An 86,350-nucleotide genomic window follows, 5' to 3' on the forward strand; every position below is an offset into this window, starting at 1 on the left:
GGGTATGGGTATCGAGATACAGACTACTTCTTGGAAAGCCGCGATGAACCACAAATAAGCGGCTCTTTTTTACCCCAATTTTCTGCTCTTAAACCTTATCGACTGTATCCGCCCCATGAACCCACGGGACGATATTGTTAATACGTGAGCGCCGCAATCACACTGTTAGCGCTAAGGAACCTTTGAAACCGTCACCAAAGCTCACTCATAATAAGCTATTATTTACAGTAGATTTCGGTTAATTTTCCAAAGGCCATTATGAAAAACAAACTGAGTTTAGCAATTCAAGCATACTGCAACTGGATTGATTCAAACATTATTGAAATTGCTTATGTCGGTTCCATTCTAGTTGTGATTCTAACGCTCATCATCAATCTTATTTACGCTTCCATTTCCTAAATATTAGTTTCCTTTACTCATTACCGAGCTTTTCTAAAAGCCTCAGAGTTAAATCAATCACCTCATGGATTTGGAGTTTTACGCCTTCAAATAGCTGCGTGAGCGGATCTATTTTTGAGGTTGCAGCTTCAACAATGACTGATTTACCTCAACGATAAACTGATAACCTCTCATTCAATGAATCCTATCTTTTTAACCATTGCCTTGTTCGTTTGTAGGGGCCCGTCCTCTATACACGACTATTGGTTACGCTTGAATGAGGATACTATTGAATTAGAATGCCCCTCAAACATATATCGCCTTGGTGATTGAGAAACAAACAGAATGAAACAAACAAATCATATCGAACAATGCCAGCAAGAAATTTTGAGCTTTTCGGACCGATTACATCAATCTGGTTGCGCGCCTTACTCGGTAGCTCAATACACTCAAGCTTATGCAAAACGCCAGAACATTGATGTCTCTATTGATGTGACCCCGACAAAAGTCATCACTATTTTTGAGCAACCCACGCAAAAAGTCGTGATGGAAAACAAAAAACCACCCTCGGTTAACTTACGTGATTTAGTCGCAACGCTTAAAGGGCTTTCGACTCATTCCCATTACGAAGGTTCAGAAACCTACTCGAATCGTACCTTGTGCTTTGCCAATTTATTGCTTCCGCCATGTTATTTAATGTTAGTTGGCAGTACTTATCTGGCGGTCGGTTTATCCATTATTCTGGGCGCTATAGCCTGGCTAGCACAAATTTTCCTGACTGGGCCAAGAAGCATTCTTGTCGAGTTCTTTGTCGCCTTAGTAGCCAGTTTTTTAACCGGTATGATAGCGGCACAGGTTCCCGGCTTACCAACATTGGCACTGTGCATTTCTTCCATTGTCCTTTTTATTCCTGGGTTAACCGTCACCAACGGCTTAGCCAGTCTTGCTCTCAATGACTTTCGGTCAGGTATCGAACTGCTTGCACAAAGCGCACTCATAGTAATGAAAATATTCATCGGCATTGTTATGGGGTTAGGCTTAGCCAACATAATCAATCAACCATTATCGGTACCGGTATTTATTGATGAAATCCCATTCGTTCTTCATATCACCGCACTGATCGGGATTTCTGTCGCTATTGGCCTTATTTTCAACGCAAGTATGACAGAAATTCTCTTAGGCCTTCCTGTCGCGGCGATTGGCATGTGGGGGCCACATTGGTTTACTTCCGATTGGGTTGTAGGTACATGGGTAAGCACAATACTCATTACGCTTTACGGGTTGGGGATGGGAAAATTGCGTCACGTTCCACCACTCATATACATTATTCAAGGGATCATCATTCTTGTCCCCGGTAGTCGAATCATTGTCGGAGCAAGTGAGTCCTTCTTTGCGACCTCCATTTTACCCATTCCGAATATTGGTCTGTCCGCCTTGCTGATGTTTGGCGCGATTATGGCGGGACAAATCATGGTTTATTCTATATTTAGTCGTCATTTTGATTCCATCATTGAGGACTAACCATCGATCTAACAATCGCTGATCAACATGCCCCAATAACCCACGATTGAGTCTTTATCTGCTTTTTGGCGTTAACCGATTCTGAGAAGGTACTGATGAACAGAGTCTCGAAAATCGATAAGACTATTTTGTTTCAGATGGCGAGGGGAATGAGCAATATGGATTTGGAAAAACCGAATAGAATCGAAAGTAGCCAATAATTCAATAAGATAAGGATACTTAGGATGAGTCAATGCAAACTAGGCGGAGGTAAGCTAGGTATAGGCAAGCGCTAGGTTGATAGGCTTGCCATCTACTCCATTTCCGTTCTAACTACGCCACCAGTGCGTTCAGTTTTTTACGCATACTCTCTTTATCAAGGCCACCTTTAGGTCCAATGAAGACTAACCGTGACGAACGAGATTCATCATCTTCCCATGCATCTCCAACCGTCACATTGGCTCGCTGGCCCGTGCACTGAAATACACAGCGATGATCAGGACGATCGGTTAAATTTAAAATACCCTTCATGCGATAAGCATCAATTGAAAACTGTTGCAGTAGAGGATACAAACTTTGTAGATTAAGCGGTTGATCAGTTTCAAAGCTGAATGTTTCGAAATCATGGTTCACGTGATGACAGTGCTCATCATGACAATCATGGTGCTGGCATTCCTTTTGATCAGCCGCTATTTTGTTAGTGACAAAGCGTGTACTTTCAGGGGCATCAAATAAGATAGGTAAATCCACTTCGCCGAATGAAATATCAATCAATTTAGCAAACGGAGCTTGTACACGGCACCATGCTTTGACTTGCTCTAGTTTATCCGTATCAACTAGGTCAACTTTATTAACCAGAACAATGTCCGCCACTTGAATTTGCTGCTTCGACAACGTCTCCATTGGGCCTTCTAGCCCTAGAATGTTTTCCGCATCGATCGTCGTCACGATTGCATTTAAAGGTGCGTGTGCTTGCAGTTCCGGATCTTCAAATTGAAGTGCCACTTCTTTGGGTTCTGCAATACCTGAAGTTTCAACAATAATATGGTCTGGGCGTTCCTCTAATGCGAGTAAACGCATTACCGAAACGACGAGGCCTTCTGCAAGGTTACAACAGATACAGCCATTCTCTAGGCTGATCATGTTTTCACTCTTAGATTTAACCAACTCAGCATCAACATTAATTGAACCAAAGTCGTTGACGATCACAGCCATGCGCATTCCATTTGCATTGGTTAATATATGGTTTAGTAGGGTCGTTTTCCCTGCTCCTAAAAATCCGGCTAAAATTGTTACTGGAATAGGCTTCTTGCTCATAGCATGCTCTCTTTCGGTTTTCGTTGTCTATATTTACTCGGTAAGCAATAAAAAAGGTTGAGCTAATGCCCAACCTCTTAAGTCAGGAGAACTTAGCCCGTCACTTTGTTACGAACCGCTTCACCTGGGTTTGAGTCTAGCAGCAGTTCACCAGCTTCAATGATAGGTGTCCCGTTTACAAGTACGTATTTCATGCCTGTAGAAAGGGCATTTGGTTTATCAAATGTTGCAACGGCTTTTACTTCATCAAGTTTGAAAATAGCTAAATCAGCATCTTTACCTACTTGAATACGACCTTTATTTGCCATTTGTGGCACAGCATCCTCAAGAATACGACATGCGTTTAAGCTCGTTCGTTCCATCGCTTCTACTAGTGTTACGGCTTTGTATTCATTGACATATTTTTCAATAAATCGAGAGAAACAAGCAATCGATCTAGGGTGAGCTATTGCGTTACTTGGTAGCGGCCATACATCACCTTCTATTAATGTACCTTTATCATCCATCCAAGGCATTGCATCAGATGCGATAGCTGCACCTGGGAACAATACTGAACGATCCATTTTTGCGCGATCTTCTTTGTTCTCATCGGGTTTTAAGAAGTGCATGACAACCACGGTACCGGGCGCTGATGCTTGTAGTTCAGTGACTTTTTCTTGGTTTAGTGCTTTACCATTCGCTTCCATGTAGCTAGCGCTTGGTACACCCCAACGTTGTAACCAATCGTCACCACGGAAAACTTCTGCGCCAATAACGGAAGAGCCAGCACCATAAGGATAAGCTTCAGTAGTAACGGCTAAACCTTGATCAATGGCGGATTGAACTAAATCGGCACAATCTTCGATATCTTGTACTGACGTGCTGTTGAGGTGACAAATGTGCATGTGTGCACCCGTTGTCGCCGACAGGCTAATGAGTTCTTGGTATGCTTCAAAGCTTGATTGTGGCTCTGCGCTGTTTAGGTAACGAACGTGAGTGTAGGTTGGTACTTCATAGCGTTTTGCTAGTTTAGCAAGATCATAGTACTCTTTGTGGCCATAACCTGGTGCGTAACCCGCGTTAATACCAATGCCTAAGCCCCCCTCTTTAAGACCTTGCTCAACCGAGCCCAGAATTTGTTTTAATTCATCTGGGGTTGCTAGGGTATTTTGCCAATTGTTTTTAGAAAAAGCTTTCTGGAACCAAACAATCGTACCATCAGGAGCAGGCATCGTAGGTTCTTTTGCTTGAATACGAGCGTAAGTCCATGCTACAGAAGCGCCGTAATTAATCGGGCGACCTTCAGCAGCAGTAATATCGTAGTACGTTCCGATTGGGAATAGACCAGATTCCATCTCAAGAGCGGTGGTTACGCCATCGAATGCTTGAGCACGGGCAGCAGGAAGTTGTTGTCCGTGAGCGTGCATATCGATAAAGCCAGGTGCAACCACGAGACCTTCAGCATCGATGATTGTTTTGCCTTGCAGCTTTTTGTCTGAGATTGCAGCAATACGCTTACCTTTAATACCGACGTGACGAATTGCGTCGAGTCCAGTTTCAGGATCAACAACACGGCCATTTTCGATAACGATATCAAATGGCCCTTTCTCGTTAGGCATCAGTTTGATGTTTTGGCCAACCAGTTTTTCAGGGGCTGCATGTAAAACAGAGGCAAAAGGCAGTGCCGCAGCCCCAACCGCTAACTTAGTCAAAGTCGAACGTTTATCTGTATCGACACCATCAAGTAATACTTGCGTAGCGTCCAATTCATTTGGGTCGTAATTTTTCATATTGATACCTGTTATGTTTGTTGTAAAAAAATACTAGTTCATGATTGCTATGAAAACTATGCTGCATGTAGAAAAATCAATCGATTGACTAACACCCACCTTTCCATCATTAGAATCCACTGCCAACCGTTATATAAAACGCGCTGTCAACGTCACTAAAAGAGAGGTCTACCCCCATGTGTAACCCATATCGGCAAGCTATCTGATAGCGAAATCCAGCACCATACGCATCGACACTTTCATCGTCTGACAGACTGCCCTCTACTGTCGCTTTACCCAGGCCATAAAACGCAGAAACGGTCCAACGATTATCAATCGCATTATCGTATTCCGCGACAACACCCAGCCCAGAGGTCACCGAGCTTTCGCCCATAAAATATTGAATAACGCCATTGATAGCGTTATTCACATCTTCATTACTGGTCTCAAACTCTACCGAGCTCTGGCCAATAATCTGTTTCACACCCAGCATCAATGGTGTGTTTGCCACTCGAAACTGGAGCTGCTGAAGCGCAGCGACTCCCGAGTTTTTTGTGCCGAATTGAATCGTTTTGTTGTACGACGCACCTATACTGAACTCTTTGAAAATATCGAGGTTCGCCTTTCCAGCGCCAACGCCACCCGTATATCGAATGGTATCTTTTAGCCACGACGGTATCACCGTTAATGTCGGTATCAGAACCTGCGCCATATTCAAAGTCCCCACCATGAATAAAGACATACACGGGTAATGACTCTGAACCATTGATCTCCGAAGGACGCCAAATATTAAGATTCAAGCAATCTTCAGATTGCTCTTGCTGGGTTATTTTAAGCTGTGGGCACACGGCGCTAAATTGTGTCGCATCTATAGCGCTATCAGCATTGTCTTCTAATTGACGGAGTGACTGTGCTGAAAACGTTGTTGATCGGCGTAAGTGATTCCTTTAAACGCTTCAATGGATACGCGTTGCTCGTCACCTGCTAAGGTATTGATCACAACAGACTCTCTATTTGCGAAAAGAGTCGCGTCCCCGATGGATACTGAAACCTGCTCTGTTGGTAATGTCTGAAGCGGTTCTGGCTTAATAGGACGTGAGCTGGTTTCATCACTACCCCACGCAGAAAGAGCAACAGTGATAGCGATAACCATGAGTGAGCGATGCGTTAAATTCATGGTTGTACCCATAAATGTGTTCGGCCATCTGACCTGATATTGGTATCATCAAACCTGAGAATCCCTATGCTCAGCCATGCTCATTTCTGGAGTATTTGAAGTATTTTTTCTTTATGGTGCGATATTAATTCACTCTTTAAATTTGAATAAATCGCTTATGCAGGACGTGACCCTACATATATTCACTACCGTGAGTGGATGTCGCTTTTTATTTATCACAAAGACTTCTTGTTGTACCTTATTTGGCTGACTATCTAGGGTTGATAAAATTTCAACGGGTTCTTGAAACAGCTCTATAGGGGGTTGCTGTGACTCTCCTTCTGAAGCTTCAAACTCATCAAAGAACCCAAATATGTTATTAGAGTCTGATGGCATAGCTAGCACCAAACGTAAGTTTCGAGGCCAAAGCCAATATTGTTGAGGTCTGTTTTGACTTGACCCGAAGAGGTCCAAGGTAGAAGTGCGTCGATATCAGGCTCTGCTTTCGCCAGCTCTTTCATGCACTTGACCATGTAGTCTTAGAGGATAAGACCGTTGGCTTTCGCGGTCTCGATGATGCTGTAAAGCATCGCGCTCGCATCAGCACCGTTTGGTGTGTTGGAGAATAGCCAATTTTTCCTGCCAATAACCAGCGGTTTAATTGCGCGTTCAGCGCGATTATTATCGATAGATAAGTGACCATCGTCGATATAACGAATGAGTTTAGGCCATTGCCCGAGCTAGTACTTTATTGCTTTGCCTAGTGGGCTAGAGCCTATCACCTTCTGGGTTGTCATCCATTGGTAAAGCTCATCCAGTATCGGCTTGGCATACGCTTAACGCTCTGCTTTGCGTTCTTCGGCAGGCGCACCTTTTAAGCGTGATTCTATCCCGTAGAGCTTTTGGGGTTTAGCCAGCACTTTATCAGCCTTGCCCGATTTACCTTCCCCTTGAAGCTTCTTCGCGTCCATGAACTTGCGTTAAGCACCCCACATTAGTGACGTGATGCAGACCATGATAAGCCGTGTAGCCATCGGTTTGTAGATAACCGTTGTAGTCACCTAAAAAGTCCACGGGGCACACCCTCGCGCGACTGTTTTGATAGTCGTACAAGGCGATTTTTTCACATTCGGCAGTGCCGCTTCGGGCGAGTCAGCGCCTGAGCAGTAAAGCCACATATAACACTGCTTCTCTTCTTTGAGCACATTGAGCGGCGTTTCATCCACCTGAACCACCACTTGTTGAAGTAGGTTCTCCTTCAAGGCCACATACAGCGGGGCGAACTTCTCACTGACTTGGATAACCCACCTTGCCATGGTGGCGCGTGATAGCTCGATACCCGACTGGGTAAACAGCGATCATCAATCAATGCATTGGGTGCTAACTCTTGTCCTCCACCCGCTAAGCGACCATTACAAAAAGCACCAACAAGGATCTCGCCGGTAAAGCTGCCTTTGTCTATGGGCAACGTGCCACTGTAGGGCTTAAAGCCAAGTGCTTTCACCACACCTGTTAGTGTATACGCACCGCCACCGAGAAAATCTTTAAGCTCGACTGGCGTTTCAGCTGTGACTTCAGCACCAAAACCCGCCGCAGCGACATTCATAAAATAGCGGTCATTCGCACGCACGCTATCCACCGCAAACGCCTTGCCTTCCAGCGCTAGTTCAAAAGCACCCGAAATATCGTTAGGTATTCCCGTTGCGGTAGCAAAATCATTCGCAGTGCCCATTGGGACAAGCGCCAGTTGTGGTCTTTCACTGGCACGGAACAGGTTGAGCGCGTTAACGGCTTCATTCACCGTTCCATCGACACCGACAACAATCAGACGCTTAACACCATCGCATATTGCCTCGCTTACCAAACGAAACATGTCCGACGATTCCCAAGTCACTCTAACTTGCAGGTCAATATCATTGTCCCTCGCCGCAAAGGTGGCTTGCCTTAATTCCGGGATATTGGCTTTCTTTCCGTTTAAAATCACGCGAATGCTGTCCATGGCTATGTCCTTGTATAGGCTAACTTGATAACTCTTTTGCTGCCGCTTTGATCTTAGCTCGTAACCACTTATGGCTTGGTTCATTAGTACGGCTTGGATGCCAAATCATACACATATCGAGGTCTTCCAACTCGAAGGGTAATGGTAGTGTTTTTACCGCGTACTTTTCAGCAAAACAACGCACTGATGAAATAGGCATTACTCCGATGTACTCAGAGCCTTCGATAACAGGAAGCATCTCTACAACGCCCGCTGCGCGATACACGATTCTACGTTTCTCAAGGTCACTATAGTGCTCAGAGCTTAATAAGCTTTTGCGCGCATGCCACCTAGAGACCACCACATGCTCGAGTGCTAAGAACTGTTCCATATCGATGGTATCGCCAACCGTAGGATGATCACTACTACACACCACGACCAGCTCTTCTGTAGAAATCACCTCGTGCTTAAGCATGGTTCTTCCTTTAGGCGTCATATCAACAATCACGTCGTGTCTTTGCAGCCTTAAATCAGACTCATAGTCTTCGGTAAACAGAGGATGAACCTCTAACGCGATACCTGGTGCGACTTGGCTGATTAACCGCATGACTTTTGGCATCATTTCGTAGCTCGCCGCCGAGACGCAGGCAATGGAAAACACGCGGCCTGAGGTTTTAGGATCGAAGTCTCTTGATGCGGATAAGGTAGAAGTAAAGTTTTTAAGTGCAGCGGCCATTGCAGGATAGATATCAATAGCGAATGTGGTTGGCTCTACGCCTGATGTGGTGCGATGAAACAGTGGCTCATCATAGATATCTCTCAACCTTGCAAGTGCTTTACTCACTGCTGGTTGGCTTATATCCATGCGATTAGCAGCTCTAGATAAGTTCTGCTCTTCATAGATAGCAACAAATATAGGAATTAGATTTAGTTCGGTACTTTTCATACAGTTCCATATTAAAGAAGCAGGTTCCCCATAGTAGAGAACCTGCCGATTATGTTCGATGCGAATAACTAAAGTTTGCTACTTAGTTCTATCTTTTAAGTTTGGCAAGGCTTTAGGGATTTTCAAGCGAGCGGCAATTGAACGAGAATTGCTTGAGTTTGATGTGTCACTGGGCAAGTTACGTAACCCTTTCCATAAACGAGTGAATACGTTTTTATCTTCACATCCTTGTTGAAGGGCTTCGCTATCTTCTAGCCAACGCTTTTGTCCATTTGATTTACCATGTTGCGCTTTATCCAGTTGCACTTTATTCAGTTCTAACTGAGAGGTTTGGTTTCGCAATTGACGGTAGATAAAGGTTCTTAATGCAGCCCAATTACCTTGCTTAACTAAACGACGTAGTACCAGCCAACTCGGTGTTGGGCGGTTTGCGTAGTAACGCTTAACCGAAACAATCAACGCAATGCAGACCAACAACGCCAAACCAACACTAATAAACACCGACATGTAGGCCTTGATGAAAGATTGGACTGTGTGTTTGGCTTCAAACACTTCGCCTTTTATCACCACGTTTTCAAGGCGTTGATTTTTGCTGTCCCACCACTGAAATGAAAACTCTGGCAGCGTAAACTCACCACCCTGCTGAATCACATATACAGTCTGTTCAACTCGGCTTGAGCGATAATCACCACGTTCTTGAGTGTCATCCAAACGGTTGGGCTGTGGGTAAGCTTGGAACTGCTTAGTGGACTTATTGGTTAGCACATCTGGCAGCAACACAGAAAAGCTGTCTTTTGCCTTAATCGTGATAGTTCGAGTAATAGCATCGCCAACTTTTAGCTCTTCACTTGAGCGTTGCCATTGCTGCTCTATATCTACTTCTGTCGCAGAAAACCAAGGCGTTTCATTATCGAGTAAACCTGAAGGCAACGAAGCTTCAAACTTAATCGGCTGCGTGTAAAGCGTACCGCCCACGTTTGAACCATCAGGAGCAGAAACTTGGATACGAACCGGCACGGTTGGAATGACAAACTCGCCAGAAGTCATCGGATAAAGTGTCACTTCCCATCGTTGACGCGACCATGTAGTGCCATTGACCCGTTCCGTGTAATTAGTCGCGAGTTGGTTACGTTGCTTAGCGATCACGTTAGGGATTTCGATACTGCCGATTCGAGTCCCTCCCGTTAACCAACGCGGCGTCGCCACCTCAATGTTCAGAATTACCTGATCATTAACGCTCACTTTAGTCTGCGTTATCTTATCGCCTGACTTTGGCTTTTCCCCTACCCAAGCGATAAGCTCAACGTCACCACTTTTTTGGAGGTCGAAGATATCTGTAGCAGAAGCAACAAAAGGAAAAAACCAACTCAATATAAGAATCATCGACAGTAGCCACTTATGGGATCTGAATCGCACTCTCTTTGATTGAATCGCTTCAAGAGCTAAATCATATCGACTCATTGCGTTTGCTCCTGTTTTGACGCTTGTTCGATGGAAGGCGCAGGATCTCTTAACTGAATTTGGAATTTGGATTTCAAGAAGAACTTAGGATCGGCTTCTACTCGCTTTAACCACTTGTCGGCAAGCTCTTGGCTGCCCAAAATCTCATTCGCGTTAAGTGTTTCCTTAAGCATCAATTCCGCTACCGTTTCTTCTTCAGCGCCATCACCCGTTCGCGGCTGATCGTCTTCGAGTTCTAAAGATTCTTCAGGGCCATCTGTGGTTCCAGACTGGCTTTCACTGGTTCGGTTTACCTCTTCGACAATTCCACTAAGCACAGCAAGATTGTTCTCCACATCCGTTCTTAGTTCTGGTGACAGATCCTCTTTCTCACTTAATGATTTCAAGAGGTCTCGTGCGGCAAGGTATTCACGCTGCCTAGCTAACGCACTCGCTGCATTGTACAAACCAAGGTCAGTTTTGGTTTGCAAAAACGCACTGTGAGCGAGCTTAAAATCACGAGCATAGTAGTAAGCCGCACCTTTTCTCATGGGGTCGGTGAAATGTTTTGCCGCTTCAAGGTATTCTTTCTGGTTCAACAGGCGTTGACCTTGTTGGTCAGGCGTTAACCATAAGTCCCACCACCATTGAGCTGTTTTGTCCCAAGTAGTAACCGACTCCACCACAACTGGTTTCTCAGCGGTTAAGTTGACTGTTTTCGCCAAAGTGTCTGGTGAATACATGCTGCTTGTGATCATCAAACCAACGACACACCACTGCACCAACCACCCTTTTCTGAACCATAGCAACATAATGAAAGCCATTGGAATAAGCAGTCCATAGCCCATGTCTTTCCAAGGCATTGAAGATTCGCCGTTGAGCTGCATGTTTCTTTCAACCGCTCTGTTCAGTTGTTGGATATCCGAATCATCAACGGTCACTTCAATCACTCGTCCACCCGTCTTACTCGCTAAGTTACGCAGTGAATCTAGGTCGACAGGGTTATCGCTCACCACATTACTGTTTCCTGCGGCGAGAATGAGCAACTGATACGGATTGTCGTTAAAGAAACTCTCGTACGCCCTAATGGTGCTTGGGTTTACACCATCTGATACCAACAGTACAGAAGAGCCTAACTCACCAGACAGTTGCTGATTAATCAGTGGCAGTGCTTCCTCTGCTGACTTACCTGAAACAGGCATGATATCGGGTGTGATAGCCGCTAGAAACGGTTCAAACACCTTGCTGTCTTGCGTGACGGGCATCGCCACGTGTGCGCTGCCTGCATAAACCACTAAGCCCGTATTACCGCCTTTGCGAGCTGCCAATAAGTCTCTAATTTTCTGCTTAGATCGTTCCAAGCGACTTGGAGGCAAATCTTTAGCAAGCATAGATTCACTATTATCAAGCACAACCAACATCGACGCTTTGTCTTCACCAAAAGGCGATGCTTCACGTTGCCATGTTGGGCCAGAACAGATAATGATGGCGATAGTCACAATTACCACCAATAGCTTCAACGGCAGTTGCTTGCGCCAGCCTGTTTCGCCAATCGTCAATGCATCACGTAAATGTGCAGGTATAATGTCTTTCCACGTTGGTTTGGTCTCTTCTCTCCAACGAACCCATAACAGGAAAAACATTGGAATAAAGGCCAACAACCACAATGGTCGGATAAAATGAAACTGGGTAAAAAACTGTTGTATCGTGAGAGAATCAGGCATCACTCTCTCCTTTCAAATTCTTAACAGAAGAAGCGAGCAGCGATCTTCGGCGTATCGTTGCTAAGCTGAATGCGGTCAAATACATCACTACAACAATCGCCATCAAATAGTGGTGCAGCCCCTGTTTAGGACGATAAGTGGTACTTTCATATAATTGTGGTTCTAGCTCACCAATCTGAGCGTAGGCTTTGGTCAGTTCGTCGCGGTTAAGTGCCTCAAACGCTTCGCCACCAGACTCTTGAGCCACTCGTTTGATGGTTTCCATATCCAAAGCCACTTCACCAACGGTTTGTGGGTCACCCATGGCGATCACGTGAATACGAACGCCTTTCGCCTTCGCAACTTTGGCGGCATCAATCGGTTCAACAAAGCTTCCCGTATCATTACCGTCGGTTAGTACGATCACTACTTTCTCTTTTTCCTTGGCATCAACACTTGAATCTTGAACGGCAGCACTTTGCTTTTCGCTTTGTTCAAACACCTTAATCGCCAAGCCAATTGCATCACCTAAGTGCGTGCTTTGCCCTGCCATCGCGACATCGGTTTGATTAAGCAGTTCAAGCCAGACATTTTGGTCAGCTGTAAACGGTGTTTGTACAAACGCTGCATCACCAAAAAGAATCAAACCGAGTCGATCCCCTTTTCGTGTAGTCGCAAAATCAGCCAGCACTTCTTTGGTCGCGTCCAAACGAGATATTTTATCGCCCCGCTTAGAGGTAAAGTCTTGTTCTGCCATTGAGCCAGATAAATCGACCACCACCATCACATCACGACCCAATTGTTCGCGAACCTGTGGCTCACCAAGAATGGTTGGTTTCGCTAACGCACACACGACCAATACCCAAGTAATAATGAGCGTGGTTCGTTGCCACCAGCTTGGAGTTAACTGGCTTGCACCTTCTGACGGTGCTTCCCCAATCGCTTCTACCAATTCTCGAAAAAATGGCACCTTAATCGCCATTTGCTTAGTTCGATAAGCTGGCACCGCAAAGTAGACCAACAACGGTAAAGGCAGCGCAATAAACCACAGCGGATGCGCAAATTCAAAACTGGCAGATAAAACATCAAACATTGTCTTGCCCCTCAACCGTTACCTGTACATTCGGCTTGTGAAGTTTTAGCCACATCATCGCGGTTTGAATTACCTCTAAACGCTGTTCAAAGCTCAAACGCACATTAGAGTCAATTAGGCTTTGCATCCATAATTCCGAAACTTCATCGGCAAAGAACGCATTGCTGTTTTCACTCGTGTTGGTGCTAACAGGCAGATAAGCGTTCAAACGGTTCACATAAGCTTGGCCAAACAACTTGGCATTACTGCTGTCTAGGTAACGAAGCACCACTTTGAGGACTTTAAAGGTTCGTTCGGTTGAGTTCTTGTCTCTTGCATCCAGTACCATGAGTTCTTGAAGCGCTTCTTTGCGATAACGGTTATTCCACCACCTTAACGCCAAGCGATAAGCCAGATAGATAGCGACCAATAACAGAATAACGCCAAGGATCTTCCAGCCGATCGTTTGAGGAGCCCAGCTCACACTGTCAGGAATCGCTACATCGTGCAGTTCGCGGAGGATATAGGTACTTGGGGGAGTATGTTCAACAGCCATTTAGCGCCCTCCCACTAGTTTCTGCAGCTGTGATATGTGATTGCCCGACGTGTCTAATTCTATATAAGGGAGGTTTTTCATCGCCATCAATTTAGCAAGGGACAGTTTCTGAAGTGCCGCTTTTTGGGCAAGGCTTTCACTTGCGAGGTTAACCTTAGATTGGCTATCCAGATTAAGTTGAAAGCGACCATCACCCACCACCCAGTTTGCGCTTGCAAGATCTTGAGGCAATGACTGTTCTAATGAATCGGTGACCATAATGGCCAAGATATCGTTGTGTTGCTGTAACTGCTTTAGTCGATCGAGATGTTGTTCTCGGCAGTCTCGCCAGTCACTAATGAATATCAAGGTTGATTGCTTGAGTCTCATTCGTTTGATCAGTTCAATCCACTGGCTAAAACCAACATTATCGCCATCACTTACATTGACGCCTAAGCTTTGATTGGCTTTGGTAAGATGTTTTAGCTGAGCCAACAAATCAGATTGAGAACGTTGAGCTTTGGTATGAAACAGTTTTTGGTGCGAGGCCAAAACGAAGCCGACACGATCACCATCTTTCAGCACTCGCCATCCACACAATGCCGCCACTTCGGCAGCCACAACAGATTTCATGGTGTTTTGAGACGCAAAGAACATCGAACTGCGCTGATCGACACAGATCATCACATTACGGTCTTTCTCTTCGGTATAGCTACGAACATGAGGCTTACCCGTTCGCATCGTAACTTTCCAATCGAGATTACGGATATCATCACCCAATTGGTAATGACGTAATTCTTCGAAGTTCAAACCACGACCACGGAACAAAGAGTTATGTCTGCCCGAAAGTACGCTGCCCGCTTTTAAATGAGGTAACAGTGAAAACGACTCAGCTTGAGCCTGAATTCGCACTAACCTTGAATAATCACAATACAGTCGTGGATCAAGGCCTTGCGATTTGGGAGCTTGTGTTGGCTTCGCCATGACGCCCCCTAGTTATCCAATCTCAACATTATCGAGCAGTTCTTCAACCACTCTTTGATGGTCAACACCATCGGCCAATGCGTCGTAAGACAACGAGAATCGGTGACCTAATACGGTTGGTAACATGGCACGCACATCGTCCAACGTGACATGGTCACGTCCTTGCAACCATGCATAAGCGCGAGCACATTTATCCAACGCGATGGAAGCTCGCGGACTTGAACCAATCTCAATCCATTTAGACAAGTTTGATTCTGGGTAACGCTCTGGCTTACGAGTTGCCATCACCAAGGCCACAATGTATTTCTCAACTAAATCAGAAACGGCAATGTCTGGAAGTTGGCGCCGAGCTTCAAGTACCAACTCAGGTTCAATATGTTGTGGCGTGACTAATTCTGAACTGGTCTCGCTACCGAGTTCCTCACTGCGCACAAGTCGAATGATGTCGCGTTCAGCTTCATCTTCTGGATAGTCGACTGTCACTTTCATAATGAAACGGTCCATTTGTGCTTCAGGCAGTGGATACGTACCTTCTTGCTCAACTGGGTTTTGTGTGGCTAGCACCATGAACAAATCTGGCAGGATGTGAGTTTGACCACCCACCGTAATCGTCCCTTCCGCCATCGCTTCAAGCAGAGCAGCCTGTACTTTTGCAGGCGCACGGTTCACTTCATCGGCTAATACAATGCTGTTGAAAATAGGACCCGGTTGGAAATGCAACTGAGGCTTTCCATCAAGCTCTTGATACACCTCCGTGCCCGTCACATCAGATGGCAGCAGGTCTGGCGTAAATTGAATTCGACCAAAACTGGTGTTCAGTAGATTCGCCAGCGATTTTACTGAGCGAGTTTTCGCTGTACCGGGAAGTCCCTCTAAAAGCACATGGCCATTAGTCAATAACCCTATCACCAGAGCCCGAACGACGTGGCTCTGACCGATAACACTTTTCTCTGTTTGTTCAATCAGTTGGTTAATTGCTTGTTGCGCATGGTTCATAGGTCTTCCCTTAATTCAATCTGGCTGCGTACATCCTACTCACAAGCCCCATAACTATTAGTTATAAACGTGATAATTGCTCATAAGCGCGATAATTAGTTACAAGCGGAATAAGCAGCAAGCTCGATAGCCAAGCTCACCTCATCGCTTTATTTAAACCTAGCTTTCAATTGGTTAATGGCTTCCGGCGGTGCCACTTTGCTCAATGATGAAATACATTGCTCAAACGCCTTTGGTACGCCCGGTATATGACTGTTTCGCGCCAACACTTCACACTGGGCATACAGGTGCTGTGGGTTGCGGCTAAATTGGTAAGCCTTATGCAGTGATTGACTTGCCGCAAGCACATCCGATTTTTCCAAAACCAATCCGTACACATACCAATATTGAGGGTCGGTTTGCGCAGTTTCAGCGGCTTGTTTAAGGTAGTCCGTTGCTTGTTCGTAATCTTTCACACGAAGCAGAGACAATCCTGTGCTGTATGGCAAAACACTCGATTTAGGCTGAGCTTCAATACCTTGCTTCAAGGTCGACAACGCTTTTGCCTCGTTACCTTGCGCTCGATACAAATCCGCTAAATTGGCGTAGCTGTTTTCGAAATAAGGCTCAATCTCGATAGCGCCTAGATAAAACTCAATCGCTTTGTCGTGCTGGCCTAAATCTCGGTAAACGTTGCCTAGGTTAGTACGTCCAAATCCTCTGTCGGCATTAAATTGCTGTATTTCAATGTACTCTTCTAATGCAGGCTTGATTTGGTCTTTCTGCAGAGGGTTCATTTCTCCCCAATAACGCACTAATGCGCCTGCGGTTTCTGAACGAATCGACAATACAGGGTCTTTCAGTAGCGGCTCTAGAATTTGCCAACGGTCAGTGAATGGGAAACCAGACGAGCCTTGTACCACACCCAAACGGATCATTTCATCATCATGTTTCACCGCTCTTGCCAGCGAAATAAGCGTATTCTTACCCGTATTACCGCCCAAACGTTCTAAGCTCGATGCACGAATGATATTGCTTAAGCTAGAGTCCTGAGCCGAGTATGCCAACGCATCCTCTGCACCTCTGTGCCCTATCGAGTCAGCATAAAAGGCAACGGCAAAGTGCTGCTGATTACGATACTTAGAATCTGGGAACCACTCACCGATTTGCTTATCTGCCCACTGGTCGGTTTGATCTTCATGACAGCTAGTACACACGTTCGGCGTCTTGATGTGTTGGCTAATATCAGGACGTGGGATATGCCAACTGTGGTCACGCCTTGGGTCGACCTCCATGTAAGTCGTCTCTGGCATGTGACAAGTCGTACATTGTGAAGCTTCAGTATTCGCTTCGTGGAATGTGTGCTTCTCAGGCGTGTATTCTGATGCAATGTGACATTGGCTACACACGGCTTCTTCCGCAATTTTTAGTTCAGCAGTATGGGGATCGTGGCAGTTAGTACATGTGACGCCTTTTTCCGCCATAACGGATTGAAGGAAAGATCCGTAAACATAATCTTCATCGTAGATTTGACCATCGTTGTGGTAAAGCTCAGGAGTAATTAAGCTCAGGCGATACTTATCAAAGAATGACCCGTTCACGTGGTCGCTTGTTTCATTCAACTGAGTACGTCGGCTGTGGCATTGAGCACAGGTTTGAACTTGATTGGTATGGATGATGTCTTTTGGTTGCAGGGTTGAGTTGCCCTCTTGGTAGATCCACTCTTTCACCGATTTCGACAAGTCACGGTCAAAACCATAATGCGCCGAGACTTGAGCATCCTTTCCACCATTGGCTTTGGCTAGCTTGGCTTGTTCAACGTGCTCACTCGCTGGGCCATGACACGCTTCACAACCAACATTAATCTCAGACCAAGTAGTGTTGTAGGTATTACTCGCGCTGTCGTAGTTTTTTTCTAGATTCGTTGAATGGCAATCGGCACACATGAAGTTCCAGTTTTGACCGCTATTGATCCAGTAGAATTCATCGGTGTTGGTGGTATCAGGATAGAGGTGAAACCAGCGTTGACCGCCTTCGCCCTCAGTGCGAGAATCCCAAGCGAAAGGAATCAACTGTACACGGCCGTCTTCAAATTCAACCATGTATTGTTGTAGTGGTTCAAAGGCAAAGGTATAGCTGATTTTGTAATCTTTAAAGTGGCCGTCTTGCCCTTCAATATTGACCCAGAACTCTTCGCCCTTGCGGAAAAATCGGTTAGGTTTACCGTCATGAGTGAATGTTTGATCGTTGAAATCGCCTAATACAGATTCGTCTGTAGCGTGCTTCATCGCCATATCATGATGAGAGCCCTCCCACGCTGCGACTTCTTCACTATGACAATCAACACATGCTTCCGAACCGACATAGCTGGCTTTAGAACCGATAGGTAAAGCGTCAGAGCTAACGGGTGACGCTACAGAGTTGGCCTTTGAAATATCAGAGTTGATATTAGGATCTTGCTCGTTGGCATAGGCGTTCAGACTGAACAGCGACAACATCAGTGGAGACAAGATTGCGGATAATACTGCGGCTTGCTGGTGTTTCAATCCGTTTACCAGTAAGCACAACCATGCAGACATAACATTCCTTGTTTTTATACATCCTTATGCTTAATAAGGTAGACGTAAAAACAACGAATTTACAATTATTTAGTGGCAATGAGCTCGATAGTTGTGACTCATATTCACGACCGGGATTTACTCATCGGTATGCGCATAAAAAAAGAGCTCCTAAGAGCTCTTCAATCTGTTCAGTTTCACTCAAACAATTACTTATTTGTTATGAGATTCCTGAAGTTTTTCCATTACCTGATCCAAGCTAAAGCTCGCGGCTTTTTGGCGTGGCGGATATTCAGCAAAGGTTTCTAGGAACTTGCCCACATACGCTTGTGCTGGAACGAACATATAAGCATGGTCTAACAACCAGTCGTAATATGTGTTCGATGTAATGTCTGCGTTTTCGTATGGGTCCATACGCAGGTTAAACAGCTTAGGAAGACGTAACGTCACGAACGGTTCAGCCCAAATTTGCATGGTACCCGTTGCACGCTGCTCCATGAACACCGCTTTCCATTGGTTGTAACGAAGCGCCGCTAAATCACCATCATCGGTAAAGTAGAAGATCTCCGAACGACGGCCTTTCTCTTCTTCACCCGTTAGGTAAGGAAGGAAGTTGTAACCATCTAAGTGAACCTTAAACGTTTTATCACCGGCAGTATGACCTTTGAGTAGTTTCTCTTTGATTTGGTCATCACCAGCGGCGGCAACGAAGGTTGGCATCCAGTCCATATGGTGCATGATTTCGTTAGATACGGTTCCTGGTTCAATCTTACCAGGCCAACGAACCATTGCTGGTACACGGTATGCGCCTTCCCAGTTAGTATTTTTCTCACCACGGAACGGCGTTGTACCCGCATCAGGCCAAGAGTTCATGTGAGGGCCGTTATCCGTTGAGTAGAAAACAATCGTGTTGTCTTTGATACCCAACTCATCCACTTGCTTCAATAGTTGCCCAACGTGTCGATCGTGCTCAACCATACCATCAGCGTAGTTACCGACACCGGTTACGCCTTTACTGTCGGCTTTCACGTGCGTTCTAAAGTGCATACGTGTCGCGTTCCACCACAGGAAGAATGGTTTGTCCGCTTTCACTGCGCGCTCCATAAAATCAAGTGCCGCGTCTAGTGTTTCTTCATCAACCGTTTCCATACGCTTACGCGTCAGTGGACCGGTATCTTCAATCTTGCCATCAGCGAATGACTTAATGACACCACGAGGGCCAAATTTCTTACGAAACTCAGGATCGGTTGGGTAATCTTCATTCTCTGGTTCTTCTTCAGCATTTAGGTGGTAAAGGTTGCCAAAAAATTCGTCAAACCCGTGTGCTGTTGGAAGGAATTCATCTTTATCGCCAAGGTGGTTTTTACCAAATTGACCTGTCATGTAACCCATAGGTTTCAGCATTTCTGCGATTGTCGCGTCTTCTGCTTGTAAGCCAATGTCTGCGCCCGGCAAACCTACTTTACTCAAACCCGTTCGTAATACACTTTGTCCCGTGATAAAGGTAGAGCGACCCGCAGTACAAGATTGCTCTGCGTAATAGTCCGTAAACATCATCCCTTCTTTCGCGATGCTATCAATATTCGGGGTTTTGTAACCCATGAGACCGAAGGTGTATGCACTCACATTGGATTGACCAATATCGTCCCCCCAAATAACCAATATATTTGGCTTTTCAGCCGCAAAAGTGGCGCTGGACGCGGCCATCATCGCTGTACCCAAAATCGCTAATCGACGTTTAGCGCCATATTTCGCTGTCATAGAAACCTCTTCGTAAGTTATTTGCATCCTGCCCTACAACGTATAGTCCATTTTTTACACATGCGCGAGATACCCTAAGCTATTAATCTTTTTGTCATTTTTATTGAGATACGGATACAGAAATCATCGATAAGGTTTACGCCAACAAACATGATAAGGATCACACATACAAACTAAGGCTTTATTCTACGTACCCACTGGAGCTGATATTAATCAATAGGTTACCTAAGCATCATAACGATTGGTTATAAGCACTATAAAAGGACGTAACGGAATTTTGAGAATAACATTTGCTCATCGATGCGTTGTTCTAACGCATTAATCTTAAAAGTGAATCGGAGTCCTTATGGGTACTAAAATTAATAAACTAGCATTAGGTGTTGGCTTATTAGCAGCTTCTTCAGCGGCAACAGCAGCAGAAAAACCAAACATTCTTGCTATCTGGGGTGATGACATTGGTGTATTCAACATCAGTGCATACAACAACGGTATGATGGGTTACGAAACACCTAACATCGACCGTATTGCTAACGAAGGCGCACTATTTACTGACCACTACGGTCAACAATCGTGTACTGCTGGTCGTGCTGCATTCCTAACAGGTCAAGAACCTTTCCGTACTGGCCTATTGACTATCGGCATGCCAGGTTCGGACCACGGTATCCCTGATTGGGCTCCAACGATCGCAGACCTTCTTAAAGAACAAGGCTACATGACAGCTCAGTTCGGTAAGAACCACATGGGTGACCAAGACAAACACCTTCCAACGAACCACGGTTTTGACCAGTTCTTCGGTAACCTGTACCACCTAAACGCCGAAGAAGAGCCTGAAACATATTACTACCCTAAAGACCCAGAGTTCCGTAAGAACTACGGCCCTCGTGGTGTAATCAAGTCTACTGCTGACGGTAAGATTGAAGATACTGGCCCAATGACGCGTAAGCGTATGGAGCATGCGGATGAAGAGTTCCTAGAAGAATCTCTAGCATTCATGGAAAAAGCGGTAAAAGCTGACAAACCATTCTTCATCTGGCACAACACCACTCGTATGCACGTGTGGACTCGCCTACAAGAGAAATACCAAGGTAAGTCAGGTATCAGTATTTATGCTGATGGTATGTTAGAGCATGATGACCATGTTGGTGTGCTTCTAGACAAGCTGGATGAACTAAAAATCGCTGACAACACTATCGTAATTTACTCTACCGATAACGGTGCTGAAACGGTTTCTTGGCCTGATGGCGGCGCAACTTACTTCCACGGTGAGAAAGGTACAACTTACGAAGGTGGTATGCGTGTGCCTCAGCTAGTTCGCTGGCCTGGGACTATCAAACCTGGAACTAAAATCAACGATATCATGGGCCACCAAGACTGGATTCCTACTCTACTAGCAGCCGCTGGTGATGATAAAGTGGTTGAGAAGCTAGCATCTGACAAAGGTGCAACTTACAACGGTAAAAACTGGCGCGTACACCTAGATGGTTACAACTTCCTGCCTTACTTCCAAGGTAAAGAAGAGAAAGGCCCTCGTGACAGCATGCTTTACTTCTCTGCTAACGCTGAGCTAAACGCAGTACGTTGGAATGACTTCAAGATTTCGTTTGCTGTGATGGATGGTAACATTGTGGATGCAGTTCGTTTCCAACCAAACTGGCCTCAAGTTGTTCACCTACGTGCTGACCCATTCGAGAAAGCACCGCACGAGTCTGGTATGTACCTACGCTGGATGGCAGACAACATGTGGTTATTCGTTCCAGTAGGAAATCAGGTTCAAGAGTTTATGACGACGCTACCAGATTACCCTATGCAGAATAGCCAAGTACTGAACCCTGGTAACTTCAACCAGAATGCATACATGCTTCAAGGTAAACTTAAGCAATTAGAAGCGGCAGCAGCGCAAGCTAAATAAGCTACTCTAGATTAAAAATGTAATAACGAAGCCGTGGTGACTGAATGCAGTGACCGCGGCTTTTTAGTATCCAATACAAATAACATAAGACGCGAACCGCCAACTAGTACAATTCACACCCAACCTACCCTCTCATTTTTCAAAAATAAAAACTCACACTAGTCAATGTGAACCTTAATATATGACCGTTGCGTTAAGATTTCGCAAATTTTTTCAAATCCTTATGACATGACTTGAATTGGAGTTCTTACCATGCGATTGTAGTTCAACTGCCCATAAACAACTGTATGACTATGAAAACATTACAATCCATTGCGCTGCTTTCGACAATTATCGCAGCACCACAAGTGTTAGCTGACGTAACAATTGAAGTTCCTTCTAGCGCAGATGCTTTAGTCGAAGTCTTAGCTGTAAATGAAGCTAAACCCGATCTTGACGGTGGTTTCTTCTCTTCGAGCAAAACGATCACCGTTCCAGATGGCGTAAACCAAATCGTTTTCAAATATCAAGTTGCTTTCAGCCAAGGCAACGACCGTGAGTTTGTCGACAGCGATACCATTATTGCTACTTTTGATGCGACAGACACAGCATTGACGTTTGACATGCCTAAGTTCCGTAACACCAACGAAGCGAAAAAAGGCCTTCAAAACTTAGATTGGAAACTGGTTGATGAAAACCAAAATGCAATCAGTGTTAAGCAAGACAAACTTATCAAAGATGGCATGCAGATTGGTCGTAAGTACCCGCAAGAAGCGAAGGAGTACAACCAGAAAGGCGGCATCGCTGCACTTACAGTAGGTTCTAGCGCGGGCGTAGCAGCTGCTGTCGCACAACCGGTAACGCTTCCAACAAAGATTGACGGAAATGCAGCAAATACAGCTGAAGAGATGCTCTATTTCTGGTACGAAAAAGCGGATGCTGAAACCAAGCAGAAATTCAAAGACTACGTGAACAAGTAGCTCAATGAGCTTAATTTAAAAATGAAAGAAGCTGGCAAACTGCCAGCTTCTTTTTTGTCTTCATCTAGATGATTTAGGCTTATAGAGATTAAGCAGACTCAGTCGAGAACACTTTACCATCCACTTTAGTTGGCCATCCTAGCGCTTTATACTCAGCTGCTAGTAAATGGGCACAGCGGCTAGAAATTCTGGTCAAAATCAGCTTTAGCTAAGTAACCTTGAACAAGCTCTCGATATTGCTGCTTCAATGGCGCTTCAATAAAGCTCGCGTCTATCGCATTCAAACTAAACAGCGCTAACTCCTGATGCGTCATCTCATGAGCTTTGCTCACCGCATTAAAGTTATCCGACATGTAACCACCAAAATAAGCAGGGTCATCCGAGTTAATCGTTACAGCCACACCCTTTCTGAGCAGTTCGACAATGTTGTGGTCTTCCATCACATCGAATACACGCAATTTAATATTCGACAGTGGGCACACCGTCAGTGGCATTTTGGTTTCAATCAGCTCTTCGATTAGAGCTTCGTCTGTCATGCACTGGACACCATGATCCACTCGACTCACGCTGAGCATTTCAATCGCATCGACAATGTTTTGAGCCGGCCCTTCTTCTCCTGCATGCGCCACCGTCAAGAAGCCCGCTTGTTTTGCTTGTTGGAATACACGCTTGAACTTCTCTGGTGGGTGTCCTAATTCAGAAGAGTCCAGTCCAACCCCGACGATCTTATCTTGATGCTTCAATACCTCTGCGAACGTTTGAATGGCGCTCTCTTCAGATAAATGGCGCAGAAAACATGCGATGATTTGAGAGGTAATGCCCAACTCTTTATGACCCTGTTCAAGCGCACGATGAATGCCGTTAATAGCGGTGTCGAATGCAATGCCACGATCGGTATGTGTCTGAGGATCAAAGAAAATCTCAGTATGGATAACATTGTCGGCTTTACAGCGTTCTAGATAAGCCCATGTTAAGTCGTAGAAATCCTGTTCTGTGCGCAGTGCATCAGCACCTTGATAATAGATATCCAGAAATGACTGTAAATCATCAAATTCGTATGCGCGTCTTAGTTGCTCTGGGGATGAATAAGGCAGCTCAATGCCATTGCGTTGAGCAAGCTGGAAAAGTAACTCAGGTTCGAGCGAACCTTCAATGTGTAAATGCAACTCTACTTTTGGGAGCCCTTGAATAAATGCGTTCATATTTCACCTACTATGGATTTTAGGTGTGCACTTACTCTGAATAATAGACAGGAGGTTTTCTTGAACGCCATTACAAAGAGTAAGAACACAATTGTGATCTAAACCCTTCGTAATCAGCACTTTGCGGGAGCTGGTAGAGACCCCCAAACCATATCATTGGGGTTATACGAAGCAAACGGTTGCTACTATACAGAGTTTAATGGGAATTTCACTAATCAATTGCTCATTAACCGATTTCTAAAGCAGGAACCTGTTTGGTTCGATCTCAACGGTAATCTGGTCGTATTCTCGACATCAGCAACATATCGATGTACTTACCCGCTTTGAACGTACTGAGTCTTTTTGTGCCTTCTAACTGAAAGCCTACACGTTCATACAAAGCAATAGCGGCGTGGTTATCGGCATGAACCTCTAACTCAAGACGCACGAGATTAAGCCAGTTATCCGCCTGATTGATCGCTTCTTGCATTAACGCCTTACCGACCCCTTTACCATGCATATCTGGGTGAATAGCAATACCAAGACCAGCGCAGTGCCTGTCTCTTACCTTGGTGGTCATGAATAAAGTAATGTGACCCACTACTTTGCCGGAGACTTCCGCAACCAGAGTGAAATGGTCTGAATGGCCAAACAGTCGCTCCACTTGTTCAGAACTAAGATAAGGCTTTTGTGAGGTGTTTTCTGAAACTGAAGGGCGGCGATAAATATCAAAAATATCTTGGTTATCGGTGGGTTCAAGATGTCTAATTTGTATTTCCAAAGCGCTTCCTTATTATATTATTTTTGTCCATAAGCTAATTTTCATATTACGGATAGCAACGAGCACCTACAACCTTTGAAGGTGTAAGTGCTCGAAATAATTACACAAATAGAAAGGCTGCTCTTAAGCTTCTGCTTTGATTAGTTTTGTTGACGTAGTGTGAATATTAGAATTTGTAGTCAACACCAACACTAGCTAATGCTTGTTCAGAGCTGTAAAAGTCAATCTTAGAGTCAATCGACCTTACACCGAGTAATGAAATAAACGACCAATCTTCATAACCCATTAAGCCACCGAACTCATAAGCTAAAAATGCACCGTATTCATTTTCTTCACGTACTTGCCCGTAAATTGGATTCGACTCATCATATTCACGGTCACTTGCATCTAGGGTAACAACAAAACCGTGGCGACCGACTCTCTTCGCGTAGTTTAATTCAATTCCATAACTATCGAAGCTGAGTGCTCCTCCTTCTGCGTCTGAGTGGAAATACACCATTGAAGGAACAAATAGACCTGCTTGGTTTGGCAAGATAAAGCGGTACCCTGCTTTGGCGTACACATAGGTTCTTTCCCTATCCAGCAGCACAGTATCTTCCGGAGATAAGACTTGGCTACCAGATAGCTCTTCATCAACATCAGATTGCCCAAATGCGAGATCCGTTCGAAAACCAGTTCCACCGATATTAGTGAGCTGCAGTCGTCCTACATTACCTTTCACATCCGTTTCATTTCGATTAACGCCAACAGCATACGGATCCGTCCAAGCCTTGCCCGAGATAAGCGTAGGAAGAACAGAAAAATCCAATATTGTGCCTCCAGATAGCTGATGTCGATAACCGATCTCAAACGCAATGGTACCTGTTGCAATATCCTCTCGTGTCGTACCCGCATACACTTGGTGAGTCAGCGATTCGCCAAAAGTATATTGAACAGTACCCAAAAAGCCGAGTAGCCCTTGGTTTTCACTCTCCCCTTCCTGGGTGTTGGTGGCTTGATTCGAATCTTGTTCAGTACTCAAATTACTACTGTCAGAGTAGAAACCGGCCAATACACTGAAGTTACCGCTGAAGCCTTCACTTGGAGCAAGGCCACTGTATGCAGGCATTGAAGCCAATGCAGAAAAGACTACTGGTAAAACAAACCTCATATTCACATCCATTACTTGAATAATCACCAAATAACTATAAGCATCAAATAACTATAAGCATCAAATAACTATAAGCATCAAAATGGAATTATAACAAGCATTTGACAACATAAATTTATTCGCTTGACGCTGTCGATATCGCTAACCATTCACTCAAAGACACAACAAATTGATCTATCACGATTGGGCTTTCGTAATACCTCTCGAAAATAACGGACAAAACTCAAAGGAAGACAATATGTTTAATAAATTAATCAAAACCATGTCAGTGCTAGTTGCGACGCTTCTTTTTACGGCTTTTGCTCACGCTGATCACCACGGAATGAAGAAAGATATCGTTGACGTGGCGGCTGAAAACGGCTCTTTCAACACCTTGGTAGCAGCGGTAAAAGCGGCAGGCTTAGTTGAAACATTGAAAGGTGACGGTCCCTTCACAGTGTTTGCGCCAACGGATGAAGCGTTCGCTGCGCTACCAGAAGGAACGGTTGATATGCTGTTGAAGCCAGAAAACAAAGACAAGCTGATCGCAGTACTGACCTATCATGTGGTGCCAGGGAAAATAATGGCGTCTGAAGTGATGAAACTTGATAGTGCCGTAACAGTGCAAGGCGAAGCGGTAATGGTAGGAATTGATCACGGCAACGTGATGATCAACAAAGCGCAGGTCGTGATGGCAGATGTTGAAGCAAGCAATGGTGTTATCCATGTGATTGATGCTGTATTACTGCCCAAATAATAAAGATGAACACAAATCAAAGCTTCTTAGAGGGTGTGACAGGTTCACACCCTTTTGACGTTTAAATACCAAGTTAAGATCGGTATCAAACTAGCCAAGCCTGCCTTGATATAAGCAAGAACCCGGATTACATAAACAAGCGCCCGAATATCAGAAAGGCCGCCATCGATACCACCTTCGTGAAGACCACCACCCAGATGCAGTCACCAATACTAGAGTGCGTCGCTTTCCCGAGTAAGAACACAAACAGAATCAACCCTAACACCCAGCCTACTGTTGGAATCAATGACACTAGAGCAACGATAACAGCAATAGTAAGAAGGGATTTAAAATCTGCGACCACGAAAGACATTTTAGAGGCGATGTACATACAACATGCGGTGATTAATGCGTCCATCACAAACACTAAAGCTTCAATTCCCACGTTACTTCCTTCACTCAAATTAGTTGCAGTGAATATTATCGCTAAAGTGATGATTTTTCTTGAATAAGAGAACAAAAAGCAGGTGAAAACTGTGTCAAAAATGAGATTACCGTTCGTCTGAAGGCATAGGTTTATTTGTTCGAGTCTTCTAAGCCTTTGACCAGTGCTCGCGACCGAGTCTGATTTGCTTTTTGATAGGCATCAAAGCCATCTTCGCGTTTACCTCCGAACAAACAAAGAAACGAGTTGATGACAAATGAAAAGAATGAGATGACGACAACAAAGAGAGGAAATAGCCCCGACACCCCAGCATCTAAGGCAAGAACGCCAACAGCGAAGGACAACATCGACACCAATGTATATAGTTTAGATCTACTCACATGACTCATGAACAACACTCCTTGTATTCATTCAATGTTTAGATTAGACAAATTATCTTGCACACAATTTGAACTCATCGACAATATCAATAGATCAGGAAAAGTTATCCTTAAAAAGGTTCATTAATATTTCAAACTCGGTTTCTGTATCCCTACGAACACTAGCCCGCCTATTCAACTGACTTTTCTATCTTCAACTACCTTTTCCATCACGTAATTGGTCAGCTTTACGCCACGCATTTCGACTTCCTGTTCATTTACTACCTTAAAGCCAAGGTGCTCATAAAAAGGCCTTGCGGTAATACTTACTTCAGAGAAATATCTCGATACGCCACGAACTCGACCCACAGTGAAAACATGTTCCATCAACGCTTTCCCTACCCCCTTCCCTTGATATTCGTGGTGACAGAAAAAGTGATCAATCAAGCCACTTGGTTGCAGGTCAGTATAGCCAACTACGCAACCATCGAGTTCAGCCACAAAGGGTTGTAACCCATTCATACGCTTTTGCCATAACGCAAAGTCAAAGCTACTGGGTGCCCAAGCTTCGACTTGCTGTTGAGAATAATCTCGAACATTCACGTTACGTACCGTATGAAAGAAGATCTCCCACAGTGCTTTGTCATCATTCGCTTGATAGTTTCGAATTCTAATCACAACATACTCCTTTTTGTCTTAAGTCCTTTCTGAGGTGAAAATAAACAGCTGAATCAGCAAGCTTTATAACCTAACAGCCTCAGCTTTAGAGCAAGATATCAACGATAAAACACAGCGAGCCAGATCGTCACCGCATCTTTATCCGTCCTCAGCACCTTGTGTTTTTCACCTGCGGAAATATTGAGATAATCCCCTTTAGACAAGGTAACAATGCGACCATCTTCAAACTCAATCACCCCTTGCCCATCGATCACCATTACCCATTCATTCTCATCTTGATCATACCAACCCTCGTCTGGTGAACTGTGACCATATGAGAGTATTCTCTCGATTCGAATGTTGTCGTTGGCAATCAGGTCATTGAATATTTCATTGGGTATTGATGGAGGAACATCATTGTAAATGTTTGGCATCAAGCTCTCCTAGCTAGCATTGAATTGATTAACAACTTGGGCCTTAGCTGTACTGTAAACCTAAGCAGCGGCACTCTTTTTGAAGTAAAAACGGTAATAGCCCACCAAGTTACTGCAGATAAACAGCGCCTCCATAACAACCGCTGTTGGCGAACCAACTAAATAATTGTGAACCAACCAAAAGCTGGTTCCGATGATCATCAATTCTCTTAATCGACGGTCATCTTTATTGAAGGCTGCAAAGGTCTGAAATACGGAGGCAAAGCAACTCAATATGCTGGTCAGCCCTGAGTAAGTCACTGCGGTTGCGACCACCGACATCGAAGAAAACAAATATTTAAACTTAGACGAGGTAGAAAATACGCTCGTCAAATAGCGAATCGTGGCAATCGTCATTAAGCTCGCCGCTGTCCATTGTTCAAGAAGGATAAAGTGACTCGAAATAAGAACGCCAGCAAAGAACAGACAAGTGACGATTTTCTTCCTTTCCTTGAATTGGAATGACAGAAGATCAAAACAAATGGCTATCGCGACTAATACTTGGGAAAGATAAAAGGCAGACACGGTGATTCCTTCAATAATAACATTCCGCCCTAGCCGCTTCTTTCACGGTGAATAATCGAATAAAACATACTAGGCGGTTACAACAAAACAGAGCAAACAGCGCTCTAAAGCTTCTATAAAAATCTAAAGCTTCAACACACCACTAATCACAGTGGTCGCAGAGCCGATTAACTTTATTCGCCCATTAGCCAATAATTCAGTCGACATATAGCCACCACGACGAGACGCCTGATAAGCACTGAAACTGCTTTTGTTGAGCTTTTCTGCCCAGTGTTGCGTCAATGCGCAATGTGCCGAGCCAGTCACAGGATCTTCATTAACCCCAACCCAAGGTGCAAAGTAGCGAGAAACAAAATCAAGTTCCGTATTTGCTGCCAATGCTGTCACCACTACACCTCGCCCTTGAATACCTTTTAACGCATCAAAGTTTGGTGAAAGCTCCAATAACACTTGTTCGTTGGAAACTTCGATTAACTGCTTAGAGTCAAATTCTCTGAATGAAACTACTTGATGCGGATCTAAACCTAGGTGTTCAAGCAGCGTGAGGTTGGGTTCAGAACGCAATGATAGCTGTGTACTAGGAAAATCAAGCTCGATAGACGATTCACAAACGGCGGCAGATAATTCCCCAGATAAGGTGTTAAACACGACCTTATCACCTGTCTCAAGCAGTCCTTGTTCTTTCATCACATGAACCGTTGCCAGTGTGCCATGTCCACACAGCTTCACTTCGACTTCGGGAGTGAACCATTTAAGCGTCATAGTGTTAAGCGCGAGAAAAGCCGTTTCAGATACCGCCATCTCTTCAGCGATTGAAAACATTAACGACTCATCCAACGGCTCTTTGGAGATACAGACCCCGGCAGGGTTCCCTTTAAACGCTTGAGTTGTAAACGAATCTACTTGATATATCTCTAAATCCACAATGGCTCCTAAATGCACAACATTTCCCAAACCAGCAATCATGGCTCGTTGGGACATAACCTAGATATTGCTGCCCACAATAAGCACAATCACCTTGTGCTACAAGTCTTTAGCAACAACTTTATCGATACTTATTGAGAAACGAAACAAATGATAAACAAACGTTATAGAAGTGTTTTTAGGGATAAAAGAACATTGAACATAAGAGTAAATCGCGATGGCAAAACAAAGGAATAACGACGATTAATACGAGCGAAAACCCGAAAAAGGTAATCACCGCATCATTATTTAATGCTTAATAACTTGTAAGAATGGATATTATGATGAATATTAATTTAAATAATCCATTCACGGACAATAAACTGGAATACGTACTTGTGTTGAATACGATACGACGGAGTCATCCTTGCCTCACACGATAAAGGTTCGGTATCAAGTAGGAGTAGCAAGTTGCTATTTGCATGAAATGCATGAAGTTGAAGTTAAATTAAGTGCCTAAATTTGAATCATGTCGCAAATTTTGGGCTACGATTTAGTTATCACGTACGAAAGGGAATCCGTCAGTGAAAGCGTTTTGCGTATCAATACTTGCGTCAACATCCTTTTTGGCTAGCCCTGTATTTGGCCAGCAGCATGATATTTATCTCTACAATTGGGATGAATTTTTATCTGACAGCGTCGTTACCCAGTTGAGTGATACCTACGGCATCTCACTAAAGCAGCAATATTTTTCTGACGAGTCCATTCGTGATGAAGTGCTATTGAGTGAACGACGAGGTGCGTTTGAATTGGTTGTCATTGAAAGTATTAAACTGAAAGCGCTGGCTAAACAGAACTTATTCCACAACCTGAGCGACTTGCAGCAATCCCTTTCAAGCAACTTTGACTCAAGATGGGTGGATGGGTGTGGCGAATATGGAATCCCCTACGCTTGGGGGACATCCGGCATCTTATACCGAAGCGGAAAAGTTGAGACTCCCAAGTCTTGGGGCGCTCTTCTAGACCCTGAAACCAAAACCAGCGGCCGAATCAGCATGTATTATGAGCCTACGGATTTGGTGAGTGCTGCGCTTCTGATGAATCAATTTGAGCCGTTTACCAACAACGAACAAGAACTTCGAGTCGCTTACAAAACGCTACAAGCACAGAAGCCTCACCTTGAAAGTAATGAATACGTTGTCGATTATATTCGTCATCCCGAACACTTAGCCAACATCGACCTCGCCTACGGATACTCAGGTGACAGCTATGTGCTTAATGATACCGAACCTGAGGCATCTTGGGCCTACACAGTGCCTCTAGAAGGAACAACCTTATGGTTAGAGTGTATGGCTGCAATTAACAACGGAGAGCGATCTCCACAGGCAACCACGATTCTCTCCTTCTTATCGCAACCCGAAATCGCCGCTCAAAACGCAATGGATTCATGGTTTGCAACGCCAAGTTCAAAAGCAAAAGCACTCACTTCTCAGGAGTATCAAAACGATCCCGAGCTTTTCCCGAATAAAGAAGTATTAGATCGCAGCTACCTTTATCAGCCGTTAGAACCGAGTAGCATTCAAATTCGCAATCGTATTGTCGACAGTTTGAGATAACTCATGCCAGTATTGAAGAAGCTCTATTTTGTACTTTTACCAACGCTGACATTTGTGCTCCTGATAGCAGGAATCGTGATGTACAACTTCGCATCAAATCATGCTAAGCACATGTATTTGGACAAGGTGCAATCTGATGTGAACACCGCTTTAGTCGCGGCGGAATACGAGCAGCTCGGCTTGTCCTTACTAGTTAAAGATATCGGTTCTTCGTTGCAGTTCCTCCGCTACATTCAAAATCCTGGCGACTACACGACTCTATCGCTATTGGAAAAACGAGTACTCCGAGTATTAAGCCAGAATCACGTCAATCAATTTGGGCAACGCAATGTTTATATCGTGGACCCTAAGTTCAAATTAACGCTTTCGACTCTCAGAGCCGATCCTTTCGAGGGGCTAAAAATCCCTGACAAGATTTATGAAAGAGTCTTCGACATATACACCTCGTTAATCAGCAAGAAGGAACTCTCCTACGAAGGCTTCTCTTATGTCTCGATTAGTGGCGAGCTCAGATATTCGTATGTTGCGGCAATTGACCCTTACCTCCTTCCTCAAGATAAACGTACAAGTAGCAGTTTAAATCGCTACATTTTGATTGCTGACGGACCTCTGATACAACTCTCTAGCTTATTAATCAAATACAATGACGATGACAATATTCAGTTCTTAATCGAGCCATCCTCAGACGCTGCCAACATTGAAAATACCCAATTCGTTATCAAATCAATTGAGCAAACCCAAGATAAAATCAATGTGCAGATGACCAGCCGACATCTCATCGCGCAAGTAAATATTCGAGAACAAAAGTTCAACCATGAGAAAGCCATCATCGCTAAACAAACCTTGTTAGGTGGCTTTGGTACTCTCTTTACGATCATGTTGATCGTACATTTAGTGGTACGTTACCAACTCGTGCGACCGCTTAAAGACTTACTGCAAGAGATATCGATCGGCGGGCTCAAACTTAGATACTTCAAACGCTCATCAGGGCAAAGTGAAATTGATGGTTTAAAGAACGCGTACATAGACTCATTAACAGAGTTGAAGTTCGAAGCCGAATTCGACCAACTCACCAAGCTAGCTAACCGACGCTCTTTCATCAGACACCTTGATGTACGACTAAAAAGCTCGATGAGCCCACACTGCTATGTGGTTTGTTGGGACATCATCGATTTTCGTAAAATCAACGATCTCTACGGGGCAAAAGTTGGTGATAATGTACTGATAAGCTTAGCTAAAGCACTGAAAGAGACACTACAAAACCAACAAGCCTCTTTGGGCTTTAGTTGCAGTGATTACTCTTTAGCCAGACTGGGAGGGAATCAGTTTATCGCGATCTTGGAGATGGGTAAGAACCAAGTGATAAACGAAGAAATTGAGAACATCAACAATACGCTGACCGGCACCACCTTCCTTGACTACTATGGGTTTCGATTATCACTCGCAACAGGTGTTTTACCGCTCGACACGCCAAAGTTCGATGAGATTTGGCACCGATGCATCGATGAAATGTTAGCTAATGCGAAGTCTCATAGTGATGGCGAAAGTCGTATTGTTTATGGCGAAGAGTTGTTACATACCTTGGAACGCCATGACGTTGTAGAGAAAAGACTCTTAGAGTGCTGCGAAAGTGACAACTTTGAACTTCGCTTTATGCCTATTTTTAACGCCAAGACACTTCAGATAGATGGCGCGGAGTGCCTGATTCGTTGCCCAGCCTTATTCGATATCGATGCGGGACCAGAAGAATTTATCCCAGTTGCAGAAAAGAGTAACCTTATTGCCAGGCTCGACATGTGGGTCATTGGCACCGCGATCAAAAGCTATAAAGAGCTTTCAGAACTTCATAAATACAAGGGCACTCTGTCAATTAATATCTCGGCGATGGAGCTCTACAACCGTAATTTTGCCGACAACATCCGTAAAGTACTCGAACGTTATCAAGTGCCACCTGGCAACATTATTATAGAGATTACCGAGACCAGTTACGTGAAAAGTACCAAGCTTACGGTGCAGACTATCGAGAGCCTCAGAAGCTTAGGTTTAAAGGTCTCCCTTGACGATTTTGGTACGGGCTACACAGCGTTTAACCAACTTCTCCACTACCCTGTGGATGAGCTCAAAATTGATAAGAGCTTTATCGATAACATGGTAGACGACAAGGCCGCCCGCAAGATGGTCGAATCTATGGTTAACTTAGGCCACTCTTGTGACACGCTAGTCGTCGGAGAAGGTGTTGAGTCGATAGAACAGTATCATTACCTCAGAAAAGCCAACTGTAACCTAATACAAGGCTACTTCTTCAGTCAGCCACTCACTTATCTGGAATTCATCGAGTTTGTTCGAAACCATAACCCGCAAGCAATTTTAAACCCGCAGTCTGTTAGCAGTTCGAGATCTAACGAGCGAATCGTTGCACTCACTCAAAAGCAGTAACCTTAAACCTAAACCTCAAAGCCTCTCTTCCTATTCAAGCGCGGAAAGCCACTATAGCTATAACTAGTAGTACAACTATCTTCATCAGAGCAGGAGCTCTCTATTGGCTGCACATTGAATGAGGAGGCAAATAAAGAATGGCAAAAGCCATGATAGTGAAGCGGGAGAATGGTGAGCGTACAGTCAACAAAACCTAATGATCTAACTTATCGCTGATGCGGGGATTAACTCTGCATTGTCGTTAGTAGCTCCATCATATCTTTAGAGCTGATGTTCTTCTTATGCCTGACTACAGCGTCAATCATCAATTCTAAATTCCCCGCCGAGATATAATCCTTGAGCACGTCATTAAATTTTTCTTGTATTTCATCACTCGTGTACAAGTGCTCAGGAATAAAAAATAAAAATTGGCTGCCACTACTACGAAACGAGATAGTACTTTCTGGAACCTTTGCCGTCAGAGACTTAGCCGCTGAACTCACCACCAAGTCTCCATATTCAAGCCCATACTTTTGGTTAATCTCATTGAGGTTTCTGATTCGTACAAAGTAAAGGTCGAAATTACCGTTTGTTGGATAGCTGTTCTTAACAAACTGCATGAGCGAGACTCGATTGCGAAAGCCTGTAATAAAGTCCGTAGAATGAAGTTTTCGTTTGATGGAAAAATCGATATAGAAAATGATGCCCGTCATCAACAAAATCAAGACAAGAAAGGCGCTGCTGATTTGGTGAACAACAACAAACTTGCCTACCATGGACGTATTTTCTTCAATAACTGGGCTTTGTAATCGAAACTTTTCGTTAATGAATTCGACTAAGGTGGTGTAGCAAATATCGACTTTCTTCTGCAGCGATTCTTGGGGTAGCTGACCTTGGCTGACCAATTTGATTGACGATTCTAGCGACTTAAATTTTTCAAACTCTGCGGTAAAGTAAGGCTTAAAGTTTGCTGAGCGAATAAAATTAGACGATTCAGTGCTGTTGAACAGAATATCAAAACGACTCCAAGTAATGTCATATGCCAACCAAAGTTCATCATAATCAATCGTCTTTGCATGGCTAACCATCAAGAAGTTTGCATACTCTTTGACAAGTTGAAAAACAAACCATGTTGCCTCATTTTGGCGATTAGAAAAGCTCTTGTTGATGTCATTAATTCGAGTAACGCTGTAGATATTGACGGATAAAACAACCACGGCCAAAGACAAAACAACGACTTTGATTGCGGCCATAGACAACAGCTTCTTCATAATTAGCCTCTACAGGTGAATATCACGAATCTGCCAAATCATCTTGGCATGGAAATCAGGGGTATTAGTCTCAGGATTCGCAGAGAGTGGGTAAATCAACCAAAACGGGCCTTTCTCTCTCACAGACATAAACTCCCCATTCTTTTTAATCGCAATGATGGGTTCATAGGTATCAAAATCTTCTTTGGGCACCGCAATTTTATAGTCATTCAATGCTACGAAAGTGACTTGTGATGATATCGGTAGATCCATATTTTCAAGCACCGTTTGTAACGTCACACCACTATAAACGGTCAGACCCTCGACCCAAGGCAAGGTGGTAGTAATTTCTGTCTGAGGAAGTGACAGGAGTTGCTCTCTACTAAAACCATGCTTTTGCCCAGAGTGGTCGAAAACCGTTAACTCTGAGGCTGCAAAAATCGAAAACGAGCAAAGCCAAAGCATCAACAAGAATACAGTTCTCATTCTAAACTCCATTTAAAAGGTCACTAAATTGAGTCTAGTATAAATTGACCATTTAACTTGTACCGATACCACTCAGATTGATTGGTATCACTTTATTCCGAATGCTCCTACACCTCGCTGTTTTTCAATAACTTCGCCGTTTCTCTGTCTCTTCCATCACCGCTCTCGTTCAGCGCTCCCTACCCGCTTGACGTATTTCTTCTTGACTGGTTAGTAAGAAAAACTCGTATTTTACTCTGCGTAAGTAAACCAATCAGCCTTATGAATACGTATCAAACAACAAAATTAACAATAAATATGAGTAAGTAAGTAGCGAGAATGCTGGTTGCTGCATAACCTTTAATCGAACGTAAGCAACTTTAAGAGACCTAATAACGAGTTCCAGTCGTTTCTTCTCCACCAATTGATCTCGTGTATTGACCTTAGAAAGCTTACTCATTTCATAATCAAGGGAATCGAGAATGAGTTTGAATATAAAAAAATTTAACCCCATGGCGACACTTTCTACCCTAGTAATGACGCTGGTCATGTTTCCTGTTTCTGCTGAAGTTAATCAAGAACAATTCGAATTAGGTAAACAAAAAGCCAAAGTGTGTATGACCTGTCATGGCGCTGATGGCATCTCAACACAAGATCCCTACCCGAACCTTCGCGGTCAAAAAGTGGGTTATCTCATCTCTTCATTGAAAGATTATCAGACTCGAGAAAGAACCAGTGGTTTAGCGATTCTCATGCAGCAACAAGCCGACACGCTCTCAGACCAAGACATCCGTGACATTTCCTATTTCTATTCTGTGCTCGGCAACGAAGCAGGCTCGCTCAGCGATTCAAATTAAGTCAGCGATTCAAAACCTCTAGGCAAGGAGCCTTGTTATGGAACAAGTGACAACGCAATACAGCATTAAGGTCGTGAAGTACTTCATCATTGCATCCTTAGTGTGGGCGATTGTAGGTATGATCATCGGCGTGATTCTCGCCGCGCAATTATATTGGCCAGTCTTAAACTTTGATTCTCAGTATTTCCAATTTGGTCGACTGCGTCCGCTACATACCTCTGGAGTAATTTACGGCTTCGTCGTGAATATCTTGATGGGGACGTCTTTATACATTGCCCAGCGAACAGGCCATTGTGACTTGTTCAACAAAAGCCTTTCATGGATGGTATTTTGGGGCTGGCAATTCATCCTGTTACTTGCGGTCATTTCCTTACCCGCAGGCCACACTACCTCAAAAGAGTATGCGGAGCTTGAATGGCCAATCGACTTGATGATTGTGTTGGTTTGGGTGCTGTACGCGGTGTTGTTCTTTGGCACCCTTGCTAAACGAAAGGTCAGCCATATCTTTGTGGCTAACTGGTTCTTTGCTGCATTCATTATCGTCGTTGCAATGATTTTCATCGTGAACAACCTCGCGATGCCTGTGTTGGCGATGAAGTCCTACTCTGTGTTTGCAGGCGCTCAAGATGCGATTGTTCAATGGTGGTGGGGACATAATGCCGTCGGTTTCTTGCTGACCGCTGGTGTGATTGGTATGAACTACTATTTCATACCCAAAGCGGCGGATCGACCTATCTACTCGTACCGTTTGTCTGTGATCCATTTCTGGGGCTTGGTCGGCTTTTACACGTGGGCCGGAACGCACCATTTGGTTTATTCTTCTGTTCCCATCTGGATTCAGAACATCGGCATCGTTATGTCTTTGATCCTGTGGCTCCCTTCTTGGGCAGGCGCGTTCAATAGCGCAATGACCCTCCTACAAAATAAAGAAAAGCTGAAGTCCGACTACATTCTTTTATTCTTTTTCTCAGCGATTCTTTACTACTGCTTGGCAACATTCGAAGGTCCGCTACTCGCTATTCGCTGGTTCAACATGGTGGCACACAACACCGAATGGATCATCGGGCACGTACATTCCGCGGCTCTCGGATGGGTTGGGATGTCAGGGATAGCGGTTTTTTACTACTTCATTCCACGCTTATGGGGCCAAACCGATCTATGGTCACGACGACTGATTAAATGGCACTTTTGGCTTGCTCATGCTGGCGTCGCCATCTATGCAATAGCACTTTGGATCGCAGGCATCGGCGAGGGATATATGTGGCTCGCTCAAAATGAAAATGGCGAACTGATTTACAGTTTTGTAGAAGCTATGGACTTTAAAGCACCTTGGCTATTCATGCGTTTCTTTGGTGGCGCGCTGTTTGTACTTGGATTGTTCTTAATGGCTTTCAACTTGTACAAAACGGTTCGTATGCCCGTAACAAATGATGCTAAACACACTGTTAATGAAGGAGCTTAAATGATGAGTAAAGACTTTACACATTCAATCGTCATTTTAATTTTGACCACTGTTGTCGTGGCCTCCTTCTCTTTATTGGTCTGGGTAGTGCCAAGCATTGTCCGTGGCGATGATATTGCCAAAGGCAGCTTAGCGATGCCTCTCACACCGATTGAGTTAGCAGGCCGAGACATATACATCAGTGAAGGCTGCCATGTTTGTCACACACAAATGGTTCGCGCTCTAGAGCCAGAAGTGAAGCGTAATGGTCGCCCGAACCAAGAAGCAGACGATATCTATGAGTTTCCTAACTTGTGGGGCTCTAAACGTACTGGTCCTGACCTCACTAACTTAGGTAGAAAGTATTCTGACCAATGGCATGCTATTCACTTAATTGACCCTCGAAAAGTCGTACCGACCTCGATCATGCCCTCTTACCCGTGGCTATTTGAGCAGACTCTAACTGGCGATGATATTAGCGCCAAAATGGAAGTGTTACGTACCTTAGGTGTGCCTTATACCGATCAAGAAATTGGTGATGCCCGTTTGCAAGTAAGAGGCAAAACCAAAGGTGAAGCTCTGATTCGCTATTTACAAAGCCTGGGTAAAGATACGTCACAGGAGGTATCACAATGAGCACATTCTGGAATCTATGGGCGGTACTCTTAACCTTAATATTCTTTGTTCTGATGGTGTCTGTTGTCGTTAAATACTGGCGTAGCAATCACAAGGCCGATCACGACCACACCATTGGCACCTTTGATGGTATTGAAGAGAAAGATGCACCTCCACCTAAGCTGTTATTTATCAGTTATGCAGTGGCATTTCTTTTGTCTGCGGGTTATTTGGTGCTCTACCCCGGGCTTGGAGAATGGGAAGGCTTAGTCGATTGGGAACAAAGCGACGATAAGCTCAGTTCACCATCCACCACTCTCAATGAGCAATTTGCACAAACCAGCGAAACCACGTTAGAGGGATTAGCTGCTGTCCCAGAGATCGTGAACAGCGGTAGGATTCTATTCCAAACTCACTGTGCCGCTTGTCACCGAGATAATGCACAAGGTCAGAAACACTTCCCTAATCTTATCGACCAAGAATGGTTATACGGCGGCAGTGATGAAGCTGTGATCCATTCGATTGCCAAAGGGCGAAATGGAGCGATGCCGGGTTGGAGTGAAATCATGCGCCCAGACGAGGTGGCAAAAGTCTCCTACTATCTAGCCTCCCTCAACCAACGTCATACCGATGTGCCGAAGATTAAAGTCGAGCTCGGTAAAACCTTGTTCGTCCAATACTGTTCGTCTTGTCATGCCGATGGTGCTGTCGCTAACCCAGCGATTGGCGTACCTGATCTTTCCGATGATATCTGGCTTCACGGAGGGAGTATTGAAGAGATTCAGCACACCATCAATTACGGTTTGAACAACCTAATGCCTGCGTTTGATGAGCAGCTCAGTGAGAACGAGATACTCGCGCTTGGGGCTTATATCCGACACGCTGGTGACGTAGAGCAACAACGGCTCGCGAGTTTGAAAGCATCATCTGTTGAGCGCGGAGAATATCTCGCTTATGCCGGTGACTGTGTGGCTTGTCATAGTGCAGAAGGTGGCGAACCCTTTGCTGGCGGCCTACCCTTTGTCACCCCCTTCGGCACCGTGTATTCAACCAACATAACGCCACACACTACCGAAGGTATTGGGACTTATGACTTCGATGATTTCCGAGCGGCGTTAGTCGCAGGTAAAGGCAAGAATGGTTACCTGTACCCTGCAATGCCTTACACCTCCTATCAATACCTCACCGACCAAGACATGGTGGATTTATGGGAATACATGCAGTCAATCACCGCCGTGCCGCGACGCAATGATGACAACAGCATGATGTTTCCATCCAATATTCGCTTAGGTTTGCTTGGCTGGAACATCGTATTCATGGATACCGACCCTATTGATTATGAAGTGCCAGAGGAACTCAAAGGAGAAATTGAGAATGTCGATAAGTGGCAACAAGGCAAATATTGGGTCGCAGGACTTGGTCACTGTTCGGAGTGCCATACACCTCGAAATATTGCCCAAGCACTGATACCAGAACGTATTTTCCAAGGTAACTTGATCGACGGTTGGAACGCGCCTGATATTACAGCCAATGAGCTCTATATCGATGGTTGGGATGAAGCAACACTCACAGACTTTTTACACACAGGACATTCAGACAAAGGCACCGCTTTTGCGGGTATGGCTGATGTAGTGAAAAACAGCCTAAGATTGATGACGCGTGAAGATATTGAGTCGATGTCCTATTACCTACTCAGTGGGGACATCAACAACACCATTGCCAGTGATGCCGTTCAGTTACAGCCTAAAGGGTTTGATGAAGCTGCGTATGCCAGTGAAATCTACACCACGTATCGTCAAACCTGTGGGGCCTGTCATGGTGACGATGGTAAAGGTCGCGATCCAATCGCCCCTACTCTGTTGAACAACGGTATTATCATGCACAGCGACCCATTCAATACCATTGCGGTAACGGTGCGCGGCTTGCAACCCACCTATCTCGACAAAGACAGAAATTTCATGCCAATGGCAAGTTTTGAGGATGTACTGTCGGATCAACGCTTAGCTGAGTTAATCACGTTTGTGCGTTTAAACCTTGGCGACAGAAATGAACCGGTCACGGCTGAGCATGTTCGAGAGGTAAGAGAAACACTTGAAGCAGCAGGCTATGCAGGTGGATTACACACCACACCTGAAATGTACGAAAATCGAGATAAGAACATTAACATACGATAGGCGCTGTAGCTGTGCGTAGCCGATTGGCCCAACAAGCAGCGAACAGCACGTAACTTTTATGTTTGCCTAACAAGCCAAAAGGAGACCACTGTGTCTCCTTTTCTTTTGCCCAAACCCAAGTTTTCGATACTTTGCCGTACAACACAATTGTAACTAACTGATTACACAATTAAGCAGAGCTGCACATAATGCGATCAATCTCGCAGAACAAAGATGACACCAAGTGCATAATATGCAAAATTTTCTAAAGATGTACTAAGGACAGTTATGGATACAACTACACTCATCTACGATACGTTGGAAGGCCTGTCGAGCGCAAAGCCTCAGCAACACGCTCAAATCCGCCAAAATCTATATAACCAATTAGATTTATCATTTGAGAAGCAGTTGGCTTTGTATTCATCAGTTCTTGGTCCAGCAAGTGCTGGTAGATTGACCGATTTGGATAGTGCAGTGATGTCTGCACGCAAGATTGTTGGCTTAGAAAACAGCTAAGCAATCTTCAACCTATCTCAACTTTAACGCTGCCATTGTGCAGCGTTTTTTTATGGACGCTATTTACGATAAGTAAGGTTGGTTACGATAAATGCTGTTAGTTGCGATAAATACGGTTAGTTGCGATAAACGCGGTTAAGAAGATAAGTGCAGTTGGGTCTGTTTTTCAAGTTACACGCATTCTCATTTGGTTAATCTTATGTTCCATTTTTAACAGGTGTGTAACCACAATAATGGCGCTAATGTTAGTAGCACGTTAACCACACATCGGATGGAAGAATCATGAGAGTACTTATTGAATATACACAGACAGGCAAATACCGTGATCATGCGTGGGAAGCATTAACGATTCGTTCAAAAGGCGAAATTCAAGCTGTGACTCCCTCTTATGCGGCTCAGCTTATCGAACAAAACCGCGCCAGCTTATCGACCACTGAAAATCAAGATATCGTCATCCAACCTTAATGGCTTCAAGGGCTACCCCTCCTAGTTCCTTAAATCGAATAGTTCGATGACATAAAAAAACGCTGCACGGATGCAGCGTTTTCTTGTTTCTGGCGTGCCTTGTCTCTAACGTAAAGAGCTTCTAACTTAGATAGCTTCTAACCTAGATAACCTACACAGAGAATTGGATTATTTTGGCAAGTTTTCTAATGCATCAACCATCGTCATTAGCTTATCGACGATTCGCTCACCATCCACTCTCAAACCGTTGTGCTCATACTCGTTGGTAATCCACGCTTTCGAGTTTGGAATATTAGCCAGTGTTTCGCGGCTGTAATCCAGTTCTACGTACATGTCGTCTGCGTAAACGGCACACGCCATCGGAACCGTATTCTTGCTCAACTGCTCTGCATTGTACAAAGTACCCCAATCCGATTTCTCAGCTAATAGATTGGCGGCTTCACGCAATGGCTTCAACGTTTCTAGTTGGTCGAACATCCATGGGTAGACCATTTCTCCGGTAAACCAGAACTCACTACCCGATTGGTAGTTGAAGTGTGGGTACTGCTCACGAACACGATGTGCAGACCAGTTAGACGCTGTACCTTGACAGTAAATCGATTCATGCAAGATTGCGTAAATTGGGTTAGTTAAGTAACCCTGCTCTTGCTGCATTTGATTTAGGAAGCTGTAGCTCAGCTGTCTGTTACCGTTCACTTCAACAAACGCACTCTCCAGTGTGAAATACATTGGAAGGTTTGCTTCGCCGCCACCAAGGTTAATACCTATTAGCTGGAACTGTTCAACTGTGAACACCTGACCGTTTGGCAGTCTCACATCGTTGTTGAGCAGGTAATCAGAGATCTCGCGACACATAGCTTGTGCTTGTGGGAACTGAGCAAAGAAAGCTCTGTTTTTGTCTTCTACACGCTTGTAAGTCGCACGATAAACATCGTCAGCTTCTCGTTCAATAGAAGGAATGCCGCCCGTCACATAACAACGCTGCAAGCTCTGTGGGAACAGTGACAAATAGCTCAGTGTACAGAAGCCACCAAAGCTTTGACCAATCGTCGACCATTGCTTAATACCAAACTGTTCACGAATCGCTTCAGCGTCACGAACGATGTTATCCGCTCTGAAATGCGTTAAGTATTCGACTTGTTGTTCTGGAGACAAATGCGCCAAAGTTTCATGGCTGATAACCGTGCTGTTGCCAGTACCACGTTGGTCTAGAAGCAGAACACGGTAGTTTTGTAATGCACGCTTTAGCCAACCCGATTGACCACTCACCCGTGGAGAAGGAAAACCTGGGCCGCCTTGAAAGTAGATCAACCACGGCAGCTCTTGCGCATCTTTAGCGAGATCAACCAGCTCACGTGCGAAGACTTGGATCTGTTGTCCATCTTTGGCTTGATAATCAAGTGGCAACTCGAAAGAGTGCTGACGGTACAGGGTGGTTCCATCAATAAAGTTAGCTTGCACGCTTCATTCCTTTTTATCTGATTCTAAAGTCATTGGTACGAATAAAAATGGCACCCTTTGGCACCGTAGTTAGCAAGATACGCATAGTAGCTTGTAAATGAAACCGTTTGTTGAACCTGAATGTGAAGGTACTTCATTAAATCGCCAAATTAGCTTTATACGCGTAACAACTTGTGTCAAAACAGAGAGTTTAAGATGTGATCTATTGAGAAGAAGAACAAAAGTGGGACACAAATAAAAAGAGCTTAACGAGGTGAGGATACGTTAAGCTCTTTGGTTTCATCTGTTGTAAATGAGGTTTTTAGGTTGAACAAGCTCAGGCTTTATAGGTTTAGTTTCTATAAGCCAAAGATCTATAAACTGAGCTTCTGTAACTTATAGCTCTATAAAACAAAGCTAAGAAGCCTCGAGCTCACCTGCACCTTGAATTGAACGTTGGCTGTTTTCAACAAGGATAGCCGTCGCCGTTTCTTTCAACGCGCCCCACTCTCCATCGTCAACTTCAATGCCCTCGTTCCACGCCTTCTCTTGAGTTTTAAAAAGCGCTTCCGATTCAATGTGTGTTTGGTAGCCATCTGACAAACGTTCGATATCGAAATCCTGGACGGAAAGCTCGATGGTCATATTGTGGATATGATCGTCCGATGCCAGAGGCAAATCTGATAAAAACAGTTCTGGTGCAACGCAACCACGGTTAAGCACATACAAGGTGCTCTTAGGATTTGAGCCATTATCCCAACGTGCGGTACATGCGATGCCTTTCGCTGCCAGTTTTACAAGCTCACTGTACGCTAACCAACGGTTATGGCAGTTGTTTAGCTCGATTTTCAGCGTCTTTTTACCGACCATTTTTTCAATGGCGTAATCCATCACCACAGGAAGATGACACGCTAAGCTCGCCTTGTGCAGGTCCACTTCAACTGTGTTGTCGCTTGTCACTTGGATGTCTACAGGGCAATCGTCTTCTAGCCCCATAAAGTTGCTCGCATTGTTAAAATGACGAACACCATCCAAGCCAACCATTTGTAAATCTGCCACCATGTTCGCTATCACATCGGCTTCACCACATGTACGACGCATACCCAGAAAGGCTTTATTAACGGCCGCGACCAATTCATTGTGAGAAACGATCATAGCGATTTACCTCCATGTTGAGCATTGATATGTGTAGGAACGTTATGAGAGCCAGCAAGCTCCGCTTCACTTGGTAAGACTGGGAACACCCACTCGTCTTGATGAATTTCGTCAAGCAGCGGTGCGCCTTGGAAGAAGGTCACGCGAACCCAACGATCTGAGCGAGGATCAAACTTAGTAGCACCAAACATAGCTAGCTTGCAACGTAACAGATGCATCGGCAGCGACTCTTTATGAAGCACGTTCATTTGAATGTCGCCCATCGCTTTGTTGCCAAGCGTCCATACACGACGTGCTATCGCACGATGTTGCGGTTGTTTTACCAAGAACTCTGCTAGAGAAAGCTCTGGTGTGAACTGTAATAAGGAGTGGTACAGACGGTAAGCTTGACGACCAATATCTAATGGCAGCTCACGCTCTTCACCAATTTCTTCTCCTCGAACACCGAGCCTTGGCTCTTCTTTGTCCTGAGAGCGATACCAGAACCAGTAGTTGTTATCTGCTTTCGTAAAGTCGGTGGTGATTGCCCAACGGTACTTTTCTTCTAACACAACCAATAGGTCTTGGATCTTTTTGCCACTAGGAAGCGAGAGTGTTTCGCTACAATTCATATGCTCTTGATGGGCGTCCACTAATTCTGGGTACAATTCCATCAAGCATGAGATAAGGATTTCTTGGGCTTCCATACTCATGTGCTTAGATTGTTCAACTAACTGCGCCCATGTATCGCAATGGTTTACAGAAGCTTCTAGTGACTGTTCTGCGTGTTTCAACTCATCAACAGCGGTTTTGTTCAACTCTTGCTGATTTTCATTGATGGTAACAACTTGTTCTAAATGACAAATCGCTTTTTTAACTAATGTACGTAGGGGCTCAATCAATGCCGTATCCGTGTGATTAGCTAACACGTCAGCTAATGCATGCTCACGGGTTGTCATCCATTGATCGACAATACTTGGGTGGTTAATCAGATATGGCGCCATACCTAAACCTGTGGCATTACCCACACCTAGGTAGCGTTGTAAGCCTCTGTGCAAGGTAATCGCTTGTTCACCGCCTTGTTGCTCCGCTAGGTAATGAACCCAATCTAGGCTGAACTCACGCAGCATATAAACAGCACACATTTGAGCACTGAACGATTGATTAAAATCTGGATTCTTTTCCAAGATTTTAAAGTCAGCAATACCAAACTTACCATTACCATAAACCGCTGTGGTTCGTAGGATGTAGCCAACTTCCGCTAGCTCTTTTGGCGTTGGTTGAACACCTTTAGCCAAGTGACTAACAATATGTTCAAACACTCGTACACTTTTGTTGGCACGCGCTAAAACAAGCACATTGTTAGGGTTACGGCCTGCTTCTTGTAGCGGTACATTCGCACGAAGTCTCTCAAGTAGGGTGACATCAACATCACCAAGAACCAGAGCAAACGTTACGTCCCACTTTTCAGCAATTACACGGTCATTTCGTTCGTCGTCTGCAATCTCATCGCAGAAAACAACCAAATGATAAACATGGTTTGGCGTCGCAAGCTTATAGATAACATGACCAAAGCCCTGAGCGTCTAATTGCCATTCATGTTTGGTCACTTTCCATTCTTGCTGCGCCATTTTACGAATCAGAGTTCTAACGAAGCTGATACGTGTTTGGTGCATTGCACCTAGCCTTTCCGGTGCCATGACGACAGTCGCGTCACGTAGTGCTGATTCAGTGTAGGTAGAACGATGTGCATCCATTTTGCTCACCACCTTATAGTTATAGGATTTTGCTAGCCATTCAGAACCGATCGTTGCTGTCTTTTGAAGCATATATAGCGACAGTATGTTGGTTAGCTTTCACGTTTTTAATCGTTATTGATATTATCGAGGCAAGCGAACTCGCCACTTATTATTTGTCCTGACTAGATCGATTGACCTAAATACGTGCCGCCCGGTGTATCTTCACCAGTACGGTTTTTATCTTCCTTCCGGAATCTTGTATCAGCCTTCTTTCAAAGGCTCACACCTTGTTTATCTTCAGTTTTTAGAGAGCTTTATCTCTACATTTTCTTCTTTATACCGGCATTGATGTTTTATAAGCCTTGATCTTTCGCCATCTTGATTGCGATTTGAGGCGCATTCCAAAGTGATGGCAGCAAGATTAAGGACACCGGTACCGCTGTGATAACTATGAATGATTGCAGCGCTGAAATACCGCCGGAACCTAGGGAAATCAGAATCAATGCTGTTACCCCCATCATCACACCCCAGAAAGTACGAATAATTGCGTTAGGCTCTGTCTCACCGCTGACTACCACACTGATGGTGTAAGTCATTGAGTCACCTGTCGTTACGATGAAGATCGTCGTCAAGATCAAGAACAGAATAGAGATAAGCATTGGCATTGGTAGTTGCTGAGTTACTGCCAGTAGCGCGCCAGGTAAATTAAAGCCTTCGAACGCTTTACTTACGCTGCCTGGGTCTGCAATTTCAAACGCAAGGCCAGAACCGCCAACAATGGTGAACCAGAAACATGTTACGAACGGTGCAATAAGACTGATGGTTGATACCAATTGGCGAATACTACGACCGCGTGAAATACGTGCGATGAAGATTGCCATCATTGGGCCGTAACCTAAGAACCAACCCCAGAAGAATACTGTCCACCAGCTCAACCAACCTTCGTCACCACGGTATGTTGCCATTGGGATGAAGTTGTCTATCATGCTGCCTACACCTTGGATGTAGCCATTGAAAATGAAGTTTGTTGGGCCGAAGATCAGAATGTAGACCATCAATGACATTGCTAAAATTACGTTGTAACGGCTTAGCATTTGCATTCCGCGGTTAAGACCACTTAATGCCGACAATGTGTATAGAACGATAGCGAACAGGATGATGATAAGCTGCGTCGTGAAGCCATCAGGAATATCAAACAGTGCGTTCAGTGCGTAGCTCACTTGCAAGCCTAAGAAGCCGATAGGACCAATGGTGCCCGCCGCTACTGCGACAATACAACATGCATCAATCAATGCGCCGGTGTGACCTTTCAATGCTCGCTCGCCTAAAACTGGGTAAAGCAAAATACGAGGTTTAAGCGGTAAGCCTTTGTCGTAGTGAAGGTGCATCACCACAATAGACGTTAAGCTACCGACAATGGCCCATGCTAGAAAACCCCAGTGCATGAAGGATTGCGATAAAGCATTCACCGCGCCTTGCTGTGCGTTTTCTTGTGCGCCGTACAATGGTGGTGGGCTAACGTAGTGAGCGATAGGCTCTGCTGCTGCCCAAAATACACCGCCACCTGCCAGTAGCGTACAGAAGATGATCGCCATCCAACGGAAGCCGTCCATTTCAGGTTTAGCGATGCCGCCTAGGATAACCTTGCCTGTTCGCCCTGCCGCCAGGCCAAGACCAATAAGAAAAGTCAGAAGAAGAAGCATTTGCCAGTAAGGACCGAATACTTTTACAGACCATGCAAAGCCCGTATTTACTAGGCTTGATAACAGCTCGCCATCAAATAGAGCAAGTGCCACGAACAGAGCGATAAAACCGCCGCTGTACCAAAGTGCTGGGTTGGATAGGCCTAATTTGTCTGACGTAGACTCAGACTCGTTTGTGTTGCTTTTTGCATTAATTGTTGTGTGTGCTTGACCCGCATTTAAGCTTGAAGATTTCACGCTATTGGTTAAATCAGACATACTCTGACTCCAGAGGTTTCTTTGCAGCTGTCATTTGAATGATGACTACAAGGGTGTATTTAACACCTGCCCTATTGTTTTTTGTGTTGGGCAGGCTAATCCATGTTTGGGTTACCGCGTTGCGAAATAGACCGTTGTTCCTTTTGAATAGTGAAATTGGTTTAAGCAGCACTTGCTTATTGAACGTTTGTTAGAAGGCTGCTAATTCGATGATGGCTCGCGAGAAACCGTTAACCCTTGGTTTGAGGCTCTAGGCCATCTTTCAAGAAGTTAAACCAGTTTTCTCCCAAGACTTGCCCAGCTTCAGACTCGCTGAAACCATGACGCATCAATCCGTTATATATGTTTTCCATACCCGCACTACCACAGAACCAAGGCAACGCATCTGGCCAACCTGAGTTGTTCGCAGAGCCTTCGCCGTAGTCCATTGCTTTAGACCAACGACCATTTCTCATCCATTCAAGAACGGCTTGAGGTTGGTTTATGCATAGGTCACTGCCAATACCGAGGTGCTCTACGCCGACCATGTCAGCCGTAGTCGCAACCATCTGGCAGAAATCTTCCAAGGTACATTGGCTGCCGTTTGGTAGGTGGAATGGGTACAAGCTGAATCCGATTAAGCCGCCGCGTGCGGTTAGAGCTTTAATTACATCGTTTGATTTATTTCGTAGTGCATCATGAGCAAACGTCGGGTTCGCATGGCTGATACAAATAGGACGAGAAGACAAGTCGATAGCTTCAAGTGTTGAGCGCTCTGCACTGTGAGACATATCTATGATCATGCCCACTCGGTTCATCTCTTCGATGGCTTGTTTACCAAAGCGAGTAATACCTGTGTCGTTCTTCTCGTAGCAACCCGTCGCCAATAAGCTCTGGTTGTTGTACGTCAGTTGCATGATCAAAAGACCTTGCTTACGCATCACTTCGATAAGACCGATCTCATCGTCGATTGGAGAACAGTTTTGAGCACCAAGTAAAATGCCGACTTTGCCAGTTGCTTTTGCAGCCTCAACATCAGCCATTGAGTGAATCGGCATGATAAGGTCTGCGTTCTGCTCGAATCTTAAATTCCATTCTGCAAAGCGAGATAAGGTTTCACGAGCCGTCTCGTGGTAAACCGCGGTAGCGTGAACTGCTGTAATGCCGCTCGCCTTTAGTGTTTGGAAATATTCTCTGTTCCAATTGCAGTATTGCAATCCATCTATAACAATCCGTTGCTGGTACATAACCACTCCTATTGAAAGCTCAGTGTTCTAGCTCGGTTTTGAAAACACGCTCAAATAACATGTTTTCAAAAATGGGTTAAATCACTTGTCTAAGTTCGTTTGCTGCTTTGGTTTGAATGTTGGCCTGACTCTGTGAATCAGGCCAATTCGATAGCTGGATAGCTAGGAAGTTAATTCAGCTATCCAATTCTTATTTAGAAAGTGGATTAGTAAGGACGTTGGTAAGCCGTCTTAACCACTGTGTAGAACTCTTTCGCGTATTGACCTTGCTCACGAGGACCGAAGCTAGACTCTTTACGACCACCAAACGGTACGTGGTAATCCGTGCCTGCTGTTGGTAGGTTGACCATCACACAACCGGTCTGCGCTTGTTGCTTGAACATTGCGCTAGTACGTAGGCTCTGAGTAATGATGCCGCCTGTTAGACCGAAGCGAGTGTCGTTGGTTGTCGCAATCGCTTCTTCTAGGTCAGCGACACGAATCACACTTGCCATTGGTGCGAACACTTCTTCTTGGTTCACTTCCCAATCGTTCTTAGTGTTCAAGAACAGCGTTGGAGACATGTAGAAACCTTCGTGCTTCATACTCAAGCGTTCGCCACCAAATGCCAGCTCACCGCCGCTTTGACGTGCTTTCTCAACCCAACCTAGGTTTGCTTCAAGCTGGTTTCCGTCAACAACTGGGCCCATGAACACACCCTCTTCCAGTGCGTGACCCACTTTCAGCTCGCTCATACGTTTAATCAGTGCTTCAACGTATTGGTCGTGAATGCTATCCATAACCACAAGGCGAGAAGACGCGGTACATTTTTGGCCTGCGCCAGAGAAAGAACCTGCAATCGTTGCATCAACCGCAGTTTGGATATCAGCATCGTCAGCAATAACAAGTGCGTTCTTACTGCCCATTTCTAGTTGGCATCGAACGAAGTTTGGCGCTGTAGCCGCTGCCACTTTACGACCCGTATCAACAGAACCGGTAAAGCTCACACCGTTCACTTCTTTAGAGTTGATCAGTGCATCACCTACTGTTGAACCGCTACCCAGTACAAGGTTAAACGTACCTGCAGGGATACCTTGGCGGTGGATGATCTCTGTAAGCGCGACCGCACTTGCTGGTGTTAGGTTTGCTGGTTTCCAAATAACGCTGTTACCGAAAGCCAATGCTGGAGCAATTTTCCAAGCTGCTGTTGCTGTCGGGAAGTTCCAAGGAGAGATAATGCCGATAACGCCCACCGCTTCGCGAGTCACTTCAACAGAAACACCCGGGCGTACAGAATCTGCGTTGTCACCAATTTGGCGAAGCACTTCAGCCGCAAAGTATTGGAAGAACTGACCTGCACGGTAAATCTCACCGCGACCTTCAGCAAAAGGCTTACCTTCTTCACGAGATAGCAAAGTGCCCAGCTCATCACAACGGGCAATCAGCTCATCACCAATCGCTTGAAGCACCGCTTGCTTGCGTTCAATCGGCGTTTTTTCCCACTCTGGTTGAGCGTGTTTCGCCGCTGAAATCGCTTGTTGAACTTGTTCAGCACTTGCTTGTGCAAAGTTGCCAATATTTTCAGAAATATCTGATGGGTTAATGTTCGCTACGGTGCTTACACCCGCTTGCCATTCGCCGCCAATGTAAAGTGCGTTTTCTGCTTGAACATTCTGTAAGTGAGTCATCATTCTGTCCTTGTAACGTTAGGTTGCGGTTGAGTCTGGCAACCATCGGATTAATTAATAAATTGTTAATTCATATAGAGAATAAGTATTAATTTTGTATCTAGACGTAAAACTATTCGCTTGTATTAGTAAAGATCTGCGTAGACAAACAGCTTTGATTGGCAAATTGCCTCAGTTCACAGTCCATTTATTCAGGTTGAGACGCCGATGCATAAACCACGAACTCAACCAACATCTCTTCTCTAGCTAGCCCTGCAACAACGACTGCTGCACGATTTGGATAAGGTGCGTTGAAGTATTCTCCGTATACGCTGTTTACCGTTTTCAGGTATTCACGGTCAGTCACGTAAATCAGAACCTGCAGCACAGAATCCATCGATTCGCCTGCACACTCCAAGGTATGAACAAGGTTGTTAAAAGTCTGACGCGTTTGCGCTTCAATACCGCCTTCTACTACTGCGCCCGTTTCATCGATTGGAATCTGCGCAGTGTATAGAGTGCCGTTATTAACGATTGCCCACTCTAGTGGTGCTTTTGAAGCAAAAAGAGAGGTTTTTACTGGGTGTTTTTTAGTTTGTGCGTTCACGATTTCATCCAACTTTGTAACAACTATGTTTCAAGATGGTTAAATACTGCACCTTGACGCCTGATAAATCTAACGGTAAATTTTGTGCATTTGATAAATAAAATCTATCACCTTGCGAAAAGTAAGGTATAGCAAGGGCTAGAGAAGGATCGGAGTCATGAGTATTAAGCTACAACAGTTAAAACATTTCGTTTTGGTGGTCGAAGAAGGTGGATTTAGAGCGGCATCTCACCGTGCAAATCGATCGCAAGCGGCACTTTCGACTTCGATAAAAGAGTTGGAAAAAATACTCGGCCAACCTCTGTTTGAAACAGGCAACAAATCGACACTGACGCCTTTTGGAGAAATATGTTTGCCCAAGATCATTCAATTTCTGAACGTTTACAAAGCATTAGACAATGACTTACGCGCAGCGGCAGCAGGACAACAAGGAAGAGTTCGAATAGCGAGCGTGCCTTCGGTGGCCGCAAAACTCATCCCTAGTGTTTTAGGGGCATTTTGTGAGCAGTACCCGAATGTAGAAGTGAGTTTGATTGATGATAATGCGGCAGGGGTAGAAGCAAGATTACTCTCTGGCGAGGTGGATGTTGCCCTCGGTAATAGCTCCCATTTAGAAGAAGAGAGCATCGACTTCACGCCTTTGCTTTCTGATCCTATCGGTGTGGTGTGCCTCAAAGATAACCCTATCGCCTCTCAACAGGAAGGAATCGAATGGCAAACCTTGTTAAAGCAGCCCTTCATTCGTAACGGGACTTGCACCCTACTGGACCCAACACCTGCGCGCATGCTCAGCGAACAAGCCCTGTACTCTGTCGAGAACATTACCTCGCTTTTTTCGGTGTTAGAGCTCGGGATAGGCGTGACCACGCTACCTAAGCTGGCTTTCCCAACCAATGAAACCCGCTTGGTGTGGATTCCGCTAATTGACCCACCCTTGCAACGACAAATCGGCATTTTCAGACTGTCTGATCGTACGATCTCGCCACAAGCACAGGCTTTCCATGACTTATGTATTCAATACCTCAGTTATGAAGAGTCATAAGAGAGCCTAGATTAAGTAAATTAGGCAGCGCTCTGCTGCCATTTACTTCCTCAAAACTCGGTGTTTCTTCTCCGCACCATGCTTCTCGCACACCCAGTCCCCCATTTCACTCCTATATCATCAACATTTAGGCGCTGAATTTTCACTCTCGCGCACGCAAATAGTGACAAGCTGACGACAATATAAAAAATATTCGCTTATTGATAAGGAACGACGTACGTTTAATTTACCAGAAAAACCAGATCTTCCATCATTGCCTCAAACAAGCTTAACCCCTACCAAAATCACACTTCACAACTCAGCTTGTAAATGAACCTAAGTGTTTGAATAGTCTTAATTGATAAGATCATAAGTTGAAAATTTAGCTCGCTACTCCCTTCTAAAAAGACCCTCTTTTTCACAAGGATAAAGCATCTTAAATATTCATGAATAAAGTGATAGAACTATTACTTTCATAAATGAAAAACATTAATTTCAAAAATGGAATTATTGATATCAATATTTGTCGTTTTGATCACATAATTTTAGGCGTAGTTTATATTTTGTCGAAACGAGAGCGAACTAGTTTATATCGTTCTATTTCGTCAGGAGATATAAGACCAGCAAGATTATCTCTTTGTTAACAAGCAAATGCGAGTAGCAAGACATATTCAAACTGTGTTTTATATGAGCTTACACTGTTAAATATAAGGTTTTATTATGAGGCTTAATGGGATAAGTGGTGACATTCTTGTTGCTGCTAAAAGAGTTGTTCTCTGCCAAGTAGTATTAGCCGTCGGTGTAGTTTTATATGAAGTGTTTTTTGGTAATAAAGTAGATATGGAATCGTCGGCTTTGGGTATCGGAATTGCGATGCTACCTCCGCTGTTTGGTTTTATATATGCAAGCCTAAAGGTGCGCAAGAATCCTAATTATAGTTTACGTGACTTAATGCAAATGAGTCGTGTCGTGAAAATAACTTATACGTTCTTAATGTTTATCTTGGCGTTCCAGTTTTTCAAATTGGATAACCCAGTAATATTGTACGCATATATTCTCACTATGGTTGGGTACTTCTTAACACCATTTATTACTGCCTCTACAAGATCGGAGTACGTGTAGTATGGATCAAGTAACTACCGCTCACGAATACATAGAGCATCACTTAACCTTCTTAACTACAGGTGATGGTTTCTGGGCGTTCAACATCGACTCGATGTTGGTATCTTGGATTACGGGTTTACTGTTTATTGGAGCTTTTCGATACGTAGTGACTAAGGGCACCAGCGGTGTTCCAGGTCGATTTCAATGTTTTATCGAACTGATATTTGATTTTGTAAACAACCTAGTAAAAGAGATTTTTCAAGCGGAGGATAAATTAATAGGGCCACTGGCATTAACCACTTTTGTTTGGGTGTTGTTAATGAACGCGGTCGATTTATTACCAATAGATTTCATACCAGCATTAAGTCGTGCAATGGGTCTAGAACACTTTAGAGATCTACCAACGGCGGACGTAAATATTCCAATGTCGATGGCACTCGGTGTATTTATCTTACTGTTGACTTATACATTTAAAAATAAAGGATTGAAAGGCTTTATCAAAGAGCTTACTACGCAGCCATTTGATAACCCTCTTTTATACCCTGTTAACTTAGTTCTTGAATTAATAACATTAATTTCAAAACCTATATCACTAGGCTTACGATTATTTGGAAACATGTATGCAGGTGAGATGATATTTATTCTGATCGCATTAATGCCATGGTGGATGCAATGGGCACTGAGTGTTCCTTGGGCACTATTCCACATATTAATCGTATTCTTGCAAGCATTTATATTTATGGTGCTGACCGTTGTTTATTTAGGTATGGCAACAGAAGAACACCACTAATTAATAACTAAAAAATTTAACTAACAAATTATTTATCGGAGATACAAATGGATATCGTAAGCGCAGTTTTATATGTAGCAGGTGCATTACTGATCGGTTTAGGTGCAGCAGGTGCAGCATCTGGTATTGGTAACTTAGCAGGTAAATACCTTGAAGGTGTTGCGCGTCAACCAGACCTTACTCCAATGCTTCGTACTCAATTCTTCATCATGATGGGTCTTGTGGATGCAGTACCGATGATCGGTGTTGGTATCGGTCTATACATCATCTTCGCCGTGGCTTAATCAAACCGCTTTGAAAGATCGATTTGTAAATAATCAAGATTTAGTGAGGAAGGTATGAACTTAAATGCAAGCATGTTTGGACAAGCAATCTCATTCGTGATTTTTGTTTGGCTCTGCATGAAATATGTATGGCCCCCTCTCACCGCGATGTTAGACGAGCGCCAAAAAGAAATCGCTGATGGTTTACGCCACTCAGAGAACGCTGCGAAAGAGCTAGAACTAGCAAAATCAAATGGCGCGCAACTCATCGAAGATGCCAGAAAAGATGTGACTGAACTGGTTGAACAGGGCCGAAAACGCCGCAATGAAATCATCAGCTTAGCGCAACAAGAAGCCGAGCAAGAAAAGGCACGCATCTTAGAACAAGGTAGAGCTGAGCTAGAAGGCGAACGCCAAAAGATACGCCGTGAACTTCAGGCAGATATGGCAGACGCAGTAATTCAAAGTGCACAGAAACTGATTAGCAAAAACCTAGATTCCGCAACGAACCGAGCGCTAGTTGACCAAATGATTAGCGAACTCTAAGGAGAGGCAATATGTCAGATTACACCAATATTGCTCATCCCTACGCCAAAGCATCGTTTGAATTTGCTTTAGGTGAAAACCAGTTACAAGAGTGGCACTCAATGCTGTCCATTCTTGTGGCTGTCGCGGAAGAAGAAACGATCGCTAGTCAGATTTCTTCAGCAGAAGGTGCTTCTACACACCAAACAGAAGAGCTGGCAAACCTCATCATTCATATTTGCCAAGGACTCGTTGATGACCACGTCATTAATCTTATTCGAGTATTGGCCGAGAACGGCCGCCTTTCTGTTGTAAGAGACCTGTTTGAATTGTACTGCGAGCTAAAGGACGAACATGAACGTGTAGTGCCTGTCACTGTCACCAGTTCAGAAATGCTGACACAAGATCAAGTTACGTCACTAACAGCTGCACTTGAGAAGAAATTAGAGCGTCAGGTTGAAATGAAGCAGGTTATTGATGACACGTTAGTAGGTGGAATGGTCATCAAGGCGGGTGAAACCGTTATCGATGGTTCTTTAAACACATCAATTGACCGATTGGCTCATCAACTTCACGCGAGATAGGTAACAATTATGCAATTAAATTCAAATGAAATCAGCGATCTAATCAAAGAACGCATCTCGAAATTTAATGTGAGCACCGAGGCTCGCAATGAAGGCACTATCGTATCGGTTCGTGATGGCATCATCACAATCAATGGCCTTGCTGATGTTATGCAAGGCGAGATGATTGAGCTACCAGGTGGCAAATACGCACTCGCACTTAACCTCGATACGCACTCAGTAGGTGCGGTGGTTATGGGCCCCTACACTGACCTATCTGAAGGTATGAAAGTGAAAGGTACAGGTCGTATCTTGGAAGTCCCCGTCGGTAACGGTCTTCTTGGCCGTGTTGTGAACACATTAGGCGAGCCAATCGATGGCAAAGGCCCAATAAGTTGTGACCGACTCGACCCTGTAGAAGTGATTGCACCCGGTGTAATCGAACGTAAGTCTGTTGATCAGCCAATTCAAACTGGCTATAAAGCGGTTGATACCATGGTGCCAATCGGTCGTGGTCAACGTGAACTTATCATCGGTGACCGTCAGACGGGTAAAACAGCGTTAGCTATCGATGCGATCATCAATCAGAAAGATTCTGGCATCAAATGTGTGTATGTAGCGATTGGCCAAAAAGCCTCCACTATCGCTAACGTGGTTCGTAAACTCGAAGACCACGATGCGCTTAAAAACACCATCGTAGTCGTGGCATCAGCATCAGAGTCTGCAGCGCTTCAATACCTAGCCCCTTATGCGGGTTGCACCATGGGTGAATACTTCCGTGACCGCGGTGAAGATGCGCTGATCATCTATGATGACCTATCAAAACAAGCCGTTGCTTACCGTCAAATCTCATTGCTATTGAAACGCCCACCGGGTCGTGAAGCCTTCCCTGGCGACGTATTCTACCTTCACTCACGCCTACTAGAACGTGCAGCACGAGTGAATGCAGAGTATGTAGAGAAGTTCACTAACGGTGAAGTGAAAGGCCAAACAGGCTCATTAACGGCGCTTCCTATTATTGAAACTCAAGCGGGAGACGTATCAGCGTTTGTACCAACCAACGTAATCTCAATCACCGATGGTCAGGTTTTCCTTCAAACCCAATTGTTTAACTCAGGCTTACGTCCTGCAGTAGACCCAGGTATCTCGGTATCTCGTGTGGGTGGTGCGGCGCAATGCAAGATCATCAAGAAACTGTCTGGTGGTATCCGTACTTCATTAGCTCAATATCGCGAGCTGGCGGCCTTTGCTCAGTTCTCTTCTGACTTAGATGAGATGACGCGCAAACAGCTAGACCATGGTGAGCGTGTTACCGAATTAATGAAGCAAAAACAATACTCTCCAATGTCAGTCGCTGAGCAAGCAACGGTTATCTACGCAGCAGAGAAAGGCTACTTGGTCGGTGTTGAGCTAAACAACATTGCCCGTTTTGAAGAAGAGCTGATTGCTTATGCCAAAGGTCAGAACCCTGCGTTGTTCGAAAAAATCAACGCGACAGGCGATTACAATGACGAAATCGACGGTGCTCTTAAAGAGATCCTAGAAGGTTTTGTTGGGATGAAAGCTTGGTAAGTGCTCCGGTTTGTTAGCTGGAAATCAAAACAAATAGGAGCAGATTATGGCAAGTACTAAAGAAATTCGCACCAAGATAGCCAGTGTTAGTAACACTCAGAAAATCACTAGCGCAATGGAAATGGTTGCAGCAAGTAAGATGCGCAAGGTTCAAGACAACATGACGCTAACTCGCCCCTACGCCGAGAACATGCGAAAAGTTATCTCTCATGTTGCATCGGGTTCCCTGGAGTACCAGCACCCTTACCTGCAACAGCGTGAACCTAAGCGTGTCGCTTACATCATTATCTCGTCCGATCGCGGCTTGTGTGGTGGCTTGAACTCAAACTTGTTCAAGAAAGTGTTAGAAGAAATGGAGCAATGGCGCACCAAGGGAGTCGAGGTAGAAACAACCTTAGTGGGATCTAAGGCTATCTCGTTCTTCCAACGCGGCGGCAACGTTATTGCACAAACGTCAGGTCTTGGCGATACACCTAAGTTAGAAGACATCTTAGGTACGGTGAATGCGATGCTCGGGCATTACGACGAAGGTAAAATCGATAGCTTGTATCTCGTTTACAACCAGTTCGTCAACACCATGGTTCAAGCGCCAACGACCTTGCAGTTGCTCCCCCACCCTTCGGATTCTGAGGAAGGTGGTGAGCCTAAAAAAGCGCGTCGTTGGGACTACATCTATGAGCAAGCACCCAAAGACATACTCTCAGAACTGTTACATCGATACATCGAATCGCAAGTGTATCAAGGCATTGTTGAGAGCATTGCCTGTGAGCAAGCAGCCCGAATGGTCGCTATGAAAGCGGCGACTGATAACGCAGGCCAACTCATTGATGACTTGCAGTTGGTCTACAACAAGGCGCGTCAGGCTGCCATTACCCAAGAGCTGAGTGAAATAGTCTCAGGTGCCCAAGCTGTCTAGGGCTAGAAAAGACTGGGTCAAGAACAGAATTTGAGGATTTAAGAATGAGTGTTGGAAAAATAGTTAAAGTAATCGGCGCGGTGGTTGACGTCGAGTTCAGCGGCGGCAACAGCCCACGCGTTTATGATGCATTGAAAGTGACTAGCGACGAAGCAAGCTCGTTAGTATTGGAAGTACAACAACAACTGGGTAGCAATATCGTTCGTTGTATTGCAATGGGTACGTCAGATGGCTTACGTCGTGGCCTAACGGTTGAAAACACAGGCTCTCCAATCACGGTTCCTGTCGGCGAAGAAACGCTAGGCCGTATCATGAACGTGCTTGGTCAACCTATCGATGAGTGTGGTGAAATCGGTCAGAAAGAAAACTACGAGATTCACCGTGAAGCCCCTTCTTATGAAGAACAAGCAAACAGCACTGAGCTTCTAGAAACAGGCGTTAAGGTTATCGACCTTATCTGTCCATTCGCTAAGGGTGGTAAAATTGGTCTGTTCGGTGGTGCTGGTGTAGGTAAAACCGTCAACATGATGGAGCTTATCAACAACATCGCCAAAGCCCACTCAGGTCTTTCTGTATTTACCGGTGTAGGTGAGCGTACTCGTGAAGGTAACGACTTCTACTACGAGATGAAAGAAGCGGGTGTACTAGACAAAGTAGCCATGGTTTACGGTCAAATGAACGAGCCACCGGGAAACCGTCTACGTGTAGCACTTACAGGCCTAACTATGGCTGAGCGCTTCCGTGATGAAGGTCGTGACGTACTGTTGTTCATTGATAACATTTACCGTTACACGCTTGCGGGAACAGAAGTATCAGCTCTGCTAGGTCGTATGCCTTCAGCAGTAGGTTACCAACCAACACTGGCTGAAGAGATGGGCGTACTTCAAGAGCGTATCACGTCAACAAAACAAGGCTCTATCACCTCTATCCAAGCAGTATACGTACCTGCGGATGACTTGACTGACCCATCGCCAGCAACAACCTTTGCTCACTTAGATGCGACCGTTGTACTGTCTCGTAATATCGCGGCATTGGGCCTCTACCCTGCAATCGACCCATTGGATTCAACATCTCGCCAATTGGACCCGCTTGTGGTTGGTCAAGAGCACTACGACATTGCACAAAAAGTCCAAACAACGCTGCAACGTTACAAAGAGCTAAAAGACATCATCGCGATTCTTGGTATGGATGAGCTGTCTACTGAAGACAAACAGACCGTATCTCGCGCTCGTAAGATTGAACGTTTCTTAACTCAGCCTTACCACGTAGCCGAAGTGTTTACAGGTCAGAAAGGTGTATTCGTACCGCTAAGCGAAACACTAAGAGGCTTTAAAGGCCTGTTAGGCGGCGAATATGACGATATCCCAGAGCAAGCATTCTTGTACTGTGGTTCTATCGACGAAGTGCTTAACAAAGCAAAATCACTCTAAGAGGCAGGTGCACCATGGCTATCGGAATTACAGATAATACATTTCAACTTAATATTGTAAGTGCGGAAGGTACGCTGTTTTCAGGTCCAGCGTATGCCCTAGCCGTTTCTGGCGCTGATGGTGAGCTGGGGATCCGCCCGGGTCACTCCCCGCTTCTCAGTAAAATAAAGCCAGGCGTGACTGTGTTTGTCACAGATCCTAAGTCAGAGGGACAAGTGCTCTATGTTTCTGGCGGGATGCTGGAAGTTCAGCCGGATGTGGTTACGTTATTAGCCGACACGGCCTTGCATGGTAAAGACATTGACCGCGCTCGCGCAGAAGAAGCGAAATATGCCGCTCTAGAGAACATCAACAAGGGCAACATAGACATTAACTTTGCACAAGCTCAGCTAGAACTAGCGAAAGCCGTTGCTCAGTTACGTGCATCAGAGCTAACTTCTTCTCACACAAGACACTGAGAATAAGCGTTATTGGCCGTTAGCTGTGCTAGCAAACAAATACAAAAAAGGCTCACTAACTAGTGAGCCTTTTGATATCTGCGTAACGTAAAACCTAGGTCTAACGTTGCTTGATGTTCAAACGAATAGTTTTAAAAGATTCGTTTTAGAAAAGCAGTTTAGAGCAGTCGTTTAGAACTGTAGTTTAAAAGAACTCAATCGAATTACGGCCGCTTTTGTCATCACGTGTTGGCTTTGGCGTATCCGCTTTCTTTTTCGGTTTCTTCTCTTTTTTCTCTTTCTTTGGTTCAGCCTTTGCGCTTAGCATTTCTGCTTTGCTTTTCTTAGATTCCTTCTTCTTAGAATCCTTTTTAGACTGACCTTTCTTCGCCTTGTTCTCTTTTTTAGGCGCTTCTTTCTTTTTCGGCTTTTCTGATTCTTCTTGTACTGGCTGATCACACACCACTACATAGTATTCTTGGTTGAATTCAAAGAAGTCGCCATCGTACATTTTACGACGCTTACGGGTTTCTAGCTCACCATTTACCGCTACGTAGCCTTCAGAGATGATGTGCTTAGCTTCACCGCCACCACTCACTAGGTTAGCAATTTTAAACACTTTGTAGAGCTCGATTGGCTGTGATGAAACATCAATACCAATTGCTTCAATTTCAATCTCTTCGCCTTCTTCGCCCAGCTCTTGGCCTTCGTAATCAGCGTCTTCGTAATGTTCTTGGTCCATGGTGACCTCTACCTAAATATGTACTTCTGAAATATTGGGCGCAGTGTAATCTTAAAACAACGAAATGACCATGTTGAATTCAACCAGAGCCCATTTGTTTTAAATAAACCCTCTGCGTTATAAAACACCACCAACATTCGAAAGACTCACCAACTGCTTAGTATATTCATGCTGAGGATTACCAAACAAAGTCTCAGTGTCGCCCTTCTCTATTACCTCGCCAGCTTTCATGACGATGGTGTAATGACACAAGGATTTCACGACATTCAGATCATGACTGATAAACAAATAGGTCAGGCCATACTTTTCTTGAAGTGACTTCAGCAAATCCAATACTTGAGCTTGAACGGTTCTGTCCAATGACGATGTTGGTTCATCGAGCAGGATAAACTCTGGCTTTAAAATCAAAGCACGAGCAATCGCAATACGCTGCCTTTGACCGCCAGAAAACTCATTTGGGTAACGGTGACGCGTTTCAGGGTCGAGATCGACCTCTTTCATTACGTCACAGATGCGTAGATCAAGTTCAGTATCGTCCAATTGCTGATGTACCAATAAACCCTCACCAATCACTTGAGCGACCGACATTCTCGGGTTTAGCGCAGAAAACGGGTCTTGGAAGACCACTTGCATGCGGCTTCTAAACGGAAGCATCTGTTTTCGATCTAAACCTTGAAGCTGTTCACTCGAGTAGGTGATTGACCCTTCACTATCTACCAGCTTAAGTATCGCCATACCGGTCGTCGATTTACCAGAACCACTTTCGCCAACCAAACCGATTGAGTGCCCTTTCTTCAAAGTGAACTCCATGTCGGTCACAGCTTTAACATGAGAAATGGTGCGCTTGAATAAACCGCCCGTGATCGGGAACCAAACACGAAGTTGATTTACATCGAGTAGCGGTTTGCTTTCGGGTGACACAGGAACGGGCAAACCTTTCGGATCAGAGTTAATAAGTTTTTGAGTGTAAGGGTGAGCAGGCGCGTTAAACAGGGTATGACAGTCGTTACTTTCGACCAAGCGACCATCTTTCATTACTGCTACTCTGTCGGCAATCTTACGAACGATACTCAAGTCATGAGTAATGAAAAGCATTGCCATACCCAGCTCTTGCTGCAGGTCTTTTAGAAGGTCGAGGATCTGCGCTTGCACCGATACATCCAAAGCCGTTGTCGGCTCATCAGCAATAAGCAGCTCTGGTTCATTGATCAGTGCCATCGCGATCATCACGCGCTGGCGTTCTCCACCAGATAGCTCGTGCGGATAGGCTGAAATCTTTTGCTCAGGATAGCGAATGCCAACCTTTGAAAGCCACTCTATCGCCAAGGCTTGTGCTTTGTTGGTTCGCATACCACGATGAATTGCTAAGGTTTCAACAAGCTGTTTTCCAATTCGATGAAGCGGATTTAGGGAAACCATAGGCTCTTGGAAGATCATTCCAATACGACCACCACGAATCCCACGTAGCTGTCTTTCAGAACAACTCAGAATATCGGTGCCAGAGAAATTGATCTTACCGTTTAAGTAATGAGACGAGCCTTTTGGTAACAGCTTTAAAATCGAGTTAGCCGTGACCGATTTTCCGGAACCACTCTCACCCACCAGCGCTAATGTCTCACCTTTGTATATTTCTAAAGAGACATCTTGTGTCACTTGCTCTATCGAGTTTTTTCGCCCGAAACCGACAGACAGTTTATCTATGGTCAAAACCGGAGAAGCAGGCGTTGTATTTGAAGTCATAACCTATCCTTACTTCTGTTGATGCGGGTCGAAAGCATCACGCACCGCTTCACCAACGAAGACCAGTAACGTAAGCATCAGTGAAAGCACGACGAAGGCAGAAATGCCAAGCCAAGGCGCTTGTAAGTTAGCTTTACCTTGCGCCAACAACTCGCCTAACGAAGGCGAACCCGCAGGAAGACCAAAGCCCAAGAAGTCTAACGAAGTCAGTGTGGTCACCGAGCCTGAAAGAATAAACGGCATCATGGTTAACGATGCAACCATCGCGTTAGGTAACATGTGACGAAGCATAATACGTTTGTCATCAACACCCATGGCTTGCGCGGCTCGCACATAATCGAAGTTTCGGCAGCGTAAAAATTCCGCTCGCACGATGCCGACTAAACTCATCCAACTAAACAGCACCATAATCCCGAGCAACCACCAGAAATTCGGCTCAATAAAACTCGACAAAATAATCAGCAAGAACAGGGTCGGCATACCAGACCAGACTTCAATGAAGCGTTGTCCGAATAGATCAACCCAGCCACCGTAGTAGCCTTGTGTTGCGCCAACCACGACACCAATCACGCTCGATACAATGGTCAGAATAAAACCAAATAGAACGGAAATACGGAAGCCATAAATGATACGAGCTAATACATCTCGCCCCTTATCATCAGTCCCTAACCAGTTCACCGAATCGGGCTCCGATGGCACCGCACCTGAAATATCGAAGTTTATTGTGTCGTAGCTAAACGGAATGATTGGCCACACGATGTAACCGTTGTCTTCAATGAGCTCGATAACATACGGGTCTTTGTAGTCAGCCTCGGTTTCAAACTCACCACCAAACTCCGTCTCGGCATATTCATTGATAACAGGCACAAACCACTGATTATCATAAGAAACCAAGAGTGGTTTATCATTGGCAATGATCTCAGCGAACAGGCTCAAGCCAAACAAGATGGTAAATATCCAAAGGGAGATAAAACCACGCTTATTTGCTTTAAAACGTAACCAACGAGCTTCAGCTAAAGGGTTGTTAAACATTTATTATCAATACCTTGTTATTCGTTCGCCATTAACGCGCTTCAAAATCAATTCGAGGATCAACCCAGGTATAAGTCAGGTCGGAGATAATGCTCAGCACCAAGCCAAGCAAGGTCATGATATAGAGAGAGCTGAACACCACGGGATAGTCACGTTGAATGGTTGATTCAAAGCCAAGCAGACCAATTCCTTCGAGTGAAAACATCACTTCAATCAACATAGAACCCGTGAAGAAAATACTAATAAATGCGCTTGGGAAACCCGCAATAATGATCAGCATGGCGTTACGGAAAACGTGCTTATAAAGAATACTGCTCTCGTCCAAGCCTTTCGCTCTCGCAGTCACTACATATTGCTTATTGATTTCATCAAGGAAGGAGTTTTTGGTCAGCATGCTGAGCGTGGCGAATCCACCGATAACCATGGCGAAAATGGGCAACGCCAAGTGCCAGAAGTAGTCGCCAATTTGCTGATACCAGTTGAGCTGGTCGAAGTTACTCGACACAAGCCCTCGCAATGGGAACCAACTGAAGTAGTTACCGCTTGCAAACAAGATAATCAGAATAATCGCAAACAAGAAGCCCGGCACCGCGTAGCCGACAATCACCACCGCGCTCGACCAAATATCAAAGCGAGAGCCGTGATGTATCGCCTTCATAATGCCTAAGGGTATCGAAATCACATAGATGATTAACGTACTCCACAACCCTAAGGAAATGGAGACAGGTAAACGCTCGATGATTAAATCAATCACGTTACCACCCTTAAACAGGCTTTCACCAAAGTTAAAGGTCGCGTAGTTTTTCAACATATCGAAGTAGCGAACGTGAATCGGTTTATCAAACCCAAACTGCTTTTTGATCTCTTCAACCACTTCAGGATCAAGCCCGCGTGAGCCTTTATAGCCACTGGCAGACGCTTGATCACTTTCACTTAAATCAACTTCTTGTCCACCACCAGAAAAACGCTCCATAATGCCAGAGTTATGCCCTTCTAATTGAGCAACAGCTTGTTCTACCGGACCTCCCGGCGCAATCTGGATGATGAAAAAGTTGATGGTGATGATCGCCCACAGCGTGGGGATCACCAACAATAAACGTCGAAATATATACGCGGCCATGCTAACTAACTCCTAGCGACGTTTTTCAGGAAGCAAAGCCGCCTTCTCTTCTGAAATCCACCATGTATCGATACCTAAATCGTATTTAGGCAATACATCTGGACGCTCAAACTTGTCCCACATTGCTACGCGATATTCGCCAACGTGCCATTGCGGGATGTTGTAGAAATTCCACTGCAATACACGGTCAAGTGAACGACCTAGTGTAAGAAGCTTTTCAGGGTGCTGTTGGTTACGCGCAATTTCTTCTGTTAACGCGTCAACCACTGGATCGATAACACCTGCAGTATTGTAAGTAGAATCAATATAGTTAGAGTTCCAAACGATCATTAAGTTCGGGCTAGGATAAGGGTTTGCGGAAAATGACGACGAAACCATGTCGAAATCACGATCACGCAAGCGCTTGATGTATTGAGTGGTATCGATGGTACGGATCTTCATCTCAATACCCATGCGCTTAAGGTTCTTTTGAACCGGCGTTGCGATACGTTCCGTGGTTGGGCTGTAAATCAACAACTCAAATGACATCGGCTTGCCAGTCTTTTCGTTGGTCATGACTTTGTCTTTCAGCACCCAACCCGCTTCTTTCAATAGTTTGAAAGCCGTGCGCATCTGACTACGAATACGGCCGCTGCCATCGGTAACGGGAGGTTGGAATTCCTCGGTGAAAACTCGCGGTGGAATCTGATCTTTGTATTGAGACAACAACTCGACTTCAGCTTCGCTTGGTAAGCCTTTCGCTTCATAGTCTGTGTTTTGGAAGTAGCTACGAGTACGCTTGTACTGACCATAGAACATGTTCTTGTTCATCCACTCAAAGTCCATCGCATAGGTTAACGCTTCACGCACTTTAGGATCCGAGAACACAGGTGATTGAATGTTGAAGACGAAACCTTGAGTCGTTTCAGGCTTCTCGTGGTTGATCTCTTCTTTAATGATGTAGCCTTTATCGAAGTTCGCGCCCGTATAAGAGTTAGCCCAGAACTTAGCCGAATTCTCGGTTCGAAGATCGAACTCCCCTGCTTTGAACGCTTCCAACATTACCGTGTCGTCACGGTAGTAATCGTATTGCACCTGCTTGAAGTTATTACGACCAACGTTAACTGGTAGGTCTGCTGCCCAGTAGTTTTCATCTAGACCATAGGTAACACTTTGGCCTGATTTGTAGCTGATGATCTTATAAGGACCACTACCGACTGGTGGCTCACTTAGAGGCTCAGACAGCTTTCTGTCTTTCCAGAAATGTTTCGGCAATACACGAGTGCTTTGCGCGAAGCTAAACAGTTTTTCGCGGTTTGGACTGTTCATTTCAATACGAACAACCAAATCAGAGACCGCTTTTACTGACTTAATATCTTTGTAATACACACGATACTGAGGCACGCCCTCGGTTGAGAACTTGTCAAAAGTAAAGGCAACATCATGCGCAGTGATAGGCTCGCCATCTTGGAATTTAGCATTTGGGTTGATGTCGATTTCCATCCAAGTGAAATCACTGGAGTAGCGAACCTTTGAAGCGATCAATGGATAGTACGCATCAATCTCGTCACTCGGAGAAAACATCAAGGTATCGTAAATCTCTCCGGTATAACTTGCAGCAACGCCGCGGGAACCGAATCGATTAAAGCTATCGTACGTACCTATGCTGCCATAGGTCACTTTGCCCTGCTTTGGCGCATCAGGATTAACGTAATCGAAGTGAGTGAAATCGGCTGGATATTTTGCTTCACCAAAACCAACCAGTTGTGTGGTTTCAATAACGGTGACAGCAGGAGTTGATTGGGTTTCAGAAGCGTAAGTAACGGAGGGTTGTAAAGCAATAAGCGGCAACATGATTGCACATGACTTCAAATTAAACCTGAAAAACTGAGTGCGTTGCGAAGCTTTGCGTCGAAAAACTGTTCCCATTTGACTCTCCCTTCAAATGTCATGACTTCTATATTCAAGTTGATTTATCGGCTTTGAATGCATGCCGTTAAATCAAGTATAGGTTCAAATCTAACATCATGTAATAACTAATAAAACCATCAGCACTCTATCTCTGACGGTTTATTTACAAATTACTCGTCACCACTCGAAGTTATTGGATGCAGTGAGCTTTGATTGCTTTGGTTCCTTTGATTGAGTTGATTAGCTTGGTGGCGTTGGAAAGCACGGGGGAAGGCAGAAGCACTAAGATTGCTCTAGCCTGAATGACACAAGCCTCAACGGCTAAGATTCCTTTGGTTGGCTTCTAAAGTGAAATTTAGGCTCTAAATAATCAACAAACTATACTTTTACTGGAGTATCCTTGCAGCCTAGGTCTAAATGGAATGACACTTTGAACAAACCAAACCAAATAACATTCGCAACGTTCAACCTTCTGAACTATCTCGAGCCACCGAATGCTTATTATGATTTTGAGAACATCTACAGCTTCGAAGAATGGCAGAAGAAGCAACATTGGATGGCTGAAGCGATTCGCTCATTAGATTGCGATGTGATTGGCTTCCAAGAGATATTTAGCCCGCAATCTTTAGAGCTATTGATGAACGAGCTAGGTTATCCATACTTTGCAGTGGTCGATAGCGCCAACGTTGAAGATGATTACCTATACACCTCACCAGTCGTTGGGATCGCTTCCCGTTACCCGATTGAAAACGTGCAGCCTGTTACGCCAGATTCGAAGTTACTGAAAGCATTCAACCTTGGCGACAAATTCTCATTCAACAGAACACCTGTTCACGCGACGATTACGTTACCCCATTTAGGTTCAACCGACTGTTATGTGGTGCACTTCAAATCACAACGTCCGACAGAACCAAAAGCAGAATCTGTCGATACGAACAACGCTCAGCAAGGTGCAAAACCACAAAGTGACACGCTCACTCGTTTTCACCAAGAACGGCTTGGCTCTTGGCTATCAAGTGTCCAACGCGGTCTAGAAGCTCAGATGCTGCATCAATACATCACCAACCAACGCTACCAAACCGAGCAACCTGTTGTGTTGATGGGTGACTTTAATAAGCCACTGTTTAATGATGAGTTTAAAGGGCTGTTGAATTACTCAATCAACCGAGACGAAAACAGCAAGCATTGGCTATCCCACTTTCGCTTGAAAGACAGCTGGGATCTTTACCATCAACTGCATGAAGAAGACTTGCTTGAACAGCGAAAGCCAACCCATTACTACGGCGCTTCTGGATCTGTACTGGACTACATTTTGATGTCGAACGAGTTTGATTGTCAGAACTCTTCAAGCTTAATGGAGATCTCTATCTACACAGTGTTAGACCATCACCTGATTAATCCTAGTTTTGAACACGACCAATTCAGTACCGACCATGCCATCGTGTCTGTTACCGCTCATATTCGTGAAGCCTAGAGTTAAACATAAAAAAGCCGCAGTCAAAAACTGCGGCCTTCCACTTTAGCTAAACGGGTTGAGCTAACCGACGCCCCATTTAGAAACCGATTTACCGTTTAGCAAAGTATGAAACTTAGAATGTGTACATTGCGCCTAAGTAGAAAGAATCCAGAACAACAGTATCTTCTGTCTTGTGTCCGTTTTCGTAATCTTCGATATCAAAAGCATCGGCTTCGTACGCTAAGCGAAAGCTCAACGAAGACATTGTAGGTGGCGTATATCCAACACCAACACCCATACGGATGCCATCTCCCGAATCATCAAAACCATCTCCTGAAGGGCGAGAGCCATCAGCAAGCTTCATGTCTAGATCAATAGTCGACAGACCGATAGTGCCAAATGGACGAATGCCATTATCAAACGTGTAACCGAGGTTCGCCGTTACCGAAAAGATTTAAGGTGTCCAAGTGAAAACCTTATTACCAGATTTCGTTTTCAGGGCTATATCACCAAAATCTGTGTATTGAGCTTCAACCGAAACAATGCGGTTAAATTTGTAACCAGCAATTAATCGGTAAGTATTGTCTTCGGCTTTAAAAGTAATAGGCTCACTGATCGTGTCAGTTAACCCGCCCACTTCGACCATTAGCACACTTAAATAATTACCCGCTCCAACAGCAGGCCAATTTGCTCAATCTCCACAATTTAGAATAAGACGAACAGAAAACACGATGAACCACACAATAGACTTCAACGGCTTAATCATTGATATCGACGCTCGAACGATTACCAACCAGCAAGGAAACAAAATCACTTTGCGCCCTCGCCTATTAGCAGTGCTCTGCTTGTTATTGGAAAATGTGGGAAGACCGATTTCAAGAGAGCATATTGTTGATGTGTGTTGGGACGGACAACTCTCGTCACCACATGTTCTTGCAAACGTAGTCTATAACCTACGCAATGTGTTCGCGCGATTAAGAGCATCCAACGTCCAGATCATTACCATTAGTAAGTTCGGATATGCGCTATCGATTGAACCCACGTAAAAGGATTTATGCAATCAATGGCGGTGACTAAGATCACCAAAAAACGCCCCATCGAAACGTTTCGATGATCATTATCACACTCTAAAACAATCAAACGTGCAAATGATAAATCAGACACTATTATCACTATCGAAACGTTTCGATGGCTTTTCTTGAGTTGTTCTCAACCCATCAAGCGTTATTTTTCGATAGGTCGTGATATGAAAAAAAGTACTCTAATAAACTCTGAACTCTCTTACCTAGTGGCGACTCTTGGCCACACAGATGAAATCACGATTTGTGACGCGGGCTTACCAATTCCAGACCACGTAACTCGTATTGATCTTGCTTTAACTCACGGTGTCCCAAGCTTTCAGCAAACGGTAAAAACCATGCTGGATGAATCTCAAATCGAAGGTGTTGTGATTGCAGAAGAGTTTGCGAAAGTAAGCCCAGAGCACCACGCTGCGCTGATTGATTTAATCAAGACAGAAGAAGCGCGTTGTGGCAAATCGCTTTCTATTACTTACATCACTCATGAAGAATTCAAACAGCGTACGCATGAAAGCCGCGCGGTAATTCGCACCGGTGAGTGCACACCATACGCAAATGTTATTTTCCAAGCTGGCGTAACCTTTTAGCTCAAGCAAAACGCAACGACAGCTCAGTGACATCACTGAACCAAAACAATACATAGACAGAACAATCAAATACAACTGGCCCCGAGTAAAGGAACCGACATGACTCAAGCCATTTTAGAACTTAGCTCAATTGAGAAAGCCTTCCCTGGTGTGAAAGCACTGGATAAGGCAAGCCTCAACGTTTATCCAGGACGCGTAATGGCGTTAATGGGTGAAAACGGTGCGGGTAAATCAACGCTTATGAAAGTGCTGACAGGCATCTACCACTTGGACGGCGGCACTATTGCCTACCAAGGAAAACCTGCTGCATTTAAAGGGCCACGTGATTCTCAACAAGCAGGCATTAGCATCATTCACCAAGAGCTGAATCTAATCCCTGAATTGACCATCGCCGAGAACATCTTCTTAGGTCGTGAAATCACGGGCACCATGGGTCGTATCTTGTGGAACGAGATGTACCAAGAAGCAGACAAGCTACTTAAACGCCTTAACGTGAAACACAGCTCGAAAACGCCTCTAGGTCAGTTGAGCCTTGGTGAGCAGCAAATGGTAGAGATTGCGAAAGCCCTATCGTTTGAATCTAAAGTCATCATCATGGATGAACCAACCGATGCGCTAACCGATACCGAAACTGAATCTCTGTTTAAGGTGATTAACGAATTGCGCGATGAAGGCTGTGGCATTGTTTACATCTCTCACCGTTTGAAAGAGATCTTCGAGATTTGTGATGACATCACCGTGCTGCGTGACGGTAAGTTCATTGGTCAGTGTGAAGTAAAAGACACCGACGAAGATGGCCTAATCGAAATGATGGTTGGTCGTAAGTTAGACGAACAATATCCACGTATCGGCCAGAGCCATGGTGAAACTTGTCTTGAAGTGATTGGCCTGACGGGTTCTGGTGTTCACGATGTGAGCTTTACGCTAAAACGCGGTGAAATCCTGGGTGTATCTGGCCTAATGGGTGCTGGCCGAACTGAACTGATGAAAGTGATTTACGGTGCCCTTCCAAGTGAACGCGGCGTCATCAACCTAGAAAACAAAACCATCAACCCTGTAAGCCCGAAAGACGGCTTGGCCAATGGCATTGCTTACATCTCTGAAGACCGTAAGGGCGATGGCTTAGTGCTCGGGCTTTCAGTGAAAGAGAACATGTCTCTGTGTTCACTGGATCTACTGACTAAGAGTGGCCAAATCCAACATAAAGACGAAGTAATCGCGGTTGATGACTTCATCAAGTTATTCAACATCAAGACCCCGACTCGCGAGCAAATCATCGGCAACCTTTCTGGTGGTAACCAACAGAAAGTAGCTATCGCTAAAGGCTTGATGACCAAACCAAAAGTACTGATTCTCGACGAGCCAACGCGTGGTGTCGATGTCGGTGCGAAGAAAGAAATTTACCAACTCATTAATAAATTTAAAGCCGACGGCATGAGCATCATTTTAGTCTCATCTGAAATGCCAGAAGTGTTAGGAATGAGTGACCGCATCATGGTGATGCATGAAGGCCGTGTAAGCGGTGAATTTGATGCTAAAGAAGCAAACCAAGAATTATTACTGGCGTGTGCGGTCGGTAAAAAGATCAACGAGGACGCAGCATGAGTACTAAAACCATGAGCAAAACAACTGAAGCTCCAAAGAAAAAACCGTTAATCAGCAAAGAGTGGCTGATTGATCAAAAGTCATTGATTGCTTTGCTCTTCCTGATTGTTGTCGTTTCTTTCTTAAACCCGAACTTCTTTACTGTCGACAACATCCTAAACATTCTGCGCCAAACCTCGGTTAACGCAATTATCGCTGTAGGTATGACGCTGGTTATCTTAACCGCGGGTATCGACTTGAGTGTTGGTTCTGTACTGGCGCTTTGTGGTGCGTTCGCAGCCAGCATGATTGGCATGGAAATCCCAGTGATGATCGCAGTGCCAACCGCTCTTGTAGCAGGTGCAGCATTAGGTGCAATCAGTGGCGTGATTATCGCCAAGGGTAAGGTTCAAGCCTTCATCGCAACACTTGTGACTATGACTCTATTGCGCGGCGTGACCATGGTTTACACCGACGGTCGTCCTATCTCAACTGGCTTCACAGACACAGCAGACGCATTCGCTTGGTTCGGTACAGGCTACGCAATGGGCATCCCAGTTCCAGTATGGATCATGGTCGTGGTATTCGCAGCGGTATGGTACCTACTTAACCACACTCGCTTTGGTCGCTACGTTTACGCATTGGGTGGCAACGAATCTGCAACTCGCCTATCAGGCATCGACGTAGACAAAGTAAAAATCGGCGTTTACGCAATCTGTGGTCTGTTAGCAGCGGTGGCAGGCATCATCGTGGCATCGCGTTTGTCATCTGCTCAACCAACCGCAGGTATGGGTTATGAATTAGACGCCATTGCAGCCGTAGTTCTTGGCGGAACAAGCTTAGCCGGCGGTCGTGGTCGCATCATGGGCACATTGATTGGTGCTCTGATTATCGGCTTCCTAAACAACGCCCTAAACCTATTAGACGTTTCCTCTTACTACCAGATGATTGCAAAAGCAGTGGTTATTCTTCTGGCGGTATTGGTCGACAACAAAAACAAATAAAACCTATTCACACTCTAGGTTAATACAAGTAACACCCTGTTTTACCTTAAAATATTAGAATCTATAAATAATGTAACAACGAGCTAGGACTCACCTCTTAGCTCCCCCTACACAAAGGACTTACACCATGAAAAAATTAGCGACTCTTATTTCTGCTGCTCTTCTTTCTACAACAGTATCTGTGTCTGCACAGGCGCAAGATACAATGGCAATCGTTCTGTCTACATTGAACAACCCATTCTTTGTAACCATGAAAGATGGCGCAGAAGCGAAAGCTGAAGAGCTAGGCTACAAGCTTATCGTTCTGGATTCTCAAAACGACCCAAGCAAAGAGCTGTCGAACATTGAAGATCTAACCATTCGTGGTGTTAAGGCAATCCTGATCAACCCAACAGATTCAGACGCCGTGTCTAACGCAATTCGCATGGCTAACCGTTCAAACATCCCAGTACTAACACTAGACCGTGGTGCAAGCCGTGGTGACGTAGTAAGCCACATCGCTTCTGATAACGTAATCGGTGGTGAAATGGCAGGTCACTTCATCATGGAAAAAGTGGGCGAAAAAGCGAAAGTAATCCAACTTGAAGGTATTGCTGGTACTTCTGCAGCTCGTGAACGTGGTGAAGGCTTCATGAATGCAGTAAACGGCAGCGACCTTGAGCTTCTTGCAAGCCAACCTGCTGATTTCGATCGTACTAAAGGTCTGAACGTAATGGAAAACTTGCTTGCTGCTAACCCAGATGTACAAGCAGTATTTGCTCAAAACGATGAAATGGCACTAGGTGCACTTCGCGCAGTTCAAGCGTCAGGTAAAGAAGTGATGATCGTTGGCTTTGATGGCACAGACGACGGCATCGCTGCTGTTAACCGCGGCCTACTAGGCGCTACAGTTGCACAACAACCTGACCTAATCGGTTCTCTAGGTATCGAAATGGCAGACAAAGTACTGAAAGGCGAAACAGTAGACGAGTACGTACCAGTACCTCTAAAAATCATCGCTAAGTAATCGTTACTAGGTAACGCGATATAAAGCAGGGAGTTCCCTATCTCCCTGCTTTGATTGGCTCGCTGACTCAAACAAAAGCAAACCCCGACAGTGCATCGCTGTTTCTCATTCCGCTCACAAAAGAGAGCGCACTTAACACCATGAGAAAGACCCATGCATTTTCAAATACGATATATCATAAGGCTCGTATCATGACTCAACTGATTGTTTTAGGTAGCGTTAACGCTGACCACGTACTGCAAGTTCCTTCGTTCCCTCGTCCGGGTGAAACCTTGATTGGCGGTAACTATCAGGTCATTCCTGGCGGCAAAGGCGCAAACCAAGCCGTAGCGGCAGCAAGATTAAACGCAGACATTGGCTTCATCGCCTGTGTTGGTGACGACCCATTTGGCGTCAACATTCGTCAAGATTTTGCTAAAGATGGTATCAACATCGACAGTGTGATCGTTGCGGACAACACGCCGACTGGCATTGCGATGATCCAAGTATCCGCAACGGGTGAAAACAGCATCTGTCTTTCTGCAGAAGCTAATGACAAGCTGACTTGCGACCAAATCGAACCACATCTAGAGAAGATTCGCGGAGCCAAATACCTGCTAACTCAACTTGAAACGCCAATTGAAGGTATTGAGTACGCTGCGAAAGTAGCAAAAGAGAGTGGCACGCAAGTCATTCTAAACCCGGCTCCTGCTCGTCCATTATCGGATTCACTGCTTGCTTGTGTTGACGTGATTACACCGAACGAAACTGAAGCAGAAGTGCTGACAGGCATTACCGTGACGGACAACGCGTCTGCTCATCAGGCTGCGTTGGCTCTGCATGCTAAAGGCATAGAAACGGTAATGATCACGCTAGGCGCGAAAGGCGTGTGGGTGAGTCATCGCGGTCAAGGCAATGAAGCCAGCGAAGGTGAATTAATCGCAGGTTTCCGTGTTGAAGCAACAGATACAACTGCCGCAGGTGACACCTTTAACGGCGCGTTGGTGACAGGCTTGCTTGAAGATATGCCACTTGAGCGTGCGATTAAATTTGCTCATGCTGCAGCTGCTATCTCTGTGACACGCTTTGGTGCTCAAACGTCGATTCCAAGCCGTGCTGAAACCGATGCGTTTTTGGCAGAGCAACTGTCTGCTTAGTTTGATACCTATTTGAAGGCCTAACTTCTGAGCTAAACCGTGGTTAACGGATGTTAGCCTTCAAATTCGGTAACAACAAATAACAAGAATAAGCCCCTGTTTTCAGGCAGAATATCGCCCAACGTGGAAGGTTATTCCCACAAGGATTTTTTATGGCAACAATGAAAGACATCGCACGGCTCGCAAAGGTTTCGACTTCTACCGTGAGCCACGTGATCAACAAATCACGCTTTGTCAGTGAAGAGATTGCTGAGCGTGTTAACAGTGCGGCTAAAGAACTCAACTATGCGCCTTCTGCATTGGCTCGCAGCTTGAAAATGAAGCAAACCAAAACCTTGGGAATGCTAGTGACCACATCCACCAACCCATTCTTTGGCGAAGTGGTAAAAGGTGTGGAACGTCGTTGCTACGAAAAAGGCTACAACCTTATCTTGTGTAACACCGAAGGCGATAGCGAACGCATGAAATCCTCTATCGATACCTTGCTGCAAAAGCGAGTCGATGGCCTGATGCTAATGTGTTCTACCCTTGAAGGCGAACATATCGATGTATTCGAGCGCTACCCAGAACTGCCTGTTGTAGTCATGGATTGGGGCCCTATGTTGTTTGCGAGCGATAAGATCCAAGACAACTCGCACCAAGGTGGCTACATGGCAACTAAGCACTTGATAGATAACGGTCATTCTCAAATTGGTTGTATCACTGGCCCACTGCACCGTAATCAAGCTTCGTCTCGTTATCAAGGCTTCAAGCAAGCAATGGAAGAAGCCAATTTAGAGATCAACCCTAAGTGGATTGTTGAATCCAACTTTGAATGTGACGGTGGTTTTGACTCTTATCAGACATTGAAAACTCGTGGCGAAATGCCGTCTGCCTTGTTCGTCAGTAACGATATGATGGCGATGGGCGTGATTCACGCTGCGGCGCAAGATGGCACATCGATTCCGAATGATCTGTCTATCATTGGCTACGATGACATCCACCTGTCGAAGTACATGACACCCGCGTTAAGCACTGTCCACCAGCCAAAACATCGTTTAGGTAAAGCCGCAGTGGATACGCTTTTGAGCAGATTACAAACTCCAGATGCTTATCCGCAAGTCGTTGAACTTGAACCTACTCTTGTTGAACGAAGCAGCGTAAAAGCCATTTAAAGCGCCTTCTTAGAGATCTAAACAACAAAGGGCAAGGTTAAAAAACCTTGCCCTTTTCGCTCCTAATGCACTTCACTTATCTTCTTAGCGATTCAACACAGATGCGATTTGCTGTATTTCGTCTAACACATCAACGCCATTGTATTGCGGCGCAATCGAGAGATCTTGAATACCCACAGTTTCTATAGATTGCTTGTCGTTGAGCTGAAGCATTAACTCTCCTTTGGGTGAGTAGACTCGGCTTCCACCACAATAGGTCGCGGTAAACGCATCAACCACATCCTGTCCAACCCGATTACACGTCACCACATGACATCCCTCTTCTAAAGCCCTTGCTTGAGCAATAGCAAAACTGTGCTGCCCGCCGAAATTGGCAGGGTGAAGAATAACGTCGACCGACTGATACGCTCTCATGATCTCCGGGAACCAAATATCAAAGCAAATCGCGACACCAAACTTTAAGCCTTTGTGCTCAAACGTGAGGCGTTCCTCTCCTCTCGAGAAATACTGCTTATCGAATTTGGTTTGACTGATTTTTCTGTATTTGTGTCGTAAGCCGAAAGCATCCACAACCACCACACTGTTGTAATATTGGCCGCTATCTTTCTCGGCAATACCCGCAACAATCAAGGTGTGATGCTTCGCTGCCATCTGAGTTAATGAATCAATCGTAATGCTGTCGGCGAAGTCTTCCGCCAATTCATGAATTTCTTCAGCCTCATTAAAAATATACCCAGTCGTGAACAGTTCAGGCAGTAAAGTAATATCACCGACTGACGACTTCGCTTGCAAAAGATCAGAGACAGAATCCATATTCTTTTGTTTGTTTTTGTATTCAACTTCAAGCTGAATAAGCGTGATACTGACATTGCTCACAATCGATTCCTTGCTAGGTAATACTTCAAGCTGTAATGCTCAAGCGGGAGACTAAGCACTAAGAACGACAGAGTAAGGCAATCCCCTATCGCTTTCTTATTCGCACGCCAAAGGTTGAAGCAGGCGCACAGTCCTGTACGCATTTCAAATCTGCCTACGGCGCTAATTAAGGCTCTGGTAAAACGGGAGGCGTGCTGTCCATATAGGTTAAGAAATTCACCCACACCTCATGCGTGCGCTGCTTGGTTAACGTCATCTTGCAGGAAAGCGCCATAACCCCTCGAATAGAACCTTCACGCCATTGGGTGTACACAGAATCACAATGTGCTGTCATGTACGCCTGCCAGCTCTCCTGAGCCTTCTTAATTGACGCCACCAGCTCAGCATCATAAGCATTGTGCTCAAAGCTGGCTGCAAGGTATTTATCCAGTTCCGCTTGTGCAGATTCCAACTCAATTGCCGCACAGTGATTGATCTCGATGGTATTCATCGCATTCTCGCAATCAACAACACCTTCGTAGGCCAACGCAGAGAATGAGAAGCACACCGCTATGAGTGCCGATATCAGTTTTGTCATAATCATCCTTTATGCTGCCACCACCAAAACGAATCGTGTCGTGACTTTATTTATTTAAACGTGGCTCAATATTTAGCTCATTCAGCTCATTCAGCTCATTCAGCTCATTCAGCTCATTCAGCCAGAGCAAATAACAATAAAATTTATCAGGATATAAGCATTTGTTATCCGCATAAATCATCAAAAATGACGCCTCGCCAACTCAAATAAATGAGATAACGCTCAGATTTTGCTGGTAAAACTAGAAAACATATTATTTATATCAATAATTCGTGCCTGCACTCACACTATTAATTATTTATATTGCTACCTAAACGCTAACTTTATAAATTAAATCGAATGCTCACATAAATCGGTAACGCTTCTCCAACTATGGATATCAAGTACCAAAACATTGCCAAGACTTCATTTTACTTTGCCATCTCTTTCTTTTTTTCCATGGCAATGCTCATTCCTTTTACACCGTATCACTACCAAACATTAACCGAAGACACATCAAGGTTAGTCGAAACCAGGTTAGAAGGGATCCAATCAAGGTTCGACCGTTTTTTATCTGAAGTTAGACCTGAACAGTCATGCGACGCGATCGTTAGACAGCTTCGACAAAACGTTTTTGAAGCCGATTGGGTAAAAGAAGCAGCGGTATTCAATAAACAGAACCGATTTTACTGTTCAACCACCGATGGTGACGTTTCATTTCGCCTATACAGCACCATCAGGCAGCGACTCAATGACGACCCGAATTTAACAACCCTGTCGTATTCCAACTCGGCCATCACGCAAGTTCAGTCCATCATGCTCATTTTCTCGAACAAAGAAGATGCCGGAGTGAGCCTGATGATTCCGCCACACTTCATCTATGACCTTGTTGAAACAAACCTGAGCAGCCATGGAATACAGGCCAAAGTTGAAGTGATCAAAAGAGATATCCACCCTACCGATATTGACTCATCAATCGCCAAGGTGCGGATACAATCAAACACCTACCCATTGACCATCACCTCATACATTGGGTATCAGTTTTATCTTCACTTCATGTTGAGTTATTTATGGTTTGGCTTTTTGATGGCCGGAATCACCACCATTATTCTCCTTTCCATCAAGCATAAAAAGCAGAGCCAACGCAGCTTAGAATATTCGCTTTCAAGTGCGCTAAAAAACCAACACATTCATGTTCACATGCAGCCTATCGTTAACCAAAACACCAATGAGATCGTCGGCTGTGAGTCACTATTACGATGGAACGACCCAATTGAAGGTAACGTCTCCCCGGCTATTTTCATTCCGCTTGCTGAAAGCTTAGGCTTAATTGAGGAGCTCACCTACTTCGTGCTGCGCAAAGTATTAATGACGTTGAAAAGCAATCAAGATGTGTTCGACTCAAAGTACATCAGCGTCAACATCAGCCGCAACGTAGTGTCTAACAGTAACTTCTCTAACAAAGTGATCAGCATCTTTAAAAGACACCCTGAGATCCTCAAGCAGGTGGTTTTTGAAGTAACCGAATATGGTGAATGTTCTGATGCCGACATGGTCAAAATTAGAGACAACCTAACCAAGCTATCGAACAGGGGCGTCAGAGTCGCGATTGATGATTTTGGTACAGGCTACGCAGGGTTAGATTTCGTAAGACAGTTCCCGTTCAGCATTCTCAAAATCGATCGCGTGTTTGTGAAAAACATATCCGACGAATCCAGCTTTGGTCTCCCTTTGCTAGAGTCCATGCTTCAACTATCACGCTCCTTAGGCATGCAAGTCATCATCGAAGGTGTCGAGTATGAATCCCAAGTGAAAATCTTATCTAAGCTCGGTGTCGACTATATCCAAGGCTTCTATTTTTATAAGCCGATGCCGATAAACCTGACTGTCAGCTTACTCAGGCAGCAGCATTTTGAGTCCGATAACGTTGAGGAATAATCCTTTTCAACACCAAAATGTGAGCAGCTTTAAACAGGTTCGATGGGATAAGCGCTGAAGATACAGTTCAGAATAATGCTTAGTACAACGCGTCACTTTAGCTTACGGTACGTTTCCCCACTCTTACACCCAGGCAGGCTTTTACCATATTTGTGACTTAAATTATCGACGCGTGTTTTGGTTGGTTTTATGACTACTCGTAATCGCTAGCATGCTATCAGCGTGATTTTTGTTCCAATCAATCTTTTCGTTAATGTCTTTTTTATCAACAAAGACCCAGTGAGACATACACTCTACACACAATACCAAACACATCACAACGCAGCATGTAACATATGCAACAAGCAACTAATTCGTGACCATCAACAAGATAATACCGTATCATGTGCGTGATTAAATTAACCTAGGAATCAATCACATGGAAAATACTGAAGTAATTAATACGGGGCTCTCAGAGAAGGACAAAAATGCAAAAACTCATGCCATCATCGCGTATGCGTTAATGCTATTAGGCTTCTTTACTGGTATTAGTTTTCTTGCAGGTGGTATTTGGGGCATCGTTAAAAAGTCCGATGCTCAAGGGACTGTCTTTGCGGATCACTACGACAACATCACCAAAACATTCTTTGTTTCGATTGTGCTTACTATCATTGGCGCTCTAACAGCCGTTTTTGTTATTGGCTATGTTGTTCTTCTTGTTGCCGCGATCTACACGCTTTGGAAGTTGATTGCTGGTTTAGCAAAAATTACTTCAGACAAGAGTTTTAATTAATATGAAAAGATGCGAAGCCGCAGCTTTAAAGCCACGGCTTCACATCTTCGTCTCTTCGAGCTGAGCTTAAAGAAAAATAGAAAGCGAACAAAGGTATAAGTTAGTAAACTAATTAGACTAGTTCGTCGCTTTTGAATCTGATGAATTAGCTGCTTTCGTTGCTTCTTCAGCAGTTTTCTTACCAAATACCGTATCCATCATAAAACCAATACGCTTAGCTGCATTACCAAATTTGTTTGGGTTAGCCGTGTATGGGACTTTAAATTCTACTTCACCTACTCTTTGTCCGTTCTGATAAGCATTGATCTCCGCTTGCTTTAAGAACAACGCTAAGTCCCAGCTCCAATGGCCTTCATACTCCAATGTCAGCTTATCAAGATCGTGCTTCGACTTATCAGGTACGACGGTGTAGGTATAATCGTTATCTTGCAGCCACGTTTCCATAGTATTTAAAAACCCTTCACGTGTTTCAGCGTCTTTAACAATAACAACATCCACTTCAGTCTTAGGTTCTGGAATCGCGCTCCCTGTGTAACGAGGGGCTCCACAACCAGCCAAAATTAAAACCGAAAGTGATAATAGTAGGTATTTTTTCACGTTATATATCCATTAACAATTAACTGCGTAAATGATACCACATCAAAAAATGACATATTATATAAGCAAAGGTTAATCAGACATTCATTGTTACATAAGGCATTGAAAAATAGCGAAAGAAAAACCAACGGCCATGGGTCTCCTTTGATGGACATTTAACTTCATCGCATCGTTGAGTGCATTAAAAGGAATATCATGGAAAAGACACTTCAAACCAAACTGGCGACTAGCCTACTACTGCTGCGAGTCGGCATTTTTATCGTCTTCTTGTTCTGGGGATTGGATAAGATTCTGGTACCAGAGCACGCTACAAAAGTACTGTCAGGCTTTTACGGCATCGACATCTCCGACAACGCAATAATGGCTCTGGGTGTCGCGCAGCTCGGATTTTTAGGCGCGTTCGTCGTCGGCATGTGGAAGAAGTACACCTACGGTGCCATTTTAGTCCTGCATGCAGGTTCAACCTTCGCCTCTTTTGGAAAATACATGGACCCGTTCAATAACCTTCTATTCTTCGCCTCTTGGCCAATGCTCGCAGCGTGTGTCGCAATCTTCTTACTTCGCGACTACGACACTTATAGCGTTGCCAACTAACATAAAGGGCGCCTGTAAATGGCGCCCTGTTTGATTGGCTTGGTTCTTAATTTTTGTTGGCTTGCGTGCCAAAGTGACACATAATTGCTTATTATACACTTTAAGACCATAATACCCATGTGACATTTTGACACAACAGGAGATAACATTATGGCTACTACCTTGCCTCGCATCACCGCTAGAGTTGATGTCGATACACAAGATTTACTAACTAAAGCAACCGCGATCGCCGGCATGTCTAGTGTTAACTCGTTTGTGCTAAGCGCTGCAGTTGAAAAAGCGAAACAAGTCATCGAACGTGAACAAACTTTAAAACTGAGTCAAGCTGATGGTATGTTGCTTATGGATGCTTTAGACCGTCCTGCAACACAGAACTCAAAACTAAAAGCAGCTACTGAACGATACGAGAGCAAAACTCAATGATGAATACGGTACTTCTAGATAAAGCTAAGCACGATAGAAACCGATTCAACTGTGGTATTGAAGCTCTCAATAATTACTTGAAAGTAATGGCGAGTCAGCAAGCAAAGAAAGACAACACCAGAACGTTTGTTTTAGAAGATGATAACGACAGCTCACATATCATTGGCTTTTACACACTAACAATGACACCAATTGACTTAAAGGCATTACCCGATAAGTTACAAAAGAAACACCAATCAACTACCTCTGGTGGACTCATTGCCCGTCTTGCTATCGATGACCGATGCAAAGGGAAAGGCTTTGGTGAATGGCTGCTTATCGACGCACTCAGGAAGCTATTAGCAGCTAGCGATAGTGTTGCATTTCCAGTTGTTATCGTTGATGCCAAAGACGGTGCAAAACACTTCTATGAACGCTATGGTTTTCAAGCATTTAAAGACGCTGAAAACAAACTCTTCATCACCATTGCAGATGTGAGAGCAAGCTTAGGCTAGTTAAACCGCTAGCTTTTAGTGAGTAACGCTATGCAAAAGCCTCTACAAAGCGCCTTAATTACTAGAACTGTCCCGTCCTGAAATGTGTTTACACATTGAGGACTAATGATGACCATTCCAAATAAAAACTACGTTAAGCGCACTCAGCGTGATTACACACTAGGCTTTAAATTGCAGGTTGTAGACGCCATCGAAAAAGGCGACATGACCTATAAACAAGCCCAATCAATTTACGGCATACAAGGTCGTTCGACTGTTCTTACTTGGTTAAGAAAGCATGGCAAAATGGATTGGACTACCAACCCAAGGAAGAACACGATGCCTAAATCACCGAGAGCGAATGAAACGCCTGCCCAAAAAATAAAACGACTTGAACAAGCGCTCGAAGATGAACGTCTCAGATGCCTTCTTCTCAATAGGGTTGTTGATATTCTTGATGCTGAGCACGGGATGTCGCTAAGAAAAAAGTATATAGCGAAGGAGCAAGAAGCCTTCAAAAAGAGAAGAAAGTAAGCTTAAGTAAAGCTTGTTCATTGCTCAATATATCTCGTCAGTGTGTCTATCAGAGAGAAAAGCGTGAGACCACTCGTCAGGCTGAGCTTGCTCCTGTGAAAGGGATGGTGCTTGAGCTAAGACGATTCATGCCTCGGCTGGGAGCTCGTAAGCTCTATTTCTTGCTGAAGCCGAAGTTGATAGCTAAGGGAATAAAACTTGGCCGTGATGCTTTGTTTAATTACCTCAGAGAAGAGCGCTTACTCGTTAAGCCGAAACGAAGTTACACCAAAACAACGAACAGCAGACACTGGATGAAAAAACATCCGAACTTGCTAAAAGAAGTCGTTCCGTCAAAACCAGAAGAAGTTCTGGTGAGCGACATCACTTATGTTCAGTCAAACGAGGGCGTTCACTACTTGTCATTGGTTACCGATGCCTTCAGCCGTAAAATCATGGGGTATGAAGTTAGCTATGAAATGAAAGCGAGCGATGTTGTGAAGGCTTTAGATATGACGGTAAAAACTCGATGTTATTGTCATGCGACAATCCATCACTCAGATAGAGGGCTTCAGTATTGCTCAAACCTCTATCAAGAGAAACTTAAAAAGCATGGTATAACTCCATCAATGACGGATGGTTATGACTGTTACCAAAACGCGTTAGCTGAGCGGGTCAATGGTATCCTCAAGCAAGAGTTCTTGCTTACTCAGTGCAAAGATCTTCGCGAGTTGAAAACACTTGTTGAAGAGTCAATATATACGTACAACGAAATGAGGCCACATCTCAGCCTAGGTATGAATACGCCAAATAAGATGCATGAAAAAAGCCAGCAACTTGCGTTACTGGCTAACTAAAATCGTCAACGTATTTTAGGACGAGACAAACCAACACATAGTAAAAATGCCAAGCATTACGAATCAATCTTAAATGCTTTATTAACTGGCTCTGTTTATAGATCTATACTATCCAACTTTTTATTTACTATTTTCATTGTTAACTGTTTCGAGATGTCGAACACAGCGGACAAGCCTTCATTTTTGAATTTATCTTGAATAACTTCTAATACTTTAGGCTCGTTTAGAGACTGTAGAAACTCGACACCAATAGTCGTCAAACGGATTGGCTTACCGTTGATCATAAAATGCATTGGATTTTGAGGACTAGGGATCAATCCGCTCTCTTTCAGATCATAAATTGAGCTTGTATTGGTAGAAATAAAACCATTTTCAACAATCAAATGCCAATGAAATACAAATTTCTGAGAATAGTTTTCATCAACGTTCAGATGTTTCTTAAACAAGGCTTCAGATTGAACATAAGGTGACTGCCCTTGTTTTATTTCTTCTAATATTCCTTTTATATAACCGTAATCAATATCCAAGATTATCTCCTTTATGCTCACCGAGCCAGTTAACGCCTTGCTAAGATATGTGCACGCAATACCGAAGCCGCCACATCACCTTAAACACAAAACGCAACGCATAGCAAAAATACCATGTGTTGCGAATCATTATTAAATGAAATGGATTGTTAATTTTCTAAGTCGGCTTTCTAACAGATTTCAGCATTATTAAACATTACGTTAAGCATTCCAACCTTACCTTTATACCTAAATGGAGGAATCATCATTAACTTTTCAATAATAGTGTTCTTTATTCTCTTTTCGTAGTCCTCATCACTGATAGATTTATTCATAAACGAGAACCTATTGCACACCAACCACAAATTCAAATCAGTTATCTTTACATCACCTCGATTAAATTCAGATTTGAACCTTTCGAGCATAAAATCATCAATAGTAGTATTAAACTTAGCCCTTATATTAATATTACACAATCTACTAAGTTTTTTTACATCTTTAAGTTCAATTAGATAGACTGCAAACTTATTATCTCCCCTGTTAATAACTAACAAATTATCAATCGAAGGGGGAGTATTACCCAAACCAAGACCATTATAATATTCATCAACAGCCAAGTTTATTATTTGCTCATCATTTAGACTACCATCATCCAAATAAAAACTTGAGTCTAAGTTTACACACGCATTATTTTCTTTAACTTCATTTTTACAGATTGCCCTTAAATCATCATTACTATAAATTGCTTCAATCACAAGCATACTCCTTGTCATTGAGCTTAGAAATAATTTCCATCTTTTCATCAAACAGAGCAGAAGTTGCATCATTAAAGTTATTATCTTCAACGCCGAGCTCATTGACCTCTAACTGATGCAATACTGAACCTGTTTTGGTCGATTTAAACACACCAGAACTTACCCGATTTACCGATAAAGTGTCAGACATTATTAGGTTATTAACTTTGTTGAAAATATAATTACTATGGGATGTAATAACTAACTTAACATTCTGATTCACTAACTTAGAAAATATTTCTGTTAATAACAATTGTATTTCTGGGTGTAAATGTGCCTCTGGCTCTTCAATCATTATCAGATTGCAGGCAGGTCTAATTTTTGAATTTACTCTTCTTCTTGTCCGTTTCGCATTTTCTGTAAGCACATATCTCAAGTATGAAACTATAGGCGCCAACTCTGAGACCATCGACGATGTTGATGAAAGTTCAAGTTTGAGGTTTGTTTCGATTGGATAGAACATTAGCTGTTTGGTCTGGGAATTAAACTCTACGCGCCCTTTCAGAATTTTCTCTTCGATTTCCTTTGCAATTTTATTTATTTCTTTGTCTTCAAAAGACTTCTTTTGCACTCGAATATCTGAAAGCCTAATAAAATAATCACTTACTGGCTCAGAAATCCCTGGCAACTCAATTTTCTTAGACAAAAATGAACGATTTTTGGAAAGCTCTGCTATTATTTGACCAAAAGCACTGAGAGCTTGATACAATCCCGATCGACTCGCAGGAAGATAGTGAACACTATTAATAATTGAGCTAAACCCATTGATAAACCCTATAACAAATCTAAAAAGAATAAAGTGTATGTATGCATTTCTAAACTCATTCTCCTTTCCTTCGCAGTAATATAGAGTATATTTATTACCATTAAAGTTAGGATCTCTATTCTGCTTAATGCTTTTTAAACAAAATCCTTTATTTATATTAAACGTATTTATTTCAAACCTTTCATCGTTTATAACAATTTCAAACTCCATACCATCATGCTCAATATTTATGGATGGCATTTCATTTGAATATCGATTTCTCAGATTATCCAAAGAAGTAAAGGTATTTGCGAAAGAGTTTTTTAACCGTTGTAAGAAAATCGCTTCAAAAGTCTTTTTCACATCTTTCAAAACATAATTTTTGATATCGACTTCTTCTCGTGGCTTTAGTTTTTTAGCCAACACTGAAAGTTCTTCTGTCGTCTCTTCGATTTCATCAGGACTTAACGTATCGTCAAACAAAAATTGATGCCTAAAGCCAAAAGGATTTGAATGTGAAGACATTTCCAGAAAAGACTTTACGATCAAATAAACAGCAGTGATCGCATAAGACTTACCGATATTATTTTTACCAACTAACAAATGGAAATCTTTATTCAAATCAATAGTAAAGTCTCTGACGGGACCAAAATTTTTAATTGTAATATTCACTTATTAACCAACTCAAACTAGCGTAGATATTAAACTTGAAGTATATAACTCAATTGATATGCATTCTAGCGCAAAAATCACAACTTGTGATAGAAAACAACGCCGCGTTAAGTGGTGAGCAACGCTACCACCACACTTAAACCATTGTGCCGTAAACACTAAAGCTGAATCAAACCGAAAATGCCAAGTGTTGGGAATCAGTCTTAAACGCTTGTATGGATAATAAGCA

79 protein-coding genes, 3 pseudogenes and 1 riboswitch are annotated in these 86,350 nt (G+C 44.2%); of the genes and pseudogenes, 36 read left to right on the plus strand and 46 right to left on the minus strand.

Annotation, left to right across the window (positions count from 1 at the left end; genetic code table 11):
- Nucleotides 1-723 precede the first annotated feature (723 nt).
- The gene (locus tag AB4249_RS18275; RefSeq protein WP_017037876.1) at nucleotides 724-1,899 is read left to right on the plus strand and encodes a threonine/serine exporter family protein; all 1,176 of its coding nucleotides are present in this window, start codon (nucleotides 724-726) and stop codon (nucleotides 1,897-1,899) included.
- A gap of 312 nt (nucleotides 1,900-2,211) precedes the next feature.
- On the opposite strand, the gene AB4249_RS18280 is transcribed toward AB4249_RS18275, so the two are convergent.
- The 16 genes and pseudogenes from AB4249_RS18280 to AB4249_RS18355 form a co-directional block, all read right to left on the minus strand.
- The gene (locus AB4249_RS18280) at nucleotides 2,212-3,195 is read right to left on the minus strand and encodes a GTP-binding protein (protein ID WP_017041051.1); all 984 of its coding nucleotides are present in this window, start codon (nucleotides 3,193-3,195) and stop codon (nucleotides 2,212-2,214) included.
- A gap of 92 nt (nucleotides 3,196-3,287) precedes the next feature.
- The gene (locus AB4249_RS18285; RefSeq protein WP_372104269.1) at nucleotides 3,288-4,964 is read right to left on the minus strand and encodes an amidohydrolase family protein; all 1,677 of its coding nucleotides are present in this window, start codon (nucleotides 4,962-4,964) and stop codon (nucleotides 3,288-3,290) included.
- A 109-nt stretch (nucleotides 4,965-5,073) separates the two neighbouring features.
- Nucleotides 5,074-5,709: a hypothetical protein gene (locus tag AB4249_RS18290; protein WP_372104272.1), complete on the minus strand. Its 636-nt coding sequence runs from the start codon at nucleotides 5,707-5,709 to the stop codon at nucleotides 5,074-5,076.
- Nucleotides 5,669-5,791 (minus strand): annotated as a pseudogene (locus tag AB4249_RS18295) (carboxylesterase family protein); the annotation flags it as partial. The pseudogene AB4249_RS18295 and the gene AB4249_RS18290, both read right to left, overlap by 41 nt.
- A 44-nt stretch (nucleotides 5,792-5,835) precedes the next feature.
- On the minus strand, nucleotides 5,836-6,120 hold the full coding sequence (locus tag AB4249_RS18300; RefSeq protein WP_017062010.1) for a hypothetical protein: 285 nt from the start codon (nucleotides 6,118-6,120) through the stop codon (nucleotides 5,836-5,838).
- Between the two features lie 377 nt (nucleotides 6,121-6,497).
- A pseudogene (gene tnpC / locus AB4249_RS18305) lies at nucleotides 6,498-7,457 on the minus strand (IS66 family transposase); the annotation flags it as partial.
- Nucleotides 7,358-8,098 carry a YegS/Rv2252/BmrU family lipid kinase gene (locus AB4249_RS18310; RefSeq protein WP_372104275.1) on the minus strand — a complete coding sequence of 247 codons (741 nt, stop codon included), beginning with the start codon at nucleotides 8,096-8,098 and terminating at the stop codon, nucleotides 7,358-7,360. The gene AB4249_RS18310 and the pseudogene tnpC, both read right to left, overlap by 100 nt.
- A 19-nt stretch (nucleotides 8,099-8,117) precedes the next feature.
- The gene (locus tag AB4249_RS18315; protein WP_017064697.1) at nucleotides 8,118-9,023 is read right to left on the minus strand and encodes a LysR family transcriptional regulator; all 906 of its coding nucleotides are present in this window, start codon (nucleotides 9,021-9,023) and stop codon (nucleotides 8,118-8,120) included.
- 78 nt (nucleotides 9,024-9,101) lie between these two features.
- The gene (locus AB4249_RS18320; protein ID WP_372104278.1) at nucleotides 9,102-10,484 is read right to left on the minus strand and encodes a BatD family protein; all 1,383 of its coding nucleotides are present in this window, start codon (nucleotides 10,482-10,484) and stop codon (nucleotides 9,102-9,104) included.
- On the minus strand, nucleotides 10,481-12,187 hold the full coding sequence (locus tag AB4249_RS18325) for a VWA domain-containing protein (RefSeq protein WP_171733651.1): 1,707 nt from the start codon (nucleotides 12,185-12,187) through the stop codon (nucleotides 10,481-10,483). Before AB4249_RS18325 ends, AB4249_RS18320 begins: the two co-directional genes overlap by 4 nt.
- Nucleotides 12,180-13,259, minus strand: a complete 1,080-nt coding sequence (locus AB4249_RS18330) for a VWA domain-containing protein (RefSeq protein ID WP_372104281.1) — start codon at nucleotides 13,257-13,259, stop codon at nucleotides 12,180-12,182. Before AB4249_RS18330 ends, AB4249_RS18325 begins: the two co-directional genes overlap by 8 nt.
- Nucleotides 13,252-13,794: a DUF4381 domain-containing protein gene (locus tag AB4249_RS18335; protein ID WP_372104284.1), complete on the minus strand. Its 543-nt coding sequence runs from the start codon at nucleotides 13,792-13,794 to the stop codon at nucleotides 13,252-13,254. The genes AB4249_RS18330 and AB4249_RS18335 overlap by 8 nt, the downstream gene beginning before the upstream one ends.
- Nucleotides 13,795-14,757: a DUF58 domain-containing protein gene (locus AB4249_RS18340; RefSeq protein ID WP_017066900.1), complete on the minus strand. Its 963-nt coding sequence runs from the start codon at nucleotides 14,755-14,757 to the stop codon at nucleotides 13,795-13,797. It lies immediately after the preceding gene.
- A gap of 12 nt (nucleotides 14,758-14,769) precedes the next feature.
- A complete protein-coding gene (locus AB4249_RS18345; RefSeq protein WP_372104287.1) occupies nucleotides 14,770-15,753 on the minus strand; it encodes an AAA family ATPase in 984 nt (327 codons plus the stop codon).
- A 149-nt stretch (nucleotides 15,754-15,902) separates the two neighbouring features.
- Nucleotides 15,903-18,311: a tetratricopeptide repeat protein gene (locus tag AB4249_RS18350; RefSeq protein WP_372104290.1), complete on the minus strand. Its 2,409-nt coding sequence runs from the start codon at nucleotides 18,309-18,311 to the stop codon at nucleotides 15,903-15,905.
- A 192-nt stretch (nucleotides 18,312-18,503) separates the two neighbouring features.
- Entirely contained in the window at nucleotides 18,504-20,051 is a 1,548-nt protein-coding gene (locus AB4249_RS18355; RefSeq protein ID WP_372104293.1) for an arylsulfatase, read from the minus strand.
- Nucleotides 20,052-20,397: 346 nt separating this feature from the next.
- Here AB4249_RS18355 and AB4249_RS18360 point away from each other — a divergent pair, with 346 nt between their 5' ends.
- Nucleotides 20,398-21,960: an arylsulfatase gene (locus tag AB4249_RS18360; protein WP_017064704.1), complete on the plus strand. Its 1,563-nt coding sequence runs from the start codon at nucleotides 20,398-20,400 to the stop codon at nucleotides 21,958-21,960.
- A gap of 293 nt (nucleotides 21,961-22,253) precedes the next feature.
- Nucleotides 22,254-22,919, plus strand: coding sequence for a DUF2057 family protein (locus tag AB4249_RS18365; protein ID WP_372100647.1), 666 nt, complete (start codon nucleotides 22,254-22,256; stop codon nucleotides 22,917-22,919).
- 179 nt (nucleotides 22,920-23,098) lie between these two features.
- On the opposite strand, the gene AB4249_RS18370 is transcribed toward AB4249_RS18365, so the two are convergent.
- The 3 genes from AB4249_RS18370 to AB4249_RS18380 all read right to left on the minus strand — a co-directional run bounded on the left by AB4249_RS18370 (nucleotide 23,099) and on the right by AB4249_RS18380 (nucleotide 26,031).
- Nucleotides 23,099-24,121, minus strand: coding sequence for an adenosine deaminase (locus AB4249_RS18370; protein WP_136979512.1), 1,023 nt, complete (start codon nucleotides 24,119-24,121; stop codon nucleotides 23,099-23,101).
- A 90-nt stretch (nucleotides 24,122-24,211) separates the two neighbouring features.
- A riboswitch (purine riboswitch) is annotated at nucleotides 24,212-24,311 on the minus strand.
- 75 nt (nucleotides 24,312-24,386) lie between these two features.
- A complete protein-coding gene (locus tag AB4249_RS18375; RefSeq protein WP_372100646.1) occupies nucleotides 24,387-24,881 on the minus strand; it encodes a GNAT family N-acetyltransferase in 495 nt (164 codons plus the stop codon).
- A 166-nt stretch (nucleotides 24,882-25,047) separates the two neighbouring features.
- Nucleotides 25,048-26,031 carry a DUF2860 family protein gene (locus tag AB4249_RS18380; protein ID WP_372104296.1) on the minus strand — a complete coding sequence of 328 codons (984 nt, stop codon included), beginning with the start codon at nucleotides 26,029-26,031 and terminating at the stop codon, nucleotides 25,048-25,050.
- 238 nt (nucleotides 26,032-26,269) lie between these two features.
- Between AB4249_RS18380 and AB4249_RS18385 the strand changes: the two genes are divergently transcribed.
- Complete coding sequence (locus AB4249_RS18385; RefSeq protein ID WP_017060018.1) at nucleotides 26,270-26,767, plus strand: fasciclin domain-containing protein; 498 nt, start codon at nucleotides 26,270-26,272, stop codon at nucleotides 26,765-26,767.
- Nucleotides 26,768-26,894: 127 nt separating this feature from the next.
- Here the strand turns inward: AB4249_RS18385 and AB4249_RS18390 are convergent, their stop codons facing one another.
- From AB4249_RS18390 to AB4249_RS18415, 6 genes are all read right to left on the minus strand, one after another.
- Complete coding sequence (locus AB4249_RS18390; RefSeq protein WP_017060019.1) at nucleotides 26,895-27,191, minus strand: hypothetical protein; 297 nt, start codon at nucleotides 27,189-27,191, stop codon at nucleotides 26,895-26,897.
- A 131-nt stretch (nucleotides 27,192-27,322) separates the two neighbouring features.
- Nucleotides 27,323-27,580, minus strand: coding sequence for a hypothetical protein (locus tag AB4249_RS18395; RefSeq protein WP_017060020.1), 258 nt, complete (start codon nucleotides 27,578-27,580; stop codon nucleotides 27,323-27,325).
- Between the two features lie 165 nt (nucleotides 27,581-27,745).
- Nucleotides 27,746-28,228 (minus strand): GNAT family N-acetyltransferase, encoded by a 483-nt coding sequence (locus AB4249_RS18400; RefSeq protein ID WP_372104300.1) that lies wholly within the window; start codon nucleotides 28,226-28,228, stop codon nucleotides 27,746-27,748.
- Between the two features lie 98 nt (nucleotides 28,229-28,326).
- Nucleotides 28,327-28,641: a cupin domain-containing protein gene (locus tag AB4249_RS18405; RefSeq protein ID WP_372104303.1), complete on the minus strand. Its 315-nt coding sequence runs from the start codon at nucleotides 28,639-28,641 to the stop codon at nucleotides 28,327-28,329.
- Between the two features lie 60 nt (nucleotides 28,642-28,701).
- The gene (locus tag AB4249_RS18410; RefSeq protein ID WP_017060023.1) at nucleotides 28,702-29,205 is read right to left on the minus strand and encodes a YgjV family protein; all 504 of its coding nucleotides are present in this window, start codon (nucleotides 29,203-29,205) and stop codon (nucleotides 28,702-28,704) included.
- A gap of 123 nt (nucleotides 29,206-29,328) precedes the next feature.
- Nucleotides 29,329-30,129: a PhzF family phenazine biosynthesis protein gene (locus AB4249_RS18415; protein ID WP_065584627.1), complete on the minus strand. Its 801-nt coding sequence runs from the start codon at nucleotides 30,127-30,129 to the stop codon at nucleotides 29,329-29,331.
- A 563-nt stretch (nucleotides 30,130-30,692) separates the two neighbouring features.
- Between AB4249_RS18415 and AB4249_RS18420 the strand changes: the two genes are divergently transcribed.
- Together AB4249_RS18420 and AB4249_RS18425 are read left to right on the plus strand one after the other, a co-directional pair.
- A complete protein-coding gene (locus tag AB4249_RS18420; protein ID WP_372058252.1) occupies nucleotides 30,693-31,724 on the plus strand; it encodes a PotD/PotF family extracellular solute-binding protein in 1,032 nt (343 codons plus the stop codon).
- A gap of 3 nt (nucleotides 31,725-31,727) precedes the next feature.
- Complete coding sequence (locus AB4249_RS18425; RefSeq protein WP_372104306.1) at nucleotides 31,728-34,160, plus strand: putative bifunctional diguanylate cyclase/phosphodiesterase; 2,433 nt, start codon at nucleotides 31,728-31,730, stop codon at nucleotides 34,158-34,160.
- 224 nt (nucleotides 34,161-34,384) lie between these two features.
- Here AB4249_RS18425 and AB4249_RS18430 read toward each other — a convergent pair whose 3' ends face one another.
- Nucleotides 34,385-35,410, minus strand: coding sequence for a GGDEF domain-containing protein (locus AB4249_RS18430; RefSeq protein ID WP_372104308.1), 1,026 nt, complete (start codon nucleotides 35,408-35,410; stop codon nucleotides 34,385-34,387).
- Between the two features lie 9 nt (nucleotides 35,411-35,419).
- Nucleotides 35,420-35,875, minus strand: a complete 456-nt coding sequence (locus AB4249_RS18435) for a hypothetical protein (RefSeq protein ID WP_372058255.1) — start codon at nucleotides 35,873-35,875, stop codon at nucleotides 35,420-35,422.
- A 461-nt stretch (nucleotides 35,876-36,336) separates the two neighbouring features.
- On the opposite strand from AB4249_RS18435, the gene AB4249_RS18440 reads away from it, so the two are divergent.
- The 6 genes from AB4249_RS18440 to AB4249_RS18465 all read left to right on the plus strand — a co-directional run bounded on the left by AB4249_RS18440 (nucleotide 36,337) and on the right by AB4249_RS18465 (nucleotide 41,901).
- A complete protein-coding gene (locus AB4249_RS18440) occupies nucleotides 36,337-36,711 on the plus strand; it encodes a cytochrome c (RefSeq protein ID WP_029235248.1) in 375 nt (124 codons plus the stop codon).
- A gap of 37 nt (nucleotides 36,712-36,748) precedes the next feature.
- Nucleotides 36,749-38,173, plus strand: coding sequence for a cytochrome-c oxidase, cbb3-type subunit I (ccoN, locus tag AB4249_RS18445; protein ID WP_017069846.1), 1,425 nt, complete (start codon nucleotides 36,749-36,751; stop codon nucleotides 38,171-38,173).
- Nucleotides 38,174-38,788, plus strand: a complete 615-nt coding sequence (locus AB4249_RS18450; protein WP_372104311.1) for a cbb3-type cytochrome c oxidase subunit II — start codon at nucleotides 38,174-38,176, stop codon at nucleotides 38,786-38,788.
- Nucleotides 38,785-40,941 carry a c-type cytochrome gene (locus tag AB4249_RS18455; RefSeq protein ID WP_372104313.1) on the plus strand — a complete coding sequence of 719 codons (2,157 nt, stop codon included), beginning with the start codon at nucleotides 38,785-38,787 and terminating at the stop codon, nucleotides 40,939-40,941. The genes AB4249_RS18450 and AB4249_RS18455 overlap by 4 nt, the downstream gene beginning before the upstream one ends.
- Before the next feature lie 267 nt (nucleotides 40,942-41,208).
- Nucleotides 41,209-41,436 (plus strand): PAS factor family protein, encoded by a 228-nt coding sequence (locus tag AB4249_RS18460; protein ID WP_004730426.1) that lies wholly within the window; start codon nucleotides 41,209-41,211, stop codon nucleotides 41,434-41,436.
- Between the two features lie 282 nt (nucleotides 41,437-41,718).
- Entirely contained in the window at nucleotides 41,719-41,901 is a 183-nt protein-coding gene (locus tag AB4249_RS18465; RefSeq protein ID WP_004730424.1) for a hypothetical protein, read from the plus strand.
- A 168-nt stretch (nucleotides 41,902-42,069) separates the two neighbouring features.
- On the opposite strand, the gene AB4249_RS18470 is transcribed toward AB4249_RS18465, so the two are convergent.
- From AB4249_RS18470 to AB4249_RS18500, 7 genes are all read right to left on the minus strand, one after another.
- Nucleotides 42,070-43,362, minus strand: a complete 1,293-nt coding sequence (locus tag AB4249_RS18470) for an alpha/beta fold hydrolase (RefSeq protein ID WP_372104316.1) — start codon at nucleotides 43,360-43,362, stop codon at nucleotides 42,070-42,072.
- Between the two features lie 396 nt (nucleotides 43,363-43,758).
- Entirely contained in the window at nucleotides 43,759-44,496 is a 738-nt protein-coding gene (locus tag AB4249_RS18475) for a DUF3726 domain-containing protein (protein WP_017064722.1), read from the minus strand.
- On the minus strand, nucleotides 44,493-46,304 hold the full coding sequence (locus AB4249_RS18480; protein ID WP_372104319.1) for a hypothetical protein: 1,812 nt from the start codon (nucleotides 46,302-46,304) through the stop codon (nucleotides 44,493-44,495). Before AB4249_RS18480 ends, AB4249_RS18475 begins: the two co-directional genes overlap by 4 nt.
- Before the next feature lie 263 nt (nucleotides 46,305-46,567).
- Nucleotides 46,568-48,175, minus strand: coding sequence for a BCCT family transporter (locus AB4249_RS18485; RefSeq protein WP_017066850.1), 1,608 nt, complete (start codon nucleotides 48,173-48,175; stop codon nucleotides 46,568-46,570).
- A gap of 230 nt (nucleotides 48,176-48,405) precedes the next feature.
- Nucleotides 48,406-49,401, minus strand: coding sequence for a membrane dipeptidase (locus AB4249_RS18490; RefSeq protein ID WP_372104322.1), 996 nt, complete (start codon nucleotides 49,399-49,401; stop codon nucleotides 48,406-48,408).
- 206 nt (nucleotides 49,402-49,607) lie between these two features.
- On the minus strand, nucleotides 49,608-51,068 hold the full coding sequence (locus tag AB4249_RS18495; protein ID WP_017060834.1) for an aldehyde dehydrogenase family protein: 1,461 nt from the start codon (nucleotides 51,066-51,068) through the stop codon (nucleotides 49,608-49,610).
- A 187-nt stretch (nucleotides 51,069-51,255) separates the two neighbouring features.
- Complete coding sequence (locus tag AB4249_RS18500) at nucleotides 51,256-51,654, minus strand: RidA family protein (RefSeq protein WP_017060835.1); 399 nt, start codon at nucleotides 51,652-51,654, stop codon at nucleotides 51,256-51,258.
- A gap of 157 nt (nucleotides 51,655-51,811) precedes the next feature.
- Here AB4249_RS18500 and AB4249_RS18505 point away from each other — a divergent pair, with 157 nt between their 5' ends.
- From AB4249_RS18505 to AB4249_RS18550, 10 genes are all read left to right on the plus strand, one after another.
- The gene (locus tag AB4249_RS18505) at nucleotides 51,812-52,696 is read left to right on the plus strand and encodes a LysR family transcriptional regulator (RefSeq protein ID WP_017071346.1); all 885 of its coding nucleotides are present in this window, start codon (nucleotides 51,812-51,814) and stop codon (nucleotides 52,694-52,696) included.
- 699 nt (nucleotides 52,697-53,395) lie between these two features.
- Entirely contained in the window at nucleotides 53,396-53,797 is a 402-nt protein-coding gene (locus AB4249_RS18510; RefSeq protein ID WP_017060837.1) for a hypothetical protein, read from the plus strand.
- A 1-nt stretch (nucleotide 53,798) separates the two neighbouring features.
- Nucleotides 53,799-54,569, plus strand: coding sequence for a F0F1 ATP synthase subunit A (gene atpB, locus AB4249_RS18515; RefSeq protein WP_017060838.1), 771 nt, complete (start codon nucleotides 53,799-53,801; stop codon nucleotides 54,567-54,569).
- Between the two features lie 47 nt (nucleotides 54,570-54,616).
- Nucleotides 54,617-54,853: a F0F1 ATP synthase subunit C gene (gene atpE, locus AB4249_RS18520; RefSeq protein WP_004730405.1), complete on the plus strand. Its 237-nt coding sequence runs from the start codon at nucleotides 54,617-54,619 to the stop codon at nucleotides 54,851-54,853.
- A 54-nt stretch (nucleotides 54,854-54,907) separates the two neighbouring features.
- A complete protein-coding gene (locus tag AB4249_RS18525; RefSeq protein WP_017060839.1) occupies nucleotides 54,908-55,378 on the plus strand; it encodes a F0F1 ATP synthase subunit B in 471 nt (156 codons plus the stop codon).
- Nucleotides 55,379-55,389: 11 nt separating this feature from the next.
- On the plus strand, nucleotides 55,390-55,941 hold the full coding sequence (locus AB4249_RS18530; RefSeq protein WP_017060840.1) for a F0F1 ATP synthase subunit delta: 552 nt from the start codon (nucleotides 55,390-55,392) through the stop codon (nucleotides 55,939-55,941).
- A 9-nt stretch (nucleotides 55,942-55,950) separates the two neighbouring features.
- Entirely contained in the window at nucleotides 55,951-57,492 is a 1,542-nt protein-coding gene (gene atpA, locus AB4249_RS18535; protein WP_102332884.1) for a F0F1 ATP synthase subunit alpha, read from the plus strand.
- Nucleotides 57,493-57,538: 46 nt separating this feature from the next.
- Nucleotides 57,539-58,408: a F0F1 ATP synthase subunit gamma gene (gene atpG, locus AB4249_RS18540; protein WP_017064727.1), complete on the plus strand. Its 870-nt coding sequence runs from the start codon at nucleotides 57,539-57,541 to the stop codon at nucleotides 58,406-58,408.
- 44 nt (nucleotides 58,409-58,452) lie between these two features.
- Nucleotides 58,453-59,838 (plus strand): F0F1 ATP synthase subunit beta, encoded by a 1,386-nt coding sequence (gene atpD, locus AB4249_RS18545; RefSeq protein ID WP_229648138.1) that lies wholly within the window; start codon nucleotides 58,453-58,455, stop codon nucleotides 59,836-59,838.
- A gap of 14 nt (nucleotides 59,839-59,852) precedes the next feature.
- Nucleotides 59,853-60,296, plus strand: coding sequence for a F0F1 ATP synthase subunit epsilon (locus tag AB4249_RS18550; protein ID WP_017060844.1), 444 nt, complete (start codon nucleotides 59,853-59,855; stop codon nucleotides 60,294-60,296).
- 184 nt (nucleotides 60,297-60,480) lie between these two features.
- Here the strand turns inward: AB4249_RS18550 and AB4249_RS18555 are convergent, their stop codons facing one another.
- From AB4249_RS18555 to AB4249_RS18575, 5 genes are all read right to left on the minus strand, one after another.
- Nucleotides 60,481-61,017: an RNA-binding S4 domain-containing protein gene (locus tag AB4249_RS18555; protein WP_048611027.1), complete on the minus strand. Its 537-nt coding sequence runs from the start codon at nucleotides 61,015-61,017 to the stop codon at nucleotides 60,481-60,483.
- Nucleotides 61,018-61,134: 117 nt separating this feature from the next.
- Entirely contained in the window at nucleotides 61,135-62,757 is a 1,623-nt protein-coding gene (gene yejF / locus AB4249_RS18560; protein ID WP_372104326.1) for a microcin C ABC transporter ATP-binding protein YejF, read from the minus strand.
- A 9-nt stretch (nucleotides 62,758-62,766) separates the two neighbouring features.
- The gene (locus AB4249_RS18565; RefSeq protein ID WP_017060847.1) at nucleotides 62,767-63,789 is read right to left on the minus strand and encodes an ABC transporter permease; all 1,023 of its coding nucleotides are present in this window, start codon (nucleotides 63,787-63,789) and stop codon (nucleotides 62,767-62,769) included.
- Between the two features lie 31 nt (nucleotides 63,790-63,820).
- Nucleotides 63,821-64,909, minus strand: coding sequence for a microcin C ABC transporter permease YejB (locus AB4249_RS18570; protein ID WP_004730359.1), 1,089 nt, complete (start codon nucleotides 64,907-64,909; stop codon nucleotides 63,821-63,823).
- Between the two features lie 12 nt (nucleotides 64,910-64,921).
- Nucleotides 64,922-66,817, minus strand: coding sequence for an extracellular solute-binding protein (locus tag AB4249_RS18575; protein WP_372104329.1), 1,896 nt, complete (start codon nucleotides 66,815-66,817; stop codon nucleotides 64,922-64,924).
- Between the two features lie 412 nt (nucleotides 66,818-67,229).
- Here AB4249_RS18575 and AB4249_RS18580 point away from each other — a divergent pair, with 412 nt between their 5' ends.
- Entirely contained in the window at nucleotides 67,230-68,273 is a 1,044-nt protein-coding gene (locus AB4249_RS18580) for an endonuclease/exonuclease/phosphatase family protein (protein WP_372104332.1), read from the plus strand.
- Nucleotides 68,274-68,388: 115 nt separating this feature from the next.
- On the opposite strand, the pseudogene AB4249_RS18585 reads toward AB4249_RS18580, so the two are convergent.
- Nucleotides 68,389-68,892, minus strand: a pseudogene (locus AB4249_RS18585) (outer membrane beta-barrel protein); the annotation flags it as partial.
- A 94-nt stretch (nucleotides 68,893-68,986) separates the two neighbouring features.
- On the opposite strand from AB4249_RS18585, the gene AB4249_RS18590 reads away from it, so the two are divergent.
- From AB4249_RS18590 to AB4249_RS18620, 7 genes are all read left to right on the plus strand, one after another.
- Nucleotides 68,987-69,301 carry a winged helix-turn-helix domain-containing protein gene (locus AB4249_RS18590; RefSeq protein WP_017060852.1) on the plus strand — a complete coding sequence of 105 codons (315 nt, stop codon included), beginning with the start codon at nucleotides 68,987-68,989 and terminating at the stop codon, nucleotides 69,299-69,301.
- A 200-nt stretch (nucleotides 69,302-69,501) separates the two neighbouring features.
- The gene (rbsD, locus tag AB4249_RS18595; protein WP_017060853.1) at nucleotides 69,502-69,921 is read left to right on the plus strand and encodes a D-ribose pyranase; all 420 of its coding nucleotides are present in this window, start codon (nucleotides 69,502-69,504) and stop codon (nucleotides 69,919-69,921) included.
- Nucleotides 69,922-70,020: 99 nt separating this feature from the next.
- The gene (gene rbsA / locus AB4249_RS18600) at nucleotides 70,021-71,526 is read left to right on the plus strand and encodes a ribose ABC transporter ATP-binding protein RbsA (protein WP_009844906.1); all 1,506 of its coding nucleotides are present in this window, start codon (nucleotides 70,021-70,023) and stop codon (nucleotides 71,524-71,526) included.
- Entirely contained in the window at nucleotides 71,523-72,509 is a 987-nt protein-coding gene (gene rbsC, locus AB4249_RS18605; protein WP_017068492.1) for a ribose ABC transporter permease, read from the plus strand. The genes rbsA and rbsC overlap by 4 nt, the downstream gene beginning before the upstream one ends.
- Before the next feature lie 127 nt (nucleotides 72,510-72,636).
- Complete coding sequence (gene rbsB / locus AB4249_RS18610; RefSeq protein WP_017060856.1) at nucleotides 72,637-73,515, plus strand: ribose ABC transporter substrate-binding protein RbsB; 879 nt, start codon at nucleotides 72,637-72,639, stop codon at nucleotides 73,513-73,515.
- A gap of 191 nt (nucleotides 73,516-73,706) precedes the next feature.
- Nucleotides 73,707-74,651, plus strand: coding sequence for a ribokinase (gene rbsK, locus AB4249_RS18615; protein ID WP_372104335.1), 945 nt, complete (start codon nucleotides 73,707-73,709; stop codon nucleotides 74,649-74,651).
- A gap of 152 nt (nucleotides 74,652-74,803) precedes the next feature.
- The gene (locus tag AB4249_RS18620) at nucleotides 74,804-75,805 is read left to right on the plus strand and encodes a substrate-binding domain-containing protein (protein WP_017064748.1); all 1,002 of its coding nucleotides are present in this window, start codon (nucleotides 74,804-74,806) and stop codon (nucleotides 75,803-75,805) included.
- An 84-nt stretch (nucleotides 75,806-75,889) separates the two neighbouring features.
- Here the strand turns inward: AB4249_RS18620 and AB4249_RS18625 are convergent, their stop codons facing one another.
- Complete coding sequence (locus AB4249_RS18625; protein WP_372104338.1) at nucleotides 75,890-76,681, minus strand: carbon-nitrogen hydrolase family protein; 792 nt, start codon at nucleotides 76,679-76,681, stop codon at nucleotides 75,890-75,892.
- A gap of 166 nt (nucleotides 76,682-76,847) precedes the next feature.
- Nucleotides 76,848-77,258 carry a lysozyme inhibitor LprI family protein gene (locus tag AB4249_RS18630; RefSeq protein WP_017067713.1) on the minus strand — a complete coding sequence of 137 codons (411 nt, stop codon included), beginning with the start codon at nucleotides 77,256-77,258 and terminating at the stop codon, nucleotides 76,848-76,850.
- Nucleotides 77,259-77,630: 372 nt separating this feature from the next.
- Between AB4249_RS18630 and AB4249_RS18635 the strand changes: the two genes are divergently transcribed.
- Both AB4249_RS18635 and AB4249_RS18640 read left to right on the plus strand, forming a co-directional pair.
- On the plus strand, nucleotides 77,631-79,175 hold the full coding sequence (locus tag AB4249_RS18635; RefSeq protein ID WP_372104340.1) for an EAL domain-containing protein: 1,545 nt from the start codon (nucleotides 77,631-77,633) through the stop codon (nucleotides 79,173-79,175).
- Between the two features lie 418 nt (nucleotides 79,176-79,593).
- A complete protein-coding gene (locus AB4249_RS18640) occupies nucleotides 79,594-79,947 on the plus strand; it encodes a membrane protein (protein WP_017068500.1) in 354 nt (117 codons plus the stop codon).
- A gap of 117 nt (nucleotides 79,948-80,064) precedes the next feature.
- Here the strand turns inward: AB4249_RS18640 and AB4249_RS18645 are convergent, their stop codons facing one another.
- Nucleotides 80,065-80,544, minus strand: a complete 480-nt coding sequence (locus AB4249_RS18645) for an Sbal_3080 family lipoprotein (RefSeq protein WP_372104343.1) — start codon at nucleotides 80,542-80,544, stop codon at nucleotides 80,065-80,067.
- Between the two features lie 195 nt (nucleotides 80,545-80,739).
- Here AB4249_RS18645 and AB4249_RS18650 point away from each other — a divergent pair, with 195 nt between their 5' ends.
- From AB4249_RS18650 to AB4249_RS18665, 4 genes are all read left to right on the plus strand, one after another.
- The gene (locus AB4249_RS18650) at nucleotides 80,740-81,138 is read left to right on the plus strand and encodes a hypothetical protein (RefSeq protein WP_372104346.1); all 399 of its coding nucleotides are present in this window, start codon (nucleotides 80,740-80,742) and stop codon (nucleotides 81,136-81,138) included.
- A 150-nt stretch (nucleotides 81,139-81,288) separates the two neighbouring features.
- The gene (locus AB4249_RS18655; protein WP_372104349.1) at nucleotides 81,289-81,561 is read left to right on the plus strand and encodes a DUF1778 domain-containing protein; all 273 of its coding nucleotides are present in this window, start codon (nucleotides 81,289-81,291) and stop codon (nucleotides 81,559-81,561) included.
- Nucleotides 81,558-82,055 carry a GNAT family N-acetyltransferase gene (locus AB4249_RS18660; protein ID WP_372104352.1) on the plus strand — a complete coding sequence of 166 codons (498 nt, stop codon included), beginning with the start codon at nucleotides 81,558-81,560 and terminating at the stop codon, nucleotides 82,053-82,055. Before AB4249_RS18655 ends, AB4249_RS18660 begins: the two co-directional genes overlap by 4 nt.
- Nucleotides 82,056-82,163: 108 nt before the next feature.
- Nucleotides 82,164-83,404 (plus strand): IS3 family transposase gene (locus AB4249_RS18665; protein ID WP_372104362.1). Its coding sequence is split into 2 segments (ribosomal slippage): nucleotides 82,164-82,536 and nucleotides 82,536-83,404, totalling 1,242 coding nucleotides; the frame shifts between segments, so codons are not numbered across the junction.
- A gap of 95 nt (nucleotides 83,405-83,499) precedes the next feature.
- Here the strand turns inward: AB4249_RS18665 and AB4249_RS18670 are convergent.
- The 3 genes from AB4249_RS18670 to AB4249_RS18680 form a co-directional block, all read right to left on the minus strand.
- Nucleotides 83,500-83,931, minus strand: coding sequence for a hypothetical protein (locus AB4249_RS18670; protein ID WP_372104354.1), 432 nt, complete (start codon nucleotides 83,929-83,931; stop codon nucleotides 83,500-83,502).
- A 170-nt stretch (nucleotides 83,932-84,101) separates the two neighbouring features.
- Nucleotides 84,102-84,665, minus strand: coding sequence for a hypothetical protein (locus tag AB4249_RS18675; RefSeq protein WP_372104357.1), 564 nt, complete (start codon nucleotides 84,663-84,665; stop codon nucleotides 84,102-84,104).
- Nucleotides 84,658-86,121, minus strand: a complete 1,464-nt coding sequence (locus AB4249_RS18680; protein WP_372104360.1) for an AAA family ATPase — start codon at nucleotides 86,119-86,121, stop codon at nucleotides 84,658-84,660. The genes AB4249_RS18675 and AB4249_RS18680 overlap by 8 nt, the downstream gene beginning before the upstream one ends.
- Nucleotides 86,122-86,350: the final 229 nt, after the last annotated feature.

It is taken from the genome of Vibrio sp. 10N.261.55.F4, assembly GCF_041470465.1.
Taxonomy (GTDB): Bacteria; Pseudomonadota; Gammaproteobacteria; order Enterobacterales; family Vibrionaceae; genus Vibrio; species Vibrio crassostreae_C.

Excerpts from the sequence above, each read along its gene's own strand:
- AB4249_RS18505 (WP_017071346.1), top strand. The coding sequence starts at position 51,812 with ATGAGTATTAAGCTACAACAGTTAAAACATTTCGTTTTGGTGGTCGAA.
- AB4249_RS18280 (WP_017041051.1), bottom strand. The coding sequence starts at position 3,195 with ATGAGCAAGAAGCCTATTCCAGTAACAATTTTAGCCGGATTTTTAGGA.
- AB4249_RS18370 (WP_136979512.1), bottom strand. The coding sequence starts at position 24,121 with ATGAACGCATTTATTCAAGGGCTCCCAAAAGTAGAGTTGCATTTACAC.
- AB4249_RS18455 (WP_372104313.1), top strand. The coding sequence starts at position 38,785 with ATGAGCACATTCTGGAATCTATGGGCGGTACTCTTAACCTTAATATTC.
- AB4249_RS18510 (WP_017060837.1), top strand. The coding sequence starts at position 53,396 with ATGAGGCTTAATGGGATAAGTGGTGACATTCTTGTTGCTGCTAAAAGA.
- AB4249_RS18345 (WP_372104287.1), bottom strand. The coding sequence starts at position 15,753 with ATGAACCATGCGCAACAAGCAATTAACCAACTGATTGAACAAACAGAG.
- AB4249_RS18435 (WP_372058255.1), bottom strand. The coding sequence starts at position 35,875 with ATGAGAACTGTATTCTTGTTGATGCTTTGGCTTTGCTCGTTTTCGATT.
- atpD (WP_229648138.1), top strand. The coding sequence starts at position 58,453 with ATGAGTGTTGGAAAAATAGTTAAAGTAATCGGCGCGGTGGTTGACGTC.
- AB4249_RS18350 (WP_372104290.1), bottom strand. The coding sequence starts at position 18,311 with ATGTCTGCATGGTTGTGCTTACTGGTAAACGGATTGAAACACCAGCAA.
- AB4249_RS18300 (WP_017062010.1), bottom strand. The coding sequence starts at position 6,120 with ATGAATTTAACGCATCGCTCACTCATGGTTATCGCTATCACTGTTGCT.
- AB4249_RS18635 (WP_372104340.1), top strand. The coding sequence starts at position 77,631 with ATGGATATCAAGTACCAAAACATTGCCAAGACTTCATTTTACTTTGCC.
- rbsC (WP_017068492.1), top strand. The coding sequence starts at position 71,523 with ATGAGTACTAAAACCATGAGCAAAACAACTGAAGCTCCAAAGAAAAAA.
- AB4249_RS18355 (WP_372104293.1), bottom strand. The coding sequence starts at position 20,051 with ATGACAGCGAAATATGGCGCTAAACGTCGATTAGCGATTTTGGGTACA.
- AB4249_RS18440 (WP_029235248.1), top strand. The coding sequence starts at position 36,337 with ATGAGTTTGAATATAAAAAAATTTAACCCCATGGCGACACTTTCTACC.
- AB4249_RS18325 (WP_171733651.1), bottom strand. The coding sequence starts at position 12,187 with ATGCCTGATTCTCTCACGATACAACAGTTTTTTACCCAGTTTCATTTT.
- AB4249_RS18640 (WP_017068500.1), top strand. The coding sequence starts at position 79,594 with ATGGAAAATACTGAAGTAATTAATACGGGGCTCTCAGAGAAGGACAAA.
- AB4249_RS18475 (WP_017064722.1), bottom strand. The coding sequence starts at position 44,496 with ATGATCGTTTCTCACAATGAATTGGTCGCGGCCGTTAATAAAGCCTTT.
- AB4249_RS18335 (WP_372104284.1), bottom strand. The coding sequence starts at position 13,794 with ATGGCTGTTGAACATACTCCCCCAAGTACCTATATCCTCCGCGAACTG.
- ccoN (WP_017069846.1), top strand. The coding sequence starts at position 36,749 with ATGGAACAAGTGACAACGCAATACAGCATTAAGGTCGTGAAGTACTTC.
- AB4249_RS18290 (WP_372104272.1), bottom strand. The coding sequence starts at position 5,709 with ATGGTTCAGAGTCATTACCCGTGTATGTCTTTATTCATGGTGGGGACT.
- AB4249_RS18525 (WP_017060839.1), top strand. The coding sequence starts at position 54,908 with ATGAACTTAAATGCAAGCATGTTTGGACAAGCAATCTCATTCGTGATT.
- AB4249_RS18275 (WP_017037876.1), top strand. The coding sequence starts at position 724 with ATGAAACAAACAAATCATATCGAACAATGCCAGCAAGAAATTTTGAGC.
- rbsD (WP_017060853.1), top strand. The coding sequence starts at position 69,502 with ATGAAAAAAAGTACTCTAATAAACTCTGAACTCTCTTACCTAGTGGCG.
- AB4249_RS18575 (WP_372104329.1), bottom strand. The coding sequence starts at position 66,817 with ATGGGAACAGTTTTTCGACGCAAAGCTTCGCAACGCACTCAGTTTTTC.
- atpA (WP_102332884.1), top strand. The coding sequence starts at position 55,951 with ATGCAATTAAATTCAAATGAAATCAGCGATCTAATCAAAGAACGCATC.
- yejF (WP_372104326.1), bottom strand. The coding sequence starts at position 62,757 with ATGACTTCAAATACAACGCCTGCTTCTCCGGTTTTGACCATAGATAAA.
- AB4249_RS18655 (WP_372104349.1), top strand. The coding sequence starts at position 81,289 with ATGGCTACTACCTTGCCTCGCATCACCGCTAGAGTTGATGTCGATACA.
- AB4249_RS18380 (WP_372104296.1), bottom strand. The coding sequence starts at position 26,031 with ATGAGGTTTGTTTTACCAGTAGTCTTTTCTGCATTGGCTTCAATGCCT.
- atpG (WP_017064727.1), top strand. The coding sequence starts at position 57,539 with ATGGCAAGTACTAAAGAAATTCGCACCAAGATAGCCAGTGTTAGTAAC.
- AB4249_RS18490 (WP_372104322.1), bottom strand. The coding sequence starts at position 49,401 with ATGTACCAGCAACGGATTGTTATAGATGGATTGCAATACTGCAATTGG.
- AB4249_RS18650 (WP_372104346.1), top strand. The coding sequence starts at position 80,740 with ATGGAAAAGACACTTCAAACCAAACTGGCGACTAGCCTACTACTGCTG.
- AB4249_RS18385 (WP_017060018.1), top strand. The coding sequence starts at position 26,270 with ATGTTTAATAAATTAATCAAAACCATGTCAGTGCTAGTTGCGACGCTT.
- AB4249_RS18405 (WP_372104303.1), bottom strand. The coding sequence starts at position 28,641 with ATGCCAAACATTTACAATGATGTTCCTCCATCAATACCCAATGAAATA.
- rbsB (WP_017060856.1), top strand. The coding sequence starts at position 72,637 with ATGAAAAAATTAGCGACTCTTATTTCTGCTGCTCTTCTTTCTACAACA.
- AB4249_RS18465 (WP_004730424.1), top strand. The coding sequence starts at position 41,719 with ATGAGAGTACTTATTGAATATACACAGACAGGCAAATACCGTGATCAT.
- AB4249_RS18460 (WP_004730426.1), top strand. The coding sequence starts at position 41,209 with ATGGATACAACTACACTCATCTACGATACGTTGGAAGGCCTGTCGAGC.
- AB4249_RS18485 (WP_017066850.1), bottom strand. The coding sequence starts at position 48,175 with ATGTCTGATTTAACCAATAGCGTGAAATCTTCAAGCTTAAATGCGGGT.
- rbsA (WP_009844906.1), top strand. The coding sequence starts at position 70,021 with ATGACTCAAGCCATTTTAGAACTTAGCTCAATTGAGAAAGCCTTCCCT.
- AB4249_RS18480 (WP_372104319.1), bottom strand. The coding sequence starts at position 46,304 with ATGCTTCAAAAGACAGCAACGATCGGTTCTGAATGGCTAGCAAAATCC.
- atpB (WP_017060838.1), top strand. The coding sequence starts at position 53,799 with ATGGATCAAGTAACTACCGCTCACGAATACATAGAGCATCACTTAACC.
- rbsK (WP_372104335.1), top strand. The coding sequence starts at position 73,707 with ATGACTCAACTGATTGTTTTAGGTAGCGTTAACGCTGACCACGTACTG.
- AB4249_RS18360 (WP_017064704.1), top strand. The coding sequence starts at position 20,398 with ATGGGTACTAAAATTAATAAACTAGCATTAGGTGTTGGCTTATTAGCA.
- AB4249_RS18590 (WP_017060852.1), top strand. The coding sequence starts at position 68,987 with ATGAACCACACAATAGACTTCAACGGCTTAATCATTGATATCGACGCT.
- AB4249_RS18565 (WP_017060847.1), bottom strand. The coding sequence starts at position 63,789 with ATGTTTAACAACCCTTTAGCTGAAGCTCGTTGGTTACGTTTTAAAGCA.
- AB4249_RS18555 (WP_048611027.1), bottom strand. The coding sequence starts at position 61,017 with ATGGACCAAGAACATTACGAAGACGCTGATTACGAAGGCCAAGAGCTG.
- atpE (WP_004730405.1), top strand. The coding sequence starts at position 54,617 with ATGGATATCGTAAGCGCAGTTTTATATGTAGCAGGTGCATTACTGATC.
- AB4249_RS18430 (WP_372104308.1), bottom strand. The coding sequence starts at position 35,410 with ATGAAGAAGCTGTTGTCTATGGCCGCAATCAAAGTCGTTGTTTTGTCT.
- AB4249_RS18320 (WP_372104278.1), bottom strand. The coding sequence starts at position 10,484 with ATGAGTCGATATGATTTAGCTCTTGAAGCGATTCAATCAAAGAGAGTG.
- AB4249_RS18450 (WP_372104311.1), top strand. The coding sequence starts at position 38,174 with ATGATGAGTAAAGACTTTACACATTCAATCGTCATTTTAATTTTGACC.
- AB4249_RS18550 (WP_017060844.1), top strand. The coding sequence starts at position 59,853 with ATGGCTATCGGAATTACAGATAATACATTTCAACTTAATATTGTAAGT.
- AB4249_RS18365 (WP_372100647.1), top strand. The coding sequence starts at position 22,254 with ATGAAAACATTACAATCCATTGCGCTGCTTTCGACAATTATCGCAGCA.
- AB4249_RS18340 (WP_017066900.1), bottom strand. The coding sequence starts at position 14,757 with ATGGCGAAGCCAACACAAGCTCCCAAATCGCAAGGCCTTGATCCACGA.
- AB4249_RS18425 (WP_372104306.1), top strand. The coding sequence starts at position 31,728 with ATGCCAGTATTGAAGAAGCTCTATTTTGTACTTTTACCAACGCTGACA.
- AB4249_RS18530 (WP_017060840.1), top strand. The coding sequence starts at position 55,390 with ATGTCAGATTACACCAATATTGCTCATCCCTACGCCAAAGCATCGTTT.
- AB4249_RS18570 (WP_004730359.1), bottom strand. The coding sequence starts at position 64,909 with ATGGCCGCGTATATATTTCGACGTTTATTGTTGGTGATCCCCACGCTG.
- AB4249_RS18395 (WP_017060020.1), bottom strand. The coding sequence starts at position 27,580 with ATGAGTCATGTGAGTAGATCTAAACTATATACATTGGTGTCGATGTTG.
- AB4249_RS18330 (WP_372104281.1), bottom strand. The coding sequence starts at position 13,259 with ATGTTTGATGTTTTATCTGCCAGTTTTGAATTTGCGCATCCGCTGTGG.
- AB4249_RS18315 (WP_017064697.1), bottom strand. The coding sequence starts at position 9,023 with ATGAAAAGTACCGAACTAAATCTAATTCCTATATTTGTTGCTATCTAT.
- AB4249_RS18285 (WP_372104269.1), bottom strand. The coding sequence starts at position 4,964 with ATGAAAAATTACGACCCAAATGAATTGGACGCTACGCAAGTATTACTT.
- AB4249_RS18660 (WP_372104352.1), top strand. The coding sequence starts at position 81,558 with ATGATGAATACGGTACTTCTAGATAAAGCTAAGCACGATAGAAACCGA.
- AB4249_RS18620 (WP_017064748.1), top strand. The coding sequence starts at position 74,804 with ATGGCAACAATGAAAGACATCGCACGGCTCGCAAAGGTTTCGACTTCT.
- AB4249_RS18495 (WP_017060834.1), bottom strand. The coding sequence starts at position 51,068 with ATGACTCACTTACAGAATGTTCAAGCAGAAAACGCACTTTACATTGGC.
- AB4249_RS18310 (WP_372104275.1), bottom strand. The coding sequence starts at position 8,098 with ATGGACAGCATTCGCGTGATTTTAAACGGAAAGAAAGCCAATATCCCG.
- AB4249_RS18630 (WP_017067713.1), bottom strand. The coding sequence starts at position 77,258 with ATGACAAAACTGATATCGGCACTCATAGCGGTGTGCTTCTCATTCTCT.